The organism is Chitinophagaceae bacterium (genome assembly GCA_016713085.1).
Taxonomy (GTDB): domain Bacteria; phylum Bacteroidota; class Bacteroidia; order Chitinophagales; family Chitinophagaceae; genus Lacibacter.
Genome location: JADJPV010000002.1, coordinates 1,326,443 through 1,441,785, shown reverse-complemented (window position 1 = coordinate 1,441,785; position 115,343 = coordinate 1,326,443). Strand labels below are relative to the sequence as shown.

84 protein-coding genes, 2 tRNA genes and 8 pseudogenes (2 of these 94 running past the window's edge) are annotated in these 115,343 nt (G+C 39.5%); 67 read left to right on the top strand and 27 right to left on the bottom strand.

The genetic code is table 11. The annotated features are described in order from the left end of the window. A protein-coding gene (locus IPK31_19160; protein ID MBK8089864.1) for a UbiD family decarboxylase crosses the window boundary here: on the bottom strand, nt 1-43 show its 5' end (the start). It extends 1,793 nt beyond the left edge of the window; the window shows 43 of its 1,836 coding nt (coding positions 1-43); its start codon is at nt 41-43; its stop codon lies beyond the left edge, outside the window. Between the two features lie 244 nt (nt 44-287). Here IPK31_19160 and IPK31_19155 point away from each other — a divergent pair, with 244 nt between their 5' ends. The 3 genes from IPK31_19155 to IPK31_19145 all read left to right on the top strand — a co-directional run bounded on the left by IPK31_19155 (nt 288) and on the right by IPK31_19145 (nt 1,561). Further along, complete coding sequence (locus tag IPK31_19155; GenBank protein MBK8089863.1) at nt 288-659, top strand: hypothetical protein; 372 nt, start codon at nt 288-290, stop codon at nt 657-659. A gap of 39 nt (nt 660-698) precedes the next feature. Then, entirely contained in the window at nt 699-1,076 is a 378-nt protein-coding gene (locus IPK31_19150; protein MBK8089862.1) for a DUF2452 domain-containing protein, read from the top strand. 71 nt (nt 1,077-1,147) lie between these two features. Further along, nucleotides 1,148-1,561: an SET domain-containing protein-lysine N-methyltransferase gene (locus IPK31_19145; protein ID MBK8089861.1), complete on the top strand. Its 414-nt coding sequence runs from the start codon at nt 1,148-1,150 to the stop codon at nt 1,559-1,561. Here IPK31_19145 and IPK31_19140 read toward each other — a convergent pair. Next, nucleotides 1,558-1,773 (bottom strand): PLDc N-terminal domain-containing protein, encoded by a 216-nt coding sequence (locus IPK31_19140; GenBank protein MBK8089860.1) that lies wholly within the window; start codon nt 1,771-1,773, stop codon nt 1,558-1,560. The two genes, IPK31_19145 and IPK31_19140, sit on opposite strands and share 4 nt — an antisense overlap. 104 nt (nt 1,774-1,877) lie before the next feature. On the opposite strand from IPK31_19140, the gene IPK31_19135 reads away from it, so the two are divergent. Further along, nucleotides 1,878-2,600 carry a pyridoxine 5'-phosphate synthase gene (locus IPK31_19135; GenBank protein ID MBK8089859.1) on the top strand — a complete coding sequence of 241 codons (723 nt, stop codon included), beginning with the start codon at nt 1,878-1,880 and terminating at the stop codon, nt 2,598-2,600. Between the two features lie 147 nt (nt 2,601-2,747). Here IPK31_19135 and IPK31_19130 read toward each other — a convergent pair whose 3' ends face one another. Then, nucleotides 2,748-5,633 carry an IPT/TIG domain-containing protein gene (locus IPK31_19130; protein ID MBK8089858.1) on the bottom strand — a complete coding sequence of 962 codons (2,886 nt, stop codon included), beginning with the start codon at nt 5,631-5,633 and terminating at the stop codon, nt 2,748-2,750. A 125-nt stretch (nt 5,634-5,758) separates the two neighbouring features. Between IPK31_19130 and IPK31_19125 the strand changes: the two genes are divergently transcribed. After that, on the top strand, nt 5,759-6,220 hold the full coding sequence (locus IPK31_19125) for a hypothetical protein (protein ID MBK8089857.1): 462 nt from the start codon (nt 5,759-5,761) through the stop codon (nt 6,218-6,220). Nucleotides 6,221-6,311: 91 nt separating this feature from the next. On the opposite strand, the gene IPK31_19120 is transcribed toward IPK31_19125, so the two are convergent. Further along, the gene (locus IPK31_19120) at nt 6,312-7,040 is read right to left on the bottom strand and encodes a hypothetical protein (protein ID MBK8089856.1); all 729 of its coding nucleotides are present in this window, start codon (nt 7,038-7,040) and stop codon (nt 6,312-6,314) included. Between the two features lie 27 nt (nt 7,041-7,067). Here IPK31_19120 and IPK31_19115 point away from each other — a divergent pair, with 27 nt between their 5' ends. The 5 genes from IPK31_19115 to IPK31_19095 all read left to right on the top strand — a co-directional run bounded on the left by IPK31_19115 (nt 7,068) and on the right by IPK31_19095 (nt 12,627). After that, nucleotides 7,068-9,638: a glycosyl hydrolase gene (locus tag IPK31_19115; GenBank protein MBK8089855.1), complete on the top strand. Its 2,571-nt coding sequence runs from the start codon at nt 7,068-7,070 to the stop codon at nt 9,636-9,638. Between the two features lie 191 nt (nt 9,639-9,829). After that, a complete protein-coding gene (locus tag IPK31_19110) occupies nt 9,830-10,339 on the top strand; it encodes a DUF2911 domain-containing protein (protein MBK8089854.1) in 510 nt (169 codons plus the stop codon). Nucleotides 10,340-10,458: 119 nt separating this feature from the next. Next, nucleotides 10,459-10,806, top strand: a complete 348-nt coding sequence (locus IPK31_19105) for a hypothetical protein (GenBank protein MBK8089853.1) — start codon at nt 10,459-10,461, stop codon at nt 10,804-10,806. 35 nt (nt 10,807-10,841) lie between these two features. Further along, the gene (locus IPK31_19100; protein MBK8089852.1) at nt 10,842-11,354 is read left to right on the top strand and encodes a hypothetical protein; all 513 of its coding nucleotides are present in this window, start codon (nt 10,842-10,844) and stop codon (nt 11,352-11,354) included. Between the two features lie 169 nt (nt 11,355-11,523). Continuing rightward, nucleotides 11,524-12,627, top strand: a complete 1,104-nt coding sequence (locus tag IPK31_19095) for a hypothetical protein (GenBank protein MBK8089851.1) — start codon at nt 11,524-11,526, stop codon at nt 12,625-12,627. A gap of 29 nt (nt 12,628-12,656) precedes the next feature. Here IPK31_19095 and IPK31_19090 read toward each other — a convergent pair whose 3' ends face one another. After that, nucleotides 12,657-14,255 (bottom strand): hypothetical protein, encoded by a 1,599-nt coding sequence (locus tag IPK31_19090; protein MBK8089850.1) that lies wholly within the window; start codon nt 14,253-14,255, stop codon nt 12,657-12,659. 143 nt (nt 14,256-14,398) lie between these two features. Here IPK31_19090 and IPK31_19085 point away from each other — a divergent pair, with 143 nt between their 5' ends. Both IPK31_19085 and IPK31_19080 read left to right on the top strand, forming a co-directional pair. Next, on the top strand, nt 14,399-14,752 hold the full coding sequence (locus IPK31_19085; GenBank protein MBK8089849.1) for an outer membrane beta-barrel protein: 354 nt from the start codon (nt 14,399-14,401) through the stop codon (nt 14,750-14,752). 32 nt (nt 14,753-14,784) lie between these two features. After that, nucleotides 14,785-15,087, top strand: coding sequence for a hypothetical protein (locus tag IPK31_19080; protein ID MBK8089848.1), 303 nt, complete (start codon nt 14,785-14,787; stop codon nt 15,085-15,087). 77 nt (nt 15,088-15,164) lie between these two features. Here the strand turns inward: IPK31_19080 and IPK31_19075 are convergent, their stop codons facing one another. The 3 genes and pseudogenes from IPK31_19075 to IPK31_19065 all read right to left on the bottom strand — a co-directional run bounded on the left by IPK31_19075 (nt 15,165) and on the right by IPK31_19065 (nt 18,772). Further along, entirely contained in the window at nt 15,165-17,423 is a 2,259-nt protein-coding gene (locus IPK31_19075) for an RNA-binding transcriptional accessory protein (protein ID MBK8089847.1), read from the bottom strand. 177 nt (nt 17,424-17,600) lie between these two features. Then, nucleotides 17,601-17,904, bottom strand: a pseudogene (locus tag IPK31_19070) (hypothetical protein). A 268-nt stretch (nt 17,905-18,172) separates the two neighbouring features. Then, nucleotides 18,173-18,772, bottom strand: a complete 600-nt coding sequence (locus IPK31_19065; GenBank protein ID MBK8089846.1) for a peptidylprolyl isomerase — start codon at nt 18,770-18,772, stop codon at nt 18,173-18,175. A gap of 237 nt (nt 18,773-19,009) precedes the next feature. Between IPK31_19065 and IPK31_19060 the strand changes: the two genes are divergently transcribed. Next, nucleotides 19,010-19,486: a hypothetical protein gene (locus IPK31_19060; GenBank protein MBK8089845.1), complete on the top strand. Its 477-nt coding sequence runs from the start codon at nt 19,010-19,012 to the stop codon at nt 19,484-19,486. A gap of 82 nt (nt 19,487-19,568) precedes the next feature. On the opposite strand, the pseudogene IPK31_19055 reads toward IPK31_19060, so the two are convergent. From IPK31_19055 to IPK31_19040, 4 genes and pseudogenes are all read right to left on the bottom strand, one after another. Then, nucleotides 19,569-21,311, bottom strand: a pseudogene (locus tag IPK31_19055) (peptidase M14). A 21-nt stretch (nt 21,312-21,332) separates the two neighbouring features. Beyond that, nucleotides 21,333-22,970 carry a peptidase gene (locus IPK31_19050; GenBank protein ID MBK8089844.1) on the bottom strand — a complete coding sequence of 546 codons (1,638 nt, stop codon included), beginning with the start codon at nt 22,968-22,970 and terminating at the stop codon, nt 21,333-21,335. A 95-nt stretch (nt 22,971-23,065) separates the two neighbouring features. Beyond that, nucleotides 23,066-23,668 carry a hypothetical protein gene (locus IPK31_19045; GenBank protein ID MBK8089843.1) on the bottom strand — a complete coding sequence of 201 codons (603 nt, stop codon included), beginning with the start codon at nt 23,666-23,668 and terminating at the stop codon, nt 23,066-23,068. A 41-nt stretch (nt 23,669-23,709) separates the two neighbouring features. After that, nucleotides 23,710-24,558: a hypothetical protein gene (locus IPK31_19040; GenBank protein ID MBK8089842.1), complete on the bottom strand. Its 849-nt coding sequence runs from the start codon at nt 24,556-24,558 to the stop codon at nt 23,710-23,712. Nucleotides 24,559-24,862: 304 nt separating this feature from the next. Here IPK31_19040 and IPK31_19035 point away from each other — a divergent pair, with 304 nt between their 5' ends. Further along, a complete protein-coding gene (locus tag IPK31_19035; protein MBK8089841.1) occupies nt 24,863-25,549 on the top strand; it encodes a twin-arginine translocation signal domain-containing protein in 687 nt (228 codons plus the stop codon). Between the two features lie 127 nt (nt 25,550-25,676). Here the strand turns inward: IPK31_19035 and IPK31_19030 are convergent, their stop codons facing one another. The 3 genes from IPK31_19030 to IPK31_19020 form a co-directional block, all read right to left on the bottom strand. After that, nucleotides 25,677-27,929, bottom strand: coding sequence for a TonB-dependent receptor (locus IPK31_19030; protein ID MBK8089840.1), 2,253 nt, complete (start codon nt 27,927-27,929; stop codon nt 25,677-25,679). An 83-nt stretch (nt 27,930-28,012) separates the two neighbouring features. Next, nucleotides 28,013-28,354, bottom strand: coding sequence for a hypothetical protein (locus IPK31_19025; protein MBK8089839.1), 342 nt, complete (start codon nt 28,352-28,354; stop codon nt 28,013-28,015). A 213-nt stretch (nt 28,355-28,567) separates the two neighbouring features. Next, on the bottom strand, nt 28,568-29,896 hold the full coding sequence (locus IPK31_19020) for an adenosylhomocysteinase (GenBank protein ID MBK8089838.1): 1,329 nt from the start codon (nt 29,894-29,896) through the stop codon (nt 28,568-28,570). A gap of 156 nt (nt 29,897-30,052) precedes the next feature. Between IPK31_19020 and IPK31_19015 the strand changes: the two are divergent. Continuing rightward, nucleotides 30,053-30,508 (top strand): annotated as a pseudogene (locus IPK31_19015) (Lrp/AsnC family transcriptional regulator). Between the two features lie 118 nt (nt 30,509-30,626). Further along, nucleotides 30,627-30,935, top strand: coding sequence for a phosphoribosylpyrophosphate synthetase (locus tag IPK31_19010; GenBank protein ID MBK8089837.1), 309 nt, complete (start codon nt 30,627-30,629; stop codon nt 30,933-30,935). A 58-nt stretch (nt 30,936-30,993) separates the two neighbouring features. Here the strand turns inward: IPK31_19010 and IPK31_19005 are convergent, their stop codons facing one another. From IPK31_19005 to IPK31_18995, 3 genes are all read right to left on the bottom strand, one after another. Beyond that, nucleotides 30,994-31,344, bottom strand: a complete 351-nt coding sequence (locus IPK31_19005; GenBank protein MBK8089836.1) for a type II toxin-antitoxin system PemK/MazF family toxin — start codon at nt 31,342-31,344, stop codon at nt 30,994-30,996. Further along, nucleotides 31,344-32,162: a hypothetical protein gene (locus tag IPK31_19000; protein MBK8089835.1), complete on the bottom strand. Its 819-nt coding sequence runs from the start codon at nt 32,160-32,162 to the stop codon at nt 31,344-31,346. The genes IPK31_19005 and IPK31_19000 overlap by 1 nt, the downstream gene beginning before the upstream one ends. A 72-nt stretch (nt 32,163-32,234) precedes the next feature. Then, nucleotides 32,235-32,864, bottom strand: a complete 630-nt coding sequence (locus IPK31_18995; GenBank protein ID MBK8089834.1) for a PrsW family intramembrane metalloprotease — start codon at nt 32,862-32,864, stop codon at nt 32,235-32,237. A 182-nt stretch (nt 32,865-33,046) separates the two neighbouring features. Between IPK31_18995 and IPK31_18990 the strand changes: the two genes are divergently transcribed. Continuing rightward, the gene (locus IPK31_18990) at nt 33,047-35,860 is read left to right on the top strand and encodes a hypothetical protein (GenBank protein ID MBK8089833.1); all 2,814 of its coding nucleotides are present in this window, start codon (nt 33,047-33,049) and stop codon (nt 35,858-35,860) included. Between the two features lie 86 nt (nt 35,861-35,946). Here the strand turns inward: IPK31_18990 and IPK31_18985 are convergent, their stop codons facing one another. The 3 genes from IPK31_18985 to IPK31_18975 all read right to left on the bottom strand — a co-directional run bounded on the left by IPK31_18985 (nt 35,947) and on the right by IPK31_18975 (nt 39,979). After that, a complete protein-coding gene (locus tag IPK31_18985) occupies nt 35,947-36,414 on the bottom strand; it encodes a hypothetical protein (protein ID MBK8089832.1) in 468 nt (155 codons plus the stop codon). A gap of 19 nt (nt 36,415-36,433) precedes the next feature. Beyond that, on the bottom strand, nt 36,434-39,127 hold the full coding sequence (locus tag IPK31_18980; protein ID MBK8089831.1) for a valine--tRNA ligase: 2,694 nt from the start codon (nt 39,125-39,127) through the stop codon (nt 36,434-36,436). Nucleotides 39,128-39,253: 126 nt separating this feature from the next. Beyond that, nucleotides 39,254-39,979: a collagen-like protein gene (locus IPK31_18975; GenBank protein ID MBK8089830.1), complete on the bottom strand. Its 726-nt coding sequence runs from the start codon at nt 39,977-39,979 to the stop codon at nt 39,254-39,256. Between the two features lie 603 nt (nt 39,980-40,582). Between IPK31_18975 and IPK31_18970 the strand changes: the two genes are divergently transcribed. Then, nucleotides 40,583-41,965 carry a GIY-YIG nuclease family protein gene (locus IPK31_18970; GenBank protein ID MBK8089829.1) on the top strand — a complete coding sequence of 461 codons (1,383 nt, stop codon included), beginning with the start codon at nt 40,583-40,585 and terminating at the stop codon, nt 41,963-41,965. 134 nt (nt 41,966-42,099) lie between these two features. Here the strand turns inward: IPK31_18970 and IPK31_18965 are convergent, their stop codons facing one another. Continuing rightward, nucleotides 42,100-42,549 carry a DUF2147 domain-containing protein gene (locus tag IPK31_18965; GenBank protein ID MBK8089828.1) on the bottom strand — a complete coding sequence of 150 codons (450 nt, stop codon included), beginning with the start codon at nt 42,547-42,549 and terminating at the stop codon, nt 42,100-42,102. A 308-nt stretch (nt 42,550-42,857) separates the two neighbouring features. Here IPK31_18965 and IPK31_18960 point away from each other — a divergent pair, with 308 nt between their 5' ends. The 12 genes and pseudogenes from IPK31_18960 (at nt 42,858) to IPK31_18905 (ending at nt 52,283) form a co-directional block, all read left to right on the top strand. Beyond that, nucleotides 42,858-44,270 (top strand): anthranilate synthase component I family protein, encoded by a 1,413-nt coding sequence (locus IPK31_18960; protein MBK8089827.1) that lies wholly within the window; start codon nt 42,858-42,860, stop codon nt 44,268-44,270. 97 nt (nt 44,271-44,367) lie between these two features. Next, on the top strand, nt 44,368-44,754 hold the full coding sequence (locus IPK31_18955) for an endonuclease domain-containing protein (GenBank protein MBK8089826.1): 387 nt from the start codon (nt 44,368-44,370) through the stop codon (nt 44,752-44,754). 32 nt (nt 44,755-44,786) lie between these two features. After that, nucleotides 44,787-45,364 (top strand): annotated as a pseudogene (locus IPK31_18950) (aminodeoxychorismate/anthranilate synthase component II). A 9-nt stretch (nt 45,365-45,373) separates the two neighbouring features. Continuing rightward, nucleotides 45,374-45,646: a hypothetical protein gene (locus IPK31_18945; GenBank protein MBK8089825.1), complete on the top strand. Its 273-nt coding sequence runs from the start codon at nt 45,374-45,376 to the stop codon at nt 45,644-45,646. Between the two features lie 6 nt (nt 45,647-45,652). Continuing rightward, the gene (gene trpD / locus IPK31_18940; protein ID MBK8089824.1) at nt 45,653-46,645 is read left to right on the top strand and encodes an anthranilate phosphoribosyltransferase; all 993 of its coding nucleotides are present in this window, start codon (nt 45,653-45,655) and stop codon (nt 46,643-46,645) included. Next, the gene (trpC, locus tag IPK31_18935; protein ID MBK8089823.1) at nt 46,645-47,433 is read left to right on the top strand and encodes an indole-3-glycerol phosphate synthase TrpC; all 789 of its coding nucleotides are present in this window, start codon (nt 46,645-46,647) and stop codon (nt 47,431-47,433) included. The genes trpD and trpC overlap by 1 nt, the downstream gene beginning before the upstream one ends. Then, on the top strand, nt 47,430-48,056 hold the full coding sequence (locus tag IPK31_18930; protein MBK8089822.1) for a phosphoribosylanthranilate isomerase: 627 nt from the start codon (nt 47,430-47,432) through the stop codon (nt 48,054-48,056). The genes trpC and IPK31_18930 overlap by 4 nt, the downstream gene beginning before the upstream one ends. Before the next feature lie 155 nt (nt 48,057-48,211). Further along, the gene (locus tag IPK31_18925) at nt 48,212-48,877 is read left to right on the top strand and encodes a phosphoribosylanthranilate isomerase (GenBank protein ID MBK8089821.1); all 666 of its coding nucleotides are present in this window, start codon (nt 48,212-48,214) and stop codon (nt 48,875-48,877) included. Nucleotides 48,878-48,969: 92 nt separating this feature from the next. Then, the gene (locus IPK31_18920; GenBank protein MBK8089820.1) at nt 48,970-49,536 is read left to right on the top strand and encodes a transposase; all 567 of its coding nucleotides are present in this window, start codon (nt 48,970-48,972) and stop codon (nt 49,534-49,536) included. Between the two features lie 162 nt (nt 49,537-49,698). Then, nucleotides 49,699-50,097, top strand: a complete 399-nt coding sequence (locus tag IPK31_18915) for a hypothetical protein (GenBank protein MBK8089819.1) — start codon at nt 49,699-49,701, stop codon at nt 50,095-50,097. 134 nt (nt 50,098-50,231) lie between these two features. Next, nucleotides 50,232-51,436: pseudogene (trpB, locus tag IPK31_18910) on the top strand (tryptophan synthase subunit beta). A 38-nt stretch (nt 51,437-51,474) separates the two neighbouring features. Next, nucleotides 51,475-52,283: pseudogene (locus tag IPK31_18905) on the top strand (tryptophan synthase subunit alpha). Nucleotides 52,284-52,362: 79 nt separating this feature from the next. Here IPK31_18905 and IPK31_18900 read toward each other — a convergent pair. Then, nucleotides 52,363-52,435, bottom strand: a tRNA-Gly gene (locus IPK31_18900). 98 nt (nt 52,436-52,533) lie between these two features. Here IPK31_18900 and hisH point away from each other — a divergent pair. Further along, nucleotides 52,534-53,130, top strand: coding sequence for an imidazole glycerol phosphate synthase subunit HisH (gene hisH / locus IPK31_18895; protein ID MBK8089818.1), 597 nt, complete (start codon nt 52,534-52,536; stop codon nt 53,128-53,130). Nucleotide 53,131: 1 nt separating this feature from the next. Then, nucleotides 53,132-53,848, top strand: coding sequence for a 1-(5-phosphoribosyl)-5-[(5-phosphoribosylamino)methylideneamino]imidazole-4-carboxamide isomerase (hisA, locus tag IPK31_18890; protein ID MBK8089817.1), 717 nt, complete (start codon nt 53,132-53,134; stop codon nt 53,846-53,848). Between the two features lies 1 nt (nt 53,849). Here the strand turns inward: hisA and IPK31_18885 are convergent, their stop codons facing one another. Both IPK31_18885 and IPK31_18880 read right to left on the bottom strand, forming a co-directional pair. Then, nucleotides 53,850-55,343 carry a polysaccharide biosynthesis C-terminal domain-containing protein gene (locus IPK31_18885; GenBank protein MBK8089816.1) on the bottom strand — a complete coding sequence of 498 codons (1,494 nt, stop codon included), beginning with the start codon at nt 55,341-55,343 and terminating at the stop codon, nt 53,850-53,852. 16 nt (nt 55,344-55,359) lie between these two features. Beyond that, nucleotides 55,360-57,063 carry a M1 family metallopeptidase gene (locus IPK31_18880; protein MBK8089815.1) on the bottom strand — a complete coding sequence of 568 codons (1,704 nt, stop codon included), beginning with the start codon at nt 57,061-57,063 and terminating at the stop codon, nt 55,360-55,362. 44 nt (nt 57,064-57,107) lie between these two features. Between IPK31_18880 and IPK31_18875 the strand changes: the two genes are divergently transcribed. Together IPK31_18875 and IPK31_18870 are read left to right on the top strand one after the other, a co-directional pair. Continuing rightward, a complete protein-coding gene (locus IPK31_18875; protein ID MBK8089814.1) occupies nt 57,108-58,796 on the top strand; it encodes an ABC transporter substrate-binding protein in 1,689 nt (562 codons plus the stop codon). A gap of 202 nt (nt 58,797-58,998) precedes the next feature. After that, on the top strand, nt 58,999-60,246 hold the full coding sequence (locus tag IPK31_18870) for a T9SS type A sorting domain-containing protein (protein ID MBK8089813.1): 1,248 nt from the start codon (nt 58,999-59,001) through the stop codon (nt 60,244-60,246). A gap of 54 nt (nt 60,247-60,300) precedes the next feature. Here the strand turns inward: IPK31_18870 and msrA are convergent, their stop codons facing one another. Together msrA and IPK31_18860 are read right to left on the bottom strand one after the other, a co-directional pair. Continuing rightward, the gene (gene msrA, locus IPK31_18865; protein ID MBK8089812.1) at nt 60,301-60,984 is read right to left on the bottom strand and encodes a peptide-methionine (S)-S-oxide reductase MsrA; all 684 of its coding nucleotides are present in this window, start codon (nt 60,982-60,984) and stop codon (nt 60,301-60,303) included. 163 nt (nt 60,985-61,147) lie between these two features. Beyond that, nucleotides 61,148-61,732: a DUF1684 domain-containing protein gene (locus IPK31_18860; GenBank protein ID MBK8089811.1), complete on the bottom strand. Its 585-nt coding sequence runs from the start codon at nt 61,730-61,732 to the stop codon at nt 61,148-61,150. A 193-nt stretch (nt 61,733-61,925) separates the two neighbouring features. On the opposite strand from IPK31_18860, the gene IPK31_18855 reads away from it, so the two are divergent. The 33 genes and pseudogenes from IPK31_18855 to IPK31_18695 form a co-directional block, all read left to right on the top strand. Then, nucleotides 61,926-64,043, top strand: a complete 2,118-nt coding sequence (locus IPK31_18855) for a DNA mismatch repair protein MutS (protein MBK8089810.1) — start codon at nt 61,926-61,928, stop codon at nt 64,041-64,043. Between the two features lie 105 nt (nt 64,044-64,148). Then, a tRNA-Ser gene (locus tag IPK31_18850) sits at nt 64,149-64,233 on the top strand. Nucleotides 64,234-64,740: 507 nt separating this feature from the next. Beyond that, nucleotides 64,741-65,184 (top strand): dehydratase, encoded by a 444-nt coding sequence (locus IPK31_18845; protein MBK8089809.1) that lies wholly within the window; start codon nt 64,741-64,743, stop codon nt 65,182-65,184. A 2-nt stretch (nt 65,185-65,186) separates the two neighbouring features. After that, nucleotides 65,187-66,338: an extracellular solute-binding protein gene (locus IPK31_18840; protein ID MBK8089808.1), complete on the top strand. Its 1,152-nt coding sequence runs from the start codon at nt 65,187-65,189 to the stop codon at nt 66,336-66,338. Continuing rightward, nucleotides 66,335-67,474: a CoA transferase gene (locus IPK31_18835; GenBank protein ID MBK8089807.1), complete on the top strand. Its 1,140-nt coding sequence runs from the start codon at nt 66,335-66,337 to the stop codon at nt 67,472-67,474. Before IPK31_18840 ends, IPK31_18835 begins: the two co-directional genes overlap by 4 nt. Before the next feature lie 10 nt (nt 67,475-67,484). Then, nucleotides 67,485-68,651, top strand: coding sequence for a CoA transferase (locus IPK31_18830; GenBank protein MBK8089806.1), 1,167 nt, complete (start codon nt 67,485-67,487; stop codon nt 68,649-68,651). A 23-nt stretch (nt 68,652-68,674) separates the two neighbouring features. Then, nucleotides 68,675-69,520 (top strand): amidohydrolase family protein, encoded by an 846-nt coding sequence (locus IPK31_18825; protein ID MBK8089805.1) that lies wholly within the window; start codon nt 68,675-68,677, stop codon nt 69,518-69,520. A 15-nt stretch (nt 69,521-69,535) separates the two neighbouring features. Then, nucleotides 69,536-70,573, top strand: coding sequence for a rhamnose:proton symporter (locus IPK31_18820; GenBank protein MBK8089804.1), 1,038 nt, complete (start codon nt 69,536-69,538; stop codon nt 70,571-70,573). 16 nt (nt 70,574-70,589) lie between these two features. After that, nucleotides 70,590-71,657 carry a Gfo/Idh/MocA family oxidoreductase gene (locus IPK31_18815; protein ID MBK8089803.1) on the top strand — a complete coding sequence of 356 codons (1,068 nt, stop codon included), beginning with the start codon at nt 70,590-70,592 and terminating at the stop codon, nt 71,655-71,657. A gap of 27 nt (nt 71,658-71,684) precedes the next feature. Continuing rightward, a complete protein-coding gene (locus IPK31_18810) occupies nt 71,685-73,103 on the top strand; it encodes a pectate lyase (GenBank protein ID MBK8089802.1) in 1,419 nt (472 codons plus the stop codon). Between the two features lies 1 nt (nt 73,104). After that, a pseudogene (locus IPK31_18805) lies at nt 73,105-75,754 on the top strand (hypothetical protein). Nucleotides 75,755-75,809: 55 nt separating this feature from the next. Next, a complete protein-coding gene (locus IPK31_18800; GenBank protein MBK8089801.1) occupies nt 75,810-77,357 on the top strand; it encodes a glycoside hydrolase family 28 protein in 1,548 nt (515 codons plus the stop codon). A 213-nt stretch (nt 77,358-77,570) separates the two neighbouring features. Further along, nucleotides 77,571-80,360 carry a glycoside hydrolase N-terminal domain-containing protein gene (locus IPK31_18795; protein MBK8089800.1) on the top strand — a complete coding sequence of 930 codons (2,790 nt, stop codon included), beginning with the start codon at nt 77,571-77,573 and terminating at the stop codon, nt 80,358-80,360. A 64-nt stretch (nt 80,361-80,424) separates the two neighbouring features. Continuing rightward, on the top strand, nt 80,425-83,970 hold the full coding sequence (locus IPK31_18790) for a DUF4982 domain-containing protein (GenBank protein MBK8089799.1): 3,546 nt from the start codon (nt 80,425-80,427) through the stop codon (nt 83,968-83,970). Nucleotides 83,971-84,033: 63 nt separating this feature from the next. Next, a complete protein-coding gene (locus tag IPK31_18785; GenBank protein ID MBK8089798.1) occupies nt 84,034-86,769 on the top strand; it encodes a family 78 glycoside hydrolase catalytic domain in 2,736 nt (911 codons plus the stop codon). Between the two features lie 23 nt (nt 86,770-86,792). Further along, nucleotides 86,793-87,779, top strand: a complete 987-nt coding sequence (locus IPK31_18780; GenBank protein MBK8089797.1) for an aldo/keto reductase — start codon at nt 86,793-86,795, stop codon at nt 87,777-87,779. A 29-nt stretch (nt 87,780-87,808) separates the two neighbouring features. Next, nucleotides 87,809-90,238, top strand: a complete 2,430-nt coding sequence (locus IPK31_18775) for a glycoside hydrolase family 2 protein (protein ID MBK8089796.1) — start codon at nt 87,809-87,811, stop codon at nt 90,236-90,238. Between the two features lie 203 nt (nt 90,239-90,441). Beyond that, nucleotides 90,442-91,160 (top strand): annotated as a pseudogene (locus tag IPK31_18770) (DUF3826 domain-containing protein). 58 nt (nt 91,161-91,218) lie between these two features. Then, on the top strand, nt 91,219-91,359 hold the full coding sequence (locus IPK31_18765) for a hypothetical protein (GenBank protein ID MBK8089795.1): 141 nt from the start codon (nt 91,219-91,221) through the stop codon (nt 91,357-91,359). Then, nucleotides 91,341-93,638 (top strand): SusC/RagA family TonB-linked outer membrane protein, encoded by a 2,298-nt coding sequence (locus IPK31_18760; GenBank protein MBK8089794.1) that lies wholly within the window; start codon nt 91,341-91,343, stop codon nt 93,636-93,638. Before IPK31_18765 ends, IPK31_18760 begins: the two co-directional genes overlap by 19 nt. Then, the gene (locus IPK31_18755) at nt 93,532-94,362 is read left to right on the top strand and encodes a hypothetical protein (protein ID MBK8089793.1); all 831 of its coding nucleotides are present in this window, start codon (nt 93,532-93,534) and stop codon (nt 94,360-94,362) included. The genes IPK31_18760 and IPK31_18755 overlap by 107 nt, the downstream gene beginning before the upstream one ends. 22 nt (nt 94,363-94,384) lie before the next feature. Then, a complete protein-coding gene (locus IPK31_18750) occupies nt 94,385-96,199 on the top strand; it encodes a RagB/SusD family nutrient uptake outer membrane protein (protein MBK8089792.1) in 1,815 nt (604 codons plus the stop codon). 29 nt (nt 96,200-96,228) lie between these two features. Beyond that, nucleotides 96,229-97,143: a hypothetical protein gene (locus IPK31_18745; protein MBK8089791.1), complete on the top strand. Its 915-nt coding sequence runs from the start codon at nt 96,229-96,231 to the stop codon at nt 97,141-97,143. Nucleotides 97,144-97,250: 107 nt separating this feature from the next. After that, a complete protein-coding gene (locus tag IPK31_18740; GenBank protein MBK8089790.1) occupies nt 97,251-98,891 on the top strand; it encodes a polysaccharide lyase in 1,641 nt (546 codons plus the stop codon). A 92-nt stretch (nt 98,892-98,983) separates the two neighbouring features. Then, entirely contained in the window at nt 98,984-100,636 is a 1,653-nt protein-coding gene (locus IPK31_18735; protein MBK8089789.1) for a hypothetical protein, read from the top strand. Nucleotides 100,637-100,745: 109 nt separating this feature from the next. Next, nucleotides 100,746-101,957, top strand: a complete 1,212-nt coding sequence (locus IPK31_18730; protein ID MBK8089788.1) for a hypothetical protein — start codon at nt 100,746-100,748, stop codon at nt 101,955-101,957. A 219-nt stretch (nt 101,958-102,176) separates the two neighbouring features. Next, the gene (locus IPK31_18725; protein MBK8089787.1) at nt 102,177-103,550 is read left to right on the top strand and encodes a glycoside hydrolase family 140 protein; all 1,374 of its coding nucleotides are present in this window, start codon (nt 102,177-102,179) and stop codon (nt 103,548-103,550) included. Between the two features lie 5 nt (nt 103,551-103,555). Further along, the gene (locus IPK31_18720) at nt 103,556-104,467 is read left to right on the top strand and encodes a glycoside hydrolase family 43 protein (GenBank protein ID MBK8089786.1); all 912 of its coding nucleotides are present in this window, start codon (nt 103,556-103,558) and stop codon (nt 104,465-104,467) included. Nucleotides 104,468-104,512: 45 nt separating this feature from the next. Beyond that, nucleotides 104,513-106,351: an exo-alpha-sialidase gene (locus tag IPK31_18715; GenBank protein MBK8089785.1), complete on the top strand. Its 1,839-nt coding sequence runs from the start codon at nt 104,513-104,515 to the stop codon at nt 106,349-106,351. A gap of 93 nt (nt 106,352-106,444) precedes the next feature. After that, nucleotides 106,445-107,956: a glycoside hydrolase gene (locus tag IPK31_18710; GenBank protein ID MBK8089784.1), complete on the top strand. Its 1,512-nt coding sequence runs from the start codon at nt 106,445-106,447 to the stop codon at nt 107,954-107,956. After that, nucleotides 107,953-110,784 carry a glycoside hydrolase family 2 gene (locus IPK31_18705; protein MBK8089783.1) on the top strand — a complete coding sequence of 944 codons (2,832 nt, stop codon included), beginning with the start codon at nt 107,953-107,955 and terminating at the stop codon, nt 110,782-110,784. Before IPK31_18710 ends, IPK31_18705 begins: the two co-directional genes overlap by 4 nt. A 1-nt stretch (nt 110,785) precedes the next feature. Next, nucleotides 110,786-114,583 carry a family 78 glycoside hydrolase catalytic domain gene (locus IPK31_18700; GenBank protein ID MBK8089782.1) on the top strand — a complete coding sequence of 1,266 codons (3,798 nt, stop codon included), beginning with the start codon at nt 110,786-110,788 and terminating at the stop codon, nt 114,581-114,583. A 144-nt stretch (nt 114,584-114,727) separates the two neighbouring features. Next, nucleotides 114,728-115,343, top strand: the beginning of a protein-coding gene (locus tag IPK31_18695) for a sodium:solute symporter (GenBank protein MBK8089781.1). The gene runs 956 nt beyond the window's last position; only the first 616 of its 1,572 coding nucleotides appear in the window; the start codon lies at nt 114,728-114,730; its stop codon lies off the right edge, out of view.

Sequence of the window (115,343 nt, the reverse complement as noted above, 5' to 3'; positions counted from 1 at the left end):
TTTCAAGGTCGAGTAAACATTCTTCGAGTGAATGATAAGCCATAGTGGTACAAAGGTAGGTAGAGAATAGTTTCGAGTTTCAAGTTGCTGGTTACTGGTTATGGGTTATGGGTGGCTCTCTGAAGTTTAACGCATCTTCTTTTTTCAGCCAGTAAAAAATATGCTGTTAAACAAAATACGAAACGGTAAAAGTTATAAGTACCCGTAACCCCTAACTCATAACCGGTAACTGATTTTAAACAAAATCGCCTTATACGTGTTTAAACAACTTCACACATCTTTGCAGTATGGTTCAGGCATATAATTTTTTAGCGTCGTGGCAATTGTTCCCGGAAAAATGCAGTTATGAATTTGGTGAAACACCCAAGAGCGGTAACTGTAAAATAGAATCGGTGAAGAATGGAACAGAACTGGCATTGAGTTTAAATTGGGTTACGCATTTAAACGAAGCCTTTTTCACATCTTACAATTTTGTTCCTGATGGCGCATTACATGAATTTGAAAACAAAGAAGTAGCCCAAAAGATCCGGGCAGAAATTTCCAATTCATCAACCATGACAGTTGAACTGCTTACCAACGGGCAGGTGAAAGTTTCTGCAACACATGAAATACTTCCCAACGGCTTTTTGAAAATTACACAGGAAGGGGTTACACCTTAATACAAGCGGTTTAAAAACGTAGAAGTGTATCACAAACAGATGAGTGTGTTACCCTATGCATCCAGTGTAAGTGGCGTTGCCATCCGTCCAACAAAAGAAGGTGTGATCCGGCACCAGGCTTTAACGGCTATGGAAGAGCAGACGAATATGCAGCTGGATCAGATCAAACAACAGATTGAATTGCTGGCCCGGCAGGCGCAGGAAATTGTGAAACGGAAAGAATTATCATTGATGATTTATGAAGCAAAGCTCAACTTTCGTCCGGTCATCGGACAGGTATATCATTTATATCAACGCAATGATGATTCGTATCTGCTGTCGCTGATCAGTCCGCAGGAGTGGGGAGATGGTGGCCCATTCAAACAATTTGTAGCTTCGGCGAAATTACTGGCCGATCATACGTGGGTGGAGATATGAGGAGGGATGATGTAAGATGTATGATGTATGAAAAGCATAAGTATTTGGAGAGGTTAATAAACTAATTGAATATGCATTTAAAATTTCCGATTGAAGTAAAGAAAAGCAAAGTAGCCGGTAAAGGTGCGTTTGCGTTAAAAGCTGTTCCTGCAAAAAAGAAGCTGGGAAATATGGCAGGAGAAATCATCAGTTACAAAGAAGCACAACGCAGAGTAAAACAGCAACATGCAGGTGAACTGCTGATGGTGGAGTTTGATCATGAGCCGATTGCTCTGGATGCAAGTAAAAACAGAAATGCACTTTCATATATCAATCATTCATGTGATCCAAATACGTATATGAGAAGAGCTTATCAGCAGGTGGAGTTTTATACATTACGTCCCATTAAAAAAGGAGAGGAGTTAACCTGTGATTATGGCGAAACACATCATGATGGAAAGCTGCCCTGTAAATGCGGTGCAAAGAATTGCAGGGGATATATTTAATAGTTCGCCTTTCTTTTGTAACCAAACATAAGGTATACCAGGAAACTGATAACCGGGACAAAAATAAAGAAGAGTACCCATAATATCTTCGTATTGTCATTTATATCAGTTCGCTTCCGAACGAACATAATGAACGTAAGAATAACAGCTCCAATCAGGAAAAAAATTAAAGAAAGAAGAAAATAGCCAAAGAAGTTAGTCAGGTGTTCCATTGTTTCATTCGGGTTTGAAACCCAAAGCTAAAAAAAAGAATAGAGTATTCAAAGCCCGGTGGTGAAACTCTGTTACCAGTGTTGATTCTTCCTAACTTTGTTTCATGACGAAACTCTCCGTTAACATCAACAAATTTGCAACTCTCCGCAACAGCCGTGGAGGAAATAATCCCGATGTATTGAAGGCCGCCATTGATGCACAACGCTTTGGTGCAGATGGGGTTACCGTTCATCCAAGACCCGACGAACGGCATATCCGGTATGATGATGTAAGAGAAATTAAAAAAATCATTACTACTGAGTTTAATATTGAAGGCAATTGCCGTGAACAATCTTTTATTGACCTGGTGCTGGAAGTAAAACCCGACCAGGTAACACTGGTGCCCGATACATTGGGGCAATTAACCAGCGATCATGGATGGGATACAATTCAAAATAAAAAGTACCTCATTGAAGTTGTTGATCTGTTCAAAAAAGCAGGGATCCGTGTTTCATTGTTTGTTGATCCTGAAGTGAGAATGATTGAAGGTGCTGCTGCAACCGGAACCGACCGTGTTGAATTGTACACCGAAGGTTATGCCAAACGCTATGCAGAAGACCCATCTGATGCAGTTTATCCTTATCTCGTTGCTGCAACAAAGGCAAGGGCATTAGGGCTTGGGTTGAATGCAGGCCATGATCTCGACTTACAGAACCTTGGCTATTTTGCCAAATCCATTCACTGGGTTGATGAAGTGAGTATTGGTCATGCATTGATTTGCGATGCATTGTATTTGGGATATGAAAATGTGGTGCAGTTGTATAAAAGGCAATTGAATGCGAAATAAAGAAAATGAACGGAACCGATAGATAAATCAGAATTGCGGATTTAACTGTTAAATTAATTTTGCCGAATTGTATATATTCAAAGAAACCTGCACGAGTATTTCTTTTGTCAGTAATAAGAAATCAGTAAAATGACTATTAAAAATGTGTTATTTTATTAGAATTGAACGGGTAAGTTTTCTTTTGCCATTATTCCAAATGATATAGTAAACTGATGCCGGAAGCAAACTCACATTAACTTCTGTTTGCACATTACTTTTAGCCACAGTAATCTCTTTTACCTTTCTTCCGGCTACATCAAAAAACTGTAGGGTTGCTTCATTTGCTGACGAAGGATGTCTAATAAGAATAATACCGTTGCCTGGGTTTGGTGTTGCTGTGAGTTCTGCAGAGTTGATAATGGAAGAAAAAGGCAAACCTGTTGCTGTTTCGTAAGTAAATCCTGTTTTGGAGGCCACTCCTCCCGGAGTTGTTACTTCTACAGTTCCGGTTGCGCCATTGCTCACAACTGCTGTAATAGTCGCAGCATTTAATACACTGAATGAAGTTGCTGAAACACCACCAAATTTTACAGAACTGGTACCCGTAAAATCAGTACCTGTAATAGTAACTGTAGTACCCGAAGGAGCAGAAGCCGGAGCGAAAGAAAAAATTACAGGTTGCGGAACTGATAATATAGCATCTGCACCGATGTCAACAGGCGTTAATCCGGATCGCAATTCATCATCAAAGTCATGAGTAACTGACGGCTCAATTATACCGGCAGCATTGGCAATTGTGGGCAGTTGAATATGAAGGTTGGTGCTGGCAGTATTGGCAGCAGGTGCAATAAAATTTGGGTCACCTGCCAGCGAGTTATTGTCATTCGAAATAGCCGACTGCCAGGCTGCCAATGTTAAATAGCGGATGTTGTTATAACCTCCTGTAAAGCTGTTTATACCATTTACCCAATAAAGGTTATTGCTCATAACTAAACCTGATAAGGTGGTGGTGAATTGGGGATTAAAAACTACGGCATGATTAAAAGTCCACACATTTGCCGTAGCCTGAGAGTGCATATTCACCAGGATATTATTGGTAACCCGGCAAATGGAGGTGTTCTTTTTGATCAAATTAAGTGCATCGGCACTTCTATCGCCTGTTCCTGCTATATACACTGAATTATGAGTAATGATACTTGTATCTATTGCAGCTTTTATTCCGTTGTACTCATTCAATTTGTTCATAGGGTTGCCCATCAAATCAACACCCAAACTAATCATATTATTCGTGATACTGAGATTGGTTACAGACTGGGAAGCTTCTATACCAGTAACAATACCTGTACCATTAGTAGACGACATCTGAAAACTATGAATAAAATTTTTCGAAATCTCAACACCGTTACACAAATCAAGTAAAATGCCTTGAATTCCCGAAGCCTGCTGTGCACTTACAGAGAGATTATAAAAATGATTCCCTTTAATAACAGTTCCACTCAATGCACCTGAAACAGAGATGCAACTGATACTAAGAAGCGTGTCCATTGATGAAGCTGACATGTCAAAATCTGTAACAACATTATTCAGTACCTGTGGTTTTCCTCCAAATAATTTTATACCTGTGGAAGTGCCATAGAAGTGTGCTATTTTGTTGTCAGCAATCCTGTTGGCTATTAGGTAGGAATCAGACCATAAAGGACCATTGGCAGAAACACGCAGTTCAATGCCAATGGCAGCGCCATTAGTCATTACTCTTGAATCGAGGCTGCTGTTTAATGTTGTGCTGCCAATTGTGTTATTTGAAATATCAATATAACCTGCTTTCTGCTCAGCTACATGAATTCCTCTTAGTACAGTGCCCAAGTAGTTCGTGGCAGATGGCATACATTTTATTCCTCCAATTTTATTATTTTTTATAAATAAACTGTCGGTAACAGCAGTATTGAAAGTATTATAGCCAACAAGTATTCCTGTAACGGAAGGATTATCGAGATATGCAGATGTTGTGTAAATACTTTCGTTCTGTGTCATGTTTCCAATTGTGTTTCCGGAAATATTACCGCAATTCACTTTGCCGCTTAGAATATGTATTCCGGCAAAACCATCAACTCCTCCGCTGCTTAATGACATTGTCCATCGAATATTCTGTATAGTATTGTTTTGAATACTGGTATACGAGTTCTTTCCTGCTGCCACTATTATACCATTAAATCTTCCATTAACCTGATAAGCGCTGCCTGTGCACAAAGGAGCCGAACCACCAATATAATTATCAGCAATTATATTTGCTGATGTTGTATCGTTAATACAGATTGCATTTACATCGCCAGTGCCAGAAGCGGCAGGATCCTGGTAAAAACTATTGGCTGAAATCTCCCATCCTTCATTGTTTTTGTCGAGCCAAATACCATTGGCTGTGCCTGTTGTATGAACATTGAAACCGGTGATACTGCAATTTTGTATTTTATTTCCTGTGTTTTTTGCCGCTGTGCTTTCTGCATAAATACAATTCAAAGGGTGGCCACTCGAGTTTCCGGATATCTTACAATTTCTGATAATATTGTTTGTATTTCCCCCTGTTAAAAAAACAACTGCTCCATTATTTACAGAAGTGTTAACGCCGGAAATATTAACGTATTGAACAATATTCTCTGCAGCATTATCAGAAAAAACAATTGCATTATTTGTTGCGCCTGTACAGGCTATACTTAACTGGCTGACAGTACCCGTTCCTCCTGGGCGTCCATCAATGATTGTATATTTTGAATTACTTAGAAATAAGATTGAATTTACCGAAGACATCTTCACATTAACAGCGCCTGCCTCCGGACGCAGTGTTATAGTATTGGCAGGAGATACACATGGTATGTTTGCAAAAAAAACAGATTCTGTAATAGTGGTGTAGTTGCTTTTTATTTCCAGTATTACCGGACCTCCAACTCCATTTGACCGCAATGCAGTTAGAGCAGCTGTAATTGTTGCATAATCTCCGCCCGAACCAATTTTATAAATTCCCTGCATATTGCAGGGCTGTGAAATTGATTTGATTGCCAAGAAAAATGTTATTGCAAACAAGGGTATTCGCATACGGAAGGTGTTATTAATATTATTAACGGGAAGTTTTTTCTGATGAATTTAAATAAAGAAACTTTATCCTTAAAATTAGGAAAAATGCAGTTATGAAGAAATGGTTTTCTCTTTATCCCGGTTCAATATTGGAATTTACTTCAGAAAAGCGGCTGCAAGCTATTTATGATCAGTTCTATCAGCAAATGATATTGAGAGATTCAGAAACAAGAATTGCTTTTATATCAAAAGATGATAAAAAACAGGAGTATCAATTTGAAGTATTTAGGGACTATATTATTCTTCATGGAAGAATGGGACGTTCTATAAAAGGTGACATATCCGGATGGGGTATCTTAAGTAAGAATAATAATAAAGTTGAATGCAAGGTTTTTCTTAAGTCCGGTAGTGTCTCAACCTCTGTGATTTTGTCTATTCTTTTTATTTGTTTATTGGGAGTAGTTTACAGGGCTGTCGTACTCAGCCACTTTGAATTGAGTGTCTATCTTTTTTTATTTATATTCTGCTTCTGCAATGAAAAGGGAAATGAGAATTGTAAAAGAGGAAATAGCTAATAAAGTGAAATGAAAATGGGCCGTTTAATCAGTCAGTCCAGCTTCGTCAAACTGATCGTATTTAACTACCAACTATAAACTACAAACTTTCTCACCCTCCCGTCTGCCCCGTTCTCACTTTAATCTTTTTCTTCCCTGAGTTTTTCTTTTCGTATTCTTCTACTTCTTTCGGCTTTGGTTTGGGTTTGTCTTCTTTCTTAACGGTGGTGGTTGTACCATCTTCACCGGGTTCTTTTTTAATGATGCCGTTGGCTGTACCTGTGCCGTCATCAATTTTACCGAGAATGAAATTTTCTTTCTTTAAAATTTTTCCGGTGCCGGGTTCGTAAATCGTCCAGATGCCATGTGCAACAGTGGAGCCTTCCATTTTTACTTCCACCAGGTACACTTTCTTGGGATCGTTTACATCATACACTTCCACCGTTTCAGTTGGATTTTCAGGATTATGAGCCAGCCAGCTTTCTTCACGCACAATATCGCCCATTGCATTGAAGTATTGCTGCTTGCCATGTTTATGTCCCCAACGGTAATTTTCAATCGCCAACAGATCACCCTGTAACGTGTATGATCTCCACGGGCCTTCTTTATTCCCGTTCTGGTATTCACCTTCTTCTTCATAACCCGGTTCACCTCTTATTTCATCGAAACGGTTTACCCACTTGCCCTGTTTTAAACCTTTTACATCAGTGCAGTTAAGCGTATCGCCTTTTACACCAATTGTATAGTCTTTGCACTGTGCTGTGCCGTTCATCCAAAAAAGAAAAAGGGCTACTGCACTTAACATCAACATTCGTAAGTTTGAAACTGTTCTTCCTTTCATAACATGAGATTTAAAAAACCAAAACCAATGCTCCCACTAAAAACGACAGCAAGTTTTAAAAATTGCCTGTACAAAGTTATCCCGATTCTCTCTTTTCTGCTTATTTCCCTTTCCTTGGGTGCACAAATCAAGCCAAGCACCGCTGAAGAAAGACAAAAAGGAATGCTGGTACGGAAAGAACTGGAAAAGAAGTCCTTACTGAAAGATGTGAAATTCCGCAATATCGGCCCTACAGTTATGAGCGGCCGTGTAACAGATATAGATGTAAATCCGCAGGACCCTACAGAGTTTTATGTGGCTTATGCCAGCGGTGGTCTTTGGTACACAAAAAACAATGGACAGTCATTCAGCCCCATTTTCGATAATGAAGATGTAATGACCATTGGCGATATCGCTGTGAAATGGTATGGCAACCGGATTATCTGGATAGGAACAGGTGAGGTAAACAGCAGCCGTTCTTCTTATGCAGGCAATGGTGTGTATAAGAGTATGGATGAAGGAAAAACATGGGAGTATCTTGGCTTACCCGAAAGTCATCATATCGGAAAAGTTCAACTGCATCCTACCGATCCTAATACTGCATGGGTTGCAGCACTGGGTCATTTATATTCAGCCAACAAAGAACGTGGTGTTTATAAAACAACCGATGGCGGTAAAACATGGAAACTCACTTTGTTTATAAATGAAAACACAGGTGCGGTTGAAATGGAAATGAATCCAAACAATCCGCTTGAATTGTATGCAGCTGTTTGGTACCGTACAAGAAGGGGATGGACGTTTGAAGAAAGCGGTCCAACATCGGGTATTTATAAAAGTGCAGATGGTGGTAATACATGGGCATTGATTACTGCACCCGGCAGTGGTTTTGCTGAAGGAAAAAAATTAGGAAGAATAGGATTGGCCGTTTATCCGCAAAATCCAAATACTGTTTATGCGGTGATTGATAATTATGAACCAAAACCTGATACTTCAAAGAAAGTGGAACCATCCGATACTGTTTTTCAGCTGAAGGATTTCAAAACCATCAGCAAAGAGCAATTGCTTGCAGCAGATTATAAAAAACTGGAAACATTTTTACGGAAGCAACGTTTTCCTGCAAAATATACAGCAGGAGTTGTAAAAGAAATGCTGAAGGCAGATAAAATTCAACCTATTGCTTTGTGGGATTATTTTGATGCAGGTGATGATGGTTTCAGCAATTCGGCCATTAAAGGATGTGAAGTGTACCGCAGCGATGATGCCGGTAAAACATGGAAGCTGGTGAATAACAAACTGCCGCAGGCATTCAGTACCTATGGATATTATTTCGCCAAAATATATGTTTCACCAACCAATGCAGATAAAATTGTTGTACTGGGTGTAAATGCATGGCTGAGTAAGGATGCTGGAAAAACATTTAAGAATATGGATAAAGGTAATGTGCATTCCGATCATCATGTGTTGTGGATTAATCCAAAGAAAGATTCGCACATCATTAATGGCAATGATGGTGGATTGAATATTTCTTATGATGATGGTGACAACTGGTTTAAAGCAAATTCGCCTGCAGTTGGTCAGTATTATGCAATTGCGGTTGATGATGCAAAGCCCTACAACGTGTATGGTGGTTTCCAGGATAACGGCACATGGTATGGCCCTTCTAACAATAAGGAAAGCAGCGACTGGCATGATGGAGGAAACTATGCTTTCAAATCAATCAATGGCGGCGATGGTATGCAGGTGCAGGTTGATACAAGAGATAATAATACCGTGTACACCGGTTCACAGTTTGGATCATATGCACGCATTGATAAATCCAAACCTTCTTTCCAGGGAAGAGTAAGTGTTCGTCCGGCGCATGAGTTAGGTGAAAAGCCATTGCGTTTCAACTGGCAATCACCCATTCTCTTATCAAAACATAACCAGGATGTATTTTATTTTGGAAGTAACCGATTTCACCGCAGTTTCAATAAAGGAGAAAATTCAGTCAACCTCAGTGCTGATTTAACGGGAGGAAAGAAGGAAGGCAATGTTCCTTTCGGAACTCTGGTTACGATGAGTGAATCGCCGTTGCGTTTTGGATTGATTTATACCGGCAGTGATGATGGCTTTATTCATGTTACAAAAGACGGCGGTTATACATGGGCGGCTGTTCATACAAAGCTTCCAAAGAATGTGCAGGGCTTATATGTAAGCCGGGTTATTGCATCGAAGTTCAAAGAAGGCAGGGTTTATGCTACATTGAATGGTTACCGTAACGATCAGTTCAATGCGTATGTGTTTGTAAGTGAAGATTATGGTACAAGCTGGAAACAGATTTGTCTTGATTTGCCGGTTGAACCCGTGAATGTGATTAAAGAAGATCCGAAAGCAGAGAATGTGTTATACATCGGCACAGATCATGGATTGTATGTTTCTGTTGATGGTGGTGCAAGTACAATGGCCTGGGCAGGCAGCCTTCCAAGAGTACCTGTTCATGATATTGCCATCCAGGAAAGAGAAAATGAAATTGTACTGGGTACGCATGGACGCAGCATTTACATTGCTTCGCTGAGCGAAGTACAGAAACTGGGCACAGATAAGGCTTATTATGAAAAGAAAAAGAGCGAATTGAAATAAGAAATAAAACCTCTGGGGTTTTTAAATCAGGTCAATGATAAATACACAGGCGGCTTAAACAAAGGAGGTTTTGGGTCAGGAAGAACAAAAAACGGTGTACTTTGTTATTCCTAACAGGATTAATTCAACCGATGCATCCATTGAGCAAATTATTTCGACTAAAGATCAGATCATTCAATAAAACAAAAACCATGAAACGTTTACTTACATTATTGCCTGTTTTCATTTTGCTGGTTTCTATTACAGCCTGTGCGCAGAATGCAAAACCAAGTCCTGCTGCCACTTCTGAATTCAAAGTGGGAACAGCCACAATCAAGATAGCTTACAGCGCTCCATCTGTAAAAGGAAGGGAAATCTGGGGTAAGCTGGTTCCTTATGCACAGGTTTGGCGTACCGGTGCCAATGAAGCAACTACATTTGAAACCGACCAGGATATTAAAGTAGAAGGCAAATCTCTTCCAAAAGGAAAATATGCCCTGTTCACCATTCCCGGGAAGGATGAGTGGGTGATCATTTTCAATAAAACTTCAAAACAGTGGGGTTCTTTCAGCTACAAAGAAGCCGATGATGCATTGAGAGTTACTGTTCGCCCTGGTTTAACAGGTACTCCTGTTGAGGTAATGAAGATTGAAGGAAAAGTAGACGGCAGTGTTTCAATAGCATGGGAAAAAATAGAAGTGATATTTTCAGTTAGTCAATAAAGAAAGCCATCAATGTTTTCCATCCCCCGAACCCACGGGGGATTTTTCATTTCACAGCTTTTCCACACATCTGCTGATTGGTTGTACGCTCAGCTTTAAATAAGTAGTTTGCACAAATAATGAAGGACACAAGAAATATTCTGCTGTTAGTCGTTTCTCTTTGCCTGGTGGGAACATGGGCCTATCATGTGTATGATAAAAATCAATATGTGCAGCAAGTGCCGGCAGTAATTCAAAAGGACAGTATTGCTGAACAAAAAGCGGCGAACGATTCTATTCGTAACAGTTACAGCAAAACATTGGCGCAAATGGATACTTCTGCTACAGAAAGTGAAGCAGATAAGACGGCCTATGCTGAGAAATCATCTGAAATTGACAGCCTTAAAAATGAAATCTATGCTATTCTCAATATCAATGCCATTACAAAAGAAGATTTGCGGAGAGCCGAAGAAAAATTAAGGAGCTGAGGCAAAAATTATCATCGGCCACCGGGAAACAGGATGTGCAGACTGACAATAAGAGTGCAACAACACAGATAAAAAATGCTGAGGCTGTGAACGTACCAAGAGCAAGAACTGAACAAAAAAATACACAACCAAATAATAAACAGGAAGCTCCGGCTGCATTACTCAGTGCAGTGAGCATCAGTTTCAGGGCTATTCAAAACGAAACAAAAGATCAGTCAACCACCAGGGCCAATGCAGCGGGATTCTTTTCTGTATCATGTCTGTTGCAAAACAGCGCAGTTTCTTTTACTGATACAGAACTTTTCATAGTATTAACAGATCCAAAAGGGAATGTGGTGCAGGATGATCAATGGCAGGCAGGTATGTTTTTAACCAGCCTCAACACACGGATTCCTTACAGCCGTAAAAGTATTTTCAATTATGCAAAAGGCGATGCAAAAAGGGTTACCGTTTCAATTGAGCCTTCCATTATTATGCAGGGGGCTTACAGTCTTCAGATCTATCATAACGGCACAAGAATCGGCAAATCTGACCTGCGGCTAAATTAAGCCCTGGTAATTGATGCAACTTAATCACATTTTTTACACAGTTACTGACATGCATTTAATAGGATGCCGATAAGCCTGTTGATTATGTTACTTTTACGGTCAGTCTTAAAATTATAACTACAACCATGCATAAAATTTACATTACCCGCCTGCTTTCCATTTTTTCCTGTTGTTCATTTCGAGTGTATCTGTTTCAGCTCAGGCAAGTTCCAAGTCAAAATTCAGCACACCCAATATTTATGCTGGTATTGAAGTGGGATCAAAGGGTGTAAAAATGAGTGTGATTGAGCTGAAGAAAAACGCAGAAAACGGAAACTCATTTACTATTCTGAAAGATACTTCTGTAAATACTGATTTCATTTCTTTTACACAACCCACATTCGATGCAACGATAAACGGGTTAACCTGGCTGTTCAATAAAGCAATGGGTGATTATAAAATTCCTTCTTCCAGGATCTTTACTGTTATCAGCAGTGGTGTAAAAGTGCAGGCCGAAAAAGATAACAAGAATGTATGGATTGAAAATTTTGTAAAAGCATTCAGGTCAAAAGTAAATGAACCTGAACGTAAGGTTGAAGTAGTAAGTGTATTACAGGAAGCTAAATTATCACATCTTGGAATTGTGCCGCTTGCCCGCAGATATAATACCTTCCTGATTGATATTGGAAGCGGTAATACGAAGGGTGGTTTTTTCCCTTATGGAAATGACAGTGAGTTTTATTTGTTCCAGTTAACATGGGGTACAAAAAGTACAGCTAATGCAACTGAGAAAATGTGTGCTGAAGATAAGTCGATGGAAAACTTTAACCGTCAGCTGGTACGTGTTGCTGCAGGTGCTGAAAGCTCAGAAATTATTTATGCCATCAACTCAAGCGGCAGTTATCCCGTAAGTGATCATGTAGCATTCAGTGGCGGTATTGCATGGGCGGCAGCTACATTAATTTATCCTGAACTCACCAATAATTCTGTTGTACCTGTTACATATGAAGATGTGCAGAGATTTGCTGAACGTCTTTCAACGAATTATGCATCCCTTTCAGAAACAGCTATTACAGACATGATCAGTGATGCTAAATGGGACAAGAGTGCAATTGGTAAAGAAGTAAAACGTGTGCATTCTGTTTTCGATCAGCGTTCCTTAATGTCGGGCACTGCACTGTTGCTGAAGATCATGCGTCAGTTTAAATCTGTAAACGAAACAAAGCAGTTTTATCTTATTAAAAATGGATCGGTAGGTTGGGTTTCGGCTTATGTTGATCAGGCTGTAGAATAAAACAGCTTTTACTCCGTAAAATATAGTGTTTACCAGTTCAGTTCTTTACGCTGTTTAATCAAAATTGAATCGGCTGCAATGCGCATTGCATTCAATGCAGTGTCACTGAATGCTGATTGATATTGCTGAATAGTCTTTGTCAGTTCACGTTCATAAGCTTCTGTATCTTTCTTTAACAAAAAGCGATCCCAGAAAAAACGTTTTACCGGTTTGTACACCGGATGTATATTCCTGATTTCATCTCCAATGATATAGTAGTAATCGATATTTGCCAGTTGATCTGCGGAAGCATCTGTTCTCACAACAGTTGAAAGACAATGATTGTAAAAATGATTATTGTACACATTGAAAGAATGTGTGAACAGCCAGTTAATGGCTGTTTTCTTATTGGAAGCAGAATCAGCACAAATGATTTGAAAGGCCTGTTTACTGCTGGCATCATACCACCATTCACGGCAGGATTTAAAATTAAAGGATAAACAGAATTGTGAAAGAAACACAACTGAAATGATGATCCAGTAAATACTTCCTGCAGAATTGTATTTTTCTTTTAACCAGGCTCCAGAAGCTGTAAGAAAACAAAGCAGAACAGGAATGTACAGGGTTGCTTTTCTACCATCAATATAATAGGTATTGAGCAGGTGCCGTTGTGCGATGGTAGAGGTAATAATAATCAATAATAACAGGAGCGACAGTACACTTGCTTTTGCATAGAAACTTGTAAATGCATTTTTTTTGCAGAGCAAATAATGTCTGACAAAAATCAAAACGCTGATGATGGTTCCTGCAATCAGCACGAAGCCAATTATTTTTACTGAGTTTTCTGATCCGGTTGAAAAAAAAGAATGACCATACAGCAAATCGTTAATAAAATTCTTAAAGGAAGTACTCCAGTCAGCTGTTCCCCATTTGAATTCATCCTGCCTGCGCAGAAAACTGATGGGCTTGTAAATGAGCAAAGCAAGAAAGCTGCTGATCAACAGAGGATAACTATTATTATTCACTAAAGTATTTACCAGAGATTTGCCATTCTCTGTTCTGAAAAATAGAATAGTCCCCAAATTTAACAGCAACCACAAACCAAGATATATGTTCAACCAGGTAAAGTTTGAGTACACTGCAAGTGCAGCAAAACAAAAGCTGAGAAGTAAGTATTTCTTTTCTGCATGCTGAAAATAAGTAATGAGCAATACAATCGCAGCTAAGGAAAAAGCATTAGCCATTCCGTATCCACGGGCAAGCGAAAAGAAGTCGAGCAGGTAGGGGACAGTACAAAGAATAAAAACACCTGCAATTCGCATAAACAGATTCTTCGAAAGCTGATGTATATACCAGGCAGCAGTTGCATAGTACAAAACAAAGAACAAAATATTGGGCAGTCTTATGCTCCATTCTTTCCATCCAAATGCTGTCACACTCCATTTCATAAGAATGGAATGAAGAATATGATTATTGGCTGTTTGAAATTGATTGGGTGCAAACATGATATCAGCTAACGCAACAGAAACAAGATCAGTTGTCGCACTTTCATCATGTGTTAATGAAAGCAAAATAGCACGTTGAAAAACATACCAGAAAAGCAATATGCCCATTAAAAGAATATCTATCGGGTAAATATTTTTTTTCATGCGTGAAAAAAATTATTTCTTTTTTTGCAGTCTGAATCCACAGGTATTGAAAATACGTAAAGAATCATTGATATCATCTTTGTTTTAACTGTTCCTGAAATGTTTTGGCATAGTGTTTGGCTAAGGGACATAAAATTATCATTATGAAGCTTAAATTAATTTGTTTGATTTTAACGGGTGTTGCTATCGGAAGTGTATCAGCTCAAAAATCTTCGGTGTTTTTAAAAGGAGGCTTAAACATGGCAAATGTGTCAATTGCAAAAGATGGCAGTATTGATGATGCAAAAACACTGGTAAGTTTTCATGCAGGACTTCAGGGTGATATCCCAATTGTGCCTTTTCTTTATTTACAGCCTGGTATTTTTTTTACTGGTAAAGGCACTAAAACACAATCAGGAAATACTACTGATCAGAGCTATTACAGGGCAACCAGTAACCCGATGTATATTGAAGTTCCTGTAAATGTGGTTTTGAAAGTTCCAATGGGGCGAGATTAAAATTCTTTGTAGGAGCCGGTCCATATGCAGCAATGGGTATTGCAGGAAAAAACAAAACAGAAGGAAAAATATTTGGTGTATCATTCAGCGGAGATGAGAAAATTAAATTCTCTAACGATGATCCAACTACTTCAGGCGAAGAAGGAGCAGGCTTTGGTATTATCCGCCGTTTTGATTATGGTTTAAACGGAACAATTGGTTTTGAAGGAGAAAAGGCATTGTTCTCTGTAAACTATGGCTTTGGTTTAGCAAAACTGCAATCGGGTAGTAACAGCAGTGCAGATGAAAATAACAAGCATAGAGTTTTGAGCTTTACAGTCGGGTTCAGATTGTAAGCTTACTGAACTGAAACAGGCGCAGCTGAAACTCCCAAAGTGTAACTGCGCCTGTTTAATTTATAACTGCGTGTGTTTTATTTACCGAACTTTTTCTTCAATGCACTTAATGCATCATTCACACTCATACTGCTTAAGTCTTCTTCTTTCTTTTTAAATCCTGCACTTTGATTTCCCTGTCTTGCAGTTGAATTGTTGAATCTTGTTCCTCTTGCAGGAGCTTCCTGTGTTTGCTTAATGGATAATGCAATTCGTTTCCTTGCAATATCAACTTCAACAACTTTTACCATCACTTTATCATTCAACTTTAGTTTTTCTGCAGGGTCAGTAATATAGTCGTGTGAAATTTCCGATACATGCACCAAGCCATCCTGCTTTACGCCAATGTCTACAAAAGCACCAAAACGTGTAAGATTGGTAACCATCCCGGGAATTACCATACCTGCTTTTACTTCATCAATGCTGAAGATGTTGGCATATTCAAATACCTGTACTTCACTGCGTGGATCAAGCCCGGGCTTCACCAATTCTTTCAGGATATCAGTAATGGTTAATTCACCAAACTGTTCGCTTACATATTTTTTTGATGTTACCTGCTTAATATTGGTTTCATTGCCAATCAAATCTTCCACTTTTAACTGTAGATCAGTTGCCATTCGTTCAACCAGTGGATATGCTTCGGGATGTACAGCACTTTTATCCAATGCATTTTCACCATCAGGAATACGTAAGAAACCTGCACATTGTTCAAATGCTTTTTCACCAAGCCTCGGTACTTTCAATAATTGTTTACGATTCTTAAAGCGGCCAATTTCATTCCTGTACTTCACAATGTTTTCTGCAATACTGCTGTTGATACCACTTACATAACTCAACAGGTTTTTACTGGCAGTATTGAGATTAACGCCTACCTGGTTTACACAGCTTACTACTGTTTGATCCAAACGTTCTTTCAACCGCATTTGGTTTACATCGTGCTGGTATTGTCCAACACCAATACTCTTTGGATCGATCTTCACTAATTCAGCCAAAGGATCCATCAATCGTCTTCCTATACTTACAGCACCACGTATTGTAATATCATGATCAGGAAATTCCTCTCTTGCCACTTCACTTGCGCTATAAACAGAAGCACCATCTTCATTTACCAGGAAAATCGGCAGACCAAGATTTAATTTCTTAATGAACTGTTCTGTTTCCCTTCCTGCAGTTCCATCGCCAATGGCAAACACCTGTGTATTGTAAGTTGAAACCAAATGACGAATGGTGAGTTCAGCTGCATGTAACTTGCCCGGCTCATGAATATAGATGAGATCAGTTGTCTGCAGATCAGCTTTTTCATCAAGACAAACAATTTTACAACCGGTTCGGTAACCGGGATCAAGTGCAAGAATTCGTTTGCTTCCCAAAGGACTGCTCAACAACAACTGACGCAGGTTTTCTGAAAACACATTGATCGCATCTTCATCGCCTTTCTGTTTTAGCTGCGAACGGAACTCTGTTTCAAGACTTGGTTGCAGCAATCTCTTGTAAGCATCTTTAACTGCTTTCTTTACATGGGCACTGCTTTCGTTCATGCCTTTTATAAATTGCTCTTCAATGAGTTCAATTGCCAGTTCTTCTTCCGGCTCAATACTCATCTTTAAAATACTTTCTGTAAAACCACGTAAAACAGCAAGAATGCGGTGCGATGGAATTTTATGTACAGGTTCGCTGAAGTCGAAATAATCTTTATACTTAACACCTTCTGTTTCCTTGTCTTTGATAACAATGGTTTTTACAAGTGCACGGTCTTCAAAAAACTTACGCAGTTTGGCACGCACATTGGCATCTTCATTCACCTGTTCTGAAATAATATCCCTGGCTCCCTGCAATGCTTCTTCAACTGTTTTTATTTTTTCGTTGATGAATGTGGCAGCCTGTTCATTTACATCGATATCTTTTTGCTCAAGCAGTAAAACCGATAAGGGTTCTAATCCATTTTCTCTTGCCGTTTGAGCTTTTGTTTTTCGTTTGGGTTTGTAGGGGAGATAAATATCTTCCAGTTCATTGATGGTAGATGCTTTGTCTAATTTTTGTTGTAAAGCCTCTGTCATCTTTTCCTGCTCGGTGATTGTTTTTTCAATAAAGGCTTTGCGTTCGGTAAATTCTTTTAAGAATTTCGACTGATCCTGGATCTGCTGAATTACAACTTCGTCGAGATTACCGGTTTTGTCTTTCCGGTAGCGGGCAATAAAGGGGATGGTGGAACCTTCTTCCAGCAGTTCAAGTACGGTTTCAACCTGCTGCACTCGCAGGCCCAGCAGCCCTGCAATCTTTGATGAAAAATCACTCATTGTATCGTTTTGTTTTCTGTTTTTTTTTAATTGGGGCTGCGAATATAAGCCTGCGGATGAATTTAAAAAATTTGGAAACTAACTATCAGTTATTCTGTGAAAGTAAATGGAGCAGGCACAAAAAAATAAAGTGGCAGGGATTAATGCCACTTTATAAAATTCTGCGGTTTTTCAGAGTTATTCGTTGATTGGAATGCTGTTTTCTTCGGGATTAATGCTATTCATCATCTCTTCAATTTTTTCATGTAAATGAGCAGAAGAGTCTGTAATCCAAACGGCTACATCTTTTTCTACTATTTTCCAGGTAGCATCTTCCTTTTGCATTTTAAAAAAGCAGACGGTTGCCACGGTCATCTACCACATCCACACTGAACATGCCTTTCTGCAATCCACCCAGTTTCCTGAAATTGAATTCCCTTAAACGGCCATCAGCTTTGAGCAGACGGGTAAACTGTACATTTTTAGATACTTGTAGTTTCATCAGATATTCTTTTTGATTTGCCATGCTGATGTTTCCTTTAATGTGGTTAGTGTGCAATACAGAAAGCAAATCCTATGCTCAAATTTCAATATGTGGAAAACTTGCGAATATTTTTTTGAGAAGAGAAAAAAAGAAAATAAGGTTAATGTGCAGTTAATATTATCTGCCATTGTAAGTAAGGCTGTGAATGATCCCTGCCAATAAAGAATTGTTATCTGCCAATCAAAGTTATTCCTTCAGAATCTTTGCTTCTTTAATCATATCCAGTTCAGGAAACTTTTTTTTTGAGATAGGCATTGCCTTTAAAATAGACTGAATCGGCAAACTTCATGGTTTCATTGCCATAATCAGAAAAGAAGAGACGCACTATATCCATTCCTGAAATAACCTTTGCAAAAGGAACAAAGCCTTTCACCCCTGCTGCATTTAATGTATCGTAGGTGAGATTGTTCCGCAGATTGATAAAGACAGAAGTTTTCCTGGTATTGGGAGCACCTCTCGAAAAACAGATTGTACTGTCGGTATTGGAACCAACCACTGGCTCGTCTTTTAAATTCTTGCCCTGCCAGAAAATGTTTTTCGGCCTGTCTTCAGAAACGCCAAACTGTACAAGGTAATCTTTCACTACCCGGAAGACGATGGTGTTATTGTAATAACCTGTTTTGATCAGTTGATAAAAACGGTCGGCACCTAGTGGTGACCAGTTTCGGTAAACTTCAACAGTAAAATTTCCTTTCGTTGTTACAAACTCCGCTTTGAATGTATCGGGAGCTTTTATTTTTAAAACAGATGCATCTGTTTTAATGACCTGTGCATTTCCAATCAGGATGAATAACAGTAACGGCAGAAAGAAAAAATGTTTACGCATGTCAGGAAGTTAAAGAATAAAGATATGATTGAAATCAGCTATTTATTTAATCACAAACAGTTTTTTATATTGAAGGTGTAAATAGATTTGCGTGCCTTTTTGCTTCCACTATTCAATTCCTCTGAACTTACCGGTATCCCTGTATTATTAAAGAAAACTTTCATTTTGCTTACTGCAACTATTTATTGACGGCTGTCAATGACCAGTTGTTCATTTTTTGCTTTCAAAGTATAAACCATGAAGTTAATCTTTACCCTTTTTTCAGTTCTTTTTGCATGTATTGCAAACGCACAGGTTACAGTCAATTTTGGAGGAGGTGTTAGCAGTGTTGGAAAGATGGTTGCGAATATTGAAGCGGGTTATCAGTTTAATAAAATAAAGATTAACACAGGATACTTAGTCAGCATTACTGATGAGTCTGAGGTGCATGATGTATTTTTTCTGAAGGCAGGGCATTTGATAAGTCTCACAGAAAAATCCAGTCTTGATATAGGAACCGGGTTAGCCTTACACACTTATAAAAGGGAGCAGGTGAGTAAGGTTGATCAGCGTTATTCTTATTTCAAAACAATTAATGCAGGGAAGCCGCTTCTGTATATCAATTATCAGAAACGTGTAATCAGTGATGGAGCTTTTTATATACAGGCTTTGTACACTGGCGGCATTCTGTATGCCGGTGCAGGACTAACTTATTTCTTTGGACAAATGAATTAATGAAAATAAAAATCCAAAATCATTATGGTAAATCAAAAGCCCGGTCTTATGACCGGGCTTTTCGCTATCTGTTTCTGTTGAATTATTTAGTCTTAACAGCAGTTCCACCTTTTTTGCTATCGGCAGTTACTGTATATTTTCCGCTGCCCTGTATGATCCATCTTACTTTTACTGTTGACAGACCGGGGATATTGTTTACACTGATTGTTTCAGGATTCGTTTTCTGTTCGTTGGTAATATTCAGATCAGCATTTTCAACAACCATGCCTGCAACAACTTTTGCACCGGAGATGGTAATATAATCCGGCCGCTCAATTTTGTACTTCAAATCCTGGCTGCTGTGTGTTGGCATAATGCGGCTGTTGGTAATAACAGCTGTTACTTCTTTCAATCCATCACCCAAGTCTTTTTCAACAATTGTATCAACAGTCAGCTTCGGTGTATGAAAACTATGATAGACGGTGAAGGACATATTCCTGTGCGCATCACTTTCCAGTAAGAAGCCGGGATGAGCCCTTCCGAAATTCTTTTTAAAGCCACCGATTTCAATTTTACCATATTGCGGATGATCGTATTCATGCCAGTCAACAAATGCATCTTTGAAAAGCAGGTAACGGTCAAACTGGAAAGAAGAATTATCCTGCGGATCTCTTGTTGCATCTTTATTAAAGAAGAGGTAAGGAGTCCACAGTTCATTAGAGTAAGTATAAATTCCACGGCCGCCATAGAACCAATCGAGTTCACCACCATAAGCTGAATACAGATCTTTATACACGACTAAATACTTGTAGCCGGGAATCAGTTCTTCACCTTTTTTTGGCAATAGCATCATATACCTGCAGATCATGTGCATTGTATGTAACAAGATCAGTAGGATCACCGGGGCCACGTAGGATCATGCCGCCTGCATTATGATAAGATTGTGCACCTGCAATATTTGGGTGCTTCATTACAAACTCCATCACTGCACGATTCTCCGGTAAGGAAAAGGGATATTTATAAGCACCATTCTGAATATAATTTGGCTGCCAACCCCATCCCCAGTCACGGTTGGGATCATATTCAAATGTGTAACCATCTTCATTTACCTGTCCGTCACCATCATTATCTTCCCTTCCAGCCCAAGTATTTCATATTCACCTTTTTCATCAGTGCCAATCTGTATCATTCTTCTTGGATCAGTGGGATCAACACGAAAACGGCCGGTTGAACTTTTGCGGCGCATGAGCAGAATTTCATTATCGCTATCAAGATCATCATATCCATCTTCATCTATCTGCCCGTCACGGTCATTATCAACAGGTATTACACCTGAACGTGGAGAACTGCCTGTATTTGGTTCATGAAAATAACTGTCTCTGCCATCAGGATTAATAGTTGGAACGATATAAAACACTTTATCGGCCAGCAATTCCTGTATGAATTTTGTATCCTTAAATGTTTCAGTTAAATACCAGGCTGTGTATAATGAAAATTCAGCACCCTGAATTTCATTGGAGTGAATATTACCATCAATATACATTCCGGGTTTTTTATCAGGATTGCCTTTCTTAAAATCAGTGATGGTTAAGCACCAGATGTCACGACCTTTATATGATTTACCAATTGATTCTAATTTAGCCAGTTCAGGATGTGCTGCTGCAATTTTTTTAACGATCTCAGTGATGCCTGCATGATCGTTATAATGATTCCAGCTGATGGCCACTTTTGGATTGGCAGGAGAACCGGCTGCTTTAAAAATCTGATCTGCATTTTGCGCCATTGCAAACAGTGTTGTGGCAGCCATTACAACGGTTGCAGCAATTTGTTTTATATGAAATTTCATTGTACTCATTTTTGTGTGAACTTAAAGTGTTATATCAATGGATTTAGTTCCGGTAGTGGGGCTTCCTGCTTCTATGGAAACTTTACCACTTCCTTTGATAAGCCAGCTTAACTGTTGTGAACCATAACCATCCAGTACATTAAGCAGTTGAATCTTTTTTCCACTGATGACAGATTGATTACCTGTTGCATTCACTTTTACATTGATCCGTTTTACCCAGTAACTCCGTTCACCTAATTTGGAATGAGATGCCAGTGCACCTTTATTGATGACATCAACCGTAATTCTTGTTAATCCACCTGCCAGCTTTTCTGTTTTCAGATTAACGAGATCAATCTCCGGTTGATATGTGGCGAGCTTCACTAAAAAGCTGCTGTGTTTTTTTACAAGATCAGGAACCAGTGAATAGGGTGGGGTGGTTAATACAAAAGGATCAACACCGCCCACTTCTACTTTTTGATTGGGAAAATCAGGATGCTGAATAACTTTCCAGTCTGTGAAGGTATTGCCGATGCCCTGTTGTGATGCCCAGCGCAAATAGTTGGCAGTTGCATCTTCAACCGTAAATGCTTTTTCATTTTTTGCTGTATCAGGTTTTGTTTTTGGAACCCACCAGCCTGGCGTGCTGAAACTAAAACGTCCGTAATGATAATAAGCCCATGAAAGAAAATCACCTCCAACAATATTACCCGTCGGTGCATCTTTCAGGTTCACCGTTTTGCTGTAAAGATCTGCAACCATACTGATCACTTTTGTATCTGGTTGTAACCAGCCGGTAATGATCGCTTGTGCAACTGCTGCCGGATTAAATGTGTAAGCAGTACTTAGATTATTGTTGCTGCCAAAACTAATGACAGCGTAAACATTATAACGATCATACAAATAATCAAGCAATGCTCTTGTTTCATTTTCTGAAACGGCAAACTCTCCTGAACCGGGAGTGAAGGAAGGATGTTTGTAAGATAAATTCTTATTGAAAGAAACACCGCCTTCACCATCTTCATTGAACAGATTGTCTTTATCATTATCAATTCCTTCAGCAACTACAATATATTTCCCTTTTTCACCTTTGCTGACATCTGCCTTGATCAATACTCTCGCATCATTTGGATGTGTTTTGTATTCACCAACAGGTGATTCAATCCGCATCCAGGTGATTTTTTTATTACCATCAAGGTCGTCATAACCATCTTCATTTGATTTGCCGTCACGGTCCTCATCAGTTACAGTTGCATTGCCCTGCCTTTCATATTGCAGTGCAGCAAAATATTGTTCCATTGCATCGGGGCTCATGTTTGGAAAAACATAGAATGTGGTTTTGCTGAGCAGTGTTTTGATGCTGTCGGTATTTGTTCCCTGTAAAATATTTTCGGCAAAGCCAATGGCCAGTTCGGTACTTAACGGCATATTTCCTTCTACGCCACCAACAACGAGTATGGCCGGTTTGCTGTCAACGTTCCCTGTTCCAATTGTTACCTGCCAGATTTCTTTACCACCAGCTGTTTTGGTAAGCGATCTGACCTTTACAAATTGCGGATAATTTTTAGCAAGTGCATTGATGCGGTTGCTTTGTGCTGCAAAATTGCTGTAATTGTTTTGTGCCTGTGCTATCGATACCAGCAATGCACAAAAAAGAAAAGCAGTTGTTCTTTTACTCATGGAAGAAAGTTTAGGTTGGCTAATATACTGAAAACAACAGCCCGAACCTGCTCATGTGATGAATGGCCGAATGTGTGGATAAGGGATGGGGCTGATTAACGGAACCTTGCAGAAAGGGTATAGCAAACCTTGTCATTGATCCTTCGAAAAATTTCATTGTTCACCTTTCGGATGCGGCGAACATTCCGTTTGTCTAATAAAATTCCATCGGCATCATAATACTGCGGTTGTTTATAAAACGTAAGAATGAAGTATTTCTCAGGAGCAAAAGGAACATCAAGCTGTTTGTTGCGGATAGACATAAACGTCAACATTTGTTTCTGGCGGTCAACATAGTAATCCAGTGTATTGATCCAGGTGCACCTGATCTGTTTCATATACCTGATCATTTGCATAACCGTTGCAGTATCGTATCCATATTTCTGCAGACTGTCTTTCATAGAAACATCCTGCCAATTGAATTCGTACACATATCTCAAAGAATCGGTTTTCATTTCAATTGAAACGTGATTAAACTCTTTATCAGTAAATGCAGCTGCCAATGGTTTAACCGGATAGATTCTGCTGTACAGGCGTTCAATTATCGTAAGTTCTTCTTCATGTTCCCGGTAATATCTTACAGGAAAATTCCGGGAAGGGGAACAGGACAAAACTGTGCAGAAGAGTATGCTGATGAATATCGTTTGTTTTAGTTGCATGTTGTTATTTTCTGATACGCCAGCTTACACCATAGAGAATTTTACTTAATGTTTTCAGTTGAAATCATTCTGCGGGTTTTTGATCCTGCATCCCAATAGGTAAGTGTTGCAATTCCGTTTTCTTCTGAAATACTTTGCAGAACAATATAATGGGTCGGAATTCTCTTCCTTAATTTATAATGATTTTTCTTTCGCAGTATGGTATAGTTCAGGTACAGAAATACATCACCAGTTTCCAGTTTTTCATTCAAAAAGGATGTGAGATTTTTAAAGGAAGGTCTGATGAGATCTGATCCGGTTGATTTAATTTCTGCTTTAAACATCACTCTCAGCATCCGGTTAAATTTCCGCAGGTTGGTTGCTGCCCAGAATCCCTGTTCATCGCCGGGATGATAGTTGTGATTGAATATATTCAGATAACCTTTAAAGTGATCAGCAAGCGTAAAGAATAAGATCTGGTCAGCATCATTTCTATCCAGCTCACCTTCAAACATAACCTGCCCCGCCATTTGCATAATTGCTTTTGAAGGAGTAAAAGTCGTATTGCCATAATTAGCCTTTCCGTTCAAATACAGATCAATCATGAATTTTGTATAACCAAGCGGATCTTCTTTTAAAAAAACATAACCCAATGCGGCAAAACCGCAGAAGTTAGTGTTCCTGCCTGCAAACAGAAAAACCGGCGCTTCAATATTTCTGCGCAGGTTTTCTTCAAAAAGCTGCGGGTTGATTTTTGGCCAGTAGCTGTTTTTACTTAAATGGATCGTACCGAGATAAGTCAGCGCCTTCTTTTGTTCAGTTGAAAAAACTTTTGGCTGTGATTGAGCAGGCAGTTCATCACAAAAAGCGGCTAAGAGAAACAAAACAAAAACAATTTGGTACTTCAGCATTCCTGCAATGGGGATTAAGCTGTATAAAAGTACGCTATTAGAACCGATGTACGGGGCTCATCTTTGCACTTGCTCAGGTGACGATCAATCTGACTGGGTCAACTGTATTTTTTTTCAACACAGATCTTTTCCTGCTTGCATTTTTCTTTTAAAGTGATTAGCTTAGAAGTCTTGCCGCCAATTGTTCCGCTCCCCTGCTTACCCCATTGTTTACCTTGTAAAGCATCACATAAAAAGCACTCAATTCTGAGTTTAATACAGGTGAAACAATTTCTTAACCATTAATTTTTTTCAACTTGAAAAGATGAAACAGGATGAGATGACAGCACGTCGTCAATTCTTAGGAACTGTTGCTGCAGGTGCAGCAGCTTTTGGTTTGGCTTCTTTTCCTTTAAAGCTCAATGCTGAACCACTTGAAGAAACAACAAATCCGGGCAGCCCTGATGAATGGTTCAATAAAATAAAAGGCAAACACAAAGTTGTATTTGATGCTACACGTCCGCATGAGATTATGCCATTTGTATGGCCGAAAGTATTTTTATTAACGAACCAATCAACCGGATCAGCACCAAAGGAGAACAGTGTGGTAGTTGTTCTTAGACACACAGCAATAGGATATGCTTTTGAAGACAGGCTTTGGGAAAAATATAAAATGGGTGATTTGTTCAAAGCAGATGATCCCAAAACCGGGAAGCCTTCTTTACGCAATCCATTCTGGAAACCCAAGACAGATGATTTTGTTGTTCCGGGTATTGGTCCGGTATCAATCGGCATTAATGATCTGCAGGCTGATGGTGTAATGTTCTGTGTTTGCCAGGCTGCAATTGCAGTTTATTCTGCTGTTGCTGCTGATATGATGAAGGTGAATGTAGAAGAAATTCGTAAAGACTGGATGGCTGGTATGTTGCCGGACATTCAACCGGTACCTTCCGGTGTATGGGCAATTGGAAGGGCACAGGAAAAGGGATGCGGTTATATTTTCGCAGGATAGAATTTTTAAAGCAGGCCGAAACGGCTTGCTGATATTATAAAAAATATTCAATCACTGTGCAAACTTCTGATAAAGAAAACAGACTCATTGAAGAGTCTGTTTTCTTTTCGGCTTATAATAAATGGGTCTAAAAACTGTAAACAAGCATAGCAACAAAGCTTCTTCCCGGTGCATTCAGAGGACGGTTGCTGCTCATATAGCGGCTGAGATGTTCCCTGTAAGTTTTGTTCATCAGGTTAGTTACTGCCAATGATAATTGTACATTTTTAACGGGAATTGCTTTTATTCCAATATCAACTGTTGTAAAAGAGCTGGTTTTTCTTTCGCCAAAATCTACAGCTACACGATTCTGTTTGCCGGCATAACGAATCGCCAGGTTAGGCATCAGTTTTTTATTCCAGAATACTCCTTCCAGTTTATAGCGGAATTCCATTGGAGAAATTTCAGGCAAAGGGTTATCAGTAATTCTATTTTCACCATATACATACGTGAGGCTGATTTGCTGTTGCAATTCGGGAATCCATTGCTGAAGCCAGCTGAACTCAAATCCATATAACCTTGCATCTTTAATATTGATGTATTGACGTACCCCCGGAGCAGTTGTAATACGGGGTGCAACAGAAGGATTGATGACTGAAGAAATATAATTGCTGATAACAGATGCATAGGCGTTTAATTCAACAGAAGATTTTTCACTTTTATAGGCAACAGTAATATCTGCCTGGTTATTAGCTTCCGGTTTTATTTGGGGATTTCCCAGCATTTCGTAGGGGTCTAAACCAACAGTAAGGGAGTTGATAAAACGCTCCGTAATACCTGCACTCCGCATACCACGGCCAATCCACAATCCTGCATACCAATTATTACTGAATTGCCGGCTGATACCTGCGCTTATGCTTGGGTTAATATCCGTCGCAGTTGCATCGTTGTATTGTGTCTTAAATTTTGCAGACAGGTTATCTGCTTTGGCATATAATACATCCAGCCTGCCCGCAACTGATAACTTATATAACCCAAGTTGCTGATGCAGGTCTGTAAATATTCCACTCCTTGTATTACTGCTGTTTTGCCAAACAGTGTCAATAAACTCTTTTCCGGCCATCATTCCTGTAATCATTTTTCTTGTTCTGTTACCATCAACTGTTTCAAATTTTCCGTCAGCGCCAAAATAAAGTACTGTTTTTTTGCGCTGAACAGTGAATTCTGTTCTTCCTCCTGTTGTTTGCGTGGCAGCATCAGTGTACATCAGCGTTGTTGCAGATGTTGGCCGAAATTGGTTACCCATGCTGTGTTCAACAAATGAAGTGTACAGTTGTGTGTTCCAGTTACTGTACCATTTTGTTTTTGAAGAGACCTTATAACCTGTTTGCAGCAGCCATGTATCATCACTCAGTAAGTCCATTCCGAGTGCTGCAAAATCTGTGTTTCGTGCAAAATTTCTGGTTGCAGTAAATGTAATTAACTGTTGCTCTTTTATTTTATAGGCCGCATTCAGATTTATAGCACCACGGTTGAAGCTGGCAGGCATTACGCTGTCTCGTCCATCTTTATAATCATTTCCTGCAGAGTAAGAACCAGCTGCTGATAAATTTAATTTACCAGTTTGTATTCCCAACACTCCTTCAGTCCTGTAAACTTCACCATTACTTTCAAAACCCGTATTTATTCTTCCAAATGGGTTTGATTTTACACTGAATTCCGGAGTGGCAGATTTAAAATTAATAACAGCACCCATTGCAGGGCCATACCGAAAACTGTGAGGCCCTTTCATTACTTCAATCTGCTCTGTCTGGTTAATCATTATCTGACTGGTCGGAGGGTCCATTCGGTTAGGACAGGCAGCCATTGCAGTTAAGGCGCCATCATTTAAAATACTTAATTGTTCCAGCTTAAATCCACGGTAAACAGGATCAAAACCAAATGCACCACTTTTTCTGATAGCACTAAAACCCGGTATTTGCTGCAAAACACTTCCTGCATCATGTTGTACCCAATCGCCATTATTTAAACGGATGGATTTCTGAGGCAGCTTCCCTTTTAAACCATATACAGTAACGGGATTAAGCATTTGCGGAGTTACAGATTCTAATGAAATAACACCAAGAGGGATTATTTTTTTAAGCTGATCAGCTGTAAGGATGTATTCATTATATGAAATATGTGAAAGAATTAAGGAAACACCTTCCTGTATCAAAAAAGAAATTTTCCCAGATTTTCCTGAGTGACCTTTTTGTGTTCCATAGATGAAACTTACATGCTCAATTATTTCGCTGGTAGAAGCATCTTTAATAAGAATTGTTGTTTGCTGAGCAAATGAGGGTGCTGATAAGAGCAGCAAGGCAACCCCACCCAATAGTGATATTATATATTTCCTGAACATAATAATTTAATTAAGTTAATCACAATGATGCATGCAGGACAGTTACTGCAGTTTGAATTCAAAGCAGTATCAGCCCGTTTACACTATCTGTTAAAAAAAATGGGAGAAGAAGCAGCTTGTTCAGGGGGATGAAATATCGAAATGGCAATACCTACAGCATTGCCTGATGGATAGCAACTGTTATGAGTTATCGACTTGAATAAAGCAGTAATTGTGCAGCGGGGAGGATAGGATCTTGAAGAAAATATTTCGTTACGGTTATCTGTTTTACGCAAAGGTGTTTCCTGGCTTTGTTTTTCTTCTTCCTGTATCTGTTTAACTAACTGGCATTTTCCGTTGCACTTTAATTTTGGCTTTTCTTTGTTTACACAGTTTTTTACATAAGCTGTATTGTTGATGTAGTAGGCTGCAACTTTAAAGCTCATGCTGAATGTTTGAGCAAGCAGGGGAAGAAAAATAATATACTGATAAATTGTTTCACAGAATGGAACTGATAGTATAGCAAAATTAGAGACGGGCACTTTTACAAAAACTGATCTCAATCATATTTGCAAAAGTAATAGTAATCTCCCTTCTGATAAAAACAGAGAACCCGTCTCGAAAGAGACGGGTTCTTTTATTTTCTTATAATCTTCTTCTTAGTAACGGTACAGATCAGATTTGAACGGACCATTCTGTGGAATACCGAGGTACTCACTTTGTGCAGTTGTCAACTCATCTAACTGAGCACCCACTTTTGCAAGGTGAAGACGAGCCACTTTTTCATCGAGGTGTTTAGGAAGAACGTACACTTTGTTTTCGTACTTGCTGTAGTTCTGCCATAATTCAATCTGCGCCAGTGTTTGGTTACTGAATGAATTACTCATTACAAATGAAGGATGTCCTGTCGCACAACCGAGGTTTACCAAACGGCCTTCAGCTAATAAGATCACATCTTTACCATTGATATTATACAAATCAACCTGTGGTTTGATGGTATCTTTTGTATGCCCATAGTTTGTATTTAACCAGGCAACATCAATTTCAATATCGAAGTGACCAATGTTACAAACAATGGCTTTGTCTTTCATTGCTTTGAAATGTTCACCGGTGATCAGATCACGGCAACCTGAAGCAGTAACAATAATATCAGCTTCTTTCACTGCATCAATCATACGCTTTACTTCAAAGCCATCCATGGCAGCCTGTAACGCACAGATCGGATCAATTTCCGTAACAATAACACGGCAACCTGCACCACGTAAACTCATAGCACTTCCTTTACCCACATCACCATACCCACCAACTACTGCTACTTTACCAGCCATCATTACATCAGTTGCACGACGGATCGCATCAACCAAGCTTTCCTGGCAACCGTATTTATTATCAAACTTAGATTTCGTTACGCTGTCATTTACGTTGATAGCAGGCATTGGTAATGTACCTTTCGACATACGCTCATATAAGCGGTGAACACCAGTTGTAGTTTCTTCAGAAAGACCTCTGATTCCTGCAACCAGTTCAGAATAGTTATCCAGCACCATGTTGGTTAAATCACCACCATCATCAAGGATCATATTCAACGGACGCTCAGGTGAACCGAAGAACAATGTTTGCTCAATGCACCAATCAGATTCTTCAGTTGTTTGTCCTTTCCACGCAAATACACCAATACCTGCAGCAGCAATGGCAGCAGCAGCATGATCCTGTGTAGAAAAGATATTACAAGAGCTCCATTTAACTTCTGCACCCAATGCAGTTAATGTTTCAATCAGCACCGCTGTTTGAATGGTCATGTGCAAACAACCGGCAACACGTGCATTTTTCAATGGTTGTGACGGACCGTATTCAGCACGGATCGCCATTAAGCCCGGCATCTCTGCTTCAGCCAAACGGATTTCCTTGCGGCCCCATTCAGCCAGGCTGATATCTTTTACCTTATACTTCAGATCGAAGTCAATTTTGTTTCTTGTAAGAGTTGACATGTTTTATAATTTAAGACACAAAGTTAATTTTTCAGATGAAAATAATACGAATGTGAATAAATTCAGGAAAATATTCTAATTTGGTGTCATTAAAAGAAAAATATCCTTTTTCAGTATGGCAAAAACGATTAAAACAGAACAAATCACTTCAAGTCAATTTCGTTAGATAAAATTGACCTCGGTATTCTTCGTCTATTGCAGCAAAATGCTTTGATTACGGTGAAGGAAATTTCGGATAAAGTCAATCTAAGCATTTCACCTGTGCATGAACGGATTAAATCGCTTGAAAGAAGTGGGGTTATCAAACAATATACTGCATTAATTGACCCTGCAAAAGTAAAAAAGGGGTTGATGGTGATCTGTTATGTATCGCTGAAAGAACACAGCAAAAATGCCGGCACAAAATTCATTAAGCATATCAATGAACTGAGTGAGGTGATATAATGTTATAATATTTCAGGTGAATTTGATTTTATGCTGAAGGTGGTAGCAGAAAACATGGATGACTATTATAATTTCCATGTAAACAAACTGAGTCAGAGCGAAAACATCGGCAATGTGCAGAGTGTGTTTGTGATGGGAGTGTTGAAGCAAACGCAGGTGATGGTTTAGATATGTACGATGTTAGATGTACGAGGTACGCCTGACCCCTCGTCGGACGGATAATTCTGACGGTAGTTACCTTTGAATGGATGAAATTATTTTTAAATATTAAATAAACAAAACATCTATGTACAATTACGATACAGTAACCGAAGCAATTAATGGGTTAAGAGAAAGAGGATTTGTTCTTGATTTTAATCTGCAGACAAATTCACTTCAATGTTTTAATCCTGATCTTAATCTAACTCCTGAAGAGTTTGAAATAAAAGAGATCTACCGTTTTGAGGGTGATACCGATCCTAATGATGAAGCGATCGTTTATGCAATTGAATCAAGAGACGGACATAAAGGAGTGTTTGTAAATGGATATGGTGCATCATCAGATGCAGTTGGAGCAGAGATGATGAAAAAGTTGGTGGATCATCATAATGCATAACCTTTGGGACTTTCCGTTGACTGGGTATTTGTTGATGTGTTTGACTTACACTAATAGACTAAAGTTCTAACGTGTCAATAAGAACCGCATGGATTTTTAAAATATCTTTATTATCTAATCTTGACCGTTTACCAGTAATTCTGTCAAATGAAATTGTTCTGATTTGATGGCATAAAACGTAACTGTCCGCAGTAAGTCCTGCGGTACCTTTCAGGATTTTTACAATTGTGAATAAACTGTATTTCGCTTCTTTGGTTGTCAATGGGACTACAATAGCCAGATCAAGATTATTAAATGATTTAACTACAACACAAGGTCTTTCTAAGCCCTGTTCGTGTCCTTTTATTTCTTTTGGAGGTTTGCCAAGATTGACATTTATGATTTCACCTTTGGTATAATTTTGCTTCATTAATTTAAAATATTTATGGCAAAATCGTCCAAGCCCAAGTCAGCGAATTGTTTTTGTTCTTTGGTAAAGCTATTGTCGAAAGATAAGTTTGAAAATGATTGTCGTACAGAATAAGATTTTAAAATACCTAATTCTGTTGCCAATGCAGAATATTCCTGTGCTGCATCTGCAATAAGAAAAGCTAATTCATTAATGGTTTTATCCGAAATTTTTATTTTTTCATCACCAATAATATCAGTTGCCAACAGTACAAATTCAATATGCAGAGATGCATTGGTCCAATCCACAATTTTTTGTGTTGTCTCATCATCAAGATTTGCAACTGTTAATGATCCAATAAACTGTTGATAGGTTATGTCAGGAAATTCTGTAAGGGTTGAAGAAAATGTTTCTGAGGGAAATTCGCTATAATTCATTATTGATTCTACAACTCTTTGGTTACAACGTAAAGCGAAGAGGATATTGTCAGTTAAAACTTCAAGTTTCTTATTTGACTTTAATTCTTCTATTTGTGGAAAAACATCCTTAAACATTTCCAAATAATCGAAATTCATATCGGCAGATAACCATTTAAGAGCCTTAATCCTTAGGCTAAAAACCTGGCTAAGAATACCAACAGATTGTGCTTGGATTTTTTTTCCTGAAGTGATTAATTTTTTTATATCATTAGAAAGGCGGTTCAACTCTCGCTTCAAGGGATTTTGCAATTGAGAATAAAGGTTATTTCTCAACTGAAAACAGATTGCATCATAATTTTTTGCTGTTGCTATCATTTGTGGCAAATTTAAGGCTATTTTCCCTGTAAATATAACTGCCAAATGGTTAATTTATTGTCCAGCTTGATGTCATCAAAGACTTCAAAAGGTTTCAGTTAACGGTGGATACGATTATTACACCTGATCATTTTTGATCGCCCTTTCATCAAGCGGAAACATTTTACGGGATGTATTCACATGTTCTTGAATTGCTTTTCTTGAATAGCGGATAGCAACAATGAACGATGTTACAGCACCAAGAAACAATAAGCCGTCACTTAAAAATTGATTCACCACTTTGTTTCCCTGCAGGAACAGAAAGAAATCATATGTGCCGTGAAAAAAGATGGCCCAGAATAATCCTGTGAGTGTATAAAAACTTCTTTTCTCAGGGATGAATTTTGCCTTGCCTACGAAGTATCCCATAATAATTGCAAAAGTAGCATGAGCAGGAACCGAAAGAAACATCCGCAGGAAAGCGGTCGTCATTCCATGCTGCATTACATAACCGATATTTTCAACGGTTGCAAAACCCATTCCCACCATTACACTGTACACGATGCCGTCATAAGGCTCATCAAAACTTTTTTTTGGAAACGCATAAAAGCGAAGCATGATATACTTGCTCCATTCTTCACTGGTTCCAACAATCAGGTAAGCAAAAACAGCTGTGTAAGCAATACCACTGCCCATGAATTGTTCCAATGGTTTCGTAGTGAGTAATTGAATAATAACGGCAGGAAGTATACTGAGGCAGCCAAGCAAAAACAAACAATCAGGTTTAAGCCCGGTTCACGGTTGAAACGGTCTTTTAAAAAGATAAACAAACTGATGGCAATACCGGGTGCAATGGAAAGGGCGAGAAGGAGCATAATAATTGATTGCTTTAAAGATAACGGAAGATGTTATTTTATTCAAAGACTTCAGTATTTTTCATGAATAAAATTATGCGACACATATATACGGTTGTTTTATTGCTGCTGATTGGATCAGAATCCTCAGCTCAGGTATTTGGAGGAAACCCGCCTTCTTTAAAATTATACCAGCTCAATACAGATACAGTGCGTATCATTTTTCCAAAAGCGTTGGAAAAAGAAGCAAGAGAAGTTGCGTGGCTATCGCACCAGCTGGCGAGAAATCCTCCTGCTTCACTGGGAACCAAACTCCGCAAGTTTGATATTGTATTACAGGGTCAAACAACATCATCGAATGCGTATGTTGGTCCGGCTCCCTGGCGCAGTGATTTTTTTATGATGCCCGATCTGCACAATCTTTCAGCAAGCTCTTTAAACTGGCATCAGTCATTAACCATTCATGAATTCAGACATGTTGAACAGTTTTCCAATTTCAATAAAGTAATTCCAAAAATTGCTGGAGTTTTCCTTGGACAGGAAGGACAGTTTTTAGGAATGGGTGCGGCTGTTCCTGATTGGTTTTGGGAAGGCGATGCTGTATGGCAGGAAACAATGAATACTACACAGGGCAGGGGAAGGCTTCCTGATTTTTTTAATTCTTACCGTTCATTGTGGCTCGATCATAAAAAGTACAGTTACCAGAAGCTGCGGAATGGTTCATACCGTCATTTTGTTCCCAATCATTATGACCTCGGTTATTTACTGGTGAGTTATGGAAGAGAAAAGTATGATACAGATTTCTGGACGAAAGTAACCGATGATGCATTGGATTATAAAGGAGTTATCTATCCGTTTCAAAAAGCAGTGAAACGGCATACAGGAATAAAGTATAAGCAATTTGTTGCTGATGCTTTTACATTTTATCAACAAAAAATGAATGTTGATACTTCAACAACCTATCAAACATTACAGCCATTCACAAAGCCATCAAAGAATAATGTAACAGCTTACCGCTATCCACTTGTACAGGAAGACGGCTCAATGCTTGTATTGAAATCAAGCTATAAACAAATACCAATCTGGACAAGGATTGATGCTGACGGAACTCAAAAAAAACTGAGGGTAAAGGATATCTCTGCTGATAATTATTATTCATCAAAGAATGGAAATGTTGTGTACACAGCCTTTGAGCCGCATCCACGCTGGGGATGGAAAGATTATTCTGTTGTTAAAATCTGGAACACAGAAACAGATGAAGTAAAAAAGATCAGCAGCAGGTCAAGATTATTTATGCCTGATATTTCAGCTGATGGGGAACAGGTTGTTGCTGTGCAGGTAGGAACTGATCAGAAATGGTTTTTGCAGATGATTGATGTAAAGAATCAAACAGAAATTAATTTACCCAACCCTAATAAGTATTCTTATACCTATCCAAAATTTACGGCAAACAATACTTCTGTTATAAGTGCAGTGAGAAATGCAGTAGGAGAAATGGCTTTGCTGCAAACTGATTTATCAACCAAAGAAGAAACCATCTTATTGCCTTTTACCAATACGCCAATCGGTTTTGTGCAGGTAGCAGGAGATACAATTTTGTTTACAGCTTCACAGAAAGAAGGCGATATGTTGTTCCTGTATGATTTGAAAAATAAATCTTTATTTAAAGTGGCACAATTGACCAATGGAAATTACCAGGCAACCATTGATCAAAAAACAAATTCATTGATCTGGAATACATTCAGTACCGACGGAAGAATGTTATTGAAAAGGCCAATCAATGAAATGCAGTTGCAGAAGATAGAAAAGCTGGAACCTTTAACCAATCTGTATCTCTCTCCAAAGTCATTTGCTCATACTGATCTCATGAAAAATGTGCAGCAGCAACCGGGAGAAGTGATCCGTTATAAACCTGCATTTAAGTTATTGAATATTCACAGCTGGAGACCAACACTGTCAGAACCAGATTACGGACTTACTTTTTTTAGTGAAAATGTATTAAACACTTTTGTGAGTGAATACAGTTATTATTATAATCGTAATGAAGGGTATCACCAGGTAGCTGCCAATTTAATTTATGGCGGATGGTTTCCCTTTATTTCTGTGGGCGGTTCACAAACATGGAACAGGAACGAACGGATCAATAAGGACACAACCATTACCTGGAACCAGTTGAATGCAAATGTTGGAATTTCTATTCCGCTGAATCTTACAAGTGGAAGAATGTATCAGAATTTAACCTTTGCAACTACCTTCAATACAGAACAGTTAAGTTTCACCGGTCTGGCAAAAACGTTTGTAAAGGACGACCGGTTTAACTATATCAACTCATCTGTACGTTGGTTGAGTCAGAGTCAGCGGGCATCGCAGCATATCTTCCCGAGATGGGCGCAAAGTTTATCATTACAATACAAACGCACTGTTAATGGAAGATTCGGGAACCAGGTATTAGCGAATGCTGCCCTGTATTTTCCCGGCATTGCCAAGAACCATCATTTCATTGTGATGGGATCATTGTTTGCAAGAGACACTATCAGGGGCGCCGTTTTCTCCAGCAGTTTTCCATTTGCAAGAGGATATAATTCTGTGAATTTTCCACGCATGCTGAGACTGAGCGCCAACTATCATTTCCCTATTTGTTATCCTGAATTCGGCATTGCCAATCTTGTGTATTTTCTGCGTGTAAGGGCAAATGTGTTTTATGATTATACAAAGGGCAGAAGCTTGCGTACCGGAAGAGTATTTCCTTTAAATACAGCAGGTGCAGAATTGTATTTTGATACAAGACTTTACAATACCTTCTTCGCCAGTTTTGGGATTCGCTACAGCCGTTTGCTGGATACAGATTTAATTGAGCCGGGAAGAAATGCCAATCAGTTTGAAATTATTTTGCCGTTGAATTTGTATTGATGGGATAGAAACGCTGATGAAACGGATTGACAGGTAAGAATTGATACAAAATCCGTATTAATCTGTGTTATCCGTGTTTCTATTTCTTATTTGATGACAATCTTTACATCAGGTGCAGAAAAGTAATTGCCTTTTTTATCTCTTACGATGATATCAGCAATGATTAGTTCATCATCTTTTTTAATGGTTTCATAAAGATTCTTCCGCCATAATTCCGGAAGTAAAGCGGAGTTTTTTACACTGGTTGAATTGGGATTGAACCTGGTTTTGAGCTCACCGGTTTTTTCATCCTCAAATTTATCTTTACTTCTGTACACAACAATAAAACGTGAAATAGCGTAGCGGTTCTTTTTATCATCAATTACCCATACCGCTGAATCGAGCACACTCAGTACAAACTCCAATGGAAGATCACCACCCTTTGTTGTGCCCCAGAAAGATTGTAATGGCGGCGGTTTAAGGGTAGGGGCGGGCTTTTGCTGCGCTGAAGAATTCATGACTGATGCAATGATGAATACAGTCAGAAACAGAAAACTCTTTATCGGGCTTTTCATAAACCTTGTAACATTTAATCTATAACGAAGCTAAGCTTTCTTCTATTGCCCTGATCTTTGCTTCTGCATCAGCCTTTTTCCTGCGCTCAATCTCAATTACTTCCTGTTTTGCATTTTGAACAAAACGTTCATTGCCCAGTTTCTTTTCAACAGAAGATAAAAACCCTTTCAGGTAATCAAGGTCTTTCAGTAATTGTTCTTTTTGTGAGGTTGTATCAATTTCTTTTTCTGTTTCTATGTAGAATTTATCTTTCTGTACAACAAATGAAATCGAAGCAGCAACCGTAGATGAACCATAAGAAATGCTTTCTGCATTTACCTGTTTGGCTAGAATAGATTCAATTGTTTGATAAGCTTTCTGCTGGTTTGTTTCAATTGAAAGCTTAATACTGTCTTTTGGTTTGAGTTGGTTTTTTACCCGTACATCACGCAATGCAGTAATCACTTCCTTTAATAAAGAAGCAAGCTGCAATATTTCAATAGTTGGTTTAGTTGAAGCGGTTGCCTGTTTGATAGTAATATCATCACCTTCCTTTCTTTCTCTCAGCTCATGATAAATTTCTTCAGTGATGAAGGGAGTAAACGGATGAAGCATCTGCATCAGTTCTTCAAAGAAACCAACTGTTTTTTCATATACTGCTGCATCAATCGGTTGTTCAAACCCTGGTTTCACCCATTCTAAATACCAGCTGCAGAAATCATCCCAGATCAGTGAATAGATGGTCTTTAATGCTTCGCTTAATCTAAACTCTTTAAACTGTTGCTCTATTTCTGCCTTTACTTCATTCAGCCTGTTTTCAAACCACAAAACAGCAAAGTTTCCGGTTACAGGTTGCTGGTTATCGGTAACTTGTAACTTGTAACCTGTAACCTGTTTTCCCTCCCACATCTTCACCAGTTTCAGTGCATTCCAGATTTTATTGTTGAAATTTCTTCCTTGGTCATTGCTGCCTTCATCCCACATTAAATCATTGCCGGCAGGAGAGGAGAACATAATGCCGAAACGTACTGCATCAGCACCATATTTATCAATCAGTTCCAGTAAGTCTGGAGAGTTACCTAATTGCTTACTCATCTTTCTTCCCAGCTTATCTCTTACCATTCCGGTGAAATAAACATCTTTAAACGGCAGTTCCTGTTTGTATTCATAGCCCGCCATGATCATTCTTGCAACCCAGAAGAAGATAATATCCTGTCCGGTCACAAGTGTTGATGTAGGATAATAATACTCAACATCTTTATTGCCCGGATTACTGATGCCTTTAAATACTTCCATTGGCCAGAGCCAGGAAGAAAACCAGGTATCAAGACAATCTTCATCTTGAGCAAGCTGGCAGTTGTTCGGTGGTTGTTGGCCGTATTTCGCTTCATACTGTTTTACTGCTTCGTCATGAGTTGTAGCAACAACATAATTACCATCTGTATCATACCATGCAGGTATTTGCTGTCCCCACCACAACTGTCTTGAAATACACCAGTCTTTAATATTTGTCAGCCAGTGGCTGTACGTGTTTTTTGTTTTTTCGGGATGAAATTTTATTTCATCATTCATTACAGAGCTTAAGGTTTCTGGATTTCTGTTTAAGAATTCCTTCATGTTCATAAACCACTGCAAACTCAATCGTGATTCTATGATGGCACCTGTTCTTTCACTTGTACCAACCTGTCCTTTATAATCTTCAATTTTTTCAATTTGATTTAATTGAGCAATATCATCTACAATCTTTTTTCTCAATTCAAAACGATCAACTTTGTTATAAGAGAGAACAAGTTCAGATGGATTTTCGTCCGTTAAATCCGCCGATGTAAAACGTCCTTCTTCATCCAGAGTATTGAGAGCTTTCAGGTTATGTTTTCTGCCCAGCTCATTATCGTTTTTATCATGGGCAGGAGTAATTTTTAATGCACCGGTTCCGAATTCTGCATCCACATATTCGTCTGCAATAATGGGTATTCTGCGGTTGATGATTGGCACAATTACTTCTTTGCCGATCCATGCTTTATAGCGTTCATCAGCTGGATGAACACAAATAGCCACATCACCTAAAATGGTTTCAGGTCTTGTGGTTGCAACAGTAATGAACTTGCTTCCATCATCTGCCAACGGGTATTTTACATAATAGAGCTTCGAATCAATCTCTTTAAAAATAACTTCTTCATCACTCAAAGCTGTTTTCCCAACAGGATCCCAGTTAACCATGCGCAGGCCTCTGTAGATAATTCCTTTTTCATGCAGATCAATAAAAACTTTGATAACGCTTTTATAGTAATCTTCATCCATCGTGAAGGATGTTCTGTCCCAATCAAGACTGCAACCAAGTTTTTTCAACTGTTGCAGAATGATGCCTCCGTATTTCTCTTTCCATTCCCAGGCATAGCTTAAAAATTCATCTCTCGTGAGAGAAGCTTTTTGAATTCCTTTTTCACGGAGCATCTGTACAACCTTTGCTTCGGTGGCAATAGACGCATGATCAGTACCCGGAACCCAGCATGCATTTTTCCCCATCATCCGGGCACGGCGGACAAGGATATCCTGTATGGTATTGTTGAGGCAATGCCCCATGTGTAACACGCCGGTTACATTGGGAGGGGGTATTACAACTGTATAAGGCTCCCTTTTATCAGGTGTGCTGTGAAAGTATTTTTTTTCATTCCAGTAATCATACCATTTTTCTTCAGATGCCTTGTGCTCAAAGTTTTTGCTCAGTTCCATGCCGGATTCTTGCTTTTTTAGGATGGCAAAGTTAAGGAATGCAGGGTTGTGTGCATAAGATGAGTGATGTATTAAAAAGAAGAGGCTGGCAAAGCCAACCTCTTTTCTCATAATGTAAGTTTAAAATTATCTTTGGTTAGTACCATTAGCAGGAATTTTGAACAGAGAAGTAACCTGCTCATAACTCATACTCTTGATTTGCTGAATAGTATATCCTATAGCAGGGCCACTAACAAAACGGCCTCCTGCAGTTCCGCCTGGAATTATTACATAGCGATATTGCCCACCTTCTATTCTGCCATTTTCAGAAGCAGACCAAGAGCCCAACTCAAGTCGTGAGGCAAAGTAAGTTACTCTTCCAACAGTTAAAGCGTGGTCAAGCGTAATAGACCAGTAAACTGCAGTCCCGGATAAAACAGTTGGTATACCGCTGGCAGCAGCAGCAGCAGTTTGTTTAAAATATGAAACTACTATTCCTTGATTAATGATATTAGCGGTAATGCTCGCTGTAGCAACATAACCTCTTCTTCCACTTGCACCTGAGGTATTAACACCACCTGCATAAAGACCTGCAGTGTCAGCCCAGTTTGCAATAGTTAACCAACTGGAGTAAATAACATTACTCAAAGAACCGGCAGGTCCAGTTGCTCCGGTAGCACCAGTTGCACCAGTTGCACCAGTTGCACCAGTTGCACCAACGGGGCCAGATGGTCCCATGATACCCTGAGGGCCGGTTAAACCGGCAGGGCCTGTTAAACCCTGAGGCCCCATAGCACCGGTGTCGCCTTTGCATGCTGAAAATAAAGCGGCAGAAGTAATTAATACTGCCATCAATTGTGTCATTTTTCTCATAATGATTGTTGTTTTTGGTTGTTTATAAACAGTTTTACAGTCTTATTTCTAAGAAATGATTGTTTCGGTCTTAAAGGAGATGGAGCAGTTATTCAGGAAGGATGTTAGCGATAACAATAGCAATATAAAAACGATTTCACAAATGAACAAATCTGAATTTGAAAAAAATAAGCCAAAAAAACCTTTTTTTGAAAGAGATTGAAGTGGTACAAATGAAAAAAGCCCCAATTTCCGGGGCTTTCAAAGAGTAAAGAATTAACCTCTGCTTATTTCAGCAGACAGAAAGTAAAGTTCATTACAAAGGCAATTACTTAGCTGAACATTAAAAGAGTCACTAAAGCAATTGCTGCGAAAAACACAAGAACTAAAACAGTTGTTTTTGCTGTTTCGCTCATGTGCGATGAGTTTGATGCCATAATTTGTAGTTTTAAAAAGTTAAAAATACTCTTTCACAGGGGTACGGGAATAATCAGAACTACACTGATTTAACTGTTAAATTCACTACAGGCAGTAAGTAATCGGTAAATTACAATATGAAGGTAACACAGATTTCCGTCCCGTCAAAATTATTGACTGTTATTTTGGCTTTCAACACCGTTGGAAATGCTAATTTCGAAATCCGTGTTATACGCCATTACTGATATTGAAACCACCGGCGGCTATGCTTCAGGCCACAGCATTACCGAAATTGCTGTTTACATCTATGATGGGCAGGAAATCATTGACCAGTTCGAAACACTTGTCAATCCCCACCAACCGATTCCGCATTTTATCCAGGTTCTGACCGGCATTACTGATGAAATGGTTCAGTTAGCCCCTTCATTTGAGGAAATTGCTCCCAAGTTGATGGAATTGTTCCAGGGGAAGGTATTTGTGGCCCATAACGTGAACTTTGATTATTCTTTTGTCAATCATCAGTTACAGGAGCACGGGCACACACTGAACTGTAAAAAGCTTTGTACGGTTAGATATACACGGAAGATTTTTCCAAAGTTGGCTTCTTACAGTCTGGGGAATCTCTGTAAACATTTCGAAATTCCGCTTTATAACCGACACAGGGCGGCAGGCGATGCAAGGGCAACTGTTGAATTATTCAAAAAGCTGAAGCAGAGTGATGTCAACAATCATCTGCATACAATGATCGGCAAACAATCAAAAGAACAGTTCCTTCCCTTGTACCTGAATAAGGAAGACATTGATCAATTGCCTTTGACCCCCGGCGTTTATTATTTTCATGATGCAAAGGATAAGATTGTTTATGTAGGAAAAGCAATTCAGCTTAAAAAAAGGGTTGTGAGTCATTTCTCCAATAATAAACCCAGCAGGCAGAAACAGGAGTTTTTACGGAATATTCACCGGATCTCTTTCCGGCAATGTGGAACAGAGTTAATGGCATATGTACTCGAGACAATTGAAATTAAACGTCTCTGGCCAAAGTACAACCGGGCAATTAAAGGATATGAAGCCAGCTATGGGTTGTATATGTATGAAGATGGTAATGGTTACCTGCGCCTGGCAATTGACCGTAAACACAAACATCTTTCAGCAGTTAAATTCTTTTACAATAAGTATGAAGGGATGGCTGAATTGAAAAAGATAGCCAATGAGTTTTCCTTATGCCACAAACTCTGTTTTATTGACAGATCAACAGATGTTGAATGCAGTTCAGAAACATGCAAAGGGGCCTGCGGGCAAAAAGAAAAACCTCTTGATTACAATACAAGAGTTATGAGTGCAGTGGAACAGATGAAAAAGGAAATGCCCAGTTTTGCTATCAGGGAAAGGTCTTATTTCAACAACCAGGACAGTTGCATTTTAATGGAAGACGGAAAATTTTATGGGATGGGTTATGTAGCTCCTGATTTTGATCTTTCATCAAAAGAGGATCTTAGAAATAAATTGGAGATGTATCCCGAGTATGATTTTGTAAGAAGTCTTATTACACGTTATGCATTGGAACAGCCGGATAAAGTTGTATGGCTGTAAATCAGCTTTTAGCTATTCACTGCAAGCTGCACGCAAAACTGGGCACAAGAAAGCAAACCGAAAACAAAGAAACAAACTGCAAATGTCAAAAACACTCCAACCCGTAACACACAACTTCTAACCCATAACTTGTTTTACTGTCTTGTCCAGGTATCAGTTCTTCCAATAAGCGAAATGCCGATATAACCACGAACTTTTAATGTGTTATTATTTTCCATGGCTATTTTGCAGGAATAGGTTTTTCCATTCTTGGGATCATAGATTTTTCCACCTGTCCATTCTTTGTCGGCAGTATGGGTAAAGCCCCACATATTCACCAGCCCCATTACAGGCCGGGAATGATTTTTTTCATCAGGATGCTTTTTATCCAGTTTCGGTTTGCCTGTTTCAGGATCATTTGGTTCCTTTAACCAGGTAATCTTCCCTTGATACTTTTCTCCGTTTTTATAAATCTGGATAATGCCTGTTCCTTCACCGTTTTTCCACGAACCAAGGATTGCATCAGGATTGGTTTGCTGTTTGGAAAAAGACAAAACTGCTGTTACTGTTATAACCGTAATTAAAAGAAAGACTAATTTTTTCATGTGGCATTGTTTAAATGATAGAAGTAAAGTTCGGAAACTGTTTGCTTCTGAATTGTTAAGCTGTACAAATAAACAATCATTTGTTTAATCCCGGTAAAATTTTGAACAGCTTTGAAAAAAAATTTGATTATTCAGTCTCCATGCTACATCTTTGCCAAGCAATGAACAAAACAATCATTAATAATCAGTGGTGGTGGCATACAACTCTAAGGGGTCTGTAATGCTATTACTGTGATTGTTCAATCATATTCAGACCCCGGATAATCCCGGGGTTTTTTATTTGCTCAAACTGAAACGATTTTAGGGTCATGAAGAAAATTGAAATTAAAACAAGTTGTAAAAAAATGCTGGCCGATGTGTTTACCCCGGTAGGCATTTACCTGCGCCTGCGTGACAGGTTCCGGGATACCATCCTTCTTGAAAGTACAGATCATCATGCAGCCGAAAACAGCTGGTCATTTATCGGCATCAATGCCATTGCTGGGATGGAAATTACTTCCTCAAAAAGTATTGAATTCAAACTGCCGGGGCAAAAACCGGAACGCACTGAATTAAAAGAACCGGGCGAAGTACCAACGCTGCTGTTTGAGTTCATGAATCATTTTGAAGTAAGCGGCGATTGTAAAGAAGCAAAGTTTGCACAGGGATTGTATGGATATACTACTTATGATGCAGTTCAATTCTTCGATACAATTAAACTGAATGCAGAACGCAAAGAGCCACCTGCCATTCCATTGATGCGTTACCGTTTGTATCAGTATGTGATTGCGATCAATCATCATAAAGATGAACTGTTCATCTGCGAAAATAAAATAGCAGGTGTTGAAAGTGATTTTGCCGTGGTGGAAAGTTTGATCCGCAGCAAAGATGTTCCTGTTTACCCATTTGAAATAAAAGGGGAAGAGAGTTCGAATATTACGAATGAAGCCTATGTGGAAATGGTGAAGAAAGGAATTGCCAGCTGTCACCGGGGCGATGTATTCCAGATTGTACTGAGCAGAAGGTTTCAGCAATCATTCAGTGGTGATGAATTCAACGTATACCGTGCCCTGCGCAGCATCAATCCTTCACCCTATTTATTTTTCTTTGATTACGGCGATTATAAATTAATGGGCTCGTCACCTGAATCACAGATCATCATCAGCAATGGTAAAGCAGTCGTGCATCCCATTGCAGGAACTTTCAAGCGTACTGGTGATGATATCATTGATCAGAAGGAAGCAGAACGCTTATTGAAAGATGCCAAAGAAAATGCGGAACATGTAATGCTGGTTGATCTTGCAAGAAATGATCTCAGTCGTGTATGTGATGAAGTAAGTGTGGCGCATTACAGGCAGGTACAGTATTACAGTCATGTTATTCATTTGGTAAGTGAAGTAGTTGCAAAAGTTCGTCCTGATTCCAACCCGTTTGAACTGCTGGCCAAAACATTTCCTGCAGGTACATTGAGCGGGGCACCCAAAATCAAAGCCATGCAATTGATCGATTCTTTTGAAACAACAGCCAGGAGTTATTATGGTGGTGGTATTGGTTTTATGGGTTTTGACGGAAGCTGCAATCATGCCATCATGATCCGTACTTTTTTAAGCAAGGCCAATACATTGATTTACCAGGCAGGAGCAGGTGTTGTTGCAGCCAGCAAACCGGAAAGTGAATTACAGGAAGTAAATAATAAACTGGGTGCGTTGAAGAAAGCAATTGAAAGAGCAGAAACCCTCTAAATCTCCCTAAAGGGAGACTTGCTGCTGAATGCAAAATTGATCAGTATAAAAAATGAGTGAACAAAAGAAACATAAATCAGCATTTAAAAACGACGGCATGTTTAATAATGCCAGCCACTTGATTTTTGAATTGGCTAAAGATCTGCGTCGGAATATGACGGATGCTGAAAGTCTTTTGTGGAATCATTTAAAAGCAGGTGTGAAAGGATTAAAGTTTAGAAGACAGCATCCAATAGGTATTTACATTGCAGATTTTTATTGTCATAAGCTCAGGCTGATCATTGAAATTGATGGGAGCATTCACAATGTGAAGGAAGTAAAAGACAATGACCTGAAGCGTGAGAATGATTTAAAGGAATGGGGTAATACAATTATTCGATTTACAAATGAACGTGTTTTTAAAAGTATAGATAGCGTACTCGATGAAATAAATACTATAGTTGAAAATTTAATTAACAATTCAAAAGAATTACCAAAGCAGTAAGTCCCGCAAGGCGGGATTTGGAGGGTTTTAATATGCGCATATTAGTATTCGATAATTACGACAGCTTTACCTACAACCTTGTTCACCTGGTTGAGAAGATCACACATATTAAAGTGGATGTGTATCGTAACGACCAGATTCCATTGGAAAAGTAAAGGACTATGATAAAATTATTTTATCACCAGGCCCGGGAATTCCTGAAGAAGCAGGGTTGTTGTTGCCTTTGATCAAAGAATATGCATCAACCAAATCTATTCTCGGAGTTTGTCTGGGTCACCAGGCAATTGGTCAGGCATTTGGCGGAACGCTGACGAATCTGTCAACTGTTTTTCATGGAGTGGCAACGCCGATCAACATTCAAAACCCAAGATCCAAAAAACAAAATGCAGTATTGAACAATCTGCCAGACACGATCGAAGTTGGCCGTTATCATAGTTGGGTGGTTAATAAAGAAGACTTTCCTGCTGATCTTGAAATTACTGCCGTAGATGAAACAGGAATGATCATGGCATTGCAGCATAAAACATTTGATGTGCAGGGAGTACAGTTTCATCCGGAAAGTGTGTTGACGCCGGTGGGAGAAGATATTTTAAGAAACTGGTTAAAGTAAAATTGTCATATGAGCTTATTTACATTTATTATGGCTTACAGAGGCGGTACCTATATTTCTCAGGAATCTGCAAAGGATTTAGAAACTGCGAAAAGCAAATGGGTTGATAACATTATTCTAAATGATATAAAATATTTTGGCCTCGCAATGCAAAAAGAATTAAAAAAAGAAATTGAAGAGGATGAATCAATTCTAATTCAAGGCATGAAAAGTATTTGGATTAATTGCTACAGAGTGAAGGGAGGATTTATTGTTGTACACATTATTAAAACAGCTAAATAATACTGAGTGAAAAAGATTTTACAATACTTATTTGAACATAAGGCACTTACAAGAGAAGCTGCAAAAGATGTTTTAGTAAATATCGGCAAGAGCATTTACAACGAACATGAAGTAACAGCATTCATGACTGTCTATCTTATGCGCAGTATTACCATTGAAGAACTGCAGGGCTTTCGTGATGCTTTGCTGGAACTTTGCGTGCCCGTTGATCTTGGTGGTTATGATGTACTGGATATAGTTGGTACAGGTGGTGATGGAAAAAACACCTTCAACATATCTACACTTTCCTGTTTTATAGTTGCAGGTGCCGGACAAAAAGTAGCCAAGCATGGTAACTATGGTGCTTCCACCATCAGTGGTGCAAGTAATGTAATGGAGCAGCTTGGTTATAAATTCAAGAACAGTACAGACAACTTAAAACGTGAAGTGGAAGAAGCGAATATTTGTTTCATGCATGCACCGATGTTTCATCCGGCATTAAAAACAGTTGGACCAATCCGCAGAAATTTAGGCATGCGTACATTCTTCAACATGCTGGGGCCGATGGTGAATCCTGCCAATCCTGCTTACCAATTGGTGGGTGTGTTCAATCTTGAAATGGCAAGAGTGTATAATTATTTATTGCAGCAAACAGGCGGAGCATTTACCATCATTCACAGTCTTGATGGATATGATGAAATATCACTGACCAACGATACCAAAGTGATCACCAATAAAGGCGAACGGATCATGACACCTGAACAGTTAGGCAAACGGATGGTGCAGCCAAGTGATCTGCATGGAGGAAACAGTATTGAAGAATCAGCAAAGATCTTTACAAAGATTTTAAGCGGTGAAGGAACATGGGCGCAGAATGCTGTGGTGATGGCGAATGCGGCTATGGGATTGTATTGCACAGGAAATTTTCAAACCTATGATGATGCCTATTCAGCAGCAGTTGAAAGTTTGGAAAGCGGAAGAGCCAATCAATCTTTGAAAACATTAATCAGCCTGCAGTAATGAATATACTTGATACCATCATTGAAAGTAAGCGGGAAGAAGTAATCAAAAAGAAAACAGAGAAACCTGTTGCTGAATTAGAGCAAACCGTGTTGTATACGAGACCTGTACTTTCATTGAAACAGTTTTTGCTGGATGATACAAGAACCGGCATCATTGCAGAGTTCAAACGAAAATCACCATCAAAAGGAATTATTAATGACAAGGTGGATGTGATTGAAGTAACATCAGCTTATGCCAGTAACGGAGCTTCCTGTTTGAGTGTGCTCACAGATGAACTGTTCTTTGGCGGAAGTACGGAAGACTTAGTGAAAGCAAGGGTAAATAAGATCCCGATTCTGCGGAAAGATTTTATTGTGGATGAATACCAGATCACGGAAGCAAAGTCAATGGGTGCTGACGTAATTTTGCTCATCGCTGCCTGTTTAACAGTAGCTGAAGTAAAACGGTTGGCGGCATTTGCAAAATCGCTGGGATTGGAAGTTTTACTGGAACTTCACGCAGAAGAAGAGCTGGGGCATATTTGTGAGGAAACAGAAATTGTGGGTATCAACAACCGCAACCTCAAAACATTTGAAGTGGATATTGAACGGAGTTTGCGGATGGCGAAACAGATTCCTGCAGATAAAATAAAAGTGGCCGAGAGCGGTATCAGCTCAGTAGAAAATATATTGTTATTTAAAGAGAATGGATTCAGGGGATTTTTGATTGGTGAAAATTTTATGAAAGAAGAAAACCCCGGGAAGGCATTTGAACAATTTGTAAGAACATTAAAAACCAAAGCATGAATATTAAAGTTTGCGGCATTACACAGCTGAAACAGTTACAGCAGTTAGAAGGACTGGATATTGATTTTGCCGGATTTATTTTCGACAAAGATTCTCCGAGATATGCGGAAGGAAAGCTCGATAAAAAAGAAGTGAAGAAAGCAGATTATGATCTGAAGAAGGTAGGTGTGTTTGTAAATCCAACGTACAGTGATATCCTCGATGCCATTGAAGATTATGGGTTGGATGTGGTGCAGCTGCATGGTGAAGAAACACCTGAATTCTGCAGTGATTTGAATGAAGATATTGAAGTGATCAAAGCATTCCGTATTGATGAAACAACAGGTTCTATTGATGAACTGGTTGCGCCTTATGACGGAGCCTGTGATTATTATCTGTTCGATACAAAAAGTGCTGATGCGAAAGGCGGAACCGGTAAACAGTTCGACTGGAGCATCATTGCAAAAAGCAAAATTGAAAAACCATTTTTCCTGAGTGGGGGAATTGGTGTGGCTGATATTGCAAAGATCAAAGCATTTAAACATCCTGATTTTTACGGAGTGGATATTAACAGCAAAGTGGAAAAAGAACCGGGTGAAAAAGATATGGCATTAGTGCTGCAGTTTAAGCTGGGGATGAAATAAAAACCCCAACCCTAAAGGGAGTAAGTCAAGAGCTTGAAAAAGTTACAGGTTGAAAATATATAACGATGCTCGCCGGTTTAATTTTAAACTGGTATAATATGAATGAACTGACCAACAATAGTGATGTTACCAGCTCCCCTCCTGAGCTTAGTCGAATGGATAGGGGGCGAGGGGGGCGTATTAAAGTTTGCGGTATGACAGACCTGGAACAGATGCATCAACTCGGTGAAATGGGTGTAGAGTTTGCAGGCATGATCTTTTATCACAAGTCGCCGAGATTTGTGCTGAAGCATTTAACCGGTGTACAGGTGAAGCGGGCAAAGCTGAAAGTGTATAAAGTAGGTGTGTTTGTGAATGCTTCCTATGATGAGATCATTAACCATGTAGAGAATTTCGGTTTGCATATGGTGCAGCTGCATGGCGATGAAACACCCAAGTTCTGTGAAAAGGTATCGGATTATATTTCAGTGATCAAGGCATTCCGTATTGCAGAAGATGATAATATTCCGTGGAAGATCAAAGACTATTATGAAGCCTGCGATATGTTTATGTTTGATACCATGGGTGCAGGATATGGAGGAACGGGAAAGAAATTCAACTGGGACATGCTGAAGGGATTGAATATCGGCAAACCTTTTTTCTTAAGTGGCGGAATTGAACCAACTGATGCAGCAGCTGTTAAAGAGTTTGCAAAAGAAGAAGTGGCGAAAGATCTGTTTTCATTGGATGTGAACAGCAAATTTGAAACAATGCCGGGGGTGAAGGATATGGGTTTGTTGAGGAAGTTTTTGTCTGAACTCCCGCCGAAGCTGGACAAGTGAGATGAGTGTGGGGTTGCTCTGCGAAGTCTCCAGACTTCGCAGTTCTATGCATCAAGTCTCTGACTTGATATAAAGAAACGAAAATATCTTATATGAAGGATATAGATTTCAGAGATGGTTATGTGATAAGGGATCAGTTTGCAACACACTTCTTAACGTTTACCGTGTGTGGTTGGATTGATTTGTTTTCACGGCAGGTGTACAGAGATATTGTATTGGACGCATTGCGTTTTGCCCAACAACAGGAGCAGTTAATTTTAAACGCTTATGTAATTATGAGTAACCATATGCACCTGATAGCAAGAGCAAACGATAAACAGAAAAAAACATTAAGTGATATTATTCGTGACTTTAAAAAATTTACACATAAACAAATGGTGACGGTTATAGAAAGTGAAAAAGAAAGCAGGAGTATTTGGATGAAGCATCAATTTAAATATTATGGAACGAAAAACCCAAATAATAAAGGATGGCAAATATGGAGTAACGATAATCATCCCGAAGAATGTTTCAGCAAAGCATTTACAGATACAAAGTTGGATTATACACATGACAATCCTGTAAGAGCAGGTATTGTTGAAAAGCCGGAAGATTATCTGTATTCCAGTGCATCGAATTATATTTTGGGGAGAGGGATTATGAATGTTGAGCTGATTTGATGTTTTGATGCTCTTCAAAGTCTCTAGACTTTGAGGTGCTATGCATCCTGTTTCTGACAGGATATTGAAAAGAAAAAGAAAAGTCGGGAGACTTTTAGCATAAAACTGCGAAGTCTGGAGACTTCGCAGAGCAGTTTTACTTACGAACTAATAATTGATGTCTTGAAAAATAAGTATTCGATAGGCGATGTATTCAAACTTAAATTAAAAAACAACGACATTGCTTTTGGAGTTGTAATAAGAGCAAATTTTAAAGGAACTGTTTTAGGATTCTTTTTTAAATCGGCTAAGAGTTTGAAGTTAAAAGATGGGTTAGTTAAAGTGAACTTAGATAAGATTGTTTTAAGATGTTTGTTTGGGGACTTAGGGATAATTAAAAAGAAGTGGAAAATAATTGGAAAGGTTTCAAAAGATCATGAAATCTTTAAGATGCCAGTTTTGGGCTTTTATAGATTAGATGACGATGATAATAAATACTATGTCACAGAATATGATCAAGATTTAGCTTTTTTTTTCAGAAAAAAAGCGAGTCAGGTTTATGTTAAGCGACAAATATATTGAAGATGCTGTTTATGGATATGGGCTGATAGAAAAGATTTTGAGTAAGTAGAAAAATGGTGAATAAACTTATTGGGGTAGAAGAGTGCGACGCAACAAAAGTAAAATAGTAGCACAGTTGCTGGCTACATAAAGAAATGAAAATGACAACAACATATCAACAACCTTCATCGCAAGGTTATTACGGAAAATTCGGCGGGGCCTATATCCCTGAAATGCTGCACCGCAATGTGGAAGAATTGCAGAGCCGTTACCTGGAGATTATGTATGAAACAGAGTTTCAGAAAGAATTCAGGGACTTGCTGAAAGATTATGTAGGCCGTCCTACACCGTTATATTTTGCAAAACGTTTGAGCAAACAGTTCAACACAAATATTTATTTAAAGCGGGAAGATCTTTGTCACACTGGTGCACATAAGATCAACAATACGGTTGGACAAATTTTGCTGGCACAACGTTTAGGAAAGAAACGCATCATTGCAGAAACTGGTGCTGGACAGCATGGCGTTGCAACTGCAACCGTATGTGCATTGAAAGGTGTGGAATGCATTGTGTACATGGGCGAAAAAGATATTGAACGGCAGGCGCCGAATGTGGCACGTATGAAAATGCTGGGTGCAAAAGTGATTCCCGCAGTTAGCGGAAGCAAGACCTTGAAAGATGCAACCAACGAAGCCATCCGTGACTGGATCAATAATCCCAACGATACACATTATATAATCGGCAGCGTGGTTGGTCCGCATCCTTATCCTGATATGGTGGCGAGATTTCAAAGTGTGATCAGTGAAGAAATACGCTGGCAGTTAAAAGAAAAAACAGGCAGTGAGTTACCAACACATGTAATGGCTTGCGTTGGTGGTGGCAGTAATGCAGCCGGTGCATTCTATCATTTTTGGATGAGTTGAGTGTGCAACTGGTTGCTGTTGAAGCAGCGGGTCATGGTGTAAACAGTGGTATGAGTGCAGCAACAACACAACTTGGGAAAATGGGAATCCTGCATGGAAGTAAAAGTTTGCTGATGCAGACAGAAGATGGACAGGTGGTAGAACCACATAGTATTTCAGCTGGGTTGGATTATCCAGGTATTGGTCCGCTGCATGCAAATTTGTTTGAGAGCGGTCGAGGCACATTCTTAAGTGCAACTGATGAGGAAGCATTACAGGCTGCATTTGAAATTGCAAGACTGGAAGGAATTATTCCTGCATTGGAAACTGCACATGCATTTTCTGCATTGAAGCAAATGAAATTTAAAGCAACTGACCAGGTGGTGATTTGTTTGAGTGGAAGAGGGGATAAGGATTTAGCGACATACATGAAGGAAATGGAAGCCCCCATCCCCTAAAGGGGAGTGAATAAAACTAAAAAATAAGCTACATACTAATGAACGAGTCAAGAATAAGCAGGTTGTTCAAAAGCACCCCTTCAGGGGCGGGGGGGCAACGTATACTGAATGTGTATTGCACAGCCGGTTACCCAAAACTCAACAGCACACTGGAAGTAATGAAAGCATTACAGCAAAACGGTGCAGACCTGATTGAACTGGGTATGCCTTACAGTGATCCGTTAGCTGATGGCCCGGTGATACAACATAGCAGTACTATTGCAATTAGTAATGGAATGACTATTCCTGTTTTGTTTAAGCAACTGAAAGAGTGGAGGGCTCATAGCTCCCCTTCAGGGGCGGGGGGCTTCCTGTTATTTTGATGGGATACATGAATCCTGTTTTACAGTATGGCTTTGAACAGTTTTGTGCTGATGCTGCATCTGTTGGTGTGGATGGATTGATCTTACCCGATCTTCCGGAATATGAATTTGAAACAGAGTATGGTGCTGTCATTAAAAAATATGGATTGGATTTTATTTTCCTGGTAACACCTGAAACGAGTGATGAGAGGATTCAACAACTGGATAATTTAAGTACAGGTTTTTTATATGCCGTATCATCGTCTTCCACAACAGGCAGTGATAAGAACATGACGGATGTGGATGCTTATCTGCAAAAGCTGAAAAGTCTGCAATTAAAAAATCCTGTACTGGTGGGATTTGGAATTAAAGACAAGCAAACATTTGATGCTGCCTGTGCGCATGCAAACGGAGCGATTATTGGAACGGCATTTATAAAAGCGTTGGAGAATGCAACTGATATAAGTGAAACAACGAAGAAGTTTTTGGAAGGAGTATTGAGTTGAGATTAATTGGATTTTGTAACAGGGATGTATTCAATCCCACCAATCCTTTAAATCTTATAAATCATGGTTCAGACAAATGAGCGGAAGACGGGGCTCGAACCCGCCACCTACAGCTTGGGAAGCTGTCGCTCTACCAGATGAGCTACTTCCGCTTGGAATATAAAAGTAGTAAAAACATGGATTGACAATCAATGAAACAAAAAAAAATGAAATTGATAGAGTTCCCCCTTCAGGGGGCGGAGGGGGCAACATAGCAATTGTAAGATATAACGCAGGAAAGATTCAGTCGGTGCTGTTTGCATTGGAGCGCTTGGGACTTGATGCAAAAGTGACGGATGATTTTGAAGAGCTGCAGAAAGCAGATAAAGTCATTTTTCCCGGAGTGGGTGCAGCCAGAAGTGCAATGGATAGCCTGAAAGAAAAAGGTCTGGACACTATTATTAAAGATTTAAAACAACCGGTGCTGGGAATTTGTGTGGGGATGCAATTGCTGTTTGATTATTCTGAAGAAAATGATACAGAATGTTTGGGAATTATTCCTGCAAAAGTAAAACTGTTTCAGAGTGAGATCATCAGCCCCGATATCCCCATTAAAGTACCACAGATAGGTTGGAACGATATTTATAATCTGAAGACCGGGCTGTTCAAAGATGTTCCTGAAAACAGTTATGTATATTATGTTCACAGTTATTATGCTGAAATGAATCCTTACTGTATTGCCACTTCGAATTACGGATTGGAATACGCTGGTGCTGTACAGAAGGATAATTTTTATGGCGTACAGTTTCATACAGAGAAGAGTGCGAAAGTGGGAGAGCAGATTTTAAAAAATTTTTTAGAACAGTAACATGCAGATTATTCCGGCAATAGATATCATCGATGGAAAATGCGTTCGATTGACTGAAGGAGATTATTCTCAGAAAATAATTTATAATGAAAATCCTATAGAAGTAGCTAAAGAATTTGAAGATGCTGGTCTCAACCGTTTACACCTTGTTGATCTTGATGGTGCCAAAGCAGGTGCAGTAAAAAACTGGAAAGTGCTGGAGGCAATTACTTCCAAGACTTCATTGGTAATAGATTTCGGCGGTGGTATTAAGAAAGAAGAAGATGTAAAAATCGTGTTGGAATCTGGTGCTGCATTTGCTACAGTTGGAAGTATTGCTGTAAAAGATGAAGCAACATTTGTTAGATGGTTGAAACAGTTTGGTGCTGATAAGTTTTTATTAGGTGCAGATGTAAAGAATGAAAAGATTGCTGTTGGCGGCTGGCTGGAAACAACTGATATCTGGATCTACGATTTCATTGAAAAATATCTCAGTCATGGAGTACAGCAGATATTCTGCACCGATGTAAGCAAGGATGGAAAACTGGAAGGTCCAGCAACAGAACTTTATAAAAACATTCTTCAAAAATTTCCTAAACTTCATTTTATTGCAAGTGGTGGTGTAAGCTCCATGAAAGATCTGGACGAACTGGCAGCGATTGGCTGTAACGGGGCCATTGTTGGTAAAGCCATTTACGAAGGACGGATAACCCTGAACGAATTGAAAAAGTTTTCCTGATTTAGTTTTTCCCGAAACGTTTCTTCGCTACTTCAACCAATTGCATTGCATCAGGGGTAAGCTTCAATACAAAAATTCCTGCAAGGAAAATAATGCTGAATAACAGGCTGCGTAAGATTACACCCATCCATCCCTGCATATCCCTGAACAGGAAATAACTGATGAAGTAGGCTGCAACACCCAGTAAAATACTCAGTAATGTTTTGCTGCTGAAAGGTTGCAGATTGTACCGTTTCCATAAAAAGGCATAGCGGATGGCATTATAAATGGAAAAAGAAATGAGGTTGGCGTAAGCACTTCCTTCGATACCAATTTTTTTGATGAGGATATAATTTAAAGGCAGGATCAGTAATAACAGGATCACTCCTGTCATAAATTCAAAGCGCCATTGTGTTGAAGTGGCAATAATCTGTGCATTTACACCTGTACCTGCATCAATCAATCTTGAAATACTGAGAATAAAAATAACCGTAATCCCTGTTGCATATTCACTTTGAATATGAAGCAGGCGGAATGCATCGCCGATATTCAGCCAGATCCCGCCAAAAATAAATAGCGCAGCAAGCAAAAGATTGATGGAAGACCGTTTGTATATACGATCGATTTCAATCATATTCTTATCCTTCCATGCCTGCGATAAAGCAGGTAAAGTAATGGAGACAATACTGCGTTGCGGAATCTGAATGAGGTTGGCAATAAAGGATGCCAAAGCGAAAATGCCGGTTTGTGTCAGCCCTATTAAACTGGCAATAAAAATGCTGTCCATTACCTGTGAAAGGATAAAAATGATCTGTCCCGCAAATACATAACTGCCAAGAACAGCTATTTTCTTTTTGAACTTCCTTGTTACCCGGCTGACGCTGAATGTAAAATGAAGCTGCTTGTTGCTGATCAGTAATGTTGCAAGTATCATTGTTATAACCAGGTACAGGAATGCAAACAACTGCATGAAAAGATGGAAATCAATCAGGCCGAGTAAATAGATTCCAATCAATGCCAATGTAAGGAGGCGCAAAGCTGTTTCACGGAGAAAAGCAGGGAAAATGGTTTTCTTTAAATTGTTGCTGAATGCTTCCAATATTGTAAACAGTAATATGCCCAATCCGAAAGGGAATATCCATTTGTAATAATCAACAAATAAAGCAGAGCGACCGGAAAACTTCTGAACGATTAATGGTTCAAAGATCCATCCTCCAATTGCGACAAGAATAAAGCCTCCAATGGCAGTGAGCAAAGCCCATGTCATCAAATCATTTTCTTTCTGCTTCAGGTTGTCTTTGTAATAGGGAAAGAATTTATAGATAACTGAAATAACACCAAGGTTGGCGAATGCGTACATCGTTTGTCCTACATCAAAAAACAAACGGGTTAATGCATATTCAGATGGAGTGAAAGATCCGTTCTTGGTAAAGAACCAGGTATTGATAAAGCCGAAAAAAAAGCCAATATAAATGACTATGCTGGAAATGATGGCTTGCTTCCTGATTTGTCCCATACTGTGGGCGAAGATATTATTTTACCTTATGATAGTTTACATAAAAGTTTCTGTCCATGTATTTGCTGATGTCTTCATCTGCTTTAAAGTTGGTATGCATCTTCTGCCATTTTTCAGTTGCCAGCATTAATCCATATTTAGGATTGCTGTTGCCGGGTAATAAAATAGGCATGTTGAAACCAGCAATACAATTCGACCAGCGGTAATACAGTATCTGTGCGCCGCCTTCCTGTGCAAGATAATATTCAAGTGTTGGAATCTGTGTTGTTCTCAGGTACTGATCAAACATTTTTGACAACTTGAATCCAGTACGTTTCGAAATAAAATCTTCTATCTCTGCAGTGGTAACGGTTTTGTGCCAATATTTTTGATTCATATCACGCAGCAATAAACGGAAAGAACTTTTATCGCCAATAATCTGCCTGATGTTATGAATCATGTTGCTGGCTTTGTAATACATATCGCCGCTTCCTTCATTGTTCAGATTGTATTTGCCAATGATCAGCTTATCATTCTGAATATTCTTTCGAATGCCTTGGACATAGGAATTACCTGCTTCAGTTCCGAAAATATAGTCAGTATAAAGCGTTTCACTGTAATTTGTAAAACCTTCATGCACCCACATATCAGCAATATCTTTTGTTGTTATATTATTCCCAAACCATTCGTGCCCGCTTTCATGAATGATAATAAAATCCCATTTGTTTCCCCAACCTGTTCCGCTCAAATCTCTTCCTCTGTATCCGTTCATATATTCATTGCCATAAGCAACTGCACTCTGATGTTCCATGCCGAGATAATTACTTTCTACCAGTTTATATCCATCTTCATAAAACGGATAGGGACCAAACCAGTATTCAAACGCATGAAGCATGGGTTTCACCTGTTCAAACTGTTTTTTTGCTTTGTCAAGGTTGTATTCTAATACATAATAATCAAGATCAAGCTTTCCTTTTTCTCCCATCAGTGTATCGCTGAAATGCGCATACTTGCCAATGTTCATGGTTACACTGTATGTATTAATTGGCTGGCTTACAAACCATGTCCAGATTTTATTTCCTTTTCCATCTGCCACAACATTTCTCAGACGCCCGTTTGAAATATCCATTAATGTGTCGGGTGCAGTGATGCTGATGAGTGTACTGTCGGGTTCATCACTCTGATGATCTTTGCAGGGCCACCAAACGCTTGCACCCAATCCCTGGAAGGCTGTACCAACAAATGGATTTCCTTTCTTATCTTTTTTCCATACAATACCTCCATCCCATGGCGCTCTTAATGCAGGCTTAGGTACACCGTGATAAAATAATTGTAATTGATGGATTGCTGTATTACTATTAATTGACTTTGGTAATTTTTTATTGGGAATATTGATGAACCATGCATGACCATCTCTTGTAAATGTAACCGCAACTCCATTTAAAACAGCACTGTCAATAGTCAGTGGTTCCTGTAAGTCAACCTGCATCCGGTTGTTTACTTTCTTTACAACTTTAAAATAGATTGTATTTGTTCCGGTAATTGTAAATTTTTCAATGTTGGGAGTAACATGCAGATCATACATCACAACATCCCACCATGACCTTTCAACAGTATTGGTTCCCCGCAATGTATCATTCCTTGTAAATTCATTTTCTTTTTGCTGAGGAAAAGCTGTAAGTGTCAGAAAACAAAATACAGTAAACAGGGCTGATGGTATGTATAGATTCTTTTTTTTCACCGAGTTGATATTTGACCCTAAATTTAGAGGTAATTCTTATGCAGATGATTAAAAATACAGGAAAGGAAAGCAGTGTTGGCCGATGGAGGTTGGCAGTTGGCAGGGTTTACCTTTCTTATTTTTCATTTTTCATTTTTTATTCTTCATTTCTGTTCCTTTCATCTTGTGGGAAAGCAAAGAAAAATGAGGAGAACTTCTTTCGCTACAATGAAGTGAGCGGAATCAGTTCGCTTGATCCTGCATTTGCAAAAAGTCAATCTGTAATCTGGGCAACCCATCAGCTTTATAATACACTGGTTGAAACAGATGAACAGTTGCACATTATTCCATCACTGGCCAAAAGCTGGGATATCAGTACAGACAGGTTGAGTATTGTGTTTCATTTACGGAAAGATGTGTTCTTTCATGATCATGAAGTGTTCCCAAATGGAAAGGGAAGGAAAATGATTGCTGCTGATGTGGCTTACAGTTTTCAACGGTTGATGGATAAGAATACTGCCAGCCCGGGTGCCTGGATCTTTAATAACAGAGTCGATGCAGAAAAAGGATTTGTTGCGGTAGATGATTCTACTTTCCAGATTAATTTATTAAAACCGTTTGTGCAGATACTTGGAGTATTGAGTAATGTGTATTGCTCCATTGTACCGAAAGAAGTGGTGGAAAAGTATGGAACTGATTTTCGCCGCAACCCCTGTGGCACCGGCCCTTTTCAGTACAAAGCATGGGAAGAAGGTCAGGCGTTGATCCTGGTAAAGAATAAAAATTATTTTGAAACAGACAGTACAGGTTTTCATCTTCCTTATCTCGATGGAATAAAAATTACTTTCTTGGATAATAAAGCAAGTGAGTTTCTTGAGTTCAGGCAGGGACGAGTGCATTTCATCAATGATATTGATCCTTCATTTAAAGATGAAGTGCTGAATAAAAAAGGAGAGCTGAGAGATAGCTGGAAGAATAAGATTATTTTAAACAAACATCCTTATTTAAATATTGAGTATATCGGTATACTGGTTGACTCAACCAATGAACTGGTTAAAAAATCTCCGCTGCGGTTGAAAGCAATCCGGCAGGCTATTAATTATGGATTCGACAGAAGAAAGATGATGCTGTACCTCTGCAACTCAATTGGTACTGCAGCAGAAAGTGGTTTTGTGCCAATGGGTTTACCCAGCTTTGATACAACGGTTGTAAAAGGTTATACATATAATAAAGAAAAGGCAATATCCCTGCTGCAGCAGGCAGGTTTCAGATCAATGAAGAATATGCCTGAAATAAAATTGCTCACCATCCCCATCTATGCCGACCTGGGAAGTTATATCGCAAGACAATTACAGGATATTGGATTGAATGTAAAAGTAGAAGCTGTTCAAAAAAGTTTATTGCTTACACAAACTTCTAAAAGCGAAGCATTGTTTTTCCGAGCCAGCTGGATTGCTGATTACCCCGATGCTGAAAATTATTTCAGTGTTTTTTATGGCAAGAATCCTGCACCTCCAAACTATACACGTTATCATAACACTTCTTTCGATGCATTATATGAACAGTCAAACAGGGAACCAAATGATTCAATACGTTACCGGTTATATCAGCAAATGGATCAGATGCTGATGGACAATCCTCCTGTTGTTCCGCTTTGGTATGATATGGTCATTCATCTTGTTCAGCCAAACGTAAAAGGGTTTAAACCCAATGCTCTCAATTGGCTTGAACTCCGTAAAACTCGAATCAGGTAGTTTTACGAATATCAATACGGACATTTACTATTGTTTACGGCTGGTTACAGTAATTTCTGCAAATTTTGTCTGATTTTGCTTGCATTTATAAGGGTTAACATTTAGGTTTGTCTTACAATACACTTATGACATCGTTGTATTGAATCGTAGATATCCGGAAAAATCATTCGTAAACCCTATTAGTAATTAAACAGTACCTACTATGAAGACGAATGGAATTCTACCCATTTCAAAAAAGCTATTGCTTTTTTTATTTTTATTTTTTGTTTTACAGCAAGCCACTTCCCAACCTGATTATTCTTTTACTTCAAGAACACATGAATCTGGTACCGATCTTCAGATTGGTGCAGTTTACCTGTATCAAAATGTAAAGTCAGGAACCGATGCAAGGGTTACCATCATAAATATAACTGGTGGTATATCATTAACAGACATTGACGGTTCAGGAGGATTTACTGAAGCGCTGCAACCGGTAATATCTGTGCCGGCTTTTTCCAATGGATATATCGAATTCAGAATTGATTTTTATCAGGCAGGTACACTTAATCCTTCTGTTCAGGTAGAGATCCCTATTACGCCAATTGACGTAGATGGTCAGAAATATGGCGGGTTGCCATTATATGAATTCGATGAAGTGCATAATACTACCGGTTATACAATGTATCAGATGTTAGGTGGTGAAATCACCATGTCTAAATCAGGATCATGGGTACGGGGCAAAAATAATGCTGCAAGTAATTATCCGGGTATTGATACTACAAGTAAAGAGGTCATGTTCACATCCGTTAATGCCGGAATAAGTTCACTATCAGTTCGGGTGGGTGCAGACAATACATCAAATGCAAGTGCATCGAGATTGCGAAGTTTTTATTTCAAAAAATTTGAATATGAGCATCAGGGTATTTTGTCTGTAAACTCACTTATCTATTTTGGCGGAACCGCACAGGATAATCGTGTTGAATTGAAATATGAATTAAATGAACCTTCAAAAGTGCAGGAAGTAATTGCAGAAAGAGCGGGAACTGATATGGTGTTTACTGCTTTCAGCAAAACAGGTATTAATGAAGGGCAAGTCAAATATAGTCTGTATGATGCCTATACTGGTGATATTGCTTTTTACCGCATAAAAATTGTGAATATATCCGGGCAGCTTTCATACAGTAATGTTTTAAGGTTTGAAAACCGCAATAAATCAAAAGCAATTTTTAAAGTTTATCCATCAATTGTAAATGATCAGGCAACGGTTCAGTTTCAGTCTGTGACTGATGAAACGGTCATGATTCAGATAGTAGATTTTAACGGTCGTATTGTGTACAGTAAAAATAATCCTGTTCAAAAAGGCTTCAATAATTTTTCAGTAAACGGGTTGGGTAATTTGGGCGCCGGTAACTATGTTTTAACCGTACGCAAAGGGAAGGAGCTGTTGCAGCAGAAAATTATTAAAATGTAAAATTGTAATTGGTCTCTTATAAAAACAGCCCTTGTTAACAAGGGCTGTTTTAGTTTAATTCTTCCTCATCTTATTCTTGAATACTTTTTCAAACTTATCTAGCTTGGGTTTAATAACATAGTAACAATAAGGGTTAGAGTTCTTATTCATGTTGTAATAATTCTGATGATAATTCTCCGCCTCGCTGTAATTTTTGTAAGCTTCAATTGTTGTTACAAGCGGCTTGTCAAATGCACCGCTTTTATCCAGTTCTGCTTTGTATTTTTCAGCTTTTGCTTTTTGTTCGGCATCATGATAAAAAACTGAACTGCGGTATTGGGGGCCAGAATCATTGCCCTGACGGTTCAGAGTTGTCGGGTCATGTGTTTGCCAGAAGATTTCAAGCAGTTCATCAAATGAAACTTTTTTCGGATCAAAGATGATCTGCACCACTTCTGCATGCCCTGTTGTTTTACTGCATACTTCTTCATAGGTTGGATTAATAACATGCCCGCCGCAATACCCACTGCTGACTTTCAATACTCCATCCACCTGTTGAAAAATAGCTTCCACACACCAGAAACATCCTGCACCAAAAGTGGCCGTATCTGTTTCTGATTCATGTAACGAACCCCCTGCAAAAGCGGTCAGCTTTGTATTATCATTCATAGTTCTGTTTTTACTTTCACCTGTTGCACAGGACAATAACTGAAACGAGCCAGCCGCAACACTGATACTTAAAATTAGTTTACTCCACATAATCGTTTGTCGTTTTTAGCAATATGCAATTTACGTGTAAAATTGTGCCAGAAGATTTCCCGGCTTTGTATTGCGGCTGACAATTTAAGGATTTTACAATCGCTTTAACGTTTGTGATAAACTGTTTGTTCAGCAGCCGTTTTAAAACCTGAACAAACCATATTTAGTGTTTGCCAAAGTTCTTTTCACCTGCATAAATGGTAATCGCCAGATCATTTTCCTGTGGTGGTATGGGGCAGTTATACCCCGTTGTGTATGCACAGTATGGGTTGTATGCCTTGTTGAAATCAATCACATAACGGTTGTTGGTAATATCTGAAATTAACAGGTCAATATACCTTCCGCCGCCATAGGTTTCAATGCCCGAAGTTTTATCAGTAAAGGGAATGAACAAATGCTCTTTGTATTTTTCTGAACCCATTAAGGATTTTGACTGATAATCCTGCAACTGAACGGGAGTGTCGTGTACTGAAAAACGGATGATGCCGTAAACCCTGTATTGCTTTTTTTCAATTCCGGATGTATTCATTAAAAACCAGGGACTGTTTTCTTTTCGTTCAAATACGGTTGTTATTCTGTACTCATTACTTACAGGGAAAAAGTTCATTCTTTTTTTGCTTTTGTCAGTCACCACTTCATGATCTTTTACATATTGCTGTTGAAAATTTGAAAGAGAATCTTCATAGCTCAAAGATTGGCCTTCGCAAAGGAAGGGGAACAGAAGCAGGGACAGAAAAAAGAAACGCATAAAATCAGCAGTTTTGTTTCGCAATGATATGAAATATTGATGTTCACATATCTGCAGTAAAGGAAAACTGTGGTGAAAAGGGATATACACACTGAGAGGACTGTTTCACAGTGATACTGACGTACAAGTGAGTGACACAACGAACGATGAATAGAATTACCTTTGCCGGCAACAAAAAAGAGGCTTTTCTGTGATAAAATTTGTCCCTGAATCGGCATTAGTGCAGCTGGAATTTGATAAAGTGAAGGCTTTATTGCATGAACATTGCAAAACGGAGTACGCAAAAGAAAAGGCGAAGGAACTCCGCATCCATACAAAAAAGGAATACATCCAGCTGGAACTGCAGCAGAGTTATGAATTTAAGCTGTTGCTGGAACAGGCACAGTATTTCCCTAATGATTATATCCTGAATCTTTCAAGAGAATTAAAACTGGTGGGAATTCCAGGGGCAGTGCTGGCTGAGGAACAACTGGTGCAGATCCGGAGACTGGCAGTGAATACGCAGAATATATTCCGTTGGTTTGATGCAGACCGCCGCTCGGCTTATCCTGCTTTAACCAATGTAATTGAAGGAACCTATTATGAAAAAGTAATTCTTGAACTGATCAATGATGTGCTGGATGAAAGCGGTGTGGTGAAAGATGATGCAAGTGAAGAGTTGAGAAGAATAAGAATGGATCTGTACAGAAAACGCAATGAGTTGCGGCGGGAGTTTGAAAAAGTGCTGAAGAAATTACAGAAGCAGGGTTATGTGGCAGATATTGAAGAATCATTTTTAAGCGGCAGAAGGGTAGTGGCTTTGTTTGCAGAACAGAAACGGCAGGTAAAAGGAATTCTGCATGGCGAAAGTGAAACAAGAAGAACGGTTTTTGTTGAACCGGAAGAAACAATTGAACTGAACAATGATATTTTTAGTCTTGAAAATGAAGAGAAACGTGAAGTGTACCGTATCCTCCGTGAGTTAACATCTCAACTTTCTGTTTATGCTTCGTTGCTGACAACTTATCACACAATACTTGGCGAGTATGATTTCATTCATGCCAAAGCAAAACTGGGCGTTGCCATGCAGGCAAACTATCCTATGTTGAGTGATAAAGCGGTGATTTATTTAAGAGATGCTTATCATCCGTTACTGTTACTGTACAATAAAAAGAACGGCAAGCCAACAATACCTACGCAAATTAAACTGGATGATAAGAATCGCATTCTTGTTATTTCCGGTCCCAATGCCGGTGGTAAAACGGTTACCATGAAAACTGTTGGGTTAATGCAGCTGATGGTGCAGAGCGGATTGCTGGTGCCGGTTCATCCAGACAGTGAGTTTGGATTGTTCAAGCAGGTGATGATTCACATAGGCGATACGCAGAGTATTGAATATGATCTCAGCACTTACAGCAGTCATTTACTGCACATGAAACATTTCATGGAAACAGCCAATGGCCGTACGTTGTTTTTTATCGATGAGCTGGGAAGTGGAAGTGATCCGAATTTGGGTGGCGCTTTTGCCGAAGTAATCTTACAGGAATTAGTGAAAAAACATTCGCTTGGAATTGTAACAACGCATTACCTCAACCTGAAAGTAATGGCCAACCATACACCGGGTATTATCAACGGTGCTATGAGTTTTGATGAACGGAGTTTGCAGCCATTGTACCGCCTGATCATTGGCAAGCCCGGAAGTTCCTACACGTTTGCCATTGCTGAACGTATTGGACTGGATAAAGCTCTGATTGAACGTGCAAGAAAACTTGTTGAAGAAGATCATTTCAGGTTAGATAAATTATTAAACACGGCTGAGAGCGATCTGCGTCATATTGAAAAGAAAGAAAAAGAGCTCAATCAACTGTTGAGAGAAAACGACCGGCTTAAAAAAGAAATGCAGCAGGTACTCAACAAAGAAAAGCATGAACAGCAGGTAGAGTTACTCAAGCAGCAAAATAAGATCACCGAAGACCGGCTTGCTTATTTGAAAGATATGGACAGGAAACTGAAAGCGATTGTGCAGGAATGGAAACGGAGTGATAATAAGCAGGAGGTGATGAAGCAGATAAATGCATTACTGTTTAACCAGAAACAAAAACAGGTAGCCGAGAAAAAGGATAAAAAGCTGGATGCAAAGTTTAAGGAAGTTGGCGGTGAAATTAAGCCCGGAGTAAAAGTAAAGATGATGAAGAACCGCCAGGTTGGGATTGTAAAAGAACTTCGTGGTAAGAACGCAGTGGTACAATTAGGAGCCATTCCTATCACTGTAAGTTTGACTGACCTCGTGGTAGTAATTGACAAAGTAGAAGAATCTTCAGCATCTTCCTGATATTTTTTTTCGCTGAAACCCTTTGCAGGCGGCTGTTTCAGCCGCCTGCTTTTTTATTTCACAGTATTTTTTGGGACAAATTACCTGTAACCGTACTTTTGCGCCGGAGAGATGGCAGAGCGGTCGAATGCGGCGGTCTTGAAAACCGTTGAGGTGAAAGCCTCCGGGGGTTCGAATCCCTCTCTCTCCGCTCAACTTCAGAAAGACTATTAAAACGGTCTTTTTCTTACAATTGAACGGAGTATACAAAAACTCACCTGTTTACATCAAATGTTCAGGTGAGTTTTTCTTTATATACTAAGCAATCTGCCTTAATTAACCGATCAGCCAATCGCAGATGATTTTTAAATTAATTAAGTAAAATAGTACCCGCTTTTTAACTCCGTTCATTCAAAAGCATTGATTTTTACCCGATAAACAGGATACGGCTGTTTAGATGTATGGTAAGATATTCCATCATTTCAGTAAAACCTTCCATTGAATCCCCCGCCTTCCTGTATTACTTTCAACTTCTGAAAATCCCGGTATTGTCGTAATGAAAATATTCAGGGCATAACGATTGTGATAAGGCTGCTATGATTGGTTAAAGCTTTCGCATCTGCTTCCACCTCAAACCTTCTCCCAACTGTTACTGCTGATACTTCAGAGATGACCGGTTGAATCAACCAGATCTGATGAACAAAACTGATTGAGCGCCATGTTTATAAAAAAATACTTTGAAGAATTTCAACTGAACGATCTCCGTACAACAAAGGGCAGAACCATTACGGAAACAGATATCGTTATCCATGCCGGACAATCAGGCGATTTTTTCCCTCATCATATGGACGAAGAATGGTGCAAAACCCAACCATTTAAACAACGCATTGCACATGGCACACTCATTTTTACTGTTGCCATTGGTTTAACGGCAGATTTTGTGAATGAGGTTTCCATGACTTACGGTTACGAACGTCTGCGTTTTACGAAACCGGTGTTCATCAACGATACAATTAAAGTCATCATTACAATTAAAGACAAGAAAGACCATAAAAAACCGGAGTATGGATTGGTAACAGAACTCGTGGAATGTTTCAACCAGCACAATGAACTGGTGATGATCTGTGAACATCTATTACTGGTTCAAAAAAGCAACGTTTAAAAATGGCAGCAATCGTTTTGAACGGCATCACATGGGGACACAGCAGGGGCATTTCGCCCTTGCTGGCTGTGTCCCAACGTTACAACGAACTGCATCCTGATGTTGAAATCAGGTGGAAGAAAAGAACACTCCAGGAATTTGCTGATTTCCCCATTGAAAAATTGACAGAAGAATATGACCTGCTTATCATTGATCATCCCTGGGTAGGCTGTGCAGCAGCAACCAAATGTGTTATGCCGCTGAATAAATATTTACCAGCAGGATATTTAAATGATCAACAGGCCAATTCAGTTGGTCTTTCGCATAGCAGTTATAATTATATTCATCAGCAATGGGCACTGGCCATTGATGCAGCAACGCCTGCTGCCAGTTACCGGAAAGATTTACTGAAAGAAATTCCGAAAACATGGAATGATGTACTTGATCTTGCAAAACAGGGCAAAGTAGCAGTTCCTGCTATTCCGATTGATTTGCTGATGAACTTTTATACCTTCTGCATTGCACATGGACAGGAACCGTTTCAAACAGAAGAAGATGTGATTGAAAGAGAAACAGGGATTCTTGCTATCAACACAATGAAACAATTGTACAGCCTGGTTGATCGCAAAATGTTTACCTGCAATCCCATTGCTGTTGCTGAACTGATGAGTTCAACCAACGATTACTGGTATTGCCCCTTTGCATATTGTTACAGTAATTATTCAAGAGCAGGTTTTGCAGAATATCTACTGCATTATACAGATGTTGTTTCGTTTAATAATACAAAACTGCGGACAACCATTGGCGGAACAGGTTTGTCGGTATCTGCATTCTGTAAACATAAAGATGTGGCGATTGATTTTGCAGCCATGGCTGTATCGGGTGAATGCCAGCGGACAATCTATGTACAGAACGACGGGCAACCGGGGCACCGCTCTGCATGGCTTGATGAGAAAGCCAATCAGTTAACAAATGATTTTTTTAAACAGGTATTACCCATCATGGACAATGGTTATATGCGGCCACGTTACAATGGTTATCTGCATTTCCAGGATCATGCAGGAAATCCATTGCAGCAATGTTTAATGGAAGATGGTGATCCTGCAACTGCTTTGAATGAAATGAATAAAATTTATCAGCAGAGTTTGAATAAACAATTAACAGGCAGCTTATGATGAATTTACCTTTAGATGGATTGGTGGTGCTTGAGTTCAGCCAGTATTTATCCGGGCCTTCAGCAGGGTTACGTTTGGCCGATCTTGGTGCAAGAGTGATTAAAATAGAACGACCCAAAGGTGGTGATGCCGGAAGGAAATTAGCGATTAAAGATTTATGGGTCGATGATAACTCCTTACTGTTTCATACCATCAACCGCAATAAAGAAAGTTTTACTGCTGATCTGAAAAACAAAGAAGACCTCGCAGTTATAAAAAAACTCATAGTAAAGGCCGATGTGCTCATACATAATTTCAGGCCTGAAGTAATGGGGAAGAATGGATTGGATTATACAACAGTACAGGAAATTAATCCACGTTTGGTATATGCAGCAATTTCAGGTTATGGAACAAAGGGCCCATGGAAGGATAAACCCGGTCAGGATTTACTGGTTCAATCTTTAGCTGGTCTTGCATTTACTACAGGTAACGGAACAAACGGGCCGGTACCTTTTGGTATTTCTGTTGCAGATATTTTAGCAGGCTCACAGGCCGTGCAGGGAATTCTGGGTGCATTGATCCGTCGGCAAAAAACAGGAAAGGGTGCGTTGATTGAAATCAGTATGATGGAATCATTACTCGATTTCCAGTTTGAATTACTTACCACTTATTATGCAACACATCAGCAACCGAAACGGAGTAAGGTTGCCAATGGTCAGCCCTTGCTGAGTGCGCCTTATGGAATTTATGCTACAGCCGATGGATTTATTGCATTGGCCATGATCGATATTCATGTACTTGCTAACGCCATTCATTGCGATGCATTAAAGCAGTTTTCAAAAGACCAGGCTTTTTCAGCAAGGGATGAAATCAAAACAGTACTGGTTGATCATCTTATCAAACAAACGACCAATACATGGTTAACTGATTTACAAAAAGAGGGGCTATGGGCAATGGAAGTATTTGACTGGGAAATGATGACCAATCATGAGGCTTATCAGAGTTTAGATATGGAACAGCTGATTAAAGTTGCAGATAAAGAAATCATCACAACAAGATGCCCGATCAGGATTAACGGACAAAAATTAGTATCCGGCAAACCTGCACCGCAATTAGGTGAGCACAATGAACAGCTGCATCATGATTTTATAAATTAGAAACAGAACAATGAATTTACTACAGGATATTATCGTTGTTGATTTCAGCCAGTTTTTATCTGGCCCATCGGCAGCATTACGCTTGGCAGATATGGGCGCACAGGTGATTAAAGTGGAGCGGCCGGGAACTGGTGATATCTGCCGTGAGTTATATGTTTCCGATGTGATGATTGAAGGCGAATCAACCATTTTTCATGCCATCAACCGAAATAAACAAAGCTATGCAGCTGATTTAAAAAACCCTGATGACTTGGCGAAAGTAAAACTGCTGCTGGCAAAAGCCGATGTGATGATGCATAATTTCAGACCCGGCGTAATGGAACGTATCGGGTTGGATTATGAAACGGTAAAGCAGATTAATCCCGGTATCGTATATGCAGAAGTAAGCGGATATGGAACGGAAGGGCCATGGAAAGATTTGCCGGGACAGGATCTCTTATTGCAATCAGCATCAGGTTTAACATGGTTGAGTAATAACCATGATGAGGATCCAACACCAATGGGTGTGGCCGTTGTTGATATAATGGCAGGAACACATGTTGCACAGGGAATACTGGCGGCATTATATAAAAAAGGAATCAGCGGAGAAGGTGCATTGATACAGGTGAGTATGTTTGAAAGTATTCTTGATTTCCAGTTTGAAGTACTCACCAGTTATTACAATGATGGGCGTCAACTGCCTGTAAGAGGAGCAGTGAACAGTGCTCATGCTTACATTGCTGCACCTTATGGCATCTATAAAACAAATGATAGCTACATTGCATTGGCAATGACGAATATTCCCGCTATGGCAGAATTGCTGCAATGTGAACCATTGAAACAGTTCATTGACTGGAACGATTGGTTCAGTAAAAGGGATCAGATAAAAAAAGTACTGGCTGATCATTTAGTAACAAGATCAACCGCCAGCTGGCTGGAAATTTTAGAGAAAGCTGATATCTGGTGTGCGGCTGTATTGGATTATGATAGTTTGTCAAAAGAAGAAGCATACAGGGTATTGAATATGGAAGTAACGGTAAAAACAAGTAATGGTTTATCTGTTACCACAACCAGGTGTCCGTTAAGGGTGGATGGCGAATTGTTATTATCAGCTAAAGGTGCTCCTTTACTGGGCGAGCATAATAAAGAAATAGAACAGCAGTTTGGATTAATTAAACAATTGGAAGGAAGTAATTAATTTGCTTTCTTAAGATTTATACGATGATTGCGGATACACATATTCACATCTGGGATTTTAACCGTGCTGATTATGCATGGCTGAAAAATAATACAACAATCCTCAACCGTACATACAGTATTGAAGAGCTCGAAACCGAAAGAAGGGAAATGGGTATCAGCAGCGGAATATTAGTACAGGCTGCCAATAATTTTGAAGATACCGACTGGATGCTGCATGTAGCTGAGAATACAGATTGGATTGCAGGTATTGTTGGATGGCTGCCATTAACTGACCCCGATGCAACGTTGAAAGCATTGCAAAGGAAATATGGCAAAGAAAAATATTTTAAAGGTGTACGTCATTTGATTCATGATGAAGCGGATCCAAAGTGGTTGCTGCAACCGGAAGTGATCGACAGTTTGAAGATATTAGCGGAGCATGATATTCCTTATGAAATAGTGGGAATATTACCGGCGCATATTGAAACAGCTCTTAAAGTGGCAGAAAAAGTTCCCGCTTTGAGGATGGTGTTTGATCATTTGAATCAACCACCCATTGCAACGAAAGAAAGATTCGGTGTTTGGGGTGAACTGATGAAGGAAGCAGCAAAGCATAAAAATTTATATGCAAAGATTTCTGGATTAGGCACCGCATCAGGCAACTTTGAAAACCGGAAAGCGGCAGACATCAAACCCTATATTGAATTTATCATTGATCAGTTTGGAACTGACCGTTGTTTTTGCGGTGGTGATTGGCCGGTATCATTATTAGCAGGCAGTTATATTACAACATGGACATCTTATAAGGACATCATTAACGAACTGGCAAACGAAAGCGACAGAGAAAAGATATTTTATACCAACGCAAAGAGTTTTTATTCTTTTTAAATAACAGCAAAGTAAATGGAAGTTATCAATGGAGTTTTGTTTCATGCAGTTGGCGCTTCCAGTGCATCGCTTTGTTATACACCACAGAAAAAAGTTAAAGGCTGGAGCTGGCAAACCTACTGGTTAACGCAGGCATCTGTCTGCTGGTTGATTCTTCCACTCATCATTGCTTACTTCACCATTCCGCAACTGATCACTGTTTTAAAGGAAGCACCTGCTGCTGCCATGCAGAAATCGTTCTTACTGGGCACGGCTTATGGGGTAGGAGGAACTGCGTTTGGAATTGCAATCCGATATGTTGGATTTTCATTAACCTATGCCATTGCTGTAGGTATCAGTTGTGTGCTGGGAACAATACTGCCACCAATTGTTGATGGTACAATTGATGCCATATTATTAAGTAATGGTGTTTCTTATCTTGTAAGCGGCATATCAATGGGTGTTGTTGGGATTGCTGTATGCGGTATGGCAGGCAGAAGCAAAGAAAAAGATATTGAGCGGAGAGAAAATAATAAAACCACTTTTTCCTTACGCATAGGATTGCCAATTTGTTTACTGGCTGGTGTCTTATCTGCTTTCTATGGTTTTTCACTGAACCAGGGGCAGCCCATTGCAGATGTGGCCGCTAAATATGGTGCAGGAAATTACCAGGGAAATGTGATCTATATTTTTTCGAATTCAGGTGCGTTTGTGATTGCTCTTCTGTATACCTTGTTCTTACATAAAAAGGAAAAAACATTTCAGCAATTCACTTCAGCAGAGGGTGGAAGTTTGGGTATGAATTATTTGATGTCCATACTTACAGGGTTGCTCTGGTATGGTCAATTCTTTTTTTATGGATTAGGTCATGTGCGGATGGGGAAATATCAATTTACCAGTTGGGCTATTCATATGATTATGCTGGTATTACTGAGTGCAGTTGCAGGATTGGTTATGAAGGAATGGAAAAACAGCAGTAACAGAACAATCAGGCTGCTGATTGTTGCTATACTTATTCTTATTACCGCTGTTCTATTATTAACATATGGAAACAAATTAGGCAGTTCTGTATAAGTAATTTTATAAAATGATGTCAGATTCAACCTCTTCTTTACAAACTTCATTACCGATCTATATTATCGGTGCCGGAGGCATTGTAAATACAGCTCATTTGCCTGCCTATAAAATGGCAGGGTTTCATGTGCAGGGTATTTTTGACCTGGATTTTGCACGATCGGTTGAAACAGCAAAGAACTTTGATATTCCAACTGTGTTTGAAAGCCTGGATGAAATGCTTCATCAGTTACCTGAACAGGTTGTGTTTGATGTTGCAGTGCCGGGGAAAGCCCTGATAAATATTCTTGAACAATTACCCGATGGTTCTGCAGTATTGATGCAGAAGCCGATGGGTGAAAATATTGCATCCGCAAAGGCTATCCTGGAACTTACACGGAAAAAGAAACTGACTGCGGCCGTTAATTTTCAATTACGTTATGCGCCGTTTATCCTGGAAGTAAAAAAAATGATGGCTGATGGATCAATTGGTGCAATCAATGATATTGAAATAAACGTAAATGTTTTTACTCCCTGGCATCTCTGGGATTTTCTGTTTACATCTCAAAGACTGGAAATTCTTTATCACAGCATTCATTATATCGATCTTGTAAGAAATCTCCTGGGAAATCCTGTATCTGTTTTTGCAAAATCAACGAAACATCCTTCGATGTCTGAACTCTCTTCTGTTCGGAGTAATATCATACTCGATTATGGAGAACTGATCAGGGCAAATGTTTTAACCAATCACTGTCATAACTACGGCATGCCCAAGCAGCAATCATATATTAAAATTGAAGGAAGCAAGGGTGCTGTGATCATCAACTTCGGTGCACTCATCAATTATCCAAGAGGTGCTGCTGACAGTTTTGAATATGTATTGCTGGAAGAAGGGAAAGAGCCCGTGTGGAAAGAAAGGAAAATTGAAGGCAGCTGGTTCCCACATGCCTTTATGGGAAGTATGGAACAATTAATGCTGGCTGCCGAAGGGAAAATTTCACGGCCTGATAATTCGGTAGAAGATTGTATTGATACTATGGCTTGTGTGGAAGCAGCTTATCAAAGCAACGAAAAAGGTGGAGTGAAGTTGAGTGATATTAAATAAGTGGGTGAATGATTAAAATGATTTCTAATGAACAAAGGCAACTTTTTTTTTAAGAGTATAATGAAGGCAATGCTGATTCTGTTGCTTTCTGTTTCAGTACATGAAATTTATTCTCAGCAAATAGCATTCCCAGGTGCTGAGGGATTTGGTAAATATGCAACGGGAGGAAGAGGAGGCAAAGTAGTTGCAGTAACAAATCTCAATGATAGTGGTGAGGGAAGTTTTCGCTGGGCCCTGGAACAATTTCCCGGAGAACCACTAACAGTTATCTTTCGTGTATCAGGTATTATTGAACTGCAATCGAAAATTCAAATCAAACGTTCTAACTTAACTATTGCCGGGCAAACAGCTCCCGGTGATGGCATCTGTTTAAAAAATCAATCACTCATTTTAAATGGTGCATCTTCAAAAGGCAATCATGGTAATATCATTATCCGTTATATCCGTTCACGCCCAGGTGGTACATTGAAAACAGGATTGTATGGATTTGATATGGAGAACTGTCATGATGTAATTGTTGATCATTGCAGTTTCAGTTGGGCCAATGAAGAATGTGCAGCGATGTATGATACAAAAAATACAACCGTACAATGGTGCATTGTAAGTGAAGGATTATATGAAGCCGGTCATATGAAAGGCCATCGTTCCTATGGTGGAGTATGGGGTGGACAGTATGCCAGCTATCATCATAACTTGATTGCACATCTCAACAACCGTGCAATCCGTTTCAATGGTGCAAGGGCACATGATACAATCGCATTGATCGATTACCGAAACAATATTATTTATAACTGGGGCAATGCCAATGCCGCTTATGGTGGCGAAGTGAATCTTCCTAATGCAGTTTCGCAAGTAAACATCGTCAACAATTATTACAAACCCGGTCCGGCTGCGCCTGCTGAATTGAAGTTTGTGCATGCATCCTATCAAAAAGAAAAAAGTAAAGGTACAGGACAATGGTTTGTTGATGGTAATATCATGGAAGGCGATAAAGCATTGACCAAAAAGAATATGATTGGTGTTGATCTTAAAGAAGCAGGTTATCCCAAGAATGCAATTTCTGATAAAGCGTTTCCTGTTGCTGTTACATTACCAGTTGAAACCGCAAAAGAATCGTATGAAAAAGTATTGCGTTATGCAGGTGCTATCTTTCCCAAACGTGATGCAACGGATGAACGTGTAGTGAATGAAACAAGAACAGGCACTGCTATTGGCAAAGGTGTTTTTGGTAAGCCTGGTATTATTGATAATCCTTTAGCTGTGGGTGGCTGGGCTGAATATAAATCTGCAACTGCACCTGTTGATACAGATAATGATGGCATGCCCGATGCATGGGAAATAAAAAAGGGATTGAATCCGAATGATGCAAACGACCGCAACAAAGTAGATGCAAGCGGTTATACCATGCTGGAAATTTATTTAAACGAATTAGTGGAAGTGAAATAATATGAAGCAGATTTTCTTTGTCATATCATTCGTAATTTGTTCAGTTGTATCAGCACAGGTTAAAATTGAAAGTACGGCTCCTTCAGCAAGGACAATTTTTGCAATTGAAAAATTGCGAAATATAATTAGAGAACTTAAGCTGGATAAAAATAAACATTCCATTCTGCTTACGTTAGAGCCTAATGAAAAAAAGGAAAGTTTTACAATTAAAACAAAAAATAGCAATACTTATATTACTGGAAATGATGCAACAGGCATTTTGTATGGTTGTCTGGCGTTTGCAGATCATTTAAAAGCAACAAAGAAATTTCCTGTTACGTATTCGTTCAGTGATGCACCGGAGATGGTTTTGCGTGGAGCCTGCATAGGTGTACAGAAGCCCTACTACCTCCCCGGCAGAAATGTGTACGAATATCCTTACACACCCGAAACCTTTCCCTGGTTCTACGATAAAAAATTATGGATTCAGTATTTGGATTCAATGGTAACCAATCGCATGAACTCATTGTATCTCTGGAACGGTCATCCGTTTGCATCATTGGTGAAGTTGAAAGATTATCCGTATGCAGTTGAGGTGAATGATGCAACGTTTAAAAAGAATGAAGAGATCTATCGCTTCTTAACAACAGAAGCCGACAAGCGTGGCATCTGGGTGATCCAGATGTTTTATAACATCATTGTCTCCAAACCATTTGCTGAACATCACAAGATCAAAACACAGGAACGTGAACGACCGATCATTCCGTTGATCGCTGATTATACACGAAAATCAATCGCAGCATTTGTAGAAAAATATCCCAACGTTGGTTTAATGGTTTGCTTAGGCGAAGCAATGGAAGGAGTAGGCAAAGATGATATTGAATGGTTCACACAAACCATTATTCCGGGTGTGAAAGACGGATTGAAAGCGTTGAATAAAACAGAGGAACCACCCATTGTGCTGCGTGCACATGATACCGATGCGCCGGCCGTTATGCGTGCATCACTACCACTTTATAAAATTTATATACCGAGGCAAAGTTTAACGGTGAAGCATTGACCTATGCACGGCCAAGAGGAAGCTGGGCTGAATTACATCAGACATTAAGCAAACTCGGCAGTGTACAGATTGAAAACGTACATATCCTTGCCAACCTTGAACCGTTTCGTTATGGCTCGCCCGATTTTATTCAGCAGAGCGTAATTGGTATGCACGAAGTAATGGGTGGTAACGGTTTGCATTTATATCCGCAAGCTTCTTACTGGGACTGGCCTTACAGTGCAGATAGTGTAAAAGGAAAACGTTTATTACAAATTGAACGTGACTGGATCTGGTACAGTGCATGGAGCCGTTATGCCTGGAAAGCAAAACGTAACCGGGAAGAAGAAGTTGTTTACTGGAGTCGCTTGCTGGCTGATAAATTTGGTTGCAGTGAAGCAGATGGAAGAAAAATATTAACGGCGTATGAAGAGAGCGGAGAGATTGCTCCGAAATTGCTGCGTCGCTTTGGAATAACTGACGGTAACAGGCAAACACTCACACTTGGTATGTTGATGACACAACTCATCAACCCCTTCCGTTATGGGTTATTTACTTTGTTGTATGATGCAGAAGCACCGGAAGGTGAAATGATCCTTGATTATGCTGATAAAGAACACAAGGGAATCAAACATATTGGTGAAACACCGCCGCAGGTATCAAGAGAAGTGGTAGTACATGGTGATAAAGCTGCTGCACTCATCACAGAAGTAGCAAAGCGAATCACGAAGAATAAAGATGAATTCAATCGCATTGCGAATGATATGTATTGTTATAAAGCAATGGCCCATCATTTCAGTAATAAAGTAAATGCAGCGGTGCAATTGCTGAAATATAAATACAGTAACAATATTAATGATCTTGAGTTGGCAGTTCCAATGCTGCAAAAAGTGTGAATGATTACAAAGAACTGGCTCGACTTACTTCCAGCTCTTATCTCTATGCCAACAGTATGCAAACGCAGCAACGGAAGATTCCGATGCGTGGTGTAAATGGCACATTCAAACATTGGAATGAAATGCTGCCTGTGTTTGAAACAGAGTTAAAAACATTTCAATCTAAAATTGACTCACTGAAAAACACATCTTCATCAACCGTAAAAGAACGCAAGCCTTTTCAACCAGCGGATGTGAAGTTAAATCTTATGCCTGTTGTATTAAATGAAGACGCAGACATCTTTAGTGATACAAGTATCCGCATCAAACAACTGGCGTCTGAGTTGAAAGGGTTGAAATCCATTCAATTCTCTTATCAACAGCAGTTGACTCAGCCGACAGAGATCAACTTCTACTCTGATAAACCGGTAAAAATATTAGTAGGCTATTTCAAAACACAACGTGCTGCATTTACAACTGATACTGTTTTTGCCAAAGCACCCGAACTGGAAACAAATGCAAGTGCCGATGATTATGGTCAGGCAGAAATAAAAATATCCAACGCTATTGCATTGGATGGCATGCCACCGGTAAATATTCATACTTATACCTTCAAAGCAGGAACGCATACATTGAAGTTGCCGAAAGGTGTTTGTTTAGTATTGGGCTTTGTTGATGGCACACAGGTGATACCTGTATATGATGCGATGCTGATGAGTGATGCGAAGAATAAAAATATTGATTGGTTGTTTGAGTAAACGAACGAACCCCGTCAGCGGTTGAAAACCCTGACGGCGGTTATAAAATAAAAAGATGAAAAAACTGATTCTCTTTGCTATTGTAACAATTACTTGCTTCACTGCAACAGCACAAGGCTTTTATGATGTCACCAAATACGGTGCAAAAAAGGACAGCAGTAAACTGGCAACCAAACCAATAGCTGATGCCATCGCCGCTGCATCAAAAGCAGGTGGCGGTACGGTTTATTTTCCTGCAGGAAAATATTTAACCGGCCCTATTCATTTGAAAAGTAATATCACCATTCTAATTGATGCAGGAGCAGAATTGCACTTCTCTGATAATTTTGATGATTACCTGCCAATGGTGCAAAGTCGTTATGAAGGAGTGGATGTAATGAGTTTTTCACCGTTGTTCTATGCATACAAGGCCGAGAATATTGCTATCACGGGGAGAGGCACCATCAACGGGCACGGACAAAAGTGGTGGAATTATGCATTGACGTTTTATAAAAATCAAACGGAGCGGAATAAATATCAACTCCTGTTCGATAGTTTGAATAAAGATATTCTGTTACCAGATGATCCAACGCAAATGAAACGTGGGTTCTTACGCCCGCCGTTTATTCAACCGTTGTATTGTAAGAATGTATTAATCGAAGGAATTACGATCACCAATTCGCCTTTCTGGACAGTAACACCAGAGTTCTGCGAAAACGTAACGATCACAGGTGTAACAATTGATAATCCGAAATCGCCTAATACAGATGGCATTAATCCGTCGAGTTGTAAGTATGTGCATATTTCCGATTGTCATATCAGTGTAGGTGATGATTGTATTACGATCAAGTCCGGAAAAGATCTGGCAGGCAGAACCAAAGCAACGCCAGCAGAAAATTATACTATTACGAATTGTACCATGTTAAGTGGACATGGTGGTGTAGTGATCGGTAGTGAAATGAGTGGTGATGTAAAGAAGATCACCATCAGCAATTGTGTGTTTGATGGAACTGACCGTGGTATAAGAATTAAAACAACGAGAGGAAGAGGTGGAGTAGTGGAAGATATTCGGGTAGATAATATCATCATGAAGAATATCAAAGCGCAGGCAATTGTGCTGGATATGGAGTATTCAAAAGTAGCACCTGAACCGGTGAGTGAACGGACTCCACAGTTCCGGAATATCCGTTTTAGCAATATCACTGCTTACACCAAACAGGCGATGTATATTAATGGGCTCGATGAAATGCCTGTGAGTGAGATCAGTTTAAATGATTGTGTGTTTGAAGCTGAAACAGGAATCACAATTCGTAACGGAAAGGATATTGAACTGCACAATGTACGGGTGAATGTAAAGACAGGGCCGTCTTTATCAGTTGAGAAGACAGATCGGGTGATCGTTCATGGTTTTGTTTCTGCTAAACCAATAACAACTGCTCCGCTTATTCGTTTCACCAATGCGCAGAATGGATTGCTACAAAATAGCTGGCCTTTCAACGGAACAAAAACCTTTGTAGAAATAAAAGGAGCTAATACAAAAAACATCATATTTCAAAACAACATATTGGGTGAAGCAGAGGTGATTGTTGCAGATGATGTAAAGAAGGAAGAGGTGAAGCAGTGATGAGTGATGAATGATGAGTGATGAGTGAGGGACATTCGACTGACGGAATTAGAATGACAGTGACGGATAAATTTGTTCCGTAGGAACAACTGATGGGTAGCGAAAAGTCAATGAATGGTTTTGCGTCCCGTAGGGACGCTTGGTAAAAAAGAAGAATAGAATTGTTGTTGTACAAGTGAGTGACGCAACAAAGGTTAAATAGCAGTAGTAACGATGGTACAAAAAAAAACATATTTAGCTCTTGCAGTAACATTCTGTTGTTTGCAGATGTTGCAGGCACAGGATTTAAAACTGTGGTATCCCAAACCTGCTGTTAAATGGACAGAGGCACTGCCACTTGGTAACGGTCGTATTGGTGCAATGCTGTTTGGTGGAATTGAAAATGATCGCATACAGTACAACGAAGAAACGTTGTGGAACGGAGAACCAAGAGTGTATAGTCGCCCGGGTGCATATAAATATTTAGACAGTATTCGACAGTTGTTATTTCAAGGCAAACAAAAAGAGGCCGAAGCATTAGCGGAAAAGGAGTTCATGGGTTTGAAAAGTTATGATGGCGAAAAAGCAGGTTGGATAAATAAAGTAACGACAGATAAAAAATATACCGCACCAGGTTTTGATGACAGTAAATGGCAAACAATGACGGTGCCGAGTTGGGATGGGTGGGAAACTGTTGGACATGAAGGATTGGATGGTGCAGTGTGGTTTCGTAAAAGTTTTGTATTGCCTGATGATTGGAAAGAAGAAGATATGTTTTTTGATTTCAACCGCATTCGTGATTGGGATTATACTTATGTGAATGGACAGTTGGTTGGCAGTCAGCAAAACACAGAAGGAAGAAAATATACTGTTGCAAAAAATATTCTGCACAAAGGAAAAAATACAATTGCCATTTTAGTGCTCAACTTTTCTGATAAGGGCGGCATTTATGGTTATAAGGATACGGTGAAACATATCGGCGTTTATCCAGTAAGCAATGAAGAAGCAAGAATTTCATTGAATGGAGAATGGAAATATTTTGTAGAGAGTGATAATCCGCCACCTGTTGGAGTATACCAGGCATCGTATCAGCCGTTTGGTGATCTGAATTTAAAATTCAGCAATACAAGTAGTGCAACCAGTTACAGAAGAGAACTGGATATTGCCAATGCAATTGCAACTACGTCGTACAGAGCAAATGGCATAAATTTCAAGAGAGAATATTTTGTTAGTCAGCCTAACCAGGCAATCGTTATTAATCTTACGGCATCTCAAAAGGCAAGTATCAGCTTTACCGCTGAGTTAAGCAGTCCGCATAAAAATTATGCAATTACAAAAGTTAATAACGATGTTGTGTTATCGTTTAAAGTAAGAACAGGTGCATTACGTGGCGAAAGTTATATGCGTGTTGTTGCAAAAGCAGGAACCATGCGAATTGATAATGGGGAATTGATAATTAGTAATGCTGATGAGGCTACAATCTATTTAACGGCAGGAACTAATTACAAAAACTATAAAGACATTACTGCTGATCCGAAATTGCCTTGCATCAATGCATTGGCATCTGTTGTCGGGAAAACTTATCAGCAAATTAAAGCATCTCATATTGCTGAGTATAAAAAATGGTTCAACACCTTTTCAATTGTAATGGGCGATGGCAAGAAAGCCGAACAGTCTACAGAAGAGCGGTTGAACAATTTTGCAAAAGGCGATGATCCATCCTTTGCTGCATTGTATGTACAGTATGGAAGATATTTATTGATCTCATCATCACGCCCCGGTACAAGACCAGCAAATCTGCAAGGTATCTGGAATGATCTTGTTAATCCACCATGGGGAAGTAAGTACACAACGAATATCAATGCAGAAATGAATTACTGGCCTGCAGAGTTGTTGAACTTATCGCCGATGCATGAACCATTGTTTGATATGATCAGTGAATTGGCAGTTACAGGAAAACAAACTGCAAAAGATCATTACAATGCGCCGGGTTGGGTATTGCATCACAACACCGATGTGTGGAGAGGTACTGCGCCGATCAACGCTGCCAATCACGGTATATGGCAAACAGGTGGTGCATGGTTATGTCAGCATTTGTGGGAACGTTACCTGTTTACGCAGGATAAAAACTTTTTACGTAACAGGGCATATCCTATAATGAAAGAAGCTGCCTTGTTCTTTAACAGTGTCCTTGTAAAAGATCCGGCAACAGGGTATCTCATTAGTTCACCATCTAACTCACCGGAACAAGGTGGTTTGGTTGCTGGCCCAACAATGGATCACCAGATCATCCGTGCATTATTTCAGCATGTGATTGAAGCAAGTGAACTATTGAATACAGATGTTGCATTGCGAAATACATTAAAAGAAAAGTACAAACAGATCGCTCCAAATTTGATCGGAAAACATGGACAGTTGCAGGAATGGATGCAGGATAAAGATGATCCCAGCAACAAGCATCGTCATATTTCGCATTTGTGGGGCATGTATCCCGGTAATGAAATTAACTATGATGAATCTCCTGCGTTGATGAATGCGGCAAAACAATCTTTGCTCTTTCGTGGTGATGAAGCAACCGGCTGGAGCCTTGGTTGGAAGATCAATTGCTGGGCAAGATTTAAAGATGGTGAACATGCATTTACGATGGTGAAAATGTTATTGAGCCCGGTGAAAGGTGGAGCAGGTAGTTATCCGAATTTATTTGATGCACATCCACCGTTCCAGATCGATGGAAATTTTGGTGGTGCTGCAGGTATTGGTGAAATGCTGGTGCAAAGTCATACCAAGTATGTTGATCTGTTGCCTGCTTTACCTGCTGCTTTTGCCGATGGTGAAGTAAAAGGTATTTGTGTGAGAGGTGGTTTTATATTGGATATGAAATGGAATGCAGGCAAATTGGTAAAACTATCTGTAAGATCAAAAACAGGAAATGATTTGGTTCTTCGATACAATGGAAAGATTATTACAGTAAAAACAAAAGCAAATACAGTTTATAATTTTGATGGAGCGCTTAAACAGTTATAAGAAACTCCTCCCGACCTCCCCTGAAGAGGGAGGCCATCAACTGCACAGCCCTCGCTATGCCGGAATGCTGATATTATTTTTGCAGCGTGTTACTAATAAAGTGTTACATCTAAAATATACTTTTCGAAAAGATAGGGCTGTGTGTTTGAACTCCGCCTTTAGGGGGCATGGGGGGCTTCTTCTTTGTGCCTTTGTGTTTTTGTGGCAAAGCGTTTTTTCTCAACGAAAGGATATTTTATTAAATGAGAACTGGTTGACGATTGCTACTTCAAATGATGAGCTGCTTCCTGCAAATACTTATCAAACAGCAATCACCAATAACTGGAAGAAGATAAATGTTCCGCATAACTGGGATCAGTACGAAGGTTACAGAAGATTATTGCACGGTAACCGACACGGCGATTCATGGTATCGAAAAACCTTTTCTTCAACACAATCAAAAACAGGTAAACGTTTCTTTTTATTTTTTGAAGGTGTGGGATCATATGCAACTGTTTATCTCAACAACAAAAAAGTTGGAGAGCATATTGGCGGACGGACAACCTTTACATTGGATGTAACGGATATAATTAATACCGATGGCAGTTTAAACCAATTAGCAGTAAGAGCCTATCATCCCTCTACTATCAAAGACCAACCCTGGGTATGTGGTGGATGTAGTGATGAACGTGGATTTTCAGAAGGATCACAGCCGATGGGTATTTTTCGCCCGGTTCATTTGATAGTTACAAATGATGTTCGCATTGAACCATTCGGTATTCATGCATGGGCTGATGTAAGGAATAAGGAAGCGTTCCTTTCGATCAACAGCACATTTAAAAATTATTCAACTAAAAACAAGAAGATCACCGTAGTTCATCAGTTATTAGATGCAAAAGGGAAGATTGTGAAGGAAATTTCGTTTGTACAACTGATGAAGCCAAAGGATTCGCTGACGGTTTTACAAAAAGATATTAATGTGAACCTACTTCATCTATGGTCTGTTGAAAATCCATACTTATATAAAATCATTTCAGTTATCAAAGAAAACAATGTTGTTCTTGATAAAACAGAAACGGAGTTTGGCTTTAGAACAATCAATTGGAAAAATCCAACCAATCAATTTGTCTTAAATGGCAAACCTCTATTCCTTAACGGAATTGCAGAGTATGAACATTTGCTGGGGCAAAGTCATGCGTTCAGTCTTGAGCAAATTCTTTCACGATTCAAATGGTTGCAGTCAGCAGGGTTCAATGCATTTCGTGACGGGCATCAACCACATAATTTATTGTACGGACAATTGTGTGATCAAAAAGGAATTCTTTGGTGGACACAATTATCAGCACATGTATGGTATGATTCACCTGAGTTCAGAATGAATTTCAAACAGCTGTTAAAAGAGTGGGTGATCGAACGACGTAACAGTCCTTCGATTATTTTATGGGGTTTGCAGAATGAAAGTAAACTGCCGGAAGATTTTGCAAAAGAATGCACCGAGTTGATCCGTTCACTTGATCCCACTGCATCCACACAACGTTTGGTTACAACATGCAATGGTGGAACAGGAACTGATTGGGATGTGCCGCAAAACTGGACGGGTACTTATGGTGGAAATCCTGCAACTTATGATGATGATGTAAAGAAGCAGATATTGATCGGTGAATATGGTGCATGGAGAACAATCGATTTACATACTGAAGGTGGTTTTGTGCAGAATGGAATTTTAAGTGAAGACCGAATGGTGCAGTTGATGGAACAGAAAGTTCGTTTGGCAGAATCAGTGAAGGATAGCAGTGCGGGGCATTTCTTTTGGTTGTTGACATCGCATGATAATCCCGGTCGTGTACAAGGTGGTGAAGGGTTGCGTGAACTGGATCGTATTGGTCCGGTGAATTATAAAGGATTGCTTACACCTTGGGAAGAACCAACGGATGCATACTATATGTTCCGCAGTAATTATGCATCAAAAGAAAAGGAACCGATGGTCTACATCGTTTCGCATACATGGCCCAACCGCTGGATGAAGCCCGGCATCAAGGACAGTATTTATGTCTATAGTAATTGTGATGAAGTGGAATTGTTCAATGATTTAAATGGTTCATCACTTGGAAGAAAAAAGAAAAACGGCATTGGCACACATTTTCAATGGGATAAAGCGAATATTCGATACAATGTGTTGTATGCTGTTGGTTATGTAAATGGGAAGGCAGTTGCAAGAGATACGATTATGCTGCATCATCTGTCGCAATCGCCCAACTTCAAACAACTGTATGCAAATGCAAAACCGCTGACCAAACCAACAGCAGGTTACAATTATATCTATCGCATCAATTGTGGTGGCCCTGAGTATAAAGATGAAAATGATAATACATGGAAAGCTGATAAAGGATTTGCTACATCTTGGACGAAAGATTTTCCAGAAGTGCCAACCAACTTTGCAAGTCAACGCAGAACTTTCAGCCCGATAAAAGGAACGATTGATTGGAAACTCTTCCAGGATTTCCGTTACGGAAAAGATAAACTCAGCTATGAATTAGCATTGCCCGATGGTGAGTATTTAGTTGAACTATATTTTATTGAACCGTGGCTTGGAATCGGCGGCGGTATCAATGCAACTGGTATGCGGTTGTTTGATGTTGCGATCAATAATAAAATAGTTTTGAAGGATCTTGATATCTGGAAAGAGGTTGGAACAAATGCAGCGATAAAGAAAACAGTGAAAGTAAAGATCAGTGGCGGAAAGATGAAAATTTCATTTCCTGAAAGTAAATCAGGACAAGCCATCATTTCGGCAATTGCCATTGCTTCCATTAAAAAAGGTATCACAACCAAATCAAGTTCTTCATTTATCAGTGGTCTTTCTTGTGAAAATTGTAAAGAGCAGAGCTGGCTCGATATTGGTCAGCAACAATACGGTAACGGAGCCATCCAAGTCAACGCACTTCCTTCTAACTTGTTTGGTGCTGACTGGATTCAACTCAACAATAAAATACAAAAGCAAACAGTAAGCTTTCTGCCAACAATTGAGTTGGATATTTTTCTTGCAGTAAAAAGATCGGCTAAACAACCTTCCCCTGGAGAGTTGACCAAAACAGAATTGATCACAGATGAAGATGGCGGCACTGTTTACAATGTTTACCGCAAGCGTTACGCAAAAGATAAGAAAGTAAGTTTGACAATCGATCAGAATGTTGTACTTGCTTTTCTGCCGGTAAATAAAATGCAACCGGCTTATGATCTGAAGCCCGTCACTCCTTATCGAACCAATGTTGCCATCATCGGTGAAGGCGTGGTAAAAGATTCAGTGAATGGAAGAAGGTGTGCCGTCATCAAATCAAATGCAGCAACAACTATTCAATGGCCGGTGCAAACAGGAGTGGGCGATATTTATTCCATCACCATGAAATATTATTACCCGAATGAACAAATAGTGAAGGGAAGATTACAGTTGTTTGATGCAGGTGGCAACAGGATGATAGATGAAGCGGTTCAGTTTACATTTACACGTGTGGGTAAATGGAACCAATTTACGGTGAACACGGGTTCGCAGATCAATGCAGGAAATTATGTGGTGAAACTGGTAACAGAAAACGGAACTGAACTCGCTATATCAGGAATTGAGATACAATAAAGAACGCAGAACCCCGTCAGCGGTTGAAAACCCTGACGGCGGTTCGATGAATATAAGATTACAATGAAACGATGCTTGTTGATAATGACGATTTTTTTTGTGAGCCTTCAAATGAATGCTCAGCAATTAACTATTACCAATCTTCGTTGCGAAAGCCGCATCAATCCGTTAGGTGTTGATGTGATCCATCCAAAACTTAGGTGGGAATTACAATCAAAGCAGCATAACGTGTTGCAGACAGCGTATCGTATTCTTGTTGCCGATGATGAAATACTACTGAAGAAAAATATCGGCAATGTGTGGGATTCAAAACAGATCAAATCTTCAGCATCCATACAGGTTACATATTCAGGTAAAGTATTACAATCAGCTAAAAGATATTTCTGGAAAGTTCAGGTATGGGATAATAAAGGAAATACATCATCATGGAGCAGTGCAGCACATTGGCAAATGGGTTTATTGCAAACGAAAGACTGGAGCAATGCAAAATGGATTGCGTACGAAAACCTGCCCGATAGTATAAAGATCATTCCTGCTGAACATGGTAGCGGAAAAAGGGAGTGGGGCAAACGTCCGGATGTGTTACCACTGTTCCGTAAAACACTCAGTGTAACAAAAAAAATTAAACAGGCAACTGCATTTATTTGCGGGCTTGGACAATTTGAAATGAGCATCAACGGGAAAAAAGTGGGTGATCATTTTTTAGATCCGGGCTGGACGAAGTACAGTAAGCAGGTGCAATATGTAACCTTCGATATAACAGATCATTTAAAGACTGGATCAAATGCTGTTGGCGTTATACTTGGCAATGGTTTTTATTATATACCAAGTGAGCGATACAGGAAAATGACGGGTGCCTATGGTTATCCGAAAATGATTGCAAAAATCGTAGTAGAATATGCAGACGGTACAACATCAATAATTGTAAGTGATGAAAGCTGGAAAACTTCTCCATCGCCCATTACCTATTCCAGTCTTTACGGCGGTGAGAATTATGATGCAACATTAGAACAGCAAGGCTGGAATGAAAGCGGCTTTGATGATAAGGGTTGGAAGAAAGTAGTGATTGCAGAACCACATGTCTTGGTTTCACAAACCACAGCGCCGATAAAAGTGATGCAGCAGTTTAGTCCAATCAGTATCAAAGAAATTAAAACGAATATGTGGGTATATGATTTTGGACAAAACATGTCGGGCATACCTGAAGTAGTGGTGAATGGAAAACGTGGTGATACAATTCGTATAACTCCTGCTGAGCTGTTGAAGGAAGATGGAACCGCCAATCAAAGAGCAACCGGCAGTACAAGTTATTATCAATATATTTTAAAAGGCGATGGCGATGAAACTTGGCATCCACGCTTCACCTATTATGGTTTTCGTTATGTACAGGTTGATGTGTTCCCAACTGAAGCAAATCGTCAAACAAAAATTATTGCTGTAAAAGCATTACATACAAGAAACAGTGCTGCTGATGCAGGTTCGTTTACCTGTTCAAACGAATTGTTCAATCAAACCAATAAACTCATCAAGTGGGCAATCAACAGCAATATGCAAAGTGTGTTTACCGATTGTCCGCATCGGGAGCGTTTGGGATGGCAGGAGCAATTGCACCTGATGGGTAATGCACTGCAATACAACTACGATATTCATACGTTAGCGAAAAAAATCACGGCTGACATCAGGGCAGAACAAAATGCAAATGGGTTGGTTCCATCCACAATTCCCGAATACACCGAAATGCATTTTGCTGATGGATATTTCAGAGATTCGCCGGAGTGGGGCAGTAATGCTATTCTCTTTCCCTGGAATTTATATCAATGGTATGGTGATAAAGGAGAACTTTTAAAGAATTATGCAACGATGCAAAAGTACATGCAGCATCTTCGCAGTAGAGACAGCAGCCATTTGTTGATGTATGGTTTGAGTGACTGGTATGATCTCGGCCCCAACCGCCCGGGTTTTTGTCAGCTTACACCAATGGGTTTGACTGCAACGGCTTATTATTATCATGATATTATCATGAACAAAACAGCAACTTTGCTTGGTAAGAAAAAAGATGCCATGATTTATGTAGCATGGGCCGATAGTGTGAAGCTTGCTTTTAATAAAAAGTATTATCATCCTGAAACAAAGCAATATGGTTCCGGCAGCCAGACTTCCAATGCCATTGCAGTTAGTTTTGGTTTGGTGAATGAAAAAGATAAAGCAGCTGCTATTGAAAACCTTGTGAAAGAAATTGAGCAGGGCAATTATAAATTAACCAGTGGTGATATTGGTTTTCATCACCTGTTGAAAGTGTTGAACGAAGCAGGCCGGAATGATATTATTTATTTGATGAACAACCGTACTGATGTGCCGGGTTATGGTTACCAGATCGTTCATGGAGCAACTGCTTTAACCGAATCATGGCAGGGTCTTCCTATTGTAAGTAACAATCATTTCATGCTTGGCCATTTGATGGAATGGTTCTATACCGGGCTTGCAGGCATCAAACAAACAGAAAATTCTGTAGCCTATAAAGAAATCATGATCAGGCCTGAAGTTGTGGGCGATATGACAAATGCGAAAGCATCTTTTCAATCACCTTACGGATTGATTAAAAGTGAATGGGCAAAAACAGAAAAGATGTTTGAATTAATTGCTGAGATACCTGCCAACAGTACCGCAGTTATCTATGGGCCGGTAAATGAAAAGCAGGTAGTTTTGCAGAATGGCAAAAAGGTGAATGCAACATATAGAAACGGAAGAGCAGTTATAAAAATCGGTTCAGGTAATTACCGTTTTACAGTTGAATATTAATAAAGCAGGTAACAGGAATTATTATGCAATACAGAACATTAGGAAAGACAGGATTTAATATTTCAGCAATCAGTCTCGGTACATGGCAGGTAGGTGGTAAATGGGGAAGTGCATTTGATACTAAAAATGCAGAGAAGATTTTACATACTGCGGTTGATAACGGGGTGAACTTTATTGATACCGCTGATGTGTACAGTGATGGAGACAGTGAGAAAGCAATTGGCCGTTTCCTGAAGACAAGAAAAGAACAATTGCATGTAGCTACAAAATGCGGAAGACAGATTCAGCCACATGTGAGTGAAGAATATCAGCCTGCTGTTTTACGTAAATATGTAGAAGACAGTTTACAACGGTTACAGGTAGATACACTTGATCTCATTCAATTGCATTGTCCGCCAACACAGGTGTTTTATCGCCCGGAAATATTTGGGTTGTTTGATGATTTAAAAAAAGAAGGAAAAATTCAGCATTTGTGTGTGCGTGTAGAGAAGGTTGAAGAAGCATTAAAAGCTATTGAGTTTGATAATGTAACAACGGTACAAATCATCTTTAATATGTTTCGCCAGCGCCCTGCTGAATTATTTTTGCAGAAGCAAAACGAAAAAAATATTGGTGTAATTGTTCGTGTGCCGTTGGCAAGTGGATTATTAACCGGTAACTATACGGCACAAACTGTATTTGAAAGCGGTGATCACCGTCAGTTCAACCGTAATGGTGAAGCCTTTGATAAAGGAGAAACATTCTCCGGGATTGATTATGCAACTGGGTTAAAAGCTGTTGAAGAATTAAAGCAAATTGTTCCTGTCGGCAAAACCTTGTCTGCGCTCGCATTAAAATGGATTTTGGGTTTTGATGCGGTAAGCACAGTTATTCCCGGTGCTTCGAAACCGGAACAGGTTGTACGCAACCTTGAAGCATTGAATGAGCAATCGCTTAACAGTGATCAATTACAACAGGTACAAACTGTTTACGAAAAGTATATCAAACCATCCGTTCATCAACTGTGGTAGAATTATTTATCTGCTGTGAAATATAGTGTATGATCAAACGAATTTTTCTTACTGGTCTTTTTTTTCTTGTATGCCAAACTGCTTTTTTGCAGGTTCGTTCAACTGTTGATTTTAATAATGGTTGGAAATTTTATTCAGGTAATGATAGCCTGGCAAGTAATGTAAACTATAATGATTCCAAATGGCGAAGCTTATCCTTACCACACGACTGGAGTATTGAAAGTAATTTTTCAGCAATACATCCATCGGGCAATTTGGGTGGTGCACTTCCCGGCGGCATTGGCTGGTACCGTAAAACATTTACGGTTCCTGCAGAATCAAAGAATAAAAATATACGCATTGAATTTGATGGTGTTTATAAGAACAGCGAAGTGTGGATCAACGGACATTTCCTCGGTAAGCGTCCAAACGGTTATATCAGTTTTTCCTATGATCTCACTCCTTATTTGAATTATGGCAAGACGAATGTGATTGCGGTAAAAGTGGATAACAGTCAGCAACCTGATTCAAGATGGTACAGCGGTAGTGGTATTTATAGGGATGTGAAGCTTATTGTTGTCAATCCTGACCTCTTTATAAAAGATACCAGCCACTTTATTACAACAAGCGATATAACTACTAAAAGGGCAAAGGTTACTATTGCTATGGAATTATCATCTTCAGAAAAATCAGATATACCAGTTTCTTTTTTTACAAATATTTATGACCAAAATGGGAAATTGGTAAAAACAGCTGAGATACTTGGGAGAGAAAAGCATATATCCATTTCGAATTCAGAGCGGGTTCAATACTCAGTTATTATCTCCAATCCGTTTCTTTGGTCTGTCAGCAACCCATATTTATATAAAGCAGTTACAAAAGTTTTCCGAAGTGGAGTGCAGACCGATGAGCTAACCACCACTTTCGGCATCCGTTCTTTCCGTTTCGACAGCGAGAAAGGATTTTTCCTCAACAACAAGCCTTTAAAAATTCAGGGTGTTTGTATGCATCATGATCTGGGTGCATTAGGTGCAGCATTCAATAAAACCGCAGCAAAACGGCAGCTCACTATTTTAAAAGAAATGGGTTGCAACGCCATCCGGTTTTCACATAATCCTCCGGCGTCAGAAATGCTTAACCTCTGCGATGAAATGGGATTTCTTGTAATGGTTGAAGCATTTGATATGTGGAAGAGAAAGAAAAACAAATTCGATTATCATCTTGAATTTGAAGAATGGCATGAACGGGATCTGCAGGCAATGATTCTGCGAGACAGAAATCATCCATCCGTTTTTATGTGGAGCATCGGTAATGAAATCGGGGAACAGTTCGACAGTACAGGAACAGTCATTGCCAAACGATTAGTTGATATTGTAAAAGCACTGGATACAACAAGACCCGTAACATCGGCACTTACTGAAACCTTTGCTGAGAAAAATTTCATTACAAAGGCCGGCAGACTGGCGGTACTTGGATTTAATTACAAGGAGTATGACTATGCTGAACTGCCGAAACGTTTTCCCGGTCAGAAATTCCTTGCAACAGAAACTGCATCTGCATTAGAAACAAGGGGAGTTTATCAATACCCGGGAGATTCAGTACGCATCTGGCCACCCAACTTTAAAGAGCAGAAAAATTTCACAGGTGGCAATGCTGATTTTACCTGCGCCGCTTATGATAACACATTTGCTTACTGGGGAAATACGCATGAAAAATCGTGGTTGGCAGTTAAAAATAACCCACATATTGCCGGGCTGTTTGTATGGAGCGGGTTTGATTATTTAGGTGAGCCTACGCCATACCCGTACCCTGCACGTAGCAGTTATTTCGGAGTAATTGATCTGGCTGGATTTCCAAAAGATGTGTATTACATGTATCAAAGCGAATGGGGTACCAAACCTGTTCTTCATTTATTCCCGCATTGGAACTGGCAGGTTGGAACAACTGTTGATGTTTGGGCTTATTATAACAATGCGGATGAAGTGGAATTATTTCTCAATGGCAAATCGTTAGGTGTAAAGAAAAAAGAAAACAATTCATTCCATGTAATGTGGCGTGTGCAATTTGAACCTGGGGTATTAAAAGCTGTATCAAGAAAAAAAGGAAAGATTGTTTTAAGTAAAGAAATGAAGACTGCCGGCAAAGCTGCCAAAATTGAATTGATTGCCGACAGGAAAAACCTGAAAGCAAACGGGAAAGATCTTTCCTTCATTAAAGTGCGCATTCTTGATAAAGATGGTATTCCTGTTCCTGATGCAGATAACCTCCTTGAATTTTCTGTTGCAGGCGCAGGAACAATTGCAGGAACAGATAACGGTTTCCAGGCTGATACTGTTTCTTTAAAAACTAAGCAAAGAAAGGCATGGAAAGGGCTTGCATTAGTGATTGTCCAATCGGCTCAAAAACAGGGAAATATTACAGTAATTGCAAAATCGGCCGGTTTAAAGGAAACAAGACTTTCGCTAAAAACAGGTGAATAGAGGGCGAAATGCCGTTTCGGGAACGATTGCGTAAGATTTAACAAAATAGTAAAATGTTCCATCATTACAGCAAAACCTTACATTGTTAAGGGGTTGGGGTCACTGTACCTTTAGTTCGGAATAAATGATTTGTTTCTCTTTAAAAAATCATTCATTTTCTAACGATTAAAAGCTGTATAATGACAAGACGTTTGCTTGCTGATATGGTACAAACTTCCACCAAAAATCTGGCGGGGATCATTTCCTCTGCTTTTTCCTTTACAAAGATTGGGTTCATTATTCTTGCTTTAGTAAGCAGTGTTTACAGTTATGCACAACAAAACAGCAATGAGCAACAGGAACAGTATCTGAAAGTAATTACAGAACGTTCTGCAAAGATTGTCAACACATTATCTATTACTGATTCAGTTAAGTATAAGAAGGTACTTGCTCTCCTGGTTAATCAGTATACACAACTCAGCAATGTACATGATCAAAGTAAGGCAGTAACTGCCGAAATAAAGAAGCAAACACTTGCACCCGAAGAGTCAGCGGTTCAGTTAAAGAAAGCAGAAGAAAAAAATCTTCACAGCTGTTGCAGCTTCACAGCAGTTTTTTAGCTCATATAAAGGAGAACTTGTCAGACGAACAAATAGAACTGGTAAAAGACGGGATGACCTACCGCATCTTCCCGATTACTTATGCTGCCTACCAGGACATGATCCTCACTTTAACTGCTGAACAAAAGACAAAGATTTACGGATGGCTGAAAGAAGCAAGAGAACTGGCAATGGATGAAGGTTCATCCGATCAAAAACATGCCGTATTCGGAAAATACAAAGGACGTATCAATAATTATTTATCTGCCGCAGGATATGATATGAAGAAAGAAGGCGAAGAATGGCAGAAGCGAATTGACGCAAAAAAATCCGCACAACATTAATTTTTTTAACCCAAATTGATAGTAAACAACATTTTCTGAGCTTAAAACCAATTGTTATATGAGTAATTTGCGACTGTTAAAGCCAATGCTGTTGTTATTTCTGCTGTGCAGTTCACTGTTTGCCTTTGCACAGGATGTAACAATAACCGGTAAGGTAGTTGACAAGAAACCGGCAATGGCCTGGATGGAGTTAGTATAAAAGTTAAGAATACAAAAACAGGTACTGTTACCAATGCTAACGGAAGCTTCACTATTAAAGCACCATCAAGTGAATCAATTCTCGTCTTTTCTTACGTAGGTTATACCATCTACCAGCAAAAAGCAGGAGAAACTTCTTCAGTTTCCATTGCAATGGTAAAAAATGATGCTTCACTGGAGGAGGTTATCGTTATTGGCTATGGTACTAAAAAGAAAGTAAATGTGTTAGGCTCTGTTGGTGCAATTAAACCTACACAAATTGAAGATTTACCTGTAGCAAACCTTGGTTCGGCTTTAATTAACCGATTACCGGGCGTAGGTGTCAATTTTGCTTCTGGTAAACCGGGTTCATCTACAACGATTACCATTCGTGGAGCCAACGTTTTTTCCGGAGCTTCTGCTGTTGGCGCTACAGCCGATCCCCTATATGTAATTGATGGTATTGTTGCAACCAAAGAAGATTTTGAAAACCTTGATGCAAGTTTGGTTGAAGATATCAGCTTCCTCAAAGATGCTTCTGCAGCTATTTATGGTGCGGCTGGTGCAAAAGGAGTTGTGCTGGTAACAACGAAGAAAGGAAAGCCAGGAAAACCACGCATTTCTTATTCAGGTTATTTTGGCACATCAACTGAGGCGGTAAAGCCAAAGATCATGAGTGCTTATGAACATGCAAAAATGCTGAACGATGGTTACGAAATTAACAGCGCACCTGCCAGTCAGCGTTTTTCACAGGCGGATCTTGATTTTCTTAAAACTAACCCATACAAAAGCTGGTACGATGAAATGTGGAAACCAACCACATTGATGCGCCATACAGTAAATGTAAGTGGTGGCTCAGATCGTATTACATTTTTTGCCGGTGGTAACTATTTCCGTGAAACCGGTAACTATGGCGACATCAGCGTACAGAAATATGGATTTCGTATGGGAACAACGGCTAAAATTATTGATGGGTTAACTGCCAACGTAATTTTTGCATCCGATTTTAGTGGAGAAAACCGTAACACACTGAAAGGGGCAAATGATGAAACAGATGATCTTTCTATACGTTCAATTTATCTTACCCCAAAGTGGGTGCCATTAACAATTAACGGAACCTATGTTGGCTGGAGTGGAGTTAATCCTCCCGGTAACTGGAATCCGATTGCACTCTTTAATTCGGGTAACTATAAGCGGAATAAGTCACAAGGGTTAAGTGTAAACGCATCATTAGAATATAAACCTTCGTTCCTGAAAGGGTTAACTGCCCGTTTACAGTTTGGCCGTTTAAACAGAAACACAGCAAATAAAGAATACTTCCCGCCTTATTTTGTGGGCAACTTTATCCGTGGCGGACAGAATTGTTTATTGTATACAGAAACCTTAAACGCAAGTACACCTTTTCAACGTGTTTCTAACTCCGATCAGTTGGCAGAAGGTTCTGATATTAACGGAAGTTACCAGCTAATTTCAACACTCGCTTACGGTAAAAAATTCCGTAGTCATGAGTTTGATGTAATGGTAGGTTTTGATCAGAGCGAAGCTACAACACAAAATATTTTCTTCTATAAAAACGGTCAGTTGGTAAGTGGTATCGATCAGTTCTGGGCTTTCAGCAACGACGGTCAAACGATCCGTAACCCTTCTTACACCAACTCAGCGAAACGTTCATTCCTCGGTCGTTTAAACTATTCGATTCTCGATCGTTACATGCTGGAAGTTATTGCACGTTACGATGGTTCAGTTAAGTTTCCTCCTGACACCCGTTGGGGTTTATTCCCATCAGTTGGTTTAGGCTGGAAAATCAGTGATGAGGATTTCTTCAGAAACCGTATCAATTTTATTAGCTATATGAAGATCCGTGCCAACTATGGTTTAGTTGGTGAAGACCGTACAACTAACCGTTTGTGGGAGGCACGCTTTACGCAAACAACCGGTATGTTGTTTGGTACAACTGTAACGAATGGTCTTGATCCAAGCATATGGCCTAACCCGAATATTACCTGGGAAAAAGCCCGTACGTTTAACATTGGTTTTGATATGAACCTGTTAAAAAATTCGTTGAACTTCACATATGATTTCTATCACCGTTATAACTACGATGGTTTTGATCAACTGCCAACATCAGCATTGCCTCCAACAGCGGGTGTGGGTTCCGCAGTTATCAATTATGGTCAAAGTATCAGTTGGGGCCATGAATTTTCTTTTGGTTACAGAAAATACTTTAAGAAAAGACTGGAACTTTACTGCCGATGTAAACTTTGGATTCTCAAACAGCCAGTTACTGCGTGGTTTCTTTAACGAAACTCAATTAGGTACTTATGGTTCAAACCAGTTAGGTATTCTTGTTGGTCGTGATCCACGTACTTATAATGGAAGCAATACCGGTTATATAACAAAAGGAATTCTCCGCACCCAGGCAGAAGTAGATGCATTGCTGGCAAAAAATCCGAACTATTTAATTGGTGGCGCAAAACCTCAGGTAGGCTTTATGGATTTTGAAGATATTAATGGCGATGGCAGAATTGATGATAATGATGTTACCATCATGTTCAACCGCACAACACCTGTGGTATCATTTGGTATGACTTTCGGAGTAGCATACAAATCATTTAAACTGCAGATGAATATGAACCTGCGTGTTGGTGGCAAGCAGTTTTATGATGGTGAAGCAAGAAAGGTTCCAACCACAACTCAAAATGCGCCATCTTTCTGGACAGATCATTGGACACCTGAAAACCCCAATGCAAAATATCCACGTGCCGATGCGCCATTGGCCAGAGAAAACTCAACCTTCGGTGCTGTTAACGGTACACAAAGCCGCATAAACAATATGGTGCTTTCCTATTCTTTGCCGAAGCATATTGCCGACAAATTAAAGATTCCCGATTTCAGAGCGTTCTTAACCGGTACAAATCTCTGGAACATTGTCAACCCGTTAAAATATAAGGATCCTTATACATCCAACTTTGCAAGCTATCCAACCTTGCGTTCAATTTCACTTGGTGTAAACGTATCACTTTAATGATTGCTTAAAACTGAAAATTATGTTCATAAAAAATAAAATATCAAAGTTTGCAATTGCTGCAGTTTTTCTGGTGATGGCTTTAACAGCATGTAAAAAGGATTTCTTCAATATTGTAGATCCGAATGGTATTGATTCTAAAATCTGGAGTGATGAAGGTGCAGTTAACCTGTTCCTTAACAGAAGTTACGATCTCATTATTCCTACATGGCCAACAGTGGGTGGTATCCACAATACATCAGATGAATTAAATAATGCAAATACTGCATTTTTATATGGTACACTTGTGGAAAATTCTGTTACCGATATTGGCACAGGTACTTCTATTACCACCAACCGTTATTTCGATATCAGGCGTTGTAATATTGCCATTGAAGGCTTAAACGACGGTAATTTACCCGAAGCAACCAAGAATACCTTAAAAGGTCAATTCTTCTTCCTTCGTGCATTTGTTTACTTCCGTCTTGTTTCTTTATATGGTGGTGTGCCGCTTATTTTGAAAGCGCAGGATTTAAATGGTGAGGACCTGAACGTTCCCCGTTCAAAGACAAGCGAGTGTATTGCAGCCATTACCAGAGATCTTGATTCAGCGGCAGCTTTTTTGCCCACTTCATGGACTAGCACAAACATTGGCCGTATTACAAAAGCCACTGCTTTAGCGTACAAAGGAAAGGCTCTGCTCTACTGGGCAAGCCCGCAGTTTAACCCAACCAATATAGCCGATCGTTGGGAAAATGCCTACAAGGCAAACAAAGCTGCTTACGATACTGCTTTAGCGAACGGTTATTTATTGTTTAGTAACTATGCAAATATTTTTGTTACAGAAAATAATGCGGAGGCAATGCTGGTTCGTAAACATGATGCCATATCAATCAGCCCCGGCCGTGGTACAAACAATGAATATATTACTCGTCCATTCTCCGAAGGTGGTGGCGGCGGTTCCAATCAGCCAACATTGAATTTGGTGCAGGCATATACAACAAAAGATATATTGCCTATCACACACGCATCGTCCGGTTATAATGCAACCATGTTCTGGCAAAACCGTGATCCCCGTTTTGACATGTCGATTGCTTATAATGGCGTTGTATGGCCGCTGAGTAATAAGGTAGGTCGCAAACAATGGAACTATACAGGGGTATTGGACGAATCTGCTTCAACTATTGTAACAGGTTTTTATTGCAGAAAAACAACCAATCCTTCTTTAGCTGCAACGCAGGCATTATACAACAGTAATACCGGCGGTGGAAGTGGTATGGATTGGGTAGAGTTCCGTTTTGCAGAACTGGTAATGAACCTGGCAGAATGTGCAAACGAAACGGGACGTTTAACCGAAGCAAAAGATTTGGTTCGAAAAATCCGCCAGCGTGCAGGTATAGTACAAGGTTCATTTGATTATGGTTTAGATGTAGCAACTGATGTTGCAAGTATGCGTGACCTGATTCTGAAAGAGCGCCAGGTTGAGTTTGCAATGGAAGGGAAGCGTTACTGGGATCTTCGCCGTACAAGAAACCTGTACCTGCTTTCTACACGGCAATCGCTCAAGTGTGTACCAAAACCTCCTTATTATGCAGGTACAGGTACAACGGCTGGCAGAATTTATCTCGATAAGGCTGATGCGTTTGGTGTAAAACCAAGAGACACAGCAAATCTTAATAATCCTGCAGTGTATGCAGCTATGTTCACTGTTACAATTGCATCGCTGGAAGGTTCTAATGTAATCAGCATGCCCGAAAGGTATTATTTCTACCCATTACCCAACATCTTTAACCAGGCGAGTTATGTAATGGCACAAACCAGTGAATGGGCTGGTAGCACATTAGATCCATTACAATAAAATCTTTAACTACAATTAAATATCATATTATGACATTCAGATTGTTCAAATATATTTCTGCAGCGGTTTTGATACTCCTGTTTGTTGCAGCCTGCGAAAAAAAACGGGAACCGATCGACGCATACAAAGTAACAGTAGAGTATAAAAACAGCAATCCTTTTTCTGTTACGGCAGATAAAGAGGTTAATCCGAAAGACAGTATCTTCTTTGACTTTACTGTTACATCGCAAGAACCGATGACCTATGTGGAAATTCAGAAAAATGGTGTAAGAATTGATACTTTCAATGTTTCCGGCAGCAAGAATACATTCTCTGCCAGCAAAGGCTATCGTGCTGATAGTATTCCCGGAAATTTTTCTTACCGCATATTGGCCCGTAATAAAAGTGCAGTGTTCCTTGGTGATGGAAATAAACTGTTTACTGTTACTGTTAAGCCGGATTTCTATTTTTGGTCGTACAGGATTTTAGCGGTACCCGATACAGTGAATAAGACCAATAAATGCTATTATTCAACGAGTGATGGTAAAATTTACAGCTATACTGAAGGAGCGGCAAATTCTGCCAGTATTGACTTTGGTTATTATTTTGATACTACCACTGCTAATAAACATACCATCTATGCATTAAGCGGAGCACAGGCACAATTGTCTTATTATGACATAAGTGCATGGACGAAAAATGCAACAGTATTTAAGAAAATGGCAACCAGTGTAAACTTTGTAACTGGTCTTACATCTGCTGGTGCAATTAACACCCTGATTAAAAATAATATGACATCAGGAACAGCAGCGAAAGTTACAACCGTAAGTACAACATCGGGAAGTAATGTTATTGGATTTAAAACAGCAGCAGGGAAGTATGGAGCAATTTTAATCCGCTATGTAAACAGAGACTTACCTGCAAATGGTACAGTTATCGAGGTCGACGTAAAAGTGCAGAAATAAGTTTCAGAATAACACGATATGCGAAAGAGAAAGTGTTATCACTTTCTCTTTTCATTAAAGCAGGTTTCAGTGAAAGAAGTCGTCATAATAAGATATAAATAAGAATCATGAATTTCCTTCGCAAAAGAATTTACACAGTCGCTATTTGTTTAGCAGCAGCAGGAACTGCATTTGCACAATATCCTGATATTCCCAAAGATGTTCAGCAGGCATCTGATTCGTTGATGCGTGCAGCTAATAAACATTCCGATTCTGCCTGGCAGGTAGCCTGGCCCATTATTCAGAAAGAAGCTAAAGAAGGTAAGCCTTATATTCCATGGGCTTCACGTTATGATGAATTACCGCAATCGGATATTCCGGCATTTCCCGGTGCTGAAGGCGGTGGTAAATACAGCTTTGGCGGACGTGGCGGTAAGGTGATTGTTGTTACGAACATAAATGATGATGGCCCCGGCAGTTTACGTTGGGCTTGTGAACAGGGTGGTGCAAGAATTGTGGTGTTTAATGTTGCGGGTATCATCCGTTTAAAATCTCCGTTGATGATCCGTGCACCATATATCACCATTGCAGGACAAACTGCTCCCGGCGATGGCGTATGTATTGCAGGTGAAAGTGTGTGGATCAACACACATGATGTCATCATTCGTTACATGCGTTTCCGCCGTGGTGAAACATGGGTGGGCCGCAGAGATGATGCAATTGGTGGTAATCCGATCGGTAATATCATGATCGATCACGTTAGTGCAACATGGGGTTTAGATGAAAACATGAGTATGTACCGTCACATGTATAACGACAGTACTGGTAAAATTGAAGACAAGTTTGGCACTGTAAATATTACAATTCAGAATTCCATTTTTGGTGAAGCGCTTGATACACGGAACCATTCATTCGGAAGTACATTGGGAGGAGAGAATTGTACGTTCATGCGTAATCTCTGGGCCAATAATACAGGACGTAATCCATCGGTAGGTTGGAATGGCATATTCAATTTTGCAAACAATGTTATTTATAACTGGGTGCACAGAAGTATTGATGGGGGTGATTACAGAGCGCAATTCAACATCATTAATAACTATTTCAAACCTGGACCTGCTACACCAAAAACGGCAATTGCTTACCGCATTCTGAAACCCGAAAGCGGACGAAGCAAATTGAAGGATAAATATTATGGTCGTGCTTACGTAAATGGAAATATTGTGGAAGGCTATCCTGCGGTTACAAAAGATAACTGGAATGGTGGAGTACAAACAGAAGGCGCTAATGATAAAGTTGAATTTGATGCAAGTATGAAATGGCCGAAGCCGTTACCAATGGCAGCTATTACAATTTTGTCTGCCGAAGAAGCGAAAACATATGTGCTTGCAAACGCTGGTGCAACATTGCCTAAGCGTGATGCAGTTGATACAAGAATTGTAAAACAGGTTACAACAGGTAAAGTTGAAGTAGATCCGAATGTAAAATTGCCTGAGACGCAATTCAAACATCGTCGTATGCCTATCGATTCTTATAAGATTGGTATCATTACAGATCCTTCACAGGCAGGTGGTTATCCTGAATACAAAGGAACTCCTTATACAGACAGTGATAATGATGGTATACCCGATGATTATGAAGTAAAGAACGGATTAAATCCGAAAAATGCTGTCGACGCAGGTAAACTGGCAAAGAACGGCTACAGCAATATTGAAAACTACCTCAACAGTGTAGTGGACATTAAGAATGTGAAACCAACGGTTAAAAAATAATCAATACCGGTTATAAAGTTCTGTTTTGTATCTTTTAGTAAGTAATGGCCTTACAGTAACTTTAGCGTGTATTTAAATTCAACCGGCAAACAGTGAAAAATAAAAGAGTATATCGTTTTCTTTTTCTTATAAGCAGTTTATTTATACAACAGGCTTTACCTGCGCAAAAGCAGGTAAAGCCTGTTCCTCCTTTATACAGTGAGCGTGGCAAACTCGTTTACTCCAGCGATGAACTGGGCAACCGCATTCCAGATTTTTCTTATTGCGGATACAAAGCTTCTGAACAGCCAATACCAACTGTTGATGTGAAAGTTGTTGTACCTGTAAAAGCAGGCGATGCAACCTTACGCATTCAATCAGCATTGGATTATGTTGCTTCTTTACCGGTTGATGCAAATGGTTTTCGTGGTGCAGTGTTATTGCAGAAAGGAACCTATGAAGTGTTTGGACAATTGCGCATCACTGCATCGGGTGTGGTATTACGTGGCAGCGGCATCAACGCAACAACAATTGTTGGTGCAGGAACTGGACGTTTGGCGTTGATCAAGATCGTTGGAAAGAATACCCTCTCGAAAGAACTCACTGGATTAAAGATCACAGACGCTTATGTGCCGGTAAATGCAATTAGTTTTCATGTAGACCAGATCAATATAAAAGATCATTCTAATAAAATTATTATCCGTCGCCCATCAACAGCCAACTGGATCAACTTGCTTGGTGCTGATCATTTTGGCGGCGGTATTACAGCTATAGGCTGGAAGCCTGGAGAACGGGATCTATACTTTGATCGTACAATTACAAAAATCGAAGGCAATACGGTTTATTTTGATGCACCCATTACAACAGCACTCGATACAACTTATGGCGGTGCTTCAATTTATTTTTATAACAATGATGGTCGTATCAATAATTGCGGCGTAGAAAATATCAAGTTGATTTCCACGTATGATAAAACAAATTTAAAAGATGAAGATCATCGCTGGAACGCCATCAATATTGAAAACGCAGAAGACTGCTGGGTACGGCAAATCAACTTTCAGCATTTTGCAGGAAGTGCAGTAAGTATATTGGAAACATCAAAACGAATTACTGTTGAAGATTGTATCTCGTTATCTCCTGTTTCTGAAATTGGAGGTCAGCGTCGGTACACATTTTTAACTACCGGACAGCAAACATTATTTCAACGTTGCTATGCAGAGTATGGCTATCATGATTTTGCAGTTGGTTTTTGCGCACCCGGTCCAAATGCATTTGTGCAATGTGAATCAATCTTACCTTATAGTTTCAGCGGCACAATTGACAGCTGGGCAAGTGGTGTATTGTTTGATGTAGTGAATGTAGATGGTAACGCTTTACGTTTTGGTAATCGTTGGCAGGATGCAAATGGAGCAGGCTGGAGTGCTGCCAACAGTTTATTCTGGAACTGCAGTGCTGCACGTATTGATTGTTACAAACCACCAACAGCACAAAACTGGGCCTTCGGCAGCTGGAGTCAGTTCGCAGGTGATGGTTACTGGAACGAATCGAACAATACCATTACGCCAAGAAGTTTATACTATGCACAGTTGCGTGAACGACTGAATAAAAATATTGATCAACAGGCACAGATCATGGATGTGTCAACAGAAGCAAGTAGTAGTCCATCTGTCGAAGTTGCAATGGCTTTAACAAAAGAAGCTTCTAAACCAAGAATGCAATTAAAAGAATGGATCGCACAAGCATCTGTTCGAAATAAAATCCCCTGAATAGTGGGGAAGTAAGACAATTGATCAGATCGGAATTAAAAAACCAATTGTACTAACACTTGCACCCATATTACAAATTAAGAACGGCGTTTTAGTAAGAGGTGATGAATTGGTTACAGGTAAACGTTCAAACGTACAGTGGTGGAGTGGTGGTTTACAGGCAAAAGATATTCAACAATCCAAATGGCATATCAGCCGTTTTGTTCCCGGTCGTTCGGGCAAAGGTTTAACTGATGATCTCAACGAAGTAGTCAATGAAATGAAAACTTCAAACACAATTGCCATTGAACATAACTATGGTTTGTGGTATGATAGAAGAAGAGATGATCATCAACGTGTCCGCAGAATGGATGGAGAAGTATGGCCGCCGTTTTACGAATTGCCTTATGCAAGAAGTGGTAAGGAATTAGCATGGGATGGATTGAGTAAATATGATCTCACGAAGTTCAATTTGTTTTACTGGAGTCGATTAAGACAATTTGCTGATCTCGCAGATCAGAATGGTTTGTTACTCGTTCATCAGAATTATTTTCAACACAACATTATTGAAGCAGGCGCACACTATGCCGATTTCCCTTGGCGCACAGCAAACAATATCAATAACACAGGTTTTGTTGAACCAGTGAATTATGCAGGCGATAAACGCATTTTTTATGCAGAGCAATTCTATGACATTTCAAATCCTGTTCGCAGGGAACTGCACAAAAAATATATCCGTCAATGTTTAAATAATTTCAAAGACAACAATGGAGTGATACAATTGATTGGTGAAGAATTTACAGGTCCAACTCATTTTGTAAAATTCTGGTTGGATGTTATTCGTGAATGGGAGAAGGAAACAGGTAAACATCCCATCATTGGATTAAGTGTAACAAAAGATGTACAGGATTCTATTTTAGCCATACCTGCCTATGCAGCAGTTGTTGATCTCATTGATATTCGTTACTGGCATTACCAAGCCGATGGTACAACCTACGAACCAAAAGGCGGACAAAATCTTGCTCCACGTCAACATGCACGTTTGCTGAAGCCAAAGAAAACAAGTTTTGAGCAGGTGTACAGAGCCGTGAAAGAATACAGAACTAAGTTTCCAAACAAAGCAGTTGTGTATAGTGGCGACGGTTATCCTGAATTTGGTATGGCGGTATTTATGGCTGGTGGCAGTTTGCCCGTATTACCGGGCAATATTGATGCAGCAATTTTACAAGCAGCAGTTGGTATGAAACCCGTTGCATCAAGCAACGCCAACGAATATATTCTGAGCGATGGCAAGAGCAGCATTATTTATAATACAGAAACAAGAAAACTGGAACGAAGATAGAAGATGTTGTTTTCGTCAGACGTCCTCGTTGGACGAGTTGATAAATTGTTTTAATGATGAATCATGCATTTGTTCCGTAGGAACATTTCGTTGGTAGTACTTGAGACGGAAGTTGTTAGCGGCCCGTAGGGGCGCTTGGTGAAAGCCGAATAGAAATAGGGACGTACAAGTGAGTGACACAACGATGTTGACCGTGATTAAAAAGGTGATAAACAAAAAATGAAAAAAAAGTTTACGATCGCAATGTTATTGATGGTCCTGTTTTCACAGGCACAAATGCAACAATTAAAAGTGTCTGCCAACAAACGATTCTTTCAAACAGCTGATGGTAAACCATTTTTCTGGATCGGTGATACCGGTTGGTTGCTGTTTGTAAAATGCAGTCGTGAAGATGCTGTGCATTATCTCGAAACAAGAAAACAACAAGGTTTTAATGTGGTGCAAGTAATGGTGCTGCATGATATGAACAATACTAAGAATGTGTATGGCGACCATGCCTTGATTAATGAAGATGCATCGAAACCAAATGTTACTCCGGGAAATAATTTTGCCGATACTACTGCATACGACTACTGGGATCATGTTGATTTCGTTGTGAACGAAGCAGCAAAGCGTGGTATTTATATGGCGATGGTACCTGTGTGGGGCAGTAATGTAAAAGGCGGAAAAGTAAATGCACAACAAGGCGAAGCGTATGCAAAGTTTTTAGCGAATCGATATAAAAACAAAACAAATATCATTTGGCTTAACGGTGGTGATGTAAAAGGAACGGAGGGAATGGATGTGTGGAAAGTGATCGGGCCAACCTTAAAAAAAATAGATCCAAAGCATTTGCTCACTTATCATCCACGTGGGAGAACATCTTCAAGTGATTGGTTTCATAATGAAGCCTGGTTAGATTTCAATATGTTTCAAAGCGGGCATAAAGATTATACGCAGGATACCAGCAGCAATGAAACAAATCACTATGGTGAAGACAACTGGAAGTTCGTTGATGTTGATTATAAACTGAAACCGGTGAAGCCAACATTCGATGCTGAACCTTCTTATGAAAATATTCCACATGGCTTGCATGATAGTTTGCAACCACGTTGGACGGATGCCGATCTCCGTCGTTATGCATACTGGAGTGTGTTTGCCGGTGGTGCAGGTTTTACTTATGGCGAAAATTCAACCATGCAGTTCAATAAAATGGGCGATTGGACAGCGAATTATGGTGTACGAATGAATTGGAGACAGGCATTGCTTTCGCCTGGCGCAACACAAATGGTTCATTTGAAAAAACTCATGTTGAGTAAATCTTATTTTGATCGTATACCTGCACAGAATGCAGTTATGGATAGTGGCGAACGTTATAATCGTGTAGCTGCAACAAGAGGAAGCAGTTATGCCATGTTTTATGTGTACAACGGAAGAGAATTTAAAATTGATATATCGAAACTGAAGTTTGTACCTAAGAAAGCAAGTTGGTTTAACCCGGCAACTGGCAAACAACAACCGATTGGAGGATACAAAAATGAATCAATCAAAAGTTTCAATCCTCCGGGAGAACAGAAGGATGGAAATGATTGGGTATTGATCTTGGAAAAATAATAAGCATGCGTTTGAAGTCACTCATTATTCATTGCTCATTATTCATTTTGCTTGCTTCATGTTCAAGTAAAGCATACCTGTTTACTTCCTTTCATGAACCTGCGAATGAAGGTTTACGAATGTTGTACAGTTATGATGGCAGAAATTGGACAGATCTTGATACAGTTCTTTTACAACCGAAAGTAGGTAACCAGAAAGTGATGCGTGATCCATCGATGGTGCAGGGACCTGATGGTACTTTTCATTTGGTATGGACAAGCAGTTGGCGTGGTGATCTTGGTTTTGGTTATGCTTCATCGAAAGATCTTTTCAACTGGAGTGAGCAGCAATTTATTCCGGTGATGAAGAATGAACCAACCGCTGTTAATACATGGGCGCCTGAATTGTTTTATGATGATGAAGAAAAGCGATACATCATCATTTGGGCAAGTTGCATACCGGGAAGATTTGAACGTGGTATTGAAGAAGACAGCAACAATCACCGCATGTATGTAACCACAACGCCTGATTTTAAAACATTCACTGATACGAAACTATTTATTGATCCAAAGTTCAGTGTTATTGATGCCGTGATCGTAAAACGGAAGAAAGATGATTATGTGCTGGTGTTGAAAGATAATACAAGACCTGAACGGAATATTAAAGTGGCATTCGGCACAACAGCACTTGGTCCGTGGACGAATATTTCAAAACCCTTCTCCGATAATTTTACAGAAGGGCCAGCTGTTGTAAAACTGAAAGATGAGTGGCTGATCTATTATGATTCATACCGAAAGAAAATTTATGAAGCATCAGCAACGAAGGATTTTGTGAATTTTGAAAACGTAACAACAAAGGTAAAAGTTCCGGAAGGACATAAACACGGAACAATTGTACCGGTAAAGAAAAAGGTTATTAAAAGATTGTTGAAACCCTGACGGCGGTTGCAAACCCCGTAAGCGGTTAAAGAAAATAAAGAAATAATGAAATTGATTTGTAGATACATACTGGCTGGAGTAATTGTTTTCTTCACCCCTTTAGGGGATGGGGCTATTCTTGCCCAGGATACTGTTCGTTACACGGGAACAACTTTATCCAACGTTGATTATCATCACGGACAGTTATCGCCTGCAGTTGGTGTGCATAATATTCAAACCATACGTACCAACCGTGCAGATACAGGTGCAGCTTCATGGACATACAACCATGCACCGATGCTGGCTTACTGGAATAATACGTTTTATCTTGAATACTTAAGCGATCCTGTTGGCGAGCATATTCCTCCGGGACAAACATTATTGCAAACATCAAAAGATGGTTACAACTGGACTTATCCTGTTGTGATATTTCCTCCCTACAAAATTCCGGATGGATTTGTAAAAGAAGGAAAGACTGATACGGCAAAGAATAGTTATGCAGTCATGCATCAACGATTTGGTTTTTATACATCCAAATCAAAACGATTATTTGCATTGGCCTTTTATGGAATTGCATTGGGGCAGAAAGATGACCCTAATGATGGTAACGGAGTTGGTCGTGTGATCAGGGAAATAAAAGCAGATGGATCATTCGGACCTATTCATTTTCTGCGATATAATCATTCCTTCAGCGAAAAGAATACCAACTATCCTTTTTACAAATCATCAAAAGACAAAGGCTTTGTTGCAGCCTGCGATGAAATTCTGAATACGCCTTTGTTAATGATGCAAACGGTGGAAGAAGGTGATCGCAATGATCCGTTAATTCCTTTGCAAAAAGATTTTAAAGCATTCAACTATTATCATTTGCAAAATGGAAATGTAGTGGGGCTTTGGAAGTCTGCACTCACAAGTATTTCAAAGGACGAAGGGAAAACATGGCAATACAATCCAACGAGAGCACCGGGCTTTGTCAACTCCAATGCGAAGATTTGGGGACAGAGAACCAGCGATGGAAAATATGCAACGGTGTACAATCCTTCTGAATTTCGCTGGCCTTTGGCCGTTAGCGTGAGTGATGACGGATTGAAGTATAAAAACCTGCTGCTTGTAAATGGAGAGATCACTTCTATGCGTTACGGTGGTGCTTATAAAAGTTATGGGCCGCAGTATGTACGTGGTATCCAGGAAATGGATGGTAAACCTGCTGATAATAATATGTGGGTGACCTATAGCATGAATAAAGAAGATATGTGGGTGAGCCGGGTTCCTGTTCCTATAAAAAATAAAGTAACAGGACATGTAAATGATGTGTTCAACAACATGACTGCAGGCAAAGAACTGAATGAATGGAATATTTACAGTCCGCTTTGGTGCAGGGTGAACGCAGAAACGATCAATAATCAAAAAGTAATTGCGTTGCACGACAGTGATCCGTTTGACTATGCAAAAGCCGAACGCATTTTTCCGGAATCAAAACAACTGGTTGTTGAGTTTACTGTAACTGCACAACAGACAAATACAGGTAATCTTGAAATTGAATTGCTCGATAAAAAAGGAACAGCTACGCTTCGGTTGATGCTCGATTCAACCGGAAGTATTTTAACTAAACAAGGCTATCGAAATAAGAGTCTTGGTAAATACAATGCAGGCGAGCAACTAAATATCAAAATTGAACTGAACACAACAACCCGTTTCTATACCGTTACGATCAATAATGGCAAACCGAATCTGAATCTGTTTTTCCAGCCTGTTGAATCGGTAGAACGGTTATTGTTCAGAACAGGAGAGGTTCGTCGTTTTCCAAATGCTGATACACCAACTGATCAGGATTATGATTTGCCGAATGCAAATTCAAAGTCGAAAGAAGCGGTTTATTATATTCATTCAGTTAAAACAAGATAGTCTGTGATGAGTAAGATAGTAAGGATATGTAAGTTTTATTTGAACCACGAAGGCGCAAAGGCTCAAAGCTTCACGAAGCCTTTGTGTTTCTTTGTGCTCTCCGTGTCTTTGTGGTTCAATGCTTCTGCTCAACTAAAACCGCTTGTTTTAAAACAGGATCAGTTCAAACACTATGTCGATTATTTCAACAAAATGGAAGAGCCGAATATTGAACAGGCTATCCCTAATACAAAAAGCTGGGAGTGGATGAAGAAAAACATTCCCTTGTTTGAATGTCCGCAACAAAATTTTGAAGAGATCTTTTATTACCGCTGGTGGACCTTGCGAAAGCATATCAAGAAAACAGAAAAAGGATTTGTGTTTACCGAGTTTTTGATCCAGCGAAGCTATGCCGATAAATACAACCTTATCTCCAGCGGACTTGGTCATCATATTTACGAATCAAGATGGTTGCATGATAAAACCTATATGGATAACAACCTGCATGTATGGTATCGGGCAAATGAAGGCAAGCCATTAAAGAAATTACGGTTTTACAGCAGCTGGAATATTGATGCGATCTATAATCGGTACCTCGTAAATGTCGATAAACAGTTTTTAGTAAACATGCTACCGGATCTAAAAGAAGATTATGCAGCATGGGAACAGGAAAAGAAAGCAGCGAATGGTTTGTTCTGGCAATTTGATGTACGTGATGCCATGGAAGAAACGATCAGTGGTAGCAGAACTGAAAAGAATCCACGTCCATCGATCAATGGATATATGTTTGGTAATGCAAAAGCATTATCGGCAATTGCACAAATCAGTAATGAAAAAGATGCAGCTGCATTGTACAATCGCAAAGCAGATTCCATCAAGCAGTTTTCACAACAACTGCTCTGGCATCCGCAGCATCAGTTCTTTGAAGTAAAAAAAGAAAAAGGCGATACACTCTCGAATGTAAAAGAAGAAATCGGGTTTATTCCCTGGTATTTCAATATGCCAGACAATACTTACAATGTTGCATGGAAAAGTTTGATGGACACCAAAACGTTCTGTGCACCATTCGGTATCACTACTGCAGATCGCAGTCATCCTGAATTCCGTACACATGGCTGCTGCAAATGCGAATGGGATGGCGCCGTATGGCCGTTTGCAACTGCTCAAACATTAACAGGTATGGCCAACTTGCTGAATAATTACAATCAGGATTATGTCGCTGATAGTAATTATTTCAACTTATTAAATACGTATGTTGAATCACAATACTATCGTGGTCGTCCGTATATTGGCGAATACCTCGATGAGAAAACAGGTTTCTGGTTGAAGGGGGATGAAGAACGCAGTCGTTATTATAATCATTCAACCTTTAATGATCTCATCATTAGTGGACTGGTTGGATTACGACCAAGAGCAGATAATACAATTGAAGTAAATCCATTAGTGCCGGAAGGAAAGTGGAATTGGTTCTGTTTGGATAATGTGTTGTATCATGGAAAGATCGTTACCATCATTTGGGATAAAGACGGGTTGAGATACAAAAAGGGTAAAGGCTTGAGTGTGTGGGTGAATGGAAAGAAGGTGGCTTCGTCGTTGAAGCTTGAAAAAATTACAGAAAAATTATGATTGGTTTATTTGCCACAAAGACAGAAAGACAGAAAGTAGCACAAAGAAAACCCTTTGTGCATCTCTGTGTTCTTTGTGTCTCCGTGGTTCTCTTTGTCCCTTTGTTTTCTTACTCGCAACAAACAGAAAAAGTTTATCTCTCCGGAACAGGCAGCGATCAAACAGTGCAATGGGATTTCTTTTGCACCGGGGGTATGAATGCCAACAAATGGACAACGATCGCTGTGCCGAGTTGCTGGGAATTACAAGGCTTTGGTAAATATTATTATGGTTTTGCAAAAGACAGTGTACGTGGAAAAGAAAAAGGATTGTACAAACATCGTTTCCATGTACCTGCAAACTGGAAAGGTAAAGTCATCAATCTTGTGTTTGAAGGTGTGATGACGGATGCAGAAGTAAAAGTAAATGGCAAGTCTGCAGGTGAAGTACATCAAGGTGCTTTCTATGCTTTCAAGTACGATGTTTCTAAACTGTTGAATTATGGAAAAGAAAATTTACTTGAAGTAACAGTTGCTAAACACTCATCCAATCAATCCGTGAATGAAGCAGAACGCAAAGCAGACTTCTGGATATTTGGTGGCATTTTCAGGCCGGTTTGGTTAGAGGTGTTGCCACAGCAGCACATACAGCATGTAGCAATAGATGCGAAAGCAGATGGTAGTTTTTCTGCAAAATTGCAGACGAATGGCAACGGTTACATAACTGGTTTAACAGTTGAATTAATTGATCTGAACAATAAGGTAATAAAGAAGAATGAGGTAAAGGTTAGTGAGTTCAGTAGTCAATGCGGAATTAAAGTTGATTGTAAAGACATTGATCAATGGTCATCTGAATTTCCAAATTTATACAAAGCTATATTCCGAATTTATAGCAAGGATAAATTGCTGCATGAAGTTTCAAAGAAATTTGGTTTCCGCACAGTAGAAGTAAAACAACGTGATGGCATCTATATAAACGGAGTGAAAGTGAAAATGAAAGGTGTCAACCGTCATGCATTTCGTCCTGAGACAGGAAGAACTACCAGCAAACAGATCAGCATTGAAGATGTATTACTCATGAAGGACATGAACATGAATGCAGTGAGGATGAGTCATTATCCACCTGATGATCATTTCCTCGATGTGTGTGATTCACTTGGTTTGTTTGTGATGGATGAATTAACCGGCTGGCATGGTCATTACGATACAAAGGTTGGTTCGAAGCTTGTGAAGGAAATGATTGATCATGATATGAATCATCCTTCTGTCATCTTCTGGGCAAATGGAAATGAAGGCGGACATAATTTAGAACTCGATAAATATTTTACGGAGTTTGATATTCAGCAACGGCCTGTTGTTCATCCATGGCAGTTGTTTGGCGGTTTTGATACGCAGCATTACCGTGAATACAATTACGGCATTGGTAATTATGAAAACGGAAAAGAAATTGTAATGCCTACAGAATTTCTGCATGGATGGTTTGATGGCGGACATGGTGCTGGCATTGAAGATTACTGGGAAAAGATGTGGCATAACCCTTTAAGTGCAGGTGGTTTTCTCTGGGACTTTGCTGATAATGCAGTTGTGCGGAAAGATCTGCATGATTCTTTAGATACTGATAAACATCGTGCTGCTGATGGAATACTGGGACCGCATCATGAAAAGGAAGCAAGCTTTTATACGATCAAGGAAGTATGGAGTCCGGTTTATTTTGAACGCAGAGAAATCACAGATGCATTTGATGGCACATTCAATCTTGAAAACCGTTATCATTTCACCAACATCAACCAATGTTCTTTCAGCTGGAAATTGCGGAAGTTTGGTTTGAGAAATGTAGATGAAAAAACAGGTTCAGCAACTTCACCTGATATTAAACCCGGCGAAAAAGGTGTACTGCAGTTACAACTGCCAACTGACTGGAAAGATTATGATGTGCTGTATGTAACCACAACAGATTTTTATAAAAGAGAATTATTTACCAGGAGTTTTTTGATCAGCAATCCGAAACGTACTGGTGAAAGAATGGTTGTGAAAGAAGGCAATAACACTATCAATTCTTCAGAAGCTGATTCATTACTGACCGTTTCTGTAAAAGATGTGATAGTTGTATTCAATAAAAACAAGGGTCTGCTTGTTTCAGTGAAAAATGCAAAAGGCGAGTTGCCCTTTAACAATGGTCCGGTATTGCAGGAAGGAGTGAATAATTTCAAATCATTCAAACAGTATAAAGAAGGGAACAATCTTGTGTTGGAATCTTCTTTCAATCAGAAAGAAAGTTACAACACGCTAAAGTGGACTGTTTATCCTTCAGGTTGGGTGCAGTTACAGGTGAATTATTTTCCGTCTGCTTACTTCAGCAATTTCGCCGGTATAAACTTTTCATTTCCTGAAAAAGAAATTCAATCAGTCACCTATATGGGCGATGGTCCTTACCGTGTATGGAAAAACCGTTTAAAGGGAAATGCATTTGGCATCTGGAATAAAACCTATAACAATACAGAAACAGGGGAAGCACCGTGGATATATCCTGAGTTCAAAGGATACCACTCCAATTTTTACGGTGGGTATTTCTTTACAAAGAACAACCGTTTTACAGTAGTGAGTGAAACGGAAGGAATGTTTCTCCGCTTGTTTACTCCTGCATGGAAAACAGATCAGTGGCATAATTATGAACCGTTGTTTCCTTCAGGTGATATTTCATTCATGCAGGGCATCAGCAGCATAGGTACAAAAAATCAACGCAATGAAACAACCGGGCCAATGGGCGTGAAGAATATTTACTACGATTACGAAAAAGATCCGGTGAGGGCATTGCACATCAATTTATACTTTAACTTCTCAGCAGAATAAAATGAAAAAGATTGTAACCATACTTGTTTTCAGCATTTGCATGCAGCAATTGTTTGCCCAGGTAACCGTCAGTAATCTCCGTTGCGAAATGCTGGCAAATCCTCAGGGCATTGATATAAAACAACCAAGGCTTAGCTGGCAATTACAAAGCAACCAGCGAAATGTTTTGCAAACAGGCTATCAAATCCTTGTGAGCAGCAGTACACAAAATCTGCAGCAGAATAAAGGCGATGTATGGAACTCCGGCATCATCAGCAGCAATCAATCGTTACATGTGCAATACAATGGAGTAGCATTGCAGCCTGGTAAGAAATATTTCTGGAAAGTAATTGTGCAAACGAATAAAGGGCAGGCACTTTCAACACAAACCGCATTTTTCTCGACTGGACTTACAAAAGAACTCTGGAAAGCAAAATGGATCGGTTACGATAAGGCATCTGCATGGGATAGTGTTACACAATGGAGCAGACTAAGTGCAAGATATTTGCGTAAAGAATTTATAAGTAAACCTGCTGTTAAACGTGCAACTGTTTATCTCTCCGGTTTGGGTATGTATGAATTATATATCAATGGTAAAAAAATCGGCGACCAGGTGCTTGCACCTAATCCAACTGACTACCGTAAAACTTATTTCTGCAATACACATGATGTAACGTCACTGATCAAAGCAGGAAACAATGCCATTGCAACAGTACTTGGTAATGGGCGTTTCTTTACCATGCGTCAGAACTACAAAACGTATAAGCATAATACATTCGGTTTTCCTAAACTCCTGCTGCAACTTGAAATTGAATACACCGATGGTACAACAAAAACAGTAGTGAGCGATGAAAGCTGGAAGCTGAATGTGGATGGCCCCATTCGTACCAACAATGAATATGATGGTGAGGAGTATGATGCACGAAAAGAATTTACCGGCTGGACGAATGCAGGCTTTTCCGACAGCAAATGGATGCAAGCTGAGTTAGTACAATCACCTGAAGGAAAAATGGCGGCACAGATGAGTGAGCCGATGAAAGTGATGCAGACGATTAAACCTGTCTCTATCAAAAAAACTGCAGGCGGGAAATACATTCTTGATATGGGACAGAATTTTGCAGGCTGGATCAAACTGCAAAACATTAACGGAAAGAAAGGAGATAAGATAACGCTTCGTTTTGCAGAAAGTTTACAAACGAACGGCGAAATATTTGTTGCAAATTTAAGAGATGCAAAAGTGACCAATGTTTACACGTTTGGCAACTCTCCTTTAGGGAAAGAGGGTTGGCAGCCATCTTTTGTGTACAATGGTTTCCGTTATGTTGAAGTAAGCAGTTTTCCGGGTACACCTGTACTGAATAATTTTGAAGGCAAGCTGGTGTATGATGCTTTTGAAACAACAGGTTCTTTTGTGTCGTCCAATGCAACATTAAATACAGTTCATAAAAATGCCTGGTGGGGCATAGCTTCAAATTATAAAGGAATGCCGGTTGATTGCCCGCAACGTAACGAACGACAGCCCTGGCTGGGCGACCGTGTAATTGGAGCAATGGGTGAGGGCTATCTTTTTGATAATGCAAAACTGTATGCTAAATGGATGCAGGATATTGAAGAAAGTCAAACCAATGAAGGAAGTATTCCCGATGTTGCACCTGCTTTTTGGAATTATTATTCTGATAATATTACATGGCCCGCTGCATACATCACAATTACCAACCACCTGTATAATCAGTTCGGTGATATTACTCCGGTTAAGAAACACTATTCTTCAATGAAGAAGTGGATATTCTACATGAAGGATAAATATCTTGTTGATGATATTATGACAAAGGATAAGTTTGCCGATTGGTGCGTTCCGCCGGAAGACCTGAAACTGATTCATGCGAAAGACAGCAGCCGTTTAACTGATGGAAAACTGATTGCATCTGCTTATTATTTTAAATTGTTGTCGTACATGCAGCGGTTTGCAAAACTTACTGGTAATGATGCTGACGGTAAGGTTTATGAAGAATTGGCAGATAAAATAAGAATTGCTTTTCAGAATAAATTTTATAACCCCGCAAAGCAATGTTATTCAAATAATACAATCACTGCTAACCTGTTGCCATTGTATTTTGGTATTTGCCCTGATTCGTTAAGAGAGAAAGTGTTTGCAAATATTTATACTAAGATCCGTATTGAAAGCAAGGGACATATCAGCACAGGTTTAATTGGCACCCAATATTTGTTCAGAGGCTTAACTGAATACAATCAAAATGAACTGGCTTACACACTTGCTTCAAACACAACTTACCCGAGCTATGGGTATATGGCAGCAAACGGAGCTACTACAATTTGGGAATTATGGAACGGCAACACTGCCGATCCCGGAATGAATAGCCAGAATCATGTAATGATGCTGGGTGATCTGTTGATATGGTACTACGAAAATCTTGCCGGTATACGCAGTGATAAAACAGAAGTTGGGTTCAAAAAAATAATCATGAAACCTTCAGTTCCGGCAGGTCTTGATTTTGTAAAAGCATCTTATAAAAGTATGCATGGGCTCATAAAAAGCGAATGGAAGAACAGCGTTGGTAAATTTGAATGGAGTATTTCTATTCCTGCCAATACAAAAGCTGTAGTTTACATACCATCTAACAGTGCAGATGAAATTACTGAAAGCGGAAAGCCTGTTACAGATAATGCTGATATTAAGTTTGTCAAAATGGATAAAGGAGCCGCTGTGTTTGAAATTACATCGGGCAGTTATCAATTTGTACGAACTAAAAAATGGAAACAGGGAATTGTAAAAGACGAATTCATTTTCGAACGGGCAAGTTTTCCTGAAAGTCATGCAGCTACCATTGCAGAAACACCGGAAGGTTTAATTGCTTCCTGGTTTGGTGGTACAAAAGAAGGAAACAAAGATGTATGCATCTGGACAAGTCATTTCAGGAATGGTAAATGGACAGAGCCTGCAAAAGTTGCAGATGGTGTAATGAATGATACACTGCGTTATTCAACTTATAATCCTGTATTGTTTTATGCACCTAATGGTGAATTGTTATTGTTCTATAAAATAGGACCCAATGTTGCTGGATGGACAGGCTGGATGATGCGCAGCAAAGACAATGGGCACACATGGAGTAAACGTGAAGCATTGCCCGAAGGATTTTTAGGGCCCATCAAAAATAAACCTGAACTGATTAATGGTGTTTTGTTATGCCCGAGCAGTACGGAGAAAACAGGATGGAAAGCGCATATTGAATTCACAACTGATTTTGGCAAAACATGGACAAAGACAGAAGCGATCAATGATCCCAAAATTTTACAAGCCATTCAGCCAAGCATTCTAAAATACAAAGACGGCCGATTGCAGATTTTATGTCGCAGCCGAAATACAACCATCAATGAAAGCTGGAGTAATGATGGCGGAAAAACTTGGAGTGAAATGAAAGCATCTGCATTGCCTAATAATAACTCAGGGACAGATGCCGTAACGTTGAAAGATGGAAGACAGTTGCTGGTGTATAATCATACGTTGCCCAATTCATCCTGGGTAAATGGAAAAGGCCCACGAACACCGTTGAATGTTGCAATAAGCAAAGATGGAAAAGTATGGAGTGCAGCGTTGGTGCTGGAAGATTCGCCCATCAGTCAGTATTCATATCCATCAGTGATACAAACAAAAGATGGGTTGGTGCATATTGTTTATACATGGCGGAGAGAAAGGATCAAACATGTTGTTGTTGATCCTGCCAAACTGGAGTTGAAAGAAATAGTGAATAAGCAATGGCCGGGAGCGAAAGCAAATGAAGGAAAAACATCTGACGATTAGGACAGCCCCTCTAACTCCCCGAAGGGGGAGGATTGCTTTTCGAAGCTGAAGAATGAACAATAATTGACCTGATTTATACGATGATCTTATTACTAATGTCGATTTAAAGCCCCTCTTTTGGAGGGGTTTGGGGAGGCCATAACGATGCACAATTTGCCATTTATTGATCTTGCGGTGATTGCCGTTTATATGCTTGCAATGATTGGCGTTGGCATGTATTTTTCACGTAAGAATAAAAACAGCGACCAGTTTACCAAAGCTTCCGGAAAAATTCCCGGTTGGGCAATTGGTCTTTCCATCTACGCAACATTCTTAAGCAGCAACACTTTTTTAGGCGTTCCGGGAAAAGCATTTGGCAGCAACTGGAATGCATTTGTATTCAGTATATCGATGCCGATGGCTGCATGGATCGCTTCAAAATATTTTGTGCCGTTCTATCGCAACACAGGAGAAATATCAGCTTACACACATTTAGAAAAACGTTTTGGGCCATGGGCCAGAACATATACAGTGATTTGTTTTTTGCTCACGCAGTTTGCACGTATGGGTTCCATCTTTTTTGGTATTGCATTAAGTCTGCAGGCACTCACCGGTTTCAGTATGCAATCGATCATGATCGTAATGGGCATCTGCATTATTATCTATACTGTGCTGGGAGGTATTGAAGCAGTGATCTGGACAGAAGTGGCGCAGGGCATCATTAAGACATTGGGCGCTTTGCTGATTTTATTTTTAGTGGTGAAAGAAATCCCCGGCGGTT

Excerpts from the sequence above, each read along its gene's own strand:
- IPK31_19155 (MBK8089863.1), top strand. The coding sequence starts at position 288 with ATGGTTCAGGCATATAATTTTTTAGCGTCGTGGCAATTGTTCCCGGAA.
- IPK31_19150 (MBK8089862.1), top strand. The coding sequence starts at position 699 with ATGAGTGTGTTACCCTATGCATCCAGTGTAAGTGGCGTTGCCATCCGT.
- IPK31_19145 (MBK8089861.1), top strand. The coding sequence starts at position 1,148 with ATGCATTTAAAATTTCCGATTGAAGTAAAGAAAAGCAAAGTAGCCGGT.
- IPK31_19140 (MBK8089860.1), bottom strand. The coding sequence starts at position 1,773 with ATGGAACACCTGACTAACTTCTTTGGCTATTTTCTTCTTTCTTTAATT.
- IPK31_19135 (MBK8089859.1), top strand. The coding sequence starts at position 1,878 with ATGACGAAACTCTCCGTTAACATCAACAAATTTGCAACTCTCCGCAAC.
- IPK31_19125 (MBK8089857.1), top strand. The coding sequence starts at position 5,759 with ATGAAGAAATGGTTTTCTCTTTATCCCGGTTCAATATTGGAATTTACT.
- IPK31_19120 (MBK8089856.1), bottom strand. The coding sequence starts at position 7,040 with ATGAAAGGAAGAACAGTTTCAAACTTACGAATGTTGATGTTAAGTGCA.
- IPK31_19115 (MBK8089855.1), top strand. The coding sequence starts at position 7,068 with ATGCTCCCACTAAAAACGACAGCAAGTTTTAAAAATTGCCTGTACAAA.
- IPK31_19110 (MBK8089854.1), top strand. The coding sequence starts at position 9,830 with ATGAAACGTTTACTTACATTATTGCCTGTTTTCATTTTGCTGGTTTCT.
- IPK31_19105 (MBK8089853.1), top strand. The coding sequence starts at position 10,459 with ATGAAGGACACAAGAAATATTCTGCTGTTAGTCGTTTCTCTTTGCCTG.
- IPK31_19090 (MBK8089850.1), bottom strand. The coding sequence starts at position 14,255 with ATGAAAAAAAATATTTACCCGATAGATATTCTTTTAATGGGCATATTG.
- IPK31_19085 (MBK8089849.1), top strand. The coding sequence starts at position 14,399 with ATGAAGCTTAAATTAATTTGTTTGATTTTAACGGGTGTTGCTATCGGA.
- IPK31_19080 (MBK8089848.1), top strand. The coding sequence starts at position 14,785 with ATGGGTATTGCAGGAAAAAACAAAACAGAAGGAAAAATATTTGGTGTA.
- IPK31_19075 (MBK8089847.1), bottom strand. The coding sequence starts at position 17,423 with ATGAGTGATTTTTCATCAAAGATTGCAGGGCTGCTGGGCCTGCGAGTG.
- IPK31_19065 (MBK8089846.1), bottom strand. The coding sequence starts at position 18,772 with ATGCGTAAACATTTTTTCTTTCTGCCGTTACTGTTATTCATCCTGATT.
- IPK31_19060 (MBK8089845.1), top strand. The coding sequence starts at position 19,010 with ATGAAGTTAATCTTTACCCTTTTTTCAGTTCTTTTTGCATGTATTGCA.
- IPK31_19050 (MBK8089844.1), bottom strand. The coding sequence starts at position 22,970 with ATGAGTAAAAGAACAACTGCTTTTCTTTTTTGTGCATTGCTGGTATCG.
- IPK31_19045 (MBK8089843.1), bottom strand. The coding sequence starts at position 23,668 with ATGCAACTAAAACAAACGATATTCATCAGCATACTCTTCTGCACAGTT.
- IPK31_19040 (MBK8089842.1), bottom strand. The coding sequence starts at position 24,558 with ATGCTGAAGTACCAAATTGTTTTTGTTTTGTTTCTCTTAGCCGCTTTT.
- IPK31_19035 (MBK8089841.1), top strand. The coding sequence starts at position 24,863 with ATGAAACAGGATGAGATGACAGCACGTCGTCAATTCTTAGGAACTGTT.
- IPK31_19030 (MBK8089840.1), bottom strand. The coding sequence starts at position 27,929 with ATGTTCAGGAAATATATAATATCACTATTGGGTGGGGTTGCCTTGCTG.
- IPK31_19025 (MBK8089839.1), bottom strand. The coding sequence starts at position 28,354 with ATGAGCTTTAAAGTTGCAGCCTACTACATCAACAATACAGCTTATGTA.
- IPK31_19020 (MBK8089838.1), bottom strand. The coding sequence starts at position 29,896 with ATGTCAACTCTTACAAGAAACAAAATTGACTTCGATCTGAAGTATAAG.
- IPK31_19010 (MBK8089837.1), top strand. The coding sequence starts at position 30,627 with ATGTACAATTACGATACAGTAACCGAAGCAATTAATGGGTTAAGAGAA.
- IPK31_19005 (MBK8089836.1), bottom strand. The coding sequence starts at position 31,344 with ATGAAGCAAAATTATACCAAAGGTGAAATCATAAATGTCAATCTTGGC.
- IPK31_18990 (MBK8089833.1), top strand. The coding sequence starts at position 33,047 with ATGCGACACATATATACGGTTGTTTTATTGCTGCTGATTGGATCAGAA.
- IPK31_18985 (MBK8089832.1), bottom strand. The coding sequence starts at position 36,414 with ATGAAAAGCCCGATAAAGAGTTTTCTGTTTCTGACTGTATTCATCATT.
- IPK31_18980 (MBK8089831.1), bottom strand. The coding sequence starts at position 39,127 with ATGGAACTGAGCAAAAACTTTGAGCACAAGGCATCTGAAGAAAAATGG.
- IPK31_18975 (MBK8089830.1), bottom strand. The coding sequence starts at position 39,979 with ATGAGAAAAATGACACAATTGATGGCAGTATTAATTACTTCTGCCGCT.
- IPK31_18970 (MBK8089829.1), top strand. The coding sequence starts at position 40,583 with ATGCTAATTTCGAAATCCGTGTTATACGCCATTACTGATATTGAAACC.
- IPK31_18965 (MBK8089828.1), bottom strand. The coding sequence starts at position 42,549 with ATGAAAAAATTAGTCTTTCTTTTAATTACGGTTATAACAGTAACAGCA.
- IPK31_18960 (MBK8089827.1), top strand. The coding sequence starts at position 42,858 with ATGAAGAAAATTGAAATTAAAACAAGTTGTAAAAAAATGCTGGCCGAT.
- IPK31_18955 (MBK8089826.1), top strand. The coding sequence starts at position 44,368 with ATGTTTAATAATGCCAGCCACTTGATTTTTGAATTGGCTAAAGATCTG.
- IPK31_18945 (MBK8089825.1), top strand. The coding sequence starts at position 45,374 with ATGAGCTTATTTACATTTATTATGGCTTACAGAGGCGGTACCTATATT.
- trpC (MBK8089823.1), top strand. The coding sequence starts at position 46,645 with ATGAATATACTTGATACCATCATTGAAAGTAAGCGGGAAGAAGTAATC.
- IPK31_18930 (MBK8089822.1), top strand. The coding sequence starts at position 47,430 with ATGAATATTAAAGTTTGCGGCATTACACAGCTGAAACAGTTACAGCAG.
- IPK31_18925 (MBK8089821.1), top strand. The coding sequence starts at position 48,212 with ATGGATAGGGGGCGAGGGGGGCGTATTAAAGTTTGCGGTATGACAGAC.
- IPK31_18920 (MBK8089820.1), top strand. The coding sequence starts at position 48,970 with ATGAAGGATATAGATTTCAGAGATGGTTATGTGATAAGGGATCAGTTT.
- hisA (MBK8089817.1), top strand. The coding sequence starts at position 53,132 with ATGCAGATTATTCCGGCAATAGATATCATCGATGGAAAATGCGTTCGA.
- IPK31_18885 (MBK8089816.1), bottom strand. The coding sequence starts at position 55,343 with ATGGGACAAATCAGGAAGCAAGCCATCATTTCCAGCATAGTCATTTAT.
- IPK31_18875 (MBK8089814.1), top strand. The coding sequence starts at position 57,108 with ATGATTAAAAATACAGGAAAGGAAAGCAGTGTTGGCCGATGGAGGTTG.
- IPK31_18870 (MBK8089813.1), top strand. The coding sequence starts at position 58,999 with ATGAAGACGAATGGAATTCTACCCATTTCAAAAAAGCTATTGCTTTTT.
- msrA (MBK8089812.1), bottom strand. The coding sequence starts at position 60,984 with ATGTGGAGTAAACTAATTTTAAGTATCAGTGTTGCGGCTGGCTCGTTT.
- IPK31_18860 (MBK8089811.1), bottom strand. The coding sequence starts at position 61,732 with ATGCGTTTCTTTTTTCTGTCCCTGCTTCTGTTCCCCTTCCTTTGCGAA.
- IPK31_18845 (MBK8089809.1), top strand. The coding sequence starts at position 64,741 with ATGTTTATAAAAAAATACTTTGAAGAATTTCAACTGAACGATCTCCGT.
- IPK31_18840 (MBK8089808.1), top strand. The coding sequence starts at position 65,187 with ATGGCAGCAATCGTTTTGAACGGCATCACATGGGGACACAGCAGGGGC.
- IPK31_18835 (MBK8089807.1), top strand. The coding sequence starts at position 66,335 with ATGATGAATTTACCTTTAGATGGATTGGTGGTGCTTGAGTTCAGCCAG.
- IPK31_18830 (MBK8089806.1), top strand. The coding sequence starts at position 67,485 with ATGAATTTACTACAGGATATTATCGTTGTTGATTTCAGCCAGTTTTTA.
- IPK31_18825 (MBK8089805.1), top strand. The coding sequence starts at position 68,675 with ATGATTGCGGATACACATATTCACATCTGGGATTTTAACCGTGCTGAT.
- IPK31_18820 (MBK8089804.1), top strand. The coding sequence starts at position 69,536 with ATGGAAGTTATCAATGGAGTTTTGTTTCATGCAGTTGGCGCTTCCAGT.
- IPK31_18815 (MBK8089803.1), top strand. The coding sequence starts at position 70,590 with ATGTCAGATTCAACCTCTTCTTTACAAACTTCATTACCGATCTATATT.
- IPK31_18810 (MBK8089802.1), top strand. The coding sequence starts at position 71,685 with ATGAACAAAGGCAACTTTTTTTTTAAGAGTATAATGAAGGCAATGCTG.
- IPK31_18800 (MBK8089801.1), top strand. The coding sequence starts at position 75,810 with ATGAAAAAACTGATTCTCTTTGCTATTGTAACAATTACTTGCTTCACT.
- IPK31_18795 (MBK8089800.1), top strand. The coding sequence starts at position 77,571 with ATGGTACAAAAAAAAACATATTTAGCTCTTGCAGTAACATTCTGTTGT.
- IPK31_18790 (MBK8089799.1), top strand. The coding sequence starts at position 80,425 with ATGCTGATATTATTTTTGCAGCGTGTTACTAATAAAGTGTTACATCTA.
- IPK31_18785 (MBK8089798.1), top strand. The coding sequence starts at position 84,034 with ATGAAACGATGCTTGTTGATAATGACGATTTTTTTTGTGAGCCTTCAA.
- IPK31_18780 (MBK8089797.1), top strand. The coding sequence starts at position 86,793 with ATGCAATACAGAACATTAGGAAAGACAGGATTTAATATTTCAGCAATC.
- IPK31_18775 (MBK8089796.1), top strand. The coding sequence starts at position 87,809 with ATGATCAAACGAATTTTTCTTACTGGTCTTTTTTTTCTTGTATGCCAA.
- IPK31_18765 (MBK8089795.1), top strand. The coding sequence starts at position 91,219 with ATGAGTAATTTGCGACTGTTAAAGCCAATGCTGTTGTTATTTCTGCTG.
- IPK31_18755 (MBK8089793.1), top strand. The coding sequence starts at position 93,532 with ATGAATTTTCTTTTGGTTACAGAAAATACTTTAAGAAAAGACTGGAAC.
- IPK31_18750 (MBK8089792.1), top strand. The coding sequence starts at position 94,385 with ATGTTCATAAAAAATAAAATATCAAAGTTTGCAATTGCTGCAGTTTTT.
- IPK31_18745 (MBK8089791.1), top strand. The coding sequence starts at position 96,229 with ATGACATTCAGATTGTTCAAATATATTTCTGCAGCGGTTTTGATACTC.
- IPK31_18740 (MBK8089790.1), top strand. The coding sequence starts at position 97,251 with ATGAATTTCCTTCGCAAAAGAATTTACACAGTCGCTATTTGTTTAGCA.
- IPK31_18725 (MBK8089787.1), top strand. The coding sequence starts at position 102,177 with ATGAAAAAAAAGTTTACGATCGCAATGTTATTGATGGTCCTGTTTTCA.
- IPK31_18720 (MBK8089786.1), top strand. The coding sequence starts at position 103,556 with ATGCGTTTGAAGTCACTCATTATTCATTGCTCATTATTCATTTTGCTT.
- IPK31_18715 (MBK8089785.1), top strand. The coding sequence starts at position 104,513 with ATGAAATTGATTTGTAGATACATACTGGCTGGAGTAATTGTTTTCTTC.
- IPK31_18705 (MBK8089783.1), top strand. The coding sequence starts at position 107,953 with ATGATTGGTTTATTTGCCACAAAGACAGAAAGACAGAAAGTAGCACAA.
- IPK31_18700 (MBK8089782.1), top strand. The coding sequence starts at position 110,786 with ATGAAAAAGATTGTAACCATACTTGTTTTCAGCATTTGCATGCAGCAA.